Origin of the sequence: Paenibacillus sp. FSL K6-2393, assembly GCF_038002545.1 — a bacterium.
Classification (GTDB): domain Bacteria; phylum Bacillota; class Bacilli; order Paenibacillales; family Paenibacillaceae; genus Paenibacillus.
Window position 1 is genome coordinate 3921661 of record NZ_JBBOCU010000001.1, and the last position, 115343, is coordinate 4037003.

The following is a 115343-nucleotide window of genomic DNA, read 5'->3' on the forward strand; positions in this document are numbered from 1 at the left end:
AACAACGGTATTCACAAGACTAAGTCCAGTTGCCGTTGCGGAGAATACAAGCAGAAGACGTGTCTGTGCAGTCACAGGTATAGCCAATCCGGTTGTTATGCCATTGGAGATACTACCCAATGCAATAATACCGGTGAGTGGAGGTGCCAGTGTAACGACGGCCCCTGGAACCGCAGTAAATGCATTATCAGGTGTAGGTGAACTGAATAATTGCGCAGTGATGGTCACCGTTGAACCGACCAAGGCCAAGGCTGCTGTTGTACTAAAATAGGCAGCAATGGAAGTTATAACGCCATCCCGTGGGACAGAGAACGCAAAGTTAATGAGTGGTCCGACAATCGTTCCCGTTAAATCAATGGTGCCACCCAGAATGCTGACTCCTGTTGCCGAGCTGCCGAAACCGATAAGGCTTGTCGTTCCGACCAGTCCACCAAGAACCGTTGTTAATATGGCAGGTCCGCCAGAAGCAAACGGTATGATGGCGCCCGAACCCGTAGCTCCTGTAACACCAGTGCTGCCAGTTACTCCCGCAATCCCAGTTGCGCCGGTAGCCCCGGTTACCCCAGCAATTCCGGCTGCACCCGTTGCCCCGGTGACTCCCGCAAGTCCAGCTGCCCCAACAGCTCCTGTACTCCCCGTTGCCCCTGTCGCTCCTGTTGCGCCACCTGCTGGGCCTGCCGCACCCGTTGCTCCAGTAACACCTGTCGCACCTGCTGGTCCCTGGGCACCAGCAGCTCCCGGTGTACCAGCTGGACCTACACCACCCTGAGAACCAGCAACGCCTGCCGGGCCTTGTGGACCAGGTACGCCCTGAGGACCCGCTGGTCCTGCAGGTCCTGCCGGACCTTGACTCCCTATGTTTCTAAGCCCTGATGTGATAGCCAATTCGGTCGCCCGGATCAAAATGACCAGTTGATCTTTCTCAGCCGAATCGATATTCCCCTGTAAAACGACAGATAGGAGCACATCCAGCAATTGCTGCAAATTGGTTCCCACACTGATCGGAGAAAATGGAACGGCCTCTGCAGATACAATGGTAAGCTCCAAGACCGCTTCGAGATCTGCCTTGGTTCCCTTTTTCAAATCCGAATGATGAACCAGAGCCAGTAATTTACGCAGTACCTCAATCAGAAGTGAAACATTGTGAGGCGTGGGATTGGCAAAAACCTGTACAATTGCTCCCTTCAACTCACCAATTAATTTGAGAAGCAATTCGGCTTCTTTGTCAAAACACTTATGATGGTGGTTATTGTGGTGGTGATTGTGGTGGTGATGATTGTGCTCGTGATGGTGTTCTTTGTGCTGCTCTTGGGGATGGTCACAGTCCTCAGCTTTTTTTTTCTTAAATCCGCTCCAACCATATCTGATGCGTTTCTTTGGTTTCATCTTTTTTGCAGATCCTCCTTAGTGAGTCTCAATCATTCCATTACAGGCGAACATCACTGATTTGATGATATCAGTATATTAGCAAGAAAGAATTTCGTGATTATTATATAAGTAAGTTTCCGAATTACCGTTTTCAGCTTGGAGCAGCCTCCATTATCATGGAGAGGATTTTGCATGGAAGTCAGCCCTGTGTATAGCCCAACCAAAAGAGCGCTATCCGATGAGTACAATACTCCTGGATGCGCCCTTTTTATATTTACAGTAGTTAATTTATCTTTGTTGATTAGTCCAATTTAATTTTGAAAACAATTGGCGCATTACTTTTCACAGTTGTTGTTGTGATCGTCAGTGCGTCCGCTGTTCTCTCCCATTGCGGCTGTTCTTCATAGCCAAGTACCTGAATATCTTGAATGACCCCTTGAAAATGGTGAGAATTTTCCTTCAGGGATTTAATCTGCACCACCCCATTATCTGGATAGGCAAGAACCGTGGCATACAGACTGCTTTCTTTTAACGTAAAACGTATATCTTCACTCGTAAATATCTTTGTATCCCCATCCGTGAATTGCCCTTCCTTCACCTCTGTCGGACCCTCGCCAAACGTACGCCAGAATGACGTGTCATAGATCGCTTCCCCATTCACTTCCAGCCACTTGCCAATGCTCAGCAAAATGTCGCGATCTTCATCCGGTATGCTGCCGTCTGCTTTGGGACCAATATTCAGCAGTAAATTCCCGTTTTTGCTTACAATATCGACGAGATCCCGAATAATCTCCTCAGCCGTTTTATAGTTATTATTTTCCGTATAACACCATGAGTTTTTAGCGACAGCTGTATCTGTTTGCCAAAAATAGGGCTTGAGCTCAGCGAACTGTCCCCGCTCCACATCCGGAACGGCACTACCAAACATGTAGGCCTCATGTTTATAATTGATAGCTACAGGCACACCCCACTCTTCGCCTTTGTTATAATAATAGGCAGCAAATTTTTTAAGATAGGGTTTGAACGCAACCGTTTGAATCCACCAATCGAAATAAAAGATCTTTGGCTGATATTGATCAACCAGTTCACAGCAGCGAATCAACCAGTCCTCCAGATACTCCTCAGTTGGAGGTGAGTCATACAAGTCGAAGTGATCCTTGGGTTCAGGCATGGCAGGCCAATAGAAGTCCCCACGCTCAAGGGGTTCCTTAATATCTGAATCAAACTCCTTCCCGTGAGACATGAAGAACCAGTGCTCGGCGCGGTGAGACGACACACATAAGGTCAGCCCCTGCTTCTCGTATGCAACCTTCATCTCACCCAGAAGATCCCGTTTGGGGCCCATTTCATATGTGTTATAGTGAGAGATAGAGCTTTTGTACATCTGAAAACCATCATGGTGCTCAGCCACAGGCATAACATATCTGGCTCCAGCCTGTTTGAATAACGTTGCCCATTCATCTGCATCGAACTTCTCTGCACGAAACATCGGAATGAAGTCTTTATATCCAAAGTCCTTATGAGGTCCATACACCTCAAGGTGATGTTCATAAGCTTTGGTGCCTTGTATGTACATATTTCGCGAATACCATTCGCTATCATAGGCCGGTACAGAATATAGCCCCCAGTGAATGAATATGCCAAATTTCGCTTTTGGGTACCATTCGGGTACTTGAAAGGCGCTAAGCGAACTCCAGTTGTCCTTGAATTTACCACTCTCAATCGTTGCTTCAATCTGTTGCAAATATTCGTTTTTGTCCATGAGATGTTCTCATCCCTTCTGTTATTGTCTGTAGTTGTATTGTAGTGCTACGGCCGAAGGATAGACATGCAGAACACTAACTTTTAGATGGACAATAATAACCTTGTATGGAGATGAAAAGTATGAATCACCAAACTTTGCTTACGAACTACCTGTCTAATCTCCAAGTCGAATTATTCATGGTCAACTACAATCGGTGCGATACGGATTGGCGGGATCTGGATTACACACCCGATTACAGCAAGTTTTATTTCATATGCGAAGGTGAAGGTTGGCTCAAGATTGGGGATGAAGAATATTACCCTGCGCCTAATCAGCTTATTTTAATGCCAGAGGGGATCAAACAGTCTTACTCTGCCATTAATGACAGTCCTTTTCTCAAATATTGGTGTCACTTTAGCGCAAAGGTTGGGGGAATCAATTTGTTCCAAATTCTGAAATTCCCACACATCTGTACGATAGATCAACCTGAGTTGATTCAAGCAATCTTCAGCAGTATCCTTACATATGCAAAATCCAATGAAGTCTATGCCCATATGATGGCCAAGAGCAAACTGACCGAGTTACTATCTCACTATCTAATGAATCTGGATCTGGATCAGATCTCTTTTATTAACGTTCCTGTCATGGAGAAACTGTCCACCATTCTGGCTTATATTGATTCCAACATCGAAGAGAATATTTCGGTTCAGGATCTGGCCCAGATCGCCTACATGCATCCAAATTATTTCATTCGATTCTTCAAGCAGCAGATCGGAGTTCCTCCGATCCTCTATATTACTGGCAAAAAAATTGATAAGGCCAAAGAGTTGCTTGCCTGCACCCCGAACACAATAACGGCCATCGCCGAACATCTCGGTTTCAGTGATTTGTACTATTTCTCCAGACAGTTCAAAAAGCATACAGGGCTAACTCCAACGGAGTACCGCAAACAAAAAACAGTACTGACAACGAAACATAGTCTATAAATAAGCTCAAAGCAGAGAGAGTTCCCTCATTCGGAACTCCCTCCTATAGACTTGTTTCTGTTCAATTCATGCTGAGTTACTTTCTTGAGTTCTCTTAAATAAGCATAACCATAGTTTTGATCCGGCTCAAGATATGCCCCTTCCGCCCACTCATTCCAGGCATTAACAAAAAGATATTCACTTTTGTACAGCGTCCTCGCTCGTTCCATCTGTCTGGACAGATACAGCCCAAACTTCTCTGGGGTGGCCCCAAGCGTACTCTGTCCGTGAACACCTCTCCGCGGTGTATTATCCCAATTGACAAAAGCACCTGGATAGACAATTTCTCCGTTACGGTGTGGTGTTCGTTCGAGAATGGAGGACCATACCTTGTCGTAATTCACAGCAATATGCTGCTGCCCCTTGATGTTCATTCCGATCCAGATTCCATTCATATGTCCATGTGCAAACGTATAATGCGGTTCAAATTCCATACTCGCATCAAAGATCTGACGATTAAATGTAGGGAATCCACCAATGGTCTGCACAAAATGGATCCCTTTCAGGCCATGCTTCAAAGCCAATTCACGCCAAAACTGAATCATTTCCTCACATTGCGGAATACTCGCTGGTCGATAGATCAGAAATAAAGGCTTACCTTGCACTCGAATATATCGTTTGTCCTTAAATACTTTTACCAAATAATTAAAATGTTCTTCCCAATCCTCTCGATCCCCATAGTTCTGGGCCATGAGAATATCGGATTCTTGCCCATCCCATTTTCTTGTCCATGTCTCATTGGCCCAAGACAAACAAAAGGGAAAATCAGGCTGCCCACTTTCCAGAATTTCATTCACTGGTTTTTCCAGCAAACGCTTGCCTTTGAACCAATAATGATAATAACAAAATCCATAAATGCCATGCTGTTTAGCCGTTTCCGCTTGCCACTTTCGTACATCTGGATCGGAAAGATCATAATAGTTCCCCTGAAACGGCTGCTTAGGCTGATAATGACCCGAATATAAAGACGTGGCTTTTTTTACATTCGTCCATTCAGTAAAACCGTCCCCCCACCATCGGTCGTTCTCCTCAATCCGGTGAAATTGGGGCAGATGCAGAGCAATTACCTTCAATCAGAACTCCTCCAATGCAGCAACATGATGCAGCCTACGCTCCTGTGATTTTTGGGATGATTTATATGAAAATGATATCCAGCAGTCGCAATGTTTTTTGTAGATGGGATTGATTATATTTCATGTATGCCAGAGCATGGCTAGCGGCCAGTCTCCTTGCATCAACACTCTGCCAGTAATGTTCAAACTTCTGAGTGAGTTCTTCACAAGAGTTGTATTGTTGAAAGTTACTAAGGTCAATCCCGTTGCTCTGATTCACAGATGGGCCTATGAGCTGAAACGTCCCACATGCGGCAATTTCCATCACGTTTTTGATTGATTCCCCACTATGAATAACCAGTTTGCTTCCGTTATATAACATCTGACGAGCTTCATTCGTATGAACAGGCTTGAAATCCCCGATCTGTGCCCAACCCTTTCCATCCACCCGAACCTTTTTGTTATCCATAAGACCTGATTTGGCAATTGCGGTGACGATGCCATCCGGTTCTGCATCCCCGATGATATAAACATCCGATTCATACTCCGGGGGAACAGCTTGCGGACAGAATATATGTGGATCAGGCGGCATGAACAGTTCATGACTACCAGTGCTTCCCATATGCTGCTGATCATCGCTTATTTGCGTTGAATGTTGTGTAAACACGTGATCAAAAATCGGTAGAATAGTTTCGCTTTGATTCACCTGTTGATCGGCAGACAACCAGATTGCCTTCTTCACGGTTGATGTCCTTAATGCTGTGATATTCTCATCCGGCAAGTTTTCTTCGCTTCCGATGACCATAATCAGGTCAACATCATAAGAAGATAAACAGGCTGACACGGATTCGATATATTTAATCTCATTCACATTTCTCACGAGATGTTTCAGACTCTGTTCAATCAGGACGCAATGTGATGACATTTCTCGGTCATTACAAGGAGTAATAAGAAGCACATTTAACTCTTTATAGATCACTTTTGGCACTTCTCGGGCAGGTATGCTTCCCACCTGCATCATTTTCAGCCATTGCTGATTCAGTTCCAATTGTTGTACTTCCATATGTTTACGCATGGATTTGAGTTTCCTGTTCAGAACCACATTCATCTGTCTCAGGAATAACCGGTTCGCATCATGAACTGAACGTTTCTTTTTCGTGGACTTAACCTGCGTTCTTGACTTCTTTCGGATAACAAACCCTCCTGTTCCATGCGAAAACATTCTCTGCCTACAATATGCACGAAATAGTGTTTCGCTAACTCTTTTTTTGCAAAAGGGGCTTTATCCCAAGTATATAATGTGTGGCCACCCGGATCATTCCAGATCTTGTCCTCATAGAATATATGAATACTGTATAGGAGATGATATCTTTGCCAACATTTGATAGTATCCTTGTCACCGGCAATCAGACGATAAATCAAAATCTGCACGTTAATGGTAATCAAACCGTTGGTGTCGATCTACAAGTCAATGGTAGTCAGACCGTAGCAGGCAGCCTTCAAATCAACGCCAGCTCCTCGATTGTCAACCATTTGGGTGTAGGCGGAGTAATTGAAGCTGGAGATAGCGTTAAGGCCGCTACACAATTAATGGCACTTAATCAACCTACTCTTCCAGTCTCCCTACCTGTTTTGCAACAACTCAGATATTACAATCCTGGTGTTGCAGGTCAACCCGGTCTGGTCTTAACAGGGACTGCTGGCAATCAATATATACTGTTCGTTGATGAAAGTAGTGGGACACCCCATCTCGCCATTCAACCCGTATAATATAGCCCTGAATCAGATGAAATTCACCAAAAGAAGCGATATCCGTGTACACTCCGGATATCGCTTCTTTTGGTTTCTTTTCTGATGAAGCCTGGTATAACTCCGTTCATTTATAAATCTGTGATTAATACGGACAAGACACTCTTGCTTTCCAGCTGGAACTTCATCAATACATCGTCGCGCAGCTTAACCTGTATGTTGCCCGTCTCCTCCCCATCATTAAAGAGGACTAAAGCTACGGAACCATCGGCATTTTTAAAAGCCACAGAACAAATTCCATCATCACTGGAAGTTGATTCGATCCGAACAGCCTTGGGGCGGATCAAGGCACTAAAATGTGCCAAGGCATAATAATCAAGTGTATACGTAAGTTCCTTTGTTTGCTGATTCACCTGAACGATCCCACGACACGTACTGCGGCCAAATCCCGGAACGGTTGGCCCGTTGTTCTCATCAAGTGCCATATTCCAAAGTACAAAGGACTTGCTGTAATTACGAAGAATCTGAATTCCCGTTCGCATCACATTAGAGAAGGCTTGCTCAAATGGCGGAATCCACTCTCCACCCGAACCTTCAGTGAAATGCACTTCTTTACCTGCAAAAGCTTCATATACCTTCGTTTGAGCAGATGCATCGCCCCCGTACCAGTGCCAGGCCACTCCGTCAACTTCCTCTCCCGCTTGTTCCAGTACGGTTAGGGGATATTCCGGTTGATCCCAGTTGTGATCGTAACAGAGAATCTTAGTTTGAATATCGTTTTGCACAAAGGCTGGTTTAAGATGGTTTTTGATAAAATCTGCTTGGGCTTCGGCTGGCATCAACATACCAGGATAGTGCCCTGGTTCATAAAGCGCCTCATTCTGTGGTGTGATGGCATGGATCGGTAATCCATGCTTGCCATACGCTTGAATGTATTTCACGAAATATTCAGCATAAACGGGATACCATTCAGTCTTTAATTGTCCGGTAATCATCGATCCACTCGTTTTCATCCATCCCGGTGCACTCCATGGTGAAGCAAACAGCTTCAGTTCAGGATTCAATGCCAACGCCTGTTGTGTTAAAGGAATAACGTCCCCTTCATCATGTGCAATGCTGAATTGGGTTAATTCGGGGTCCGTCTGCTGTTCTGGCATATCGTTATAACTGTATACCGTTCTCGCATAGTCCGAAGCGCCCATCGGATTACGGATGACCGACAGCCCGATCCCTTTCTCCGGATGGAACAGTCGGGTCATGACCTCATCCCGTTGCTCCTCACTCAAGATTTGGTTGATCAAATAGGCAGATGAATCGGTAAAAGAAGCACCAAATCCGTCCATCTCCTGATACGTTAGCTGATCATCCAGATGGATGGTCGTTGTCTTCTTATCAGCATCCAGTGGTTTCAATTGCTCCTGGGATAGAGATACGAATAACTCTTCTTCACCCGTAGATTTGTACATTTTGAATGTAGTCATAGGATTCTCCTTCATATTTCTATTATTGAATGCCTAGTTTCTCTTTGTTCAATTTCATCTTTTCACTGCGTACCTTCACAATCTCTTCCCAACGGTTCTCACCTAAAAATGACTTGTAAGAAGCCAGTGCATTGTCATACGAGGCATCATCCTTGGAACGTACCATACTGACCAGTGTTGTATTCCACTTCGTATTGATTGCTGACAACGCACGAGCTTCAGGTGTGCCCTGGTCCGGGCTAATATTCTCCAGAATGAAGTGTGGTTTCAGCTTGCCTTTGCCCCACTCCTGCATCTGTTTAATCGCTTCCGGAAAAGCATCTGCACTGAGTGCTTTGTGGCGGTCATGACCAAAGAACATAAATTCACCCATCCGATAATCCTTTTTGAATTGATCCGCATTATTGAGTTGCAGGTCTTTCACCGCTGGCAGCAATTCTACACTACCGTCGGCTTTGGTTTGGTAGGTTTCCCCCTCGATCCCGTAATTCATAAGCGTCTGTCCTTCTTCACTCAGCAAGTATGTGAAAATCTGAATGGCCTTGGCCGGATCTTTACAATCCTTGGAGATGAAATTGATCATCCACCCGGTTATTCCGGATTGATTCAATGTTGGTGCATTACCTTTGGTGCTCTGCGGTCCATCGATAGCAACATATTCTTTGCCTGGATTGGCACTCATGTAGATTTGCAGGTTTCCTCCTTGTTGAGGTGTACCGTCAAGCAGCATGGTCGCATATTTACCGGACTTCACTTTTTCCTCAAAAGCGGTTCCATCATCGGCAAAACTGTCATCACTGATATTGCCGTCTCTGTACACGGTGTTCAATGTTTTCAACCACGTGAGGTAATCTTCATCCAGATTGCGATCGTAGAATTCTCCTGATTCGGTCTCCAATGGAACGCCGATGAAATCTTGCAAAGTATCCCCGAGTGAACCTGTTCCTTCACCTATAGAGTTGAATCCAAACGGAATCAGCGCAGGGAACTCTTGCTTAATTCGTTTCATCACACTCTGGAATTCTTCTGGCGTTCCAATGACCGGACTACCCAAAGCTTCGTACACATCTTTACGAATGATAAATGCCGTTTTGGCAGGAATGTTACCGCTATCATAATCCTCTTGCGTATTGGAATAGTTCGGGTAACCATAGGTTTTACCATCCGCCAATTGGAACCAGTTCAATGTATCGGCAGCCGCAACTTTATTGAAGTAAGGATCATATTTCTCCGCCAGATCATTCAGCGGCATAGCCCAGGTTGCAGCTTTTTGCACCACTGGAGAATTCGAGTCAAACACCGTCAACAAATCAGGCATATCTCCACCCGCGAAAAAGGTGTTTAACTTGGTATCATCACCCGTGATGAATTTAATATTGATGTTCAGATCCTCTTTGATTTTCTTGGTAACAATGTCCTTGCCAAAATCAGTGTTCCACCAGTCAGCATTGACGTACCACGTCAGGTCGGTAGCCTCTTCCTTTTTATCCAACTGCCAAGCCGGCTTTTCCGGGTCAACCGTATAACGATCTTCAATGGATACCCAGTTCCCTTCACTGGAGCCCCCCGATCCACCACTGCAACCTGTAATCATAAGTACGGCTGTGAGCAGTGTTGCGAGCAATTTTATCCCTTTTTTGCCTGATGCCTTGTTCAACTTCAACATATTTTTGTTCCTCCTCAAAATGGGGTATTTGTTGCTCCTATTCCTTGACCGCTCCGAGCATCATTCCCGAGATAAAGTATCTCTGAACGATGGGATAGATCAGCACGATAGGGAGTGTTGTTATGACAATGGTGGCTAGCTGCACACCTTTGGTCGTTGTTTCAATAACAGCCGAACCCCCGACATTTTGCATGGATTGTGTCTGTGACTGAACGATAATCTCATACAACATCATCTGGAGTGGATACAGTGACTGATCAGTAATGTATAACTTGGTTGTCATGAAGTCGTTCCATTGCCCCACCCCATTAAATAGCGCAATTGTAGCCATGGCAGGCATGGAGAGTGGAATAAAGATTTTCAGGAAAATATGCCAATCCCCAGCACCGTCAATCTTGGCCGATTCTTCCAGAGAATCCGGGACATTCCGGAAGAAATTCATCAGAATCACGACATCATAGAAGCTGAATAACGCCGGGATAATGTACACCCAGAAGCTGTTAAGCAGGCCAAGTGATTTGATTAACAGGTATGTCGGGATCATGCCGCCCGAGAAGAACATTGTAATAACACCCATGGCAACGTATAATTTACGGCCTCTTATGTACTTTTTGCTCAGACCGTAACCAACCATGGCACAGAAGAACACATGTGTAACAACGCCAATCGTTGTTTTGGACACTGATATGAAGAATGCCTGCCAGATGCCCTGATCATTGAATACGGCTCTGTAATTCTCCAGCGAGAATTCCGGTGACCAGAAGATGAACCCACCTTCCGCCAGTGCCTTGCCTGAACTAAAGGAAGAGATGATGACATTCCAGAGTGGAACCAGAATAACGACCGTACAGATGACTAACAAAATCATGTTTAACGTATCAAAGATCCGACTATCGAGATCTTCTTTTGCCACCTTTCCATTCACGCGGGATGCCTCCTTCTTACAACACAGATTGATTATCGTTTAATTTGCTTGTGATTTTGTTTGCCGTGACGAGTAGAATGACAGAAATGATTGAGACACCCAAGCCAACGGCCGTTGCATATGAAAAGTCACCCTGAGACATCCCCATACGATAGACGTACGAATTGATGACTTCCGCTTTGTCGCGGTTCTGGGAGTTCATGAGCACCAGGGTCTGATCCAGATTCGACCCTAATAAACCGCTTACAGTTAGAATCAGATTTAGGCTGATGATTGATCTCATATTAGGTAATGTGATATTCCAGATCTGTCTGAGACGGCTTGCACCATCGATTTTGGCCGCTTCATAATACGTAGGATCAATCTTTGCCATGATCGCCAGATACAGAATCGTTCCCCAACCTGCTTCTTTCCAAATATCCGATAACGTAGCAATCCACCAGTACTTGCCTGCATCCAGCAAGATGTTCTGCGGTTGCGAGATCACTCCCAGACTAAGCAATAATTGATTAAATAACCCCGTGGTTGAAAACCAGGTGATCAGCATTCCCCCAAGTACAATCCAGGACAAAAAGTGAGGTAAATATGAAACCGTTTGCACAAACTTCTTGAATCGTCCGCTGTTTAACTCGTAGATCATGATCGCGAGAATGATCGGAATGACAAACCCGATACCTAATTTCAAGAAACTGATCCCCAGCGTATTCACAACTGCATCCCAGAAGTATTTGTCTGATAAAATGATTCTGAAATTATCCAGCCCTACCCAAGGAGCGGTAGCCAGCGTATCAATGACCGTGTAATTTTTGAAAGCAATCGTCAAACCGTAAATCGGGATATAACAGAAAATAATCATAAAGATAATGCCCGGGATAATCATCGATTGAATCTCCCATTGTCTCCGATAATCGACTATGAATTCTTTAATCCGTTGTCCGATGGGTTTCTTCCCGTTGGGACTGATCGTATTTTTACCGGTTGATGTCTCTACGGCTAATTTATCCACGTTTTTTTACTCCCCTCCATCATGCATGTTTATAAAAACGTTTTTATTTTTCGACATAAAAAACCCCTTTGTTTTTATTTATGTAAAAAAAGACCGGAGAAGATGCGTCAGCTTATGTACGATAATCTTTCCGGTCGATCTTCACATGGCTTGAACCTCTCACCACCAGCTCACCCGCCAATTTCTGTGCAGCCCCTTGTTCTTTCTCCTTGATCATACCCACCAGTTGATTGATTGCCAGGATACCCTGTCTTGCAATTTGATTTCTTACTGTTGTAAGCGGTGGAGAAAAATACTGTGCGATATCAATATCGTCAAAACCCACGACGCTAACATCTTGAGGCACTTCAAAGCCCTCAGACTTCAACGCATGCATACAGCCAATTGCACTCAAGTCATTCCCTGCAAGAAATGCATCAGGCCGCTTGCCGGGGTGTAAATGAAGAAAAGATTTTATCGCACTATACGTGCTCTCCTCCTCAAAGTACCCTTGTATAATGTAATCTTCATCGATTGGAAGCTGGTATTCACGCAAGGCAGCCAGATAGCCATCCCTACGCTGTACACTGTCAAACATCGTGTCCACACCCGAAATATAAGCAATTTTCTTGTGCCCCAGCCCAATTAAATACTTGGTTGCTTCATAAGCCGCCACATACGAGTCAAAAATGACACTTCCCATCGTATCGCTCTGATAGACCCGATCCAGAAAAACAGCCTTGATCTTGTCTTTCTCCATGGCGATAATATCTTGCTCATCGATCCTAAGCTCTTCGTAGATAATGACACCATCCACCCGCCGACCCAGAATATTACTCATAATAACGTGTTTATCCTTGGTCACAAATACATTCAAACCATACCCAAGACGATCACATTCGCGAGACATCGACTCTACCAGCTTATAGAAATACGGACCCGATACACTTGTGGTGAAAAAACCGAGCATTTTGGTTTGACCGGACTTCAACAGCTTGCCATTCAGATTGGGCACATAATTTAAACGCTCTGCCACCTTAAGAACATGTGATTTTGTCTCCGGGTTCAAGACATCCACACCATTCAAGGCGTTGGAGACCGTAGATATGGATACGCCCGCTTCCCTTGCTACATCTTTAATCGTTATCTTTGCCATAAGTTTTGTTCCTTTACTATAAAAACGTTTTTATAATGTTTAAATTATCATAAAACCGTTTTCATGGCAACACTTTAATTTGCGAGTTCAAGCATCATGTACTTTATTCATAGCTATATGCCACTGCGGGCGCAAAAAAACGGCTCATGTATGAGCCGCCGTTCATGAAGCTTTAGCTTTCTATTCCTCATCTTGGACATACATGGAGTGAATCTGTCGCAGCTGCTCTTCCAGACGTTCCAAGCGAACAAAACGATCCGCTCGAATATATTCCTTCTGCTCCACAAGCATGATCATTGTTGGAACGGTAAAAATAAGAAACTTGGATGCAACCTCTTCCACTTCGTTAGCATTAATGTGACCGAGGTATATGGATGGATAAGGTTCAAGCAACGCCCTGATCTTGGGGAGTAAAGCGTGACATACACTGCAATCTGGACGAGATACATACAAAAAAACCAATTCATGTTGTTGAATAGCTTCTTCAACCATTTCTATGGATGTTAACTCATGAATATCTTTCATAGAACCTCAACCCTTTCAGTCATTCAATAGCTTGCTCATTTAAACTTTTTCTTTTCAAGTATAGCCTATGTGCGTTAGAATCAAATGGAATATATCCCCATATGAAAGAGGTTATGGTATGAAAAAATCATTCTTGTTTCTGTTCACTGCGCTGGTAGTTGTTACTTCCTTCTCGGCGTATGCACCTGTGTCGAATGCCTCTGGCGATATTGGAGTCAGCTTATTGTCTGATCGTCAACAAGGTACAGTAAAGTAGTACTTGTACAGAAAGTAACAGGCGACAATTCGGATAACATCTGAATTAGTCGCCTGCTTTCATTTATTCTTATAGATTTTTATTTCCAATCTCTCTTCCGAAGATAAGATTCAAATACAAAAGTTCCAAACGGCAGTAGACCGGCGAGTCCACCCATCAGCCAACGCGTTATCTTCCACTTTTTGACCAGAGCCAAGTGAACTAGCGCAATAAGGTACAAAGGAAACAAAATACCATGAATCATGCCCATTACGGCTACAGCGGAAGAGATATCTGCAAAATATTTCAGAGGCATAGCAATAAAAATCAACAGAAGTAAGGATACACCCTCCCATATGCCCGCAATTCTGAATCGGCCTGTCACTGTCTTCATAAAGTCCATTCTCACCTTTCCCGCTAATCGTTTGTGAAATATGTAACTTGTAACATGATACAAAAACCTCACGCCACATCTCCGTACAGATATGTCGTTCTGAAGCTCATATTCAGTATAACGTATGTGTCCGATTCGAAGATGCTTCAAATTTGAATAATTATTGAATCCATAAAACCAGATTTCCACATCAGGTCTTATGGATTCAAGTTGTCTCACGCTCAATCAGCTGATATGTCAACTGTTCAGACTGCAACTCCGTTTTACCCAATACAGCCCACAAGTGATGGAAAGCCTGGGTGGCTTGCTCCGCAATCGGATTGTGTATGGTCGTGATTCCAAGAACACGGGAAAGCTCGATATCATCAAACCCCACAATGGCGAGTTGTTCTGGTACCTGAATACTTCGTCTGCGTGCTTCACTCAGAATACCGATGGCTGCATAATCATTCGAACATAATACGGCCTGTGGAAGTTCTGGTCCCTCAGCCATTCTTCGCATCGCTTCTTCGCCGTCGGAGGAGCTAAATACGGAATATTGATATGCTTCAGTCCACACATGCAACCCTCTGCTCTTCATGAAAGATTCATAGGCTTTACGGCGGCTCTGGGTATTCAAACTTTCAGCCCTGCCAAATGCATTTGCAATTCGGGTGTATCCTCTTGATACCAGATGCTCCAGAGCTAACTTATACCCTTCTGCCTGATCCATCGCGACAGACGGAATCTCGTCATTCCCCATTCGCTGCCAGGAGACAATGGGTCCATACTCCATATAAGCCTTTAATTTCCGAGGATCATTGACACAAGCAATAATAACTAGCCCATCAACTCGTTTACTGCGCAGATCTTCGAATGCCTGTAATTCAATCTCTGGATCTCCACGGGATGTATAGATAATCGTCTGAAACCCAAAATCCATGGCTGTATCAATGAATTGATTCATGAATGTAAGAATAATCTCACCTGTGGTAGAAGTCACAATTCCAATCTGCTTTGTTTGCCCTGTCGATAACGATACCGCATTTCGGTTGGGAATATAATTCAACTGTTTCATAATATCCGTTATGATCTGTCTTGCTTCATCACTAACATGCGGAGAATGATTAATCACGCGTGACACTGTCGCCTTTGAGTAACCCGACCGCTTCATAATTTCATCAAACTTGGACATCGGAGACTCCCTTCTTGCTAACGAACTATAGAATAATAGTATGCCTCAGATCTGGGTCAAAAGTAAAACTTGACGTGTAACCCGTTACAACGTTTAAGCTTTTTTTATGTCATATATGAATCATCTTAAAGTGCGTGTTCAAAAAGACCGGTTTTCAGTACCGAGAAGATGGGATGAAGCTAGAAATGGAGTAGCAGAGCGTAGGGAAAACTACGTGAGCAACGGACATTTCGGCTGAATGCCATATTCGATGCAGATGATGCCGTTAGGCATCCTTTGTAATCAAAAGCGGGCTTTTCGAACAACCTCTTAAAATCAATTTGATGAATGGAGCGATACACATGATTAACTCTCAAAATCAAACCTATCAATTCCCGGAAAATTTCCTGTGGGGTGGCGCAATTGCAGCCAATCAGGCTGAAGGTGCATACAATCAAGGCGGCAAAGGATTATCTACTCAAGATGTAGCTCCCAAAGGTATCATGGGCCCAATCACGGAAGAACCAACCGAAGATAACATGAAACTGATCGGTATTGATTTATACCATCGCTATAAGGAAGATGTGAAACTGTTTGCCGAGATGGGCTTCAAGGTATTCCGTACTTCCATCGCCTGGTCCCGGATTTTCCCAAAAGGGGACGAGCTGGAACCAAATGAAGAAGGGCTGAAATTCTACGACGATCTGTTTGACGAGTGTCACAAATATGGGATCGAACCTCTGGTTACACTATCCCACTATGAGACACCTCTTCACTTGTCCAAAGAATACGACGGCTGGGTTAACCGAAAAATGGTTGGATTCTATGAGCGTTATGTAACTGCCGTATTTAAACGTTATAAAAACAAGGTAAAATATTGGCTTACTTTTAACGAAATCAATTCGATCCTTGAAGCACCATTCATGAGCGGTGGCATCTATACGCCGAAGGAGAAGCTCAGCAAACAAGATCTGTATCAAGCGATCCATCATGAGTTTGTAGCCAGTGCCTCCGCTGTGAAGCTCTGTCATGAGATCATTCCTACAGCACAGATTGGTTGTATGATGCTCAGTATGCCGACCTACCCGCTGACACCAAATCCAGACGATATGATCAAAGTCATGGAATTCGAGCACAGCAACTATTTCTTCGGTGATGTACACGTAAGAGGTCGCTACCCTGGTTATATGAAACGTTACTTCCGTGAAAATGGAATTGAGATTCAGATGGAAGCTGGCGACGAGGAAATGTTGCTGAATACGGTAGACTTTATCTCTTTCAGTTATTACATGAGTATCTGTCAGACAGCAGACCCGGAGAAACAAATCGCAGGTGAAGGTAATCTGCTTGGGGGTGTACCTAACCCTTATCTGCCAGCAAGTGAATGGGGATGGCAGATTGATCCGCAAGGATTGCGTTATGTCCTTAACATGTTCTATGACCGCTATCAAAAACCACTGTTTATTGTAGAAAATGGTCTTGGTGCTGTTGATGAGTTGATCACGGGTGCTGACGGCGAGAAAACAGTTGAAGATGACTACCGCATCCAGTATCTGAATGATCATCTGGTTCAGGTTGGCGAAGCCATTGAAGATGGCGTTGAAATTATGGGTTATACATCATGGGGTTGCATTGATGTTGTCAGTGCATCTTCTGCCCAGTTGAAAAAACGTTATGGTTATATCTATGTGGATCGTCATGACGATGGATCAGGAACACTCGAACGTTATCGCAAGAAATCCTTCCATTGGTACAAAGAAGTGATCAGCAGTAACGGGAAAAGTTTGCAGCGTTAAGGATCTTTAAGCAAATGTAACAGATACATTCTTCTATCCCTCAGACAAATCACATGAAAAAGTGTCGGTTATACGATACCTTGGCATGTTTTCTGTCTGGGGGATTTATTTTTATTTTCAAAAAGAAACACCCGATGCTACACATCGGGCATTCTCATTAGCTACTATCACATTGTTCACTATTTATTCTTCACTATATGTTCTTCACTACATCCCTGCTGTACTTTGTTTTGTCTTCTTCCGTTATTTTGCGAATGACCCTGCAAGGATTACCCGCAGCAATCACGCCAGACGGTATACTCTTGGTGACTACGCTCCCTGCGCCGATGATCGTATTATCTCCAATCGTCACTCCGGCAAGAACCGTCACACCGCCACCGATCCACACATTATTGCCCACCGTGATGGGTCCAACGATCTCCAGACCTTCATTGCGCTGCTCAACATCATAAGGGTGGCCTGCAGTATAAAATCCGCAATTGGGAGCAACAAAAACGTTATCTCCAAAACTGATTTTTCCTCCATCCAGCATGACAATATTATGATTGCTATAGAAGTTCTCACCAATTTCAATATTATAGCCGTAATCACATACAAATGGCTGTTCAATCAGGAAACGGTCTGTCGTTTTCCCCAGCAGTTTCTTGATTAACGCTTCTCTTTCATTAATCTTCCCTGGATGAAGCTGGTTGTATTCGTAACAAAGCCCTTTGGCATGTAAACGCTCTTCAATTAACTCTTGATCATAATTGGCGTTATACAAGAGCCCTAATTGGGATTTCTCTTTTTCAGTCATCATTTCGTAAGCACTTCCCATCTTCTGTCTAAAATAAATTAAAGCTCAATCTCTCTAATGATTCTAGCAGGATTACCGCCTACAATCATATTATCCGGAACATCCTTTGTAACCACCGACCCGGAAGCAATGACTACGTTGTCTCCAATGGTCACACCCGGATTAATAACGGCTCTACCACCAATCCATACATTATTGCCAATCGTGACTGGCTTGCCATATTCTGCACCCGTATTGCGTTCATGCGGATGGAGTGGATGAGTAGCCGTATAGATATGTACATCTGGCCCCATTAAGCAATGGTCTCCAATACGAACTTCACACACATCTAATATCGTACAGTTAAAATTGGTATAAAAATGATTGCCTACATGAATGTTATATCCATAATCCACATGAATATTAGGTTCCATACTCAGGTATTCACCTGTAGATCCCAACAGTTCCTTCAATAACTTGGTGCGTAGCTCACCGTCCGTTTCCGTCGTTTGATTAAACGTCCGCGTCATTTTCCTTGCATACTCTCTGTCCTCAGTCAATTGAAGATCCGAAGCCAAGTACAGCTCGCCATCCATCATTTTTTGTTTTTCCGTTTTCGTAGTCATGATCACCGCTCCCTCAATACACATCATGTAATTCAACATTAAATAACACTTTTAAAAACTCTTTTAATTATATAGATTACCATGAATTAAGCAAGTTTTGCTCGATATGAAAATGGTTTAATCTAGTGACGCGTACTCTAGCGAAACAGCAAAAAAACCTCTACACCCATTAAACTATGGGAATGCAGAGGTTCAAGCTTTTTGTCTAATTTCTTTATTCTAAGCAACCGCCTGAACGGTTTTTTCCTTAACGCTAATGGCATAGATGGCAGACACCAAACCAAGCAAAATCAGAACAGAACCAACCCATCCGGTGTTCAGAATCGATGAATGATCAATCACCATGCCGCCGATATAGGTACCCAGTGCAATACCTGCATGTGCAATACCTGAGTTGGTGCTGATTAGAGTTTCAGCTGTTTCCGGCGACGTTTTGATAATGAGACTATTCTGTACAGGTGTAACCGTCCAGCTCAGTGCACTCCAGATGCTTAACAGCAGCAAGAAGACGATCAAAGGCAAGCCCACACTGAACGGAATGACAGCCATACTCACGATAAAGGGAATCAGGACAATGACTATTGCTTTAGCAGGGTGCAGACGATCGGATAACATGCCCCCTATGCCTCCCCCTGCAACAGCGGCGATCCCAAACATCATATAGATAAAGGTAACCATCGTCGCGCTGGCACCCAGCGTTTCTTGCAGAAATGGTGTGAAATACGCATATAAAGTCAAGTGACCAGCAAGTACAAGCAAAGTCGTAGCATGGATCGCCAACATTTTTGGATTCCACAGAGCCGTAAGCTGTTTCTTCAAGGATACAGCAGGAATAGGCTGCACACGGTCCATTGCAATCCAGATGGCTACCATAACCACTGCAGTCAGAATAGCAATCAGCATAAACACCTCACGCCAACCTGCCAAGTTACCTACAAAGATACCAAGTGGTACACCCAGGATAAGTGATGCACTGCCTCCCATCGTAATAATCCCCACGGCGCGTCCTTTATACTGTGGTTCCACAATGCGCGCTGCAAGGGTCAGGGAGAGCACAAAAATAAGGGAACCTGTTGCGGCTCCGAGTGCTCTACCTGCCATCAGCATATAAAAGCTGGTACTGAACGCAGAGATCAGATTACTGATTAGAAATACAAGCAGCGTACACATATATACTTTTTTACGCTCGAATCTGGCCGTCATATTTAATAAAATCGGCGCAGACAACGCATAGACAAGTGAGAAAATAGAGATTAAATACCCGGCTTTCGCCAGGGAAAGATGAAGATCAGTAGCAATCAGGTCCAAAATTCCGCCCAAGATCAGTTCAACGGTTCCGACCACAAATGCTGCGATAGCAAGCACATATACTTTCTTATTCATTTTTGAATCCTCCTCAAAAGTTACAACTACGATAGTAACCCATAATAATGAAAGTTTCAATAGTTATTTTCATAATTGTTTTCAAACAAAAATATAACAAAAAAACTATCCTCCAAGAGAATAGTTTTAATAGATCAATCTGGTGAGCAGTTTCTCGATTTCAGCATCCTGTAACAGTTGGTCACCGTATTTTTTGGTAATCTGAGTAAGGGCAACATCATGGTAGAAATAATCAGTCATTGCTTTAACAATCGGTTTGGACATTGTCTTGATAGCTCGCCATGAATCGTGCTCCACACCGGCAAACAGCAAATACGCATGATCCACAATAAGCAGCTGTGAAGGTTCCGGTGCATCAAGCAATGGAATCAACGAGTATATCCGGTTTAAGGATGTCTCCATTCCCCCAACGGCAAGTACTTCAACGTACACGCCCTGCCTTTCCTTCTGCTCCAGCAGCTCACGATATTTCTCCATTCGCTCATTCCAGGCCAGAAAAAGTATCGATGAATCTGCTTCCTCGATAAGCTGTTCGATATTCGATGCGATCGACGACTCATCTTTTAACGTCCAGATATGTTCATCGGTGAATGTACGTTTGATTTTGTAACTTTTCAATTCCTCAATATCTTTCTCAAAATCAGCCTTGATCTTATGAATAATGGACTGTAGATCCACAGCCATATATAGTTTTTTCTTCCCATCCATCGTTGTCAGCACCGTTCCCTTGTCGATCAGGCGATTAAGTACTTCATAAATTTTAGCTTTGGGAACGTTGGAGTAATTTACAATCGATGTGGCATCAAGCGGTTCATCCTGCGCAAATATAGCCTCGTATACCTGACTTTCATATTGTGTAAACCCGAATTTCTGCAACATGGTTTGGATCGGCGCATCCCTTCTTAGTGTGTCTGATCTATCTAGTTTAGACGCATGAACTTCCCATGTCCAGTATGTCCCAACTGACCTAAGCATGTGGAATCAAAATTAAATTTAGCGATGTCACCAAAATAAAATCACTTTCCAGTGGTTATATTAACAATCGGGAATACACATTTTGCTTGTGGAAGGAGCTGTAATTTAAAATGGAAAGTACTCAAGATTTTGTGAAGAAAGTTAACGAAAATGCCGAAAAAGCGCGTCACAATAAAAACAACGGCAAGGGAACGCCAGGGGACAAGTTGCCATCGAAACAGCACTCTACGAATAAGTAGAGTCTATTTATTAAACATCATGTCTTCCGTCTAACACCCTTTTCTCTACTTTTCATCTACTATTAAGAACCTTTAATAGAAAAGAGATGATTAGTATGGCTCGTGTCAATGCTGTTCCACAACCGGATCTGGTATTAATTTATTGGTCTAGAAATCCGCTCATTCCCGGTTCTGCGCGCAGAATCCAAAGTGTACGCATGATTGGTAATACGTCTCCATGTACATTCACACTGGTTCCCGGTGCATTACTGATTAATGCATTAAACTGTTTGTTGGACAATGATATTGGATTCAAAGTGGTGTACCGCCAGAAAACGTCAGCGATCAGTGGAGTTCTGTTATTGAAACGCAAATGATCAGCATCAAAAAATGGTGCCTCCCTTTAGGAGCGCACCATTTTTTCATTTTTCATTCTTGGATTATATCAATTAGTCCTTCTATTGGTTAGCTGCGATGGTATCATTTACTTCTTGTGTGATCTGATCCCCGCCAAGTTTCTTCCAATTGGCTACAAAGTTATCAAACTCGTCAATTGACAAGTTACCATAGATGATTTTCAGAAACGTCTCGGCTCTCAGTTTATCCAGTGTTGCTTGCTTCGTATTCATTGTTCTCGTCGGTGCATAGATGAATTCATTCATGACAATAAGGTCGTTATCCCGATAATATTTAATCACACCTTGTGAACTCTCTGGGCCAAAGATACGCTCCATATGCCACTTGTCGAGATTCCCATTCCGATAATCCATAATATCGTCATAGAATAGCTTAGCTTCCAGTTCCAATCCTGACGTATCTCCTGTTTTGAGCGCCTGCTCTACTTCATCCTGTGCCTTCACATTTTTGTTGGCTGGCAGGTTGGAGACCGTTGCATTATGAAAACCAAGACCTGTCAGTCCATTTAAGTAAGCAGCCCGTTCTTCCTTGGCAGACTCACCGAACATTTTTTCAGCCTGGAAATTGAGCAACTTGATTAACGCTTCCGGATGCTCGTAGCCTTTGCGAACGGCAAATATACCGCCCAGACTAAGATGATTCTGTGTTTTTGCTGGTTGATCATCAATCGATTGAACCGGGTAAGCCATCCAGTCGATGTTTTTGTCTTTTTTGATCATGCTGCTAACCTGAAAAGGTGCCCATTGTGGCAGGAAGAACATGCCTGACTTGCCTGCATTCACATCCTCCATCATTTTAGCAAAATCCTTAACGCCAAATTCGGGATCAAGCACACCCTTCTGATACAGAGTCTGAAGCTCACGTAATCCTTCTTTCACTTCGGGTTGGATCGTCCCATTCACGACTTGACCTGAAGCATCCTTAATCCAGGTTTCGAGATAACCATGATAACCAAGCAAGAACGCGTTTATAGGTAAATCTTTGTTCAAGGCAATGCCGTACGTATCATCTTTGCCATTTCCGTCTGGATCTTCGAAGGTAAAGGCTTCTGCAATCTGGATAACATCCTGCATGGATTTGGGCGCTTCAAGACCGACCTTTTTCAGCCAATCCTGACGAATCCAGATCATATGCGAGGAATCCAGCGAGCCTGGAAAACTCACCATGGCGTATATTTTGCCATCCTTCGTTACCGGCTTCAAACCTGCTCCATCCTCAGCAGACATGAACTCCTTCACCAGTTCGGATGCATACTTGTCATATACTTCGGTCAGATCCTCCAGCATTCCCGCTTCATGCAGTTGTTCGAATTGAACAGCACTCACTTTCAGTACATCCGGCAGATCACCACTCGCCAGCGTGACATTCATCTTATCGTTATAATTGGCATCTGGAACAATCCATTCGTACGTTACATCAATACCGAGTTCATCCTTGTACCCTCTGGTCCAGATGTTATTGGCGTGTGTATCTCCTTGAGCGAGCGATTCTTTCCCCGTTTCATTCATGGTGGAAGTCAATTTAATGGGTGGGTCATATTTCGTAAGTGGTCCTCCCGCATCCTGCTGTGTGTTCGACTCAGCTTCCTTCTCGGCACTTCCCGCACCAGACGAACAGGCAGCAAGTGTGGTGGCCAGTACCATGGTTAATGTTAATAATGAGAACTTCTTGAATGATATATTCATGCGAATCCCCCTTTTTTCTCCTCCCGTGAGGTATATAAGATGAACTATAAATATTAAACATCCACTCCGATAGCAGAATAACCTTCCGATCACTGTTATCCCCAGATTTCCTTTATCCCTTTTTCCAAGGGAGAAATCTGTTGATAAAGGCGAGTTTATGCTTACGAAGTAGCTTTCCACAGAAAGCTTTTAGCTCCGCTTCTTCAGATTCTTTCTGCTCTCTCCGTTCATGGTTTAATTGTATTCATCTTATATATATTTTTATTTTATAAAGAAAGCGCTATCACTTCGAGTGTATCCCGTTGACATCTGGTATCTTTGATTTACCATTTGAGACATCATCTAACTTTTCTGATCCCGATACTCTTGAGGGGTGCAGCCTGTTGCTTTTTTGAAGAAACGATAAAAATAATGCTGATCACTAAATCCAACTTTCGCGGATATTTCATGCATCTTGCAGGAAGAACCCAGAAGCAACTCTTTGCTTCGCTCCACTCTGCGGTCATGGATGTAGTCGGATATGCCTTTGCCTGTAATTCGTTTGTACCAACGCGACAGATAAGAAGGGTTAAGAGAAACTTCCTGTGCGATCCGTGTGAGTGAGAGGTCATCCTCCAGATGGTGCTTGATATAATGATGGATCGTGATCAGAATCTGTGATTGGTCGTTCAGGCGGGCATCGCTTCGTTTGGAGATCATCCATTCGTATGCCGATTGATAAAAGATGACCAGATCGGTCCATGCGGTATGAATATCAAAATGTAACATTCGGGACAGCGATATTTCTTCCATTGCCGATTCATATAACCCCAGTTCATGCAGGACTTCAATGAGTACACTCGCTGCACCCGTATACGTTTTCATGCGAAAAAACGGATCCGGAAGTCCCTCCTTCGCTGCCTCGGTCCATTTATGGAAGGACTCTATCCATTCCCGATCCCCGGCGGTTATTCGCTGTTTGATCTGATCCAGATGCAGCGTTACAACACCCTGTTGATTCATAATGCTAGGGGTGTAAGGTAATTCATCCTGGATATTTACACGCAGTAGCTTCTCCATCCCAAGCCCGGGACTCTCATGAATCGACAGGCGTAACTGCCCGATTGCCTGATTAACCCTGCTCCACTCTACCGCCTGCTCGCTGACCATAATGGATACAGACAGGTTCAAGCAGTCCGCACAGGATTGCTGCACAGACTCCAATGTGCCATAGACAAAACGAAGGGTCTGTACCCAGCTATCCAGCTGAGTCCCTCGTTCCACTTGTGTAGTAGACACATGTGAATGAAGCTCTTCCTGCGGTTGAATAAAACACGCGATGACCTGAGCGTCCAGATCAATCGCCTTCACCTTAGCCTTGTCTTGCAGCAGCTCCTCCGCAACATTGGCAACGGCATAGCGGATGAGACTGCGATCCGCCTGAGATTGATAGTTGTTCCACTCCTCTACCCGGATGATCACTGGAATAACGAGTTGATCGGATTCGAAAGGTAGCTGCACAGCATCCAGTTCTTCTTGAAGTGAAACAATATCATGTCTATCCGTTCGCTTAAGCACATCCAGCAGCAATTGACGCTGTAACTGGGGCAGCGCTCGTGGCAATTTACTGCGAAACCAGGCAGCTTGGTAGCGAAAATCATTCTCTTCCGAGATCTGTGTTAATGCCCGTTCTACCGCAGCCCGAATGTGATTCATGCCCTCTGTCTTTAACAGATAATCAACAACGCAAGGATTGCGAATGGCTTGGTGTGCATAATCGAATTCGTTATGACCTGTCAGCAAGAGAACTTTGCATCGTGGCCACCGGTCCATAATCTGCTCAATCAACTGCATGCCATCCATGCCAGGCATACAGATATCACTGAGTACAATATCAATCTTGACCGAGTTCAGCCAATCGATGGCTTCAAAGGCAGAGTATGCTTTAATAATCTCCATATCCTGCAAGTTCGCCTTTTGAAAGAAAGCATACAATCCATCCAAAATAACGGGTTCATCATCTACAATAAGCATCCGCTGCATATCGCTACTCCCCTTTCCATGGAATCTTCACTATAATGCACAACCCACCGAGCTCACTTCGCTGCGCTGTAAGACCATAGGCAGCCCCGAATTTGATTCTTAATCGCTGATTCACATTCAAGAGCCCGGTTATCTCTTCGTTTCCATGTTTCCGCTCTATTTCCTCAAAGGCAGATTGCAGGTAATTCAACGTTTCGTCGGTTAACTGATCCCCATCATCCTCAATGCGAATGGACAGTTTGTCCTGATCCTGTTGGTACGAAAGTTGTAGAATTCCTCCCTGGCTACGTTTGGCTAGTGCATGCTCAAACACATTTTCCACGATCGGCTGGATAATAACTCTGGGAATCGAAATCATTTTGTACCTCGCATCCAGATCCTCCAATTCCAATTGAATCCTCGAACCAAACCGGATTTTCTGAATGGATGCATAGACAAGCGCATGGTCAATTTCAGCCCCCAACGACACCTCTGTATGAGAATCCCGAGACATGTACTTGAAATATTGACCCAGATAGTCGGTGAATTCCTGAATGAGCTCCACATTCTCCACCTCAGCCATCTGCTTGATGCTGAACAGACTGTTGTATAAAAAGTGAGGTTGAATCTGGGATTGCAGATGTTTAAGTTCCGCTTCACTTGTTCGAATCCGTGCAACATAATTCTCATCGATCAAAATATGTAAGCGCTCTATCATATGGTTGAATCGAGAGTACAAATAGCCGAATTCATCCCTTCTGGATGAAGGAATATGTACGCTTGTCTGGCCCTGTTCTGCCATCCTGAATCCTCGAATGAGTACCGCTAATGGTTGGTGAATCGATCTGTAGATCGAAAACGAGAAGACAATAATAATCACAACCGACATGAAGGTGACCATCCATAACCATACGTTGTATTGTTCCAGCGGTGCCCTCAGCACATCTTGCGGTATAGTGGCTGTCAGGGTGAACGAGTGATCCTTATCATGTAACGAATAATAGAGATATGGATCAGATTGAAACTTCGTAACTTGCATGGATTCGGACGGTTCAGGCGAAACTGTTCGAATCGGTTTAACAGGTGCTGGCTGCTCTGAAGAAGAGATCACTACATGTTGCTGTTCACCAAAACTCAGTGTAATCTCACTTTCGCCCGTTTCCGACAGCTGCTGCAAACGATGCTTCAATTCTTCAGCAGACAAGCGTATCCCTAATATGAAATTGGGTGGTTCCTCATGATTCATGTTATATGGATTACTTTTCAGGAAATAGAGATCGTTATTGGAATGTGATAATTCGCCATTCAGATTCCCCATCGAGGCGAGCAGATTCTGCCATTCGTTATCCTCCACGTCGCGAATCCCGTCCGCGGCACTGACCCGTTTGTGTAGAGCAGGAACATAGTACACCACATCACTAATGTAGGGACTTGTCACCATGATCTGAGCCAGCTTATTGTGGATATTGTTCAGACTGGACGTGACTTCATACCTACTCATAATTGCGGCTCGTGTACTTAGTGTGGACATGGTTTCATCAAATGAAAATTCGGTAACCAGCGCACTCATTCGCTCCAATTCGAATTGCAGATGATTATGGTAGAAGTACAATTTGGATTCATGCGCCTTCTCCACCTCCGTCTGCATTTGATTGGAGCTGACTTGCGTAATCATAATGCTTATCCCATACAAGGGCAGAATGACCAGTACAAAAGCAATCATCAGTTTGACAACAATGGATGATTCTCTCCATCTCCCCCGGATGAATCGCAATGTTTCCCTCCTCCTCTCCTCACGCTCTCTCATCAATAGCAAAAAAAGGAGCCAGAAATCGGCTCCTTCCATCCATCGGTTTTCCTCCTATCGATCTTATCCCTTTACACTTCCGACAACAAGCCCATGAACGAAATACCGCTGCAGGAACGGATACACGAGTAGAATCGGAATAACGGACAAAAAGATCTGGGAAGCTTGAGTGGTTCTATCCGACACCTGACTTAAGAGCGTCGCATCCTCCAGCGTCATCATCTCGCTCTGAATCATCGTCACCTGCTGTAACATGGACTGAAGATACGTAGCGAGTGGGTAGCCTTCCGGACTCTTCATATAGATCATGCCATCAAACCAGGCGTTCCAGTGTCCGACCATGGCGAACAACGTAATGGTTGCAATACTGGGAAGTGAAATAGGAAGATAGATGCTGCATAGGGTGCGGAAATGTCCTGCCCCATCCATCCAGGAGGCCTCTTCAAGTTCCTTCGGCAATCCCCGGAAGAAATTAAGCATTAGAAGTACATTAAAGATCGGAACAGCGCCCGGCAGAATCAGAGCCCAGATGGAATCCAACAACCCCGCTTCCTTAACCACCAGGTAACCCGGGATCAATCCTCCACTGAATAACATGGTGAATACGAATATCCAGGCATAGAACGTTCTTGAACGGAATTTGGCAGCCTCTTTGGAGAGCGGATAAGCTACCAGAATCGTGAAGATCAGATTGGTCGTAACTCCTAGTACGACACGAAGAAGGCTAGTGCCGAACGAGTTCAGGAATTGCTGATTTTCCAGAATGTATTGATAGGAGGACAACGTGAAATCCACAGGCCAGAATGTGACACTGCCCGCTTTGACCGCATCACTCGAACTAAATGAAATCGCTAATATATTCACAATCGGGAACAGGCATAACAAGGCAAGAATCGTCAGGATGACGTAGTTAAACCCTAGGAACCACCGATAGGCTCTTGAAGCATGGTGCATGATTCTGCCTCCTTTCTAGAATATCCGATAATTCGCGAACCGATAGGCCAAGAAATAACCAAGTCCGATAAATATGAAGGACACGACAGATTTGATCAGACCCAACGCTGTCGAGACGGAATACTGTGCATCTTGCAATCCGATCCGGTAGATCATCGTATCCAGAATATCACCTGATTGATATACCAATGGATTATAGAGGTTGAACACTTGGTCAAAGCCACCATTAAGTACGTTTCCCAGACTAAGCGTTACCATCAAAATTACGATCGGGCGAATGCCTGGCAGTGTAATATGCCATGTCTGTTTCCATCTTCCCGCACCATCCATAACAGAGGCCTCATACAGAGATTTATCAATATTCGTGAGGGCAGCCAGATAGATAATGGTCCCGAATCCGAATTCTTTCCATTGGTCTGTAATGACAAGTATGTAAGGGAACCACTCATTACTGGCCAGGAATTGAATTGGGTCAATGCCCACGGCTTTCAACAACATATTAACGATCCCGGTGCTCGGAGATAACACATCTACGATGATTCCCGCCAGAATAACCCAGGAGAAAAAGTGAGGCATATAGATTACCGTCTGAATCGTTCGCTTAAATCCTGTCTTGCGAACCTCGTTGAGCAATAAGGCTACAAGCACCGGGATCACCAAGCCGGACACAATTTTCATCGTTGATATAAATACCGTATTCCATACAACCTGCGAGAACCCCGGCAGATCGAACAGATACCTGAAATTGTCCAAACCCACCCAATTCATATTTTTGAATCCGGCAATGGGAGAGAAATTCTGAAAGGCAATAGAGAGCCCCGCCATCGGAATGTAACCGAATACAATAATAATGAGCAGTCCAGGCAGAATCATGAGATGAAGCGGAACGTTTCGGATAAATTGTTTGTAGTTGGAACGCATAGCTGACTCCTCCTTCAACGTTAATTATAGGAGCAGCCAGATCACCGCAATAGTGTGGGCTATTTACTTTGGGTATCTTTTGTTGACTCTCTTCCCTGGAACGCCAAAAAACCGCGATAAACGCGGTCTCTTGTTCACGATATGAATTTAATTCAGAATATCCATAACTAATACATTCACTGAATGAGCTGTTAAGTTAACGACCACCGATGTCTCGGACAGTGTGATCTCCTGTTCTTGGGGAACCACTTTCTCATCATTCTTCTGATTCACATTCGGAATATCCACCAAATGATCTTCTCCAGTAAGTGTGATCAGTCTGGCTGAAGCATCAACCTTCAGATCCTGAAGGCAAATCCGGGTTGATTTATCTACACCATCTGCATTGACCAGTTTCACATACACATGACGTTCATCTTTCGTAACAGAGTGGAATACTTCCCGGTTGTAAGCTTCCAGCTTGTAATCCAGAACCTTGCTGATATTACGTCCGTCTGTATAGGAACAAATCAGATTTTTCCCTGTATCCCCACCATAGTTAACCGTGATTGTATAGTCGGTCCCATTCTCGAGTGGTTCATAATTGGCCGCTCTCAGGTTACCTGCTGCCGAGCTGGATGAATAGTCTCCTAGTGTATAACCCTCAATCCCTTGTTTGTACACCTTCACGCCTGTTGCGTTCCCGCCGTAACTGATTGCGTACTCGATGACATCCTTGTTCTCCGGCGAGATATCCGTCAGTCCCACACCGATGTAAAAACCATCCTCACCCGAGATTCTTTCAGCCTCAACATGCACCTTGTAGTTGGACCATTCGTCATTCAGCAGGTACAATCCATTTAATCCACTTGCTTGTGCGTTCAAGATGAGTCCTTTTCCTGCGGTTAACGTATATCCTTCCGATCCTGGAATCTGTCTCCATGCCTCACTAGGCTCTGTACGTTCCCTGAAATCTTCATCTAGCAGTATGGTGCCATCCACATTGGACGTGACCGTGACTCGTTTCACCACGATGTCTGCATGACCTGTTGCAATCTCGATGCCCCCACGAGGAATAAGATTCAGCGGTTTGCCTTTGCTATAGGTGGAGAATGAAGTCTCAAGCACCTGATCCCCTACATATTTTGCAAAAAGCTGCTGTACATAATAATTCGGTGTATACCATACCGTTTCATCATCAAACCAGATGCAGTCTGGCGTCCAGCGGTAAGTACCGTCCGTTAGTACTTTGTTGAACAATGGCGCATAGGCAGCCAAACGAACAACGTCCGCGTTTTTTTCAAATCCAGTCATGATCGCAGCTTCCGCAACCGCACCTGCCAGCGTGTTTTTGTCCGTGGAAGCATATTCTCCCACAAATACTTTGGATGTTTCTTTCCAATCGATACTTCCGTCTTCATGAAAGGCCCGGTCATAGTAGTTGTACCGATCTACGTTATTCAGCAGATATTCATTGGATCGATAATAGTGCTCATCCGCGATGGTATCCATGTAATTCTCCTGGTTCTCATACCAGGTTACGGTCTCTTCAATCACCTCAGTACCATCTGCAAAAGCAACCTGAGCTGATCCGGTCAGATTTCCGCTGAGGAATTTCCATCCTTCCTGGTAAGCATCATCATCCGCTTGGGCACCAACCGTCGAGATAATGTGCAGCTCATGATCAGGATAATTCCGTTTCATGTACTCATCTATCGAACGTTTGAATACTTCGAAGTTGGCAAAAAATTCAGTGCCCCAGTTCTCATTGCCTACGCCCAGATAACGAAGATCAAACGGTTCAGGATGGCCCATCTGGCTTCGTACCGCTGCCCATTCGTTGTGTTCAAAGTCTGTACTGAGCGCAAAGTCGATCAGGTCTGTAAAGTTCCGGATATAATAATCCCTTAAAGCGCCACCCGCAGGGTGAGCATAATCCGAGCGTGCCTGACACAACACACCGCAAGCCATGACTGGAACTGGAGCGGCATTCAGATCTTCCGCCAGTTGGAAGTACTCCATATAACCGAGGCCCATCGTCATCATGTAACCCCAGACATTATAATTTTCTTTGCGGAGCTCAACCGGACCCACAGAATCCTTCCAGTCATATACGTTATCCCAGATAAATGACCCCTCCGAGATACATCCTCCCGGAAAACGCAAGAACTTCGGATGCAGATCTGCGAGTGCCTGGATTAGATCTTTTCTCAATCGATAGTTCGGATTACCTGTGTAGTTGGCATGTGCTGTAGACGATATTCCTTCTTCTGCCGGATCAGCTCCCCATACATTCTGAGGGACTAAGGACACCATATCGATGGAGATGTCACCTGCAAACGTAAGTGCCAGTTGACCAAGTACAGTCTCCGTTCCGATCAGAGACAAACCGTATTTCTTCCATGTGTTCCCGCCTTCAACATGCAGCGTTACCGAATCACTGATGGAAGTGTCACTTCCATCCTGCAATTGAGTAGTGATCGTTCCTGCCAATTCTGCTTTTGCCCATACGGTAAAGTTATATGATTCACCCTGCTTGATGGACATGGCACAATGCTGGTTGGAGTCTGAGAATCCACGATTTCGAATCGTTGCCCCATCCTGAACCGTGACATAATAAGCATTTACTTCAGGGTCTTCCACATTAAAGTGAACATTCAGTCCATTCGTATGCTGCACGAGCATTTTCTCCGTATCGCCTGACCAGGCAAACAAAGGTTCACGATTTCGACCTGTCGAACAACCACATTCTCCAGAGTCATGCGAGTATGTATCAAATGCAAAAGATTCAAATGATCGATTCTGAACAAGCTCTGCATAGATTCCGCCATCTGCCGCGTTGTTAATATCCTCATAGAAAAGCCCATACATGACTTCACTGATATCAGCCACCTTCTGATCTCCATGGATGGTGACGGTATAGGGAGCGACATGTGCTGGCACAACAGACACGTCAAAGCTTTGGCTCAGCTTACGATCACCTCTGTTCAGAAGCGCACGGAGCGTAACCTCTTGTGCTGATGTGATCACCTGAACTTCTCCGCTCTCGGATAAGACTTCCGGCTTACTGGAGCTCCATTCAACAGACACTTTACCACCCAGCAAGTCTGCGGGTAATGATACATCCTTGGTGATGATTCGGTTGGGGAAGGACAAGTACTTGTCCGCCGCAAGCTTCACAATCGCTTCATCTGTCAGTGACTCACACATCACTTCAATGACTTCATCCATGGTGAGCGCTGACCCATAGATCCGAAAGTCGGATAACGAACCTGCAAAATCCACATCCGCTGCATACTGGGAACGTCCAATATAATTCTGGCTATAATTTTCGGGATCGGTGAAAGAATCAAACCATTCGCGCAATTTGGCATAATTGCCACTGGATGTCTGACTGATCGAGCCGTCTGCGGCCTTCTCCCCATTCACATATACAATTGGACCCGCACTGCTCAACGTTCCCCCTTGGCTGCCTGCTACGGAGAGTGCAATATGCAACCATTCTCCGCTTGCAACTCCTCGACTTGGGTGGACAACCAGATTATCTCCGGCGTATAACGTACCCAGAAGCTGACGTGTCAAAAATAAATATGGTCCCTTCTCCCCTTTGCCAAAGTCAAAAATGCGCTCCCACACATTGGACCCCTTGCCCAGAAACACCCAAGTGGCAATCGTAACTCCTGTGTTATCGCTTACATCTCGAAGCAGATTGGAAGGTAATTGCAGATAAGAGGTTCCATTCGCTCCCCCGTTGAAAGTCACCGCCGTTCTACCTTTCAACTCGGATACCACAGGTAGGATCTCACCTTTGGCTATACCATCATGTCCCTTACCGGAGCTGTCCTTCCCGATCTGAACGGCATCTTCGAACGTGTATTGTGCGATTAATTGATTTTGATATGTGCTCATGTTCTTACCTCCTATGTAGTTGGGAATTGTCGGTTCACATTTTAATTCGTATTAATATAAAATGATTGATAAATAGTTAAACACATTTCTTAAACGTAATAATATCGCATCATCGATCCCCATTTCAATCCTAAATTTGAGAAAACAACTGGTTTATTTGAATGTAATGACCTTTATCGGCTCTTTCCGTCTCTTATTTATTTTTCATTTTACTGTTAGAAACATTAGATTTATGGTTTACAAACATATAAATCAATTGATAATATAACAAATGAAAGCGCTTGATATGACGAAATACTCAAAGGAGGTCTGCCGAACCTTATATCGTGTGTTGCCAAGTATCGGTTGATTTTTCATTCCGGGGAATAGGAAAGGGGAAACGTATGAAACGTTATTGGGTTCGCGTACTTAACATTTCTGTACTAAGCACCACTTTACTTACTGCAACAACTTTGGCACCGGTCTCGGTGTTCGCAAATGGTTCAGGGGCAACCGTGGGTAACTCGCAGACTTCCACCACACCTCTCGCAAATCCTGCTCCAACATTTAAAAATGTTTCTGTGCATGACCCTTCCGTCATTAAGGTGGATGATACGTTTTATATTTTTGGTTCACACCTGCAAGTAGCTAAGTCCAAAGACTTTCTGAACTGGGATCTGGTCGCCTCCGGTGTTACGGATAACAACCCTGTTGTCCCCAATGTAACCCAGGAATTCGCTGAAGCGCTGGAATGGGCGCAGACGGATACGTTATGGGCAGCAGATGTCATTCAGCTCGCGGACGGCAAATTTTATATGTACTACAATGCTTGTAAAGGGGACTCCCCGCGATCAGCGCTCGGCATTGCTGTCGCAGACAATATCGAAGGCCCTTATAAGGATCAAGGCATTCTGTTGAAATCCGGCATGTGGGATCAGATCAGTGAAGATGGTACCATTTACGATGCAACGATTCATCCCAATGTGGTTGATCCGGATGTCTTCTATGATAAAAACGGCAAGTTATGGATGGTGTATGGCTCGTATTCCGGAGGGATTTTCATTCTGGAGATGGACGCGACGACAGGCAAACCACTGCCAAATCAAGGTTATGGCAAAAAGCTGACCGGAGGCAATCATAGTCGTATTGAAGCCCCTTACATGCTCTATAGTCCGGAAACCGATTATTATTATCTATACCTGTCTTACGGTGGACTAGGTGCTGACGGAGGATACAACATCCGTGTTGCTCGCTCCCAAACACCGGATGGACCTTTCCTAGATGCGGAAGGAAACGATATGATCAACGTTAAAGCGGACAAGGATAAACCGTTGTTTGACGATCGTTCTATTGAGCCTTTTGGAGTCAAATTAATGGGGAACTTCCTGTTTGAGAGACAGATCGGTGATCCGGGCACAGGCCTAGGTAGCGGGTATGTATCGCCAGGACACAACTCTGCTTATGTTGATCCGGAGACTGGCAAACAATTTCTCATCTTCCATACTCGCTTTCCAGGGCGTGGCGAAGAGCATGAAGTTCGCGTACACGAGATGCATATGAATGCAGATGGTTGGCCCGTTGTTTCTCCGTATCGCTATGCGGCCTTGGGAGAAGATACAACGCAACTGACAACTCAGGAGATCGCTGGTCAGTACCAATGGGTGAATCATGGTAAGGACATCACGGCGGACATCAAGCCATCCCAGACCGTACAGTTCACAGCAGATGGGCAGATTCATGGTGCCGTGACAGGAACATGGAGTCTTGGTGCAGACAACAAGGTTCAGATCACTTCGAATAACATTGTGTACAAAGGCACTTTCACACATGAATGGAATTCGGAATCTCAAAGTACGGTTCTGACCTTTAGCGCCCTCTCCTCCTCCGGGATAGCCATCTGGGGAAGTCAAGGTGTTGAACGGAGTGATCAGGACATTGTAGATGCGGTGAAAAAGGACCTGAGCATTAGCAATACGGATCAAGTGTTCTTTAATCTGTCTCTGCCTACCAAGGGAACAAGTGATGCAGACATTACGTGGAAAAGCTCCAATGCTTCGGCTCTATCCACTACAGGTGTAGTGCAGCGACCACGCGCTGGTAAGGGCGATGCCAAAGTGAAATTAACCGCAACGATTCATAAAGGAACTGCGGAAAGCTCCAAAACGTTTAATGTTATCATTCCACAGCAAGCGGTAAGCCCATTGCTCGGGGAGTATACTTTTGAACACAAGAAAATTGGCAAAGTCGCACAGGATTACAGCAAAAACGAATATCACGGACAAGCCTTTAACGTGGTCAGTTCTGCTGCAAGTGGCAAAAATCAGGCTGCTGCATTCAATGGGACAGACAGTTACATCCAGTTACCTGGACTCATTACAGATACAACGGATTTCACGTTTAGCGCCTGGGTCAATTGGGACGGCGGCGGGTCTTGGCAACGTATTTTCGACTTTGGAAATGGCTTGACGAGGCATATGTTCCTTACTCCCTCCCAACATAATGGGGCATTGCAATTCACCATTCATAATGAGGGACGGGATCAGAGCCTGATTGCAGCCAATCCACTGCCTTCCAAAGAGTGGGTTCATGTGGCTGTAACCCTTCAGGGTGATGTGGGTACTCTATATGTGAATGGTACATCGGTTGCTAGCAGCTCTGAGATTACTTTTAACCCGAAAGATCTACATGTAACGGAAGCTTATGTGGGCAAGAGTCGTTATACGGCTGATCCGTTCTACAAAGGCAGCTTGGATAACGTAAGAGTGTATGATAAAGCATTAACAGCCAAGGAAATCCAGCGTCAGGCCAAAGAAAAGCCTTAACTTAGAGTCCACTATCACAAGCGGTTGGTCTCCATAGTGCACACATCAATAAAGCAGCCAATGTTTTGAACTGAACCCTTTGTTATACATGACTAACAAGGGAGTTGCAGTTCGTTACATCAGGCTGCTTTGTTGTCACTTCACTTCGAATAATGAATAACCATGCTTAACTTGATAGCCGAAGCTCCGGGATTAATATAGGCATGGGGCTTGTCTGCTCGGAAACGGATCGACTCCCCTGAACTCACCATATATTCTTCCGTCCCCACCCGAATCGTAACTTCACCCTCAAAAACAGTAATAAATTCTTCAGTTCCTTCGATGTGCGATTCAGCACTTAAAGAAGATTCTACATCCATCTCCATCATGTACATTTCAAAGCGACGTCCTTCTTCAATAGGAAAATGCGGATATATTCGAACCCTGCCGTCATCTTCCATCAATACTTGAATATCATCCCCCGTTACAACGGTAGTATCTGACTTCGGCTCGTGGATCAAAGCAGTGAAGGAGGTTTTCAGGCCATTAGCAATCTTCCATACGGTTGCAATGGATGGATTGGATTCACCACGTTCAATCTGACCAAGCATGGTCTTGCTAATGCCAGACATTTCGGCGACCTTGTCCAGACTAAGTTTTCTTTGTTCCCTAAGCTGTTTCAGGTTCTGAGCAAGAATACTATTAATGTTTTTCAAAATCCACCCTCCTCATTTTATAATTATGTTGTGCTATATAACGCACATGTTGTACAATAATAAAGACCGTACGCTATAACGTACATTTCAGGTCATTATATCACACAACTAAGAAAACGTGGAGGAACCATGAACATCATACCTTTAGTGACCTATGCAATCATTGCTTCATTTACACCCGGACCCAACAATATCATTTCCATGACACATGCCAGAAATCAGGGGTTCCGCAAGACCCTTCCGTTTATTAGTGGAGTCGCAGCCGGCTGCCTGCTTATTATGTTTCTGTCCAGTTATTTCAACCTTATTCTTCATCAATATATTCCTAGAATCACACCCGTCTTAAACGTGTTAGGATGTGTGTACATGCTCTATCTGGCGCTCAAAATCATGCGAAGTAAACCTGCAGATGTGCAAGAAAACAAGGTCAATCATTATTCATTTCTATTTGGGTTCACCCTGCAATTCATCAATCCCAAAGTCATTCTGTATGGGCTTACTGCCATATCCGTTTTTGTTCTGCCTCTTGGGCAGTCCCATGTTCAATTAATTGTATTTTCCTTACTGCTCACCTTCATCGGTATTAGTGCCAATATGACCTGGGCGTTCGGTGGCATGTTATTCCAGAGCTTTTTATTAAGATACGAGCGTCCTGTTAATATCGTGATGGGTATGTTGTTAATTTACAGTGCACTATCAATCCTGATGTAAAATCTAATAGAAAAAGCGTCCACTCATTCAATGAGCTGAACGCTTTTATTTTTTATCCTAATTCCGGTCTCCACCATGGATGTGTAGGATAATCCTCCGTATGAAGCACAACCTTCTCGCCGATTTTGGGAGTTGCAATCTTAACGTTCAAAGCATGTGCAGCCTTCGTAATCCGTTCAACTGGTTCATTCCAGGCATGGTAGGCCAGCGTAAATGCTGCCCAATGAATCGGGATAAGCAACTTACCCTCCACATCCAAGTGTGCTTGCACTGTTTCTTCCGGCATCATGTGAATGTTGGACCACCGCTCGTCATATTGCCCACATTCCATCAAGGTGAGGTCAAATGGACCGTATTTACTGCCAATTTCCTTGAAATGAGGACCGTATCCGCTGTCCCCACTAAAGAACACCTTTGTATGTTGTCCAGCGATAACCCACGAACACCACAAGGTAGAATTACGGTCGAATAATCCTCTGCCCGAGAAATGTCTTGCTGGCGTGCAAGCCAATGTTAAACCTTTGAACGATAACTCATCCCACCAGTTGTGCTCGGTAATCTGTTCCGAAGGCACACCCAGTTGAATCAACCGACGACGGACGCCAAGCGGTACGATAAATCGCTTTGTTTTATCCTTTAATCTGCGAATGGAGTCATAATCCAGATGATCATAATGGTCATGCGATATAATGATTGCATCTAGCGTTGGGAAATCCTCCGGTTGAATCGGTAGATTGGTGCTGTAACGTTTGGTACCCACCCAGGATACTGGGGATGGACGATTACCCAGCATCGGATCAAAGAGCAACCTGTGCCCTTCAATCTCAAGCAAAAAAGCCGAATGTCCGAACCATGTAACCTGTGGATTATCCGACGCACTGAAGGTTTCAGCGGGTTCACATATCTCCATTGGCATCGTGCCCGATGGCCTCCGCTCTACATTGCCACGCATGGAATCTCTCAATATGCTGATCAGGGACTTGAAGTTCATGCCTGCTGATGTCGGGAGCTGATTTTCGTATTTTGTCATTATACATACCTTCTGTTCTATATAATCAATCTGTGATTCAATATTTGGATGAGATATATTCAACTATATCAGTTGAACTACACATTAACACTAGAACGTAGAGGACAGAAATAACCTGAAGAAGCGGAGCTAAAAGCTTTCTGGGGAAAGCTGCTTCGTAAGCATAAACTCGCCTTTATCACCAGATTTTCACCGTTATAAAAGTGAATTAAAAAAATCTGGGGATAACAGCGATCGGAAGGTTATTCTGTCATCGGAGTGAGCAGTGTAAATATTCTTTAGTTCAACTTATATCGTAGCTATATATTAATTCATTGGCCGTTGATATTCAATTTTCGGCAGACACGTCCTCCCCGCATGATCGAAAATAAACTGAATTAAGATAGAATTAAGACTCTGTTTTCTCTCGTATAAGATTGAAGTTATATGATAGGGAAAATACATGGAGAGTATGTGATAGAACATGAAGAAATGGCGTAAAAGATTAGTTAAGTTTTTGATATTTGACCTCGCGGTAATTCTGTTGCTTCTGGGTACAGGCGTGATCTACCAACAAGTGGGTTTAAGGCAGGATGCCAAAATACTCGTACCCCCTGGAAAGCTCTACAAAGTCCATGGAGACAATATGCATCTATATACTGGAGGAGAAGGCGATGTAACAGTAGTGCTCGCTTCTGGCTGGGGGACCGCTAATCCCTATGTAGATTATTATCCATTATATGAAAAGCTTGCTCCCAACACAAAATTCGCTGTATATGATCGATTTGGCTATGGATACAGTGATCAAACCGATAAGAAACGTGATGTCGATACCGTAGCTGAAGAATTACACGAGTTGTTGCAGGTATCTGGACAGAAGCCACCTTATGTATTAGTTGGACATTCACTCGGCTCGCTGGAAACCATCCGTTTCGCACAAAAATACCCGGATCTCGTCAAGGGTATCGTCATGATTGATGGCGGAAGCCCCGAATATTATTCGAATGACGATGACTCTTTGGCAGACACAATTGGTGGTTTTGCGAATAAATTACGTATCCAAACGGGACTATTCCGCCTCTCGATGCAATCTGACTTGGTTGTCGAAACTTCAAATGCCAATCGTAATGAACTGAAACTTGTACCCGAAGATCTGAAAAAATTGGATACAACTGCGCTGTTGCACAACTATGGTAATGCTAACACGTTGGATGAATTACGTGAAATAGCTGCCAATGCCAAAGTGGTTGTAGATCACAAGCAAACCTTAGCGTTTCCACTCACCATACTGACGGCTGATTACCTTGGTGCAAGTGAACCCGAATGGGATAAATCACAATTAGAATTCAAATCTTGGTCAGATGATTCAAAACAGGTAACCATTAAAGATACCGATCATTACATCCATCAATATCGACCTGACCTCGTTGCGGATGAAATATTGGCCCTGGTGAAGAAGTAACGTACACTCTGCTAAAGTAAGCTATGTTATATCATGAAAGAAACCCCAAAGGTATCTCTAATATCTTTGGGGTTTTAAGTATGAGATTTATTGTGCTATCGCCAGTCTTGGCCGTTGAGTCCTGAAATCATTGAAAGCTTGTTCGATCTCTGATGAAGTCAACTGATGACGATAAAAGTAGTGCTCCATCGCCTCCATTTCGGTTCGATCCCCATTGTAGATGTTATCAATTCTCCGAATGATCTGGTTAAATAAGCTCTCACGTCTGGATTTCACAGGCTCACACAGCCAAAAGTTCGTTCTTTTTACATCACCTGTCTCGGTCCAGAGCAAATTCTCATATCGGATGACATCCCAGTCCCAATATCCAGCATGAATCTGCTGAAGTTCCGTCGTAAACATATCGTATATCAAGTTGGGAGGAATGTGTCCATAGGTCTTACGGTACTCTTTCAGCTTGAATGCTTCAATCCACTCTGTCAGGGTGTACTCACCTGGTGAATACGCATACAATTTAGGTGCATAAGGATTACTTTGCAATGCTCTAAGTGCTTCACTTTCCATCTCCCCATCCAATCTTGCACGTGAAGCATATACCTTGAGACAATAGTCTTGCAATCTATATACAACCGAGCTATTACTAATAAGCGAAGCCTGTAGAGTGAGATGGCCGTTTTTTTCGTAGTGCAACAGCATCTTTTCAATGTTATTGCCAATGGGATTGATGATGATCATAATGATGTCTCCTTGATTAAAAATAAAATATAAACCGTTTTCGAATTGGTTAAAAATTGTACTAATACATTCTATATTACCCTTTTATATTAGTATGAACATATACAATTTTGCCGGAACATGAAGTATTTGCTCTGAAATTCATTCTTTAAACCGCCGTATTCCGGCTACATTTTTACTCTAAAGGCTGTAACCCGTTTCACGTCAACACCAAAAAAGATATAATAAATAACGCAAAAAAGCGATGCATCCTTATGGTTAAGGACGCATCGCTCTTCATTTTACGTAGTTTACATTAATTAATGCATTGGACCTTGTTGTCCAGCTTGCGCTCCAACTTTGACCCGTTTCACAAAGAGTGAAATGATCAGTCCGATTACGGCAAGAACCAATGCAAAGACAAATGCATTTTGTACACCTGACGTGAAACCAGCCAACTGGTTCTCCGGGGTCTCAGGGTTCGCCACACTGCTCAAGAATCGAGTCTGTCCTGCGCTCAGGATACTTACTGCCACAGCCGTACCAATAGCACCGGAGACTTGTTGCAGTGTATTCATAATCGCAGTGCCGTGAGGGTAGAACTCAGGAGGCAATTGGTTCAAACCGTTCGTTTGTGCAGGCATCATGATCATGGAAATACCAACCATCATGAATACGTGCAATGTAATGATCGTGCCAAGGGAAGTTGTTGCTTCGATGCCTGTATACAGGAACAAAACAACGGATACGATAGCCATCCCGATAATAACAAGCCATTTTGGACCAAACTTGTCGAACAGACGTCCCATGATTGGAGACAAGAATCCATTCAGCAAGCTACCTGGCAACAGGACTAGTCCAGCAGTCAACGCTGTAACCGCCATACCTTGTTGCAAGTACATCGGCAGAATCAACATCGAAGACAGCATCATCATCATAGAGATGAAGATCAGGATCAGACCAATCGTGAACATCGGATATCGGAATGCACGCAGATCCATCATTGGCTGCTTCATTCTTAGCTGACGGATACTGAATAACAGCAAGGACAACACACCAATAACGAGAGTGGCAACAACAACCGGACTAGTCCAGCCTCCGCCAGTTTCCCCGTGTCCCCCTGCGCTACTGAAGCCGTATACGATACCACCAAAACCAAGGGTAGAAAGGATAATGGACAGTACGTCAATTTTGGGCTTGGTCAATTTCGAAATATTCGGCAAGAACAGCAAGCCACATACCAGTGAAATAATGAAGAACGGCAAGGAGATCCAGAAGATCCAGTGCCAGCTCAGATTAGCCAGGATCAGACCGGAGATACTCGGACCGCTTGCTGGTGCAAACATGATAACCAAACCGATCAATCCCATGGCCGCTCCACGTTTTTCAATCGGGAAAATAACCAATATCGTGTTAAACATCAGTGGCAGCAACAGCGCTGTACCTACAGCCTGTAATACCCGTGCCACCAACAGAATTTCGAAGCTAGGTGCAAGCGCAGCAACAAATGTGCCTGCAATGGAGAAAATCAGGGACGTTGTGAACAGCTGTCTAGTTGAAAACCATTGCAACAGCATACCGGATACCGGCACCAGGATTCCCAACACAAGCAGGTAACCTGTGGTTAACCATTGAATCGTTGTAGGTCCAACTTCAAGCAGACCCATAAGTGGTGTCAAAGCCACGTTTAATGCCGTTTCCCCAAACAGACCAATAAAGCCGCTCAGCAGCATTGCGAACAAAATCGGAAATACCTTGTATTGCTTAGTTTCTTGTTGATTCTGTGCAGAATCAGCCTTCATGGAAACCTCCACGATCCCATCCTCCTCAAACGTATCGAACTTTCTTTTTCTCTATCTCTTGGTATAACTTATTGAATCTGTTTGGCGTTCTTCGTCACAACCGACAAATACTCAGCAGCCGTCAGCAGAGGCTGTTTATCCTGATTTGTCAGGCTGATAATCAGTGCTCCCTCCATCAAAGAAATGATCAGAAGTGCCGTCTCCCGCGCCTTCTCTTCACCAACGCCATCCAGAATCAGATGTTTCTTAATGACATCCTGCCAATCTGCAAATACACCCTGACATGCAATACGCAACTGCTGACTAATACACGATGTCTCCACAGCTGCCCAGAAGCTGAATGGCAGAAATCCGGTAAACCCGGCTGCTTCTGTTTCATGAGCCAAATCATGAATAAATCTCTGAATGGCATCCCCCGTATTGTCGTGGGCTGCAAATGTTTTCTCAAATGTCTGCAGGATATGTTCATTGGCTTTTTGAATACACTCGTGCGCGAGCTCTTCCTTGCCATGCGGGAAATAATGATACAACGACCCTTTCGGCGTACTACTCTCTTTGATGATCTGATTCAGACCGGTCGCATGATATCCTTGTGAAAAAAACAGTCTCGCTGCTGTGCTGACAATAGACTCTCTAGCATTAGACTTTTCACTCAACGAAAGCCACTTCCTTCAAATAATTATAACAATCGGTCTATATAATTAAACCCGCTCAGATAAGGACTGTCAATCATTTTTATTTCAAATTTTAATGTAAACGCTAACAGTTCAGAAGTAAGAAAATAAACCGAGCGACGGCTCATGGTCAGATCATCATAACAGCCGCTAATTTGGAGACAAAGCTCCAGATTAAGCGGCTGTTTGTTAGCATGAGTATATTAAGGATTGTATATTAGTAGTTATTGGAGTCATCTCAATCTTAATGTACCTCCTCATGTACAGCTTTAGGCGTTTCACCTGTTCGTTTATTACCTGCCCACACGTCTTGCAGGTAGCGTCCTTCGGCTTGAAGCTGAATGAGCCAGTCTTTTGCTTGCTGCATCGTTGCTCCCTGCACCTCCTGATACGCCTGCTGCAAAGTCTCTTCCACCGCAGGAGCCATCTGGCTTCCATCTCCGCATACGTAGAGTTTTCCTTTGTTCATCAGCATGTGAATTAACTGCTCGGAATCCTCCTCCATTAGATGCTGTACATACGTTTTAGGCTTGCCATCAGCACGAGAAAAAGCTGTGTGTAGCTTAACAATCCCTTCTCGTTCGTATTGCTCAAGCTCCTGACGATAGATGAAATCTGAATCATTCCTGCACCCAAAGAACAAATGCGCCTCACTCAGTGGCAAACCTCTCTGTTTCATGACAGCTCTTGCCTGGAGGAAACCTCTGAACGGTGCAACCCCCGTTCCCGGTCCCACCATGATCATCGGAACGTCAGCCTCTTCCGATAGAATAAATTCGGATTCAGGTGTGCGTACAAACATCAGTATACGTTCTCCGGATGGGCAACCGGCGAGATACGATGAAGCAACTCCATGGTATTCGCCCCTGCCACTCCATGCAGGCTCTTTTACTACCGATACGGTTATGCTCGCTTGCCCGGAATTCAGGCTTGGCGAGCTGGATATTGAATAGTATCTGGGCTTAAGCGGAGGCAATAGTTCAAGGAACTTTTCGAAAGGCAACTCACACGCCTCATATTTTTTTAACAGGTCCAACATGGTGATTCGATTGGCAAGAATATAATCCCTGTAGCTGTTTTCGTCCAACATGCCTTCCAGTTCACGCTTATGAGGTGGACATACCGTATGATTAGCTAACTCCTGCAACTGCGCTCTGGTAACAGGTGTCTGCAATTCCACACAGTGAGTGAGCAACTCATGTACCTTGACGGGACGGTTCAGTGGGAGGTGTGTAAGGTGGCTGACGTCCGAAGTTAATTGGATCTGAATATCCCCACGTAGTCCGAACCGACTGAGTATCCGATCCACATTCTGCTTCTGATTGCTAGGCAACACACCGAGATGGTCACCTTCTCTATAACTCATGCCTTCTGGCAGTAATACTTCGATGTGACGCGTGCTTCTTCCACTTCCCGGCGCCTGAAGCTCTTTATTAACTACCACCGTGGCATAGCTGGCATCATAAGTTCGTGCAAGTGGCATATCCGTTTTCTCGTGGACAATCTCCATTTGAAGTCTGCTTGTGCTTGGTAGGGTTGGCTTCACTACTTCCGTGTTGATCCCCAAGACACTCAATATCTGAGGCCACAACGTATGCTGCCACGCTTCAACTTGTTTCTCCATATCACCTCCGGCATCAGCTTCACCGCGGGATAACAGTCTTTTACCTCCCAGTTCTTCAAGCCTCTCATCGATTAATCGCGGAATGCTCTGATACGTCCCGGACCAACTCCGATCTCCACAGCCCAGAACGGCATAGTTCACATCCCGCGCTTCCTCTGACTCCGCTCCCTTCAACCAGTCAACAAATGCCGCTGCATTTTGCGGTGGTTTACCGTTATAGGAAGCAGTGACGATGAGAACTACTCCCTGGCGGGGTATGCGGCCAACCCACTCATTCAGAGTGGCTTCTTCACTTGGAATTCCATACGAACGACCTTTCTCCACAAGCTCTCTGGCAATGCCTTCTGCCGTTCCCAGATTGGAACCATATAACACCAGGAGCGATGAGTTAGTATCTGCTTCAACGGCCAGGGTATCTCCCGTCTGGGTGTCACTTGCTATTTTTTTATGAAAAACAGGAGCAGGTTTCTCGTCTACATATAAAGTAGCCTTATTCATCGTTTGCGAAGCGGCGCGCGCTTTCACCTGGATTCTGAAGTCTCCCGGCTTCAACGTCAGCGTCTGTTTAACATCCAATTCATAATTGCTGTAATCGATCAGCTCAAAATGTTTGAGGACCATACCAAGCACAAGTGTTGCTTCATATAAAGCAAACTGCATGCCGATACACGCTCTCTCCCCATTACCAAAAGGTTTATATGCATGGTGAGGTACTTTCGTCGTATCTTCAAATCGCTCTGGACGGAAAAGTTCCGCATCCTCTCCCCATGCCTCTTTGTCACGGTGAAGCTGAGGCAGAAGAATACTGCAACTTTCCCCTTTCTTCAAGGGATATTTGCCACCTATAACCGTGTCTTCTTTGGCATATACATCAAATCCCGGGGCTGTTGGCCATAGACGTAGTGATTCACTGAGAATCATGCGAATGTATGGAAGCTGAAGAATTTCCTCGTACTGTGGCGAGTCACTGACCAATATCTGATCTACCTCGTCATACGCTTTCTGAAGTGATTCTGGATTTTTCAGTAAAAAATAAAGAGCAAAAGATAACAAGCCGCTCGTCGTTTCATGTCCGGCAATGAGAAACGTAATAATCTGATACCGGATGTTCTCATCATCCAGCATTTCACCAGTCTCCGGATCTTTGCCATTCAGCATACGTGCGAGCAAGTCGACCTCTTCGGGTGCTGAACTCGCTTTACGTTCCTCTATAATCTGATCTACCAGAGAGAACATCGTCTGAATATCCTCCTGGAACTGTCGTTTGGTTTTCACCATAAGCAGATTCTGAATTTTCAAACGTGAACTCTTCTGCATAGCTTCATTTAATGCCCGAACCATGCTTTCAATAAAAGGACTGTGGTCCTGTCTGTAAAAACTGTTAAACCGATAATTGAATCCACATAGTCCAATGGTATCCAACGTAAGGCGTGTCATATCATCCGCAACATCAATCGTATCGTTGGAATTGAGGCGTGCCCATTTGTTGATCAGCTGTTCGGCAATATCAACCATCATGGGATGATAACCTTTCATGGCCTGTTTGCTGAAGGTGGGAAGCAGAATGTTATGGGCCTTTTTCCAGTTGGGCTCCGATGTTCTGCTTGTAAATAAACCATCGCCTCCAAAGGCACGTACATTTTCGAGTTCATTGTATACATATTTGTCAAAACGGGACACATCGCACAACTCAGCGACAAGATCTGGCCCAGATACGATTAAACCGGAATAACCGGGAACCGTAAGTCGATATATTGGTCCATGCTGTTCAGCCAGAACACCTAGCGACAACGTTGGTTTATCTTTATCAATCAAAGGCAGATTGCCAAGTGGTCCATACATTTTGGGCTGTGGAATGTAAGTTGCATCACTCATGATGATCACCTACTAACTGTGCGCCGTGGAGCAAGGTATTCGTTAGCCATATGATGGCTGTTCTGCTTTCATTCATAAGTGATCTCTCCTTTGATGATTTTATAAATGATAGTAATTTGTATCATTTGATAATACAATAAACCAAAATTGATTTAATATCAAATTTTCTTCCGGCTGAATTACTTTCAATTGAACCGTTCAACGTTTAAATTGAATAACAACAAATAGAGGATTGCATATGCAATCCCCTACTGTATGAACCAATGACGTTATGATTCAATGACGTTTTAATTTATTCTAATGATGGCTCATCCCACTTCTCGAAATTCAATTCATTATTAATGCTTACCGCAGACAATGCCCCCAGAGATGCAGCCGTGATTGCCTGATACATCTCGGAAGCTGCATCACCAGCACTGTATACACCTGCTACTGATGTTTTTCCTGAAGCATCAACGATAACCGTTCCCGATTCTGTAATTTCACAACCGATGGCCTTTGGCAGTTCTGATCCGGTAAACAGTTTCGGTTGGAAGAAAACTCCTGTGCATGGAATCGCTGTACCGTCATTTAGTACAACTTGCTGTACCATCCCTTCTTCAGAGTTAATAGATTGAATCGGTGCATCGAATACAGTAACATGATGCTGCTTCAGCTCTTCACGCTGCTCATCAGTTAAGGAATCTGATCCATTCGTACAGATCGTATAACGTTCTGTCCAGCCGGATATGACTTTTGCCATATGTAATGCCTTATCTCCACTAACGATGATGACCAGCGATTGGTCTCTTAACTCCCATCCATCACAATATGGACACACAAACGCACTTTTACCGTAGACCTCTGTTAATCCGTTAATATCCAAGGGAAGGTCTTTCTTACCTACCGCAAACAAAATCTTTTTCGTGTGATAACTTGCCCCCTGTGTAGTCTTAACTACAAAATCACCATCGCTACCTGTTATCGCTGTTGCCGTATCGGATGCAAATTGAACTGAGGGATAAGCTGCAATCTGTTCTTTGGCAGCTTTCCGGAATTCACGTGGACTTGCCCCATCTCTTGTCACAAACCCATGAGTCTCCCTTGTAACCCAGTTACGCGGTGTCTCATCATCAATGACCACAACGTTCTTGCGGGCCCTGCCAAGTACTAGGGCTGCATTTAGCCCCGCTGGTCCTCCACCAATAATAAGTACATCCAAGAGTTGATTCATACTACTCATATTATTCACCCTTTCCAGACATTTAATATCCCTAATAAAGATTTAAATATAACCTCCGCTCTCTCTTAAGAAAGTAATATCGGAGATTTACAAGAACACATTTAAACGCGACTATTAAAGATATCTTATATCCATAATAAACAAAACCTAACCATTTTGCAACATATATCTTTAACTACTTTCTTCAATCCAGCCTGTGTGAGTTGAATAAAAGATTATTTACACTTACACTACAATGACAGAACAAACTTTAAATCACTGTTATACCCTGATTTTTCGATTCTCTCCTTTAACACAGAAATAATTATTTAACAATTAAAAAAAACCTTGTTTTTAAATTGTTCACAATCAAATGACATTATTTTAAATACTAAAACGTTAATTAAATCACATAGTGTATTGAATGGTATAATAGCGACATAATATATAAGTATAGATATAGGAAGTGAGTTCTTGAAAACATTGAACAATGGTTCACAGACCAATATCAGCCTGGAGTATAGCTCGATTCCGAAAGTATTCTTCGATACGATCAAAATCGGAATCATCAAGTCCAACCTGATCGCCATGTTTGCGGGTTTAAGTTTGGCTTTATATGTATTTGATGCTTCAATCTTAGCTAATATTGTACCAATCATCCTTTCCTTTATTGGGTCTTCTCTCATTATTGGAGCTGCAGGGGTGTTTAACAACTTGTATGATCGTGATATTGATGCGATCATGGAACGTACGAAGAAACGTCCTACCGTTACGGGACGCGTAGATACCAAGTCGGGTCTAATTCTCGGTATTGCAATCACCATCATCGGGGGCATCATGTTGTACATCGCTTCCCCATCCGCTGCTGTATTTGGTATTTTGGGTCTGTTGCTGTACGTGTTCCCTTACACAATGTGGACCAAACGTACAACGATCTACAACACGGAAGTGGGAAGTCTTTCGGGTGCTGTGCCTCCGCTCATCGGTTGGGCAGCCATTTCACCGGAACTGGGTCATTTCGAGATCTGGGCATTGGTCGTTACAATGCTCTTATGGCAAATGCCTCACTTCTACGGGATTGCGATTCGTCGTTTTGACGAATACAAAGCTGCTGGTGTTCCCATGCTGCCCGTCGTTAAAGGCATCAGACGGACATACATTCAGACGAATGTGTATCTGGTACTTTTACTGATCTCCAGCTTTTTGTTCTGGCCGATGAGCCCATTTGTCGCTATTGTGGCATTTCTGGTCAGCTTGGCCTGGCTCATTCTTAGTGTGGCTACCTTTGATAAGAAAGAAACAGAGAAATGGTCCAAACGGATGTTTATCTTCTCCATTAACCATATCACTATTATCTTCCTGGTGATCATTGCGTATTCCCTGATTGCTCAAATGATGAGATAAAAATATTCCATCGTTCCACTCGTTATAACGATAAAAAGCCTTACAGACTGTACTCTTTCAAGGAGTCGTCTGTAAGGCTTTTTTGCTTTTTTATTATCTTTTCTAAATTTTTAAAGCTAACCAACTTTGGCGGGAGTTTGCTCCCCTTGCCACAGCAACTGCATCTCTTCATTGGTGGCAAGCAATTCGGCCAAACTTCCCTCGGCTTCAATGCGTCCATCTTTCATCACGATAATGTGATCTGCTTTGGAAAGTGCTGCCCTGCGGTGAGAAACTGCGATGCAGGTGACATCCGGCTCTTGGAACAGCCCTTCCCATACTTGTTGTTCTGTCTCCACATCCAGTGCACTGGACAGGTCATCAAAGATAAACAGGTCCGCCTCCGTCATTAACATGCGTCCTGTGGCCGCGCGCTGAATCTGCCCGCCTGACAGCATCACCCCTCTTGGACCAACCGGGGTCTCAAGCCCCTGATCCAGATGTTTGATATCCTTCTCCATCACAGCCAGACGAATGGCTTTTTCAAGGGCTTGCTCGGTGTTACCCTGTTTGCCCTGGACGATATTTTCTTTCAACGTATCACTAAACAGTCTTGGCACTTGCGGGGTATACGCCGCTCTAGGCGGCATCAGGAATGTGGCTGGATCAACAGCCGCTCCATTCCAGTGAATGTCCCCTTTTTGCTTGGGTAGCAGTCCAAGAAGTGTTCGTACAAGCGTTGATTTACCTGACCCGATCCGTCCTGTAATCACAAGAAATTGTCCGCGTTTCAGACGGAAACTGATCTCTTCTATGCCATTTGAAGAATTCGGATATTGATAAGTCAGCTTATTCACCTCAAGAGATTGCAACTTCTCCTTAGGGTCCCTCTGTTCACTTACAAGCTCCGGCGGATCTTCATACAGATAGATTTCTCTCGAATCCATGATCTGGTCTTCTTCCCCCGGGCGGAATAGCTTACGCATACGATCATACGATACCTTGAGCCTTTTGTGCTGAAACACCATATAACCAAACAGTGAAATGCTAAATCCGATATTGGCCAGATAACTGGTGAATAAGGCAAAATCACCTACGGTAAAGTTCCCTGCTTTCATCTCAGCTGCACACATCAGTAGAATCAATCCGGTACAGATACTTAGAACATGCTGATTCATCGATCTCATCCACTGCTTGAACAGATTGTCTCGAAGTGCAGCCTGGCGACGATCTTCATTCAACTGGTTAAAACGTGAAGAGACATTCTCTTCGGCCTGACCTAGTTTCAGGGCTTGCACTGCTCCAAACGTTTCCGCAATAAAACTGGTAATTCGCCCAGTCGCTTCACGATTAACCTGTGCATACTTCCGAGCCCGATTTCCGGACAGGTTGTTAAGTAAGGTCACGACCACCAATGGCAGCACGGCAACCAATGTGATCTGCCAATTAATGTTCGCCATAATGACGATGGATACAACAGCAAATACAAGCCGTCCCCAGAAGTCCACCCATGATTCTACATACTCGACGACTTCATCGACATCATCCCGAAAGCGACTCATTGCCTCCCCTGGTGAAGCCGGAAGATTACGCCCCGGCCAGCGCATGATCGCTGCGAGCATGTTGGTTCGCAAAATCGCCTGAACATGATACAGATACGTAACCCATGCATAGAAGGCTACAAAAAATGTGCCCACCCGTGCCATTCGGACCAAAGCAATAAAGATAAGCGGCACAGCAAGCCACATGTAGTCATTTGACCCCACTGTTGTGCGATCAAAAAACCATTGCATTCCAATACCAATGGCTAGCGGCAAGGAATGAAATATACACCATAACAATCCGTTGATTACAAATAACAAAGGCCTGAATCGAAACAAACGGCCTATAAATCCTGCTACAGTCATGCCAATTCCTCCTCTCGGCCTGTAATGAGCAGTCTGGCATAGTGAGATGCCGGGTTACTGGCAAGTTCTTCTCTCGCTCCAAACTCCAGTACCTTCCCATCACCGAGCACCATAATCCGGTCAACTTTCTCCAGCGTAGCCAGTCGGTGAGCAATAATGACTCCGGTGGATTGTTTCATTAACTGATCAATTGCAGATTGCAGCATACCTTCGGTCGCGGCATCCAGACGTGACGAAGGCTCATCCAGAATAACCAGACTTGGTTCGGTCAGAAATACGCGGGTTAAGGCAAATAACTGTGCTTCCCCTGCTGACAATGAAGCTCCACCTGCTGCCAGATACGTATCGAGTCCTTCTGGTTGTGAATTAATCCATTGGCTAAGTCCAAGCCGATCCGTCGTCTCCTTGATCATCTGATCCGATACATCCCCATTAAACAGGGTCAGATTATCACGCAGCGTGCCATCAAACAGCTGTACATCTTGTGTCACCATGCCTACCCGGCGATAGAGGGCTTGTAAAGAAAGCTTTGTGATATCCGTTCCACCTACACGGATCGTACCCCGATCCAGATTGTATAGCCGGAGAAGAACACGACTAAGACTCGATTTCCCGCTACCTGTGCGACCGATGATTCCCAGACGTTCACCAGGCTTAATAGCAAAAGTAATGTCCTGCAATACCGGTTTATCCTGGTTATAACTGAAGTGCACCTGACTGAATTCCAACCCAAGCGGTCCTTCCGGCAATTGCTCCTCTTTGCCCTCTTCAATCACACTGCGCATGGACAACAGCTCTCTGGAGCGCAGCATGCCTGATTTTGCTTTTTGGAACTCCTGCACCTGATCTCCAAGCATCTCAATCGGATCATTCAGCATCTGCGTATATTGGTAGATCAGAAATAATGTTCCGATACTAATTAGACCTTCCATATAATAATGCACACCCAACAAAAGCACCGCAGTGACCGCCAGAGCGAACAGAACTACTGTGGTATTCCACGGAATAACCCGTAGCAGCCAGGCTTTTCTCCCCTTACGGAATACCGTGCGCATCGTGCGGTAAAAGCGGTTCATCACATACGGCACATGACCATTTGCTTGCACATCTTCAATCCCCGCAATGCGTTCTTCAATTAATCCGAACAGAGAGGCACTTGCCGCCCGTTCTTTTTTGGAAGAGTCCACGCCCAGATTTCGGATGAAGACCATGAACAGGATCGATAATAATGTGAACACGGTCATAACCACAGCAATAGGCACATTAACGCTGAACATGAACCCGAGAATTCCGGCCAGCAGTACAAAACTACCGATCACTTGCACAATGAACATCGCGAAAAAATTGGAGATACTCGTTACGTCACCATCTACACGTTCAATCATCTCTCCAGGTGTTTTCACATTATGAAAACGCATATCAAGACGCAGGCAGTGCTTCAGCAGATCTCCGCGCAGTTGATTCGTGGCCCGCCAGGCCACGTCGTTCCCCAAATAACTGACCGCTACCGTGATGAGTTGATTAAACACGGCAACAACCAGAAATATTCCTGCGAGCTGAACAAGATTGGTGAGGACTCCCCCACTTGCTGCTGTATCGATAAATCGTTTGATAATCTGTGGATTCAAGAGCTGAAGCCCCGTTGATGTGAGCAACATGATTAAAAGTAAGGCCAGCCGTCCTTTGACTGGTTTTAGATAGCGCAGCAGCCATGACATGGAGCTTTTCTCTGTTTTGGGCACAGGTCCCACCTCTTTATTGGTTTATTTATATAAAATGAACTAAAGAACATTACACTGTAACTACGATGACAGAATAACCTTTTGGTCGCTGTTATCTACACTAGGATGAGTCATACATAATGACATTAAAATCGGGATTTCCCGCCCATAATTGATATGTAGAACGCATGTTGACCATTGTACACTCTCCTTTTTAACAAGTTAGTTTTTTATAAAATAACGCTCCAAACGCTCCTTTCCATGTGAACGGATTGGTGGAATGCATGCAAAAAAGCCATAGATGAACTAATGTTCATCTACAGCTTGTAGCCAAAAGAGACCGGATGAAATGCAAAGCATTTCCCGTATTTCCTCTGCATCGCAATAATGATGAGCGTCCACGACAGGGGTGCACAAACATGACTGTCCCAACGCGATCATTGCAAAAAAATTGGATTAATGTCACTATGCTCATGCGTATTCAGTTATCGATTCGAAATCTGTATAGGCATAAACATAATCATCATCCCACCCGTTTCACATATTTGTTGTTTATTGTATTCGCTGGATTAACATCCGTCAAGATAATTTTAACTCAATTGTTATTTAATTCATGTCATTAATCTTTTCAATTCCTGCTACATACTCAATGATGTGGACTCCGTTTGCTTCTCTCTAACAACAAGACGTCTATGTGCGATCAGAAGAAAAGGTACTCCCAGTGCAGTCGTCAGTGCAATCGGTACAAAAACAGCGAGCCCATTCTCCGCTCCAAATTGACTTAACAACACCCCTCCCATTACAGGAGCAATGACACTACCAATATTATTGAAGCCGATGGTCCCGAAATACGTTCCCTTCCATTCCGGCTTTGCAATCCGGTCGATGAGCATATCCATCATCGTGAACAACAGCACTTCCCCAATGGTAAATAGTATGACACTCATCATCATCATGAGTACACCTTCAGCGATTCCAACCATCATCAGACTGGTTGCGACCAGCAGGTTACCCACAATCAGAGGAACAAGCGGTGGAAAGTTTCGGAAGGTTCGCACAAGCGGATACTGAATAATCAGTACCGTCACCGCATTCAGGGAAAGCATGTACGAGAACATCTGACTTCCATTTTCAAAGATCGGGCTCCTCGCCAAGTACTGTGCCAACGTAGAACTAAAGTGCCCGTAACCCAGAACACAAAATGTGGTACCGATTAATACTGGCAGAAATACCCGGTCGCGACCGGTGGTTATGAGTGCTTCACGCAAACGTGGTGCGGTTGCCTGATGACGCTCTGGCAGATTGGCATGCTGTAGCTTGAATTGCAGAAATAATACAAGTCCATATGCTATGTATATCAAGCCGGAAATCACAAATGGGAACGTTGATTCAGATGATCCCAGCTGAAATCCGATAATTGGCCCAAACACCACACCAAGATTAACTGCAGCATATCTGAGGTTGAACACCAGCAATTTGTTCTCCGGAGAAGTAATATCCGATAACAGGGCTCTGGAGGTGGGCTCAAATACTGCGCGGCATAATCCGTTTAACGTATTGGCAACAAAGAACACCCATAGATGCTCTGCTGCTGAAAAAATGAAAAATACACCTGCCCAGCTAAATACCGAGATTAACATCACGATTTTGCGACCGATCCGGTCCGAAATATAACCTCCATAAAAGCTGACCATTACACCTGCCAGCGAGCTAACTGCCACAGTAATACCGGTCTGGGTCGGTGTAGCCTCTAGTACACGTGTCAGATAGATGGATAGAAACGGAATACTCATTGACGTTACAAGACGTCCAAACATGGTTCCGATAATGATGGTCCATGCCAAGGGGTGAATTTGCCTTAAATATTGCTTCATGCGAACTTCTCCTATTCTTTCTAAGTGCTTCAAAAGCGGACTTTTTGAACTACCTCTTCTAATGTATAATTGTAAGGATAAAAGGGGGAAAGAAAAGTGTAAACATATGACTACACTTTTCACCTTTAATAGAGGAGTCATGACCATGGATACCCTACATACACACTTTATAAGGCTCGCCGGGGCCGAACAGCTTTCATTTAAGCTTCATGAACCTGTAGCGGTAACGATTGATAGCCTGTCCGCTGCCTTGTGCTGCACCCCACGTAATGTGAAATTCATTCTCAGAAAATTGGAGGAACAAGGCTTTATCCATTGGCAACCCGGGCGTGGTCGTGGACATCATTCGGAGTTAACGATGCTGCGAAGCATGAATGAAGCGCTGGAAGCGAGTTTTACCGAACTTCTGGCTAAAGGCAAAATGAAAGACGCCATTGAACTTATTGGAACCGTTCAGATGCATGATTCACTGCGTGAACAGCTCATGCTCTCCCTCCATCAACAGATGGGATTTCACAGCCACGAAGAAACTGCCTCTGGTCAGGATATACTGCGCATCATGAGGTCACGCCAGTTAGGTGATCTTGACCCAGCCTTTGTTTATACTGCATTTGAAACCTACCTATTAAGCCAGGTCTGTAATACGTTGATCACCTATGATGCCAAGACAGAATCATTCCTGCCAGCACTAGCTCACATGTGGGAATGCAGCGAGGACCATCGATTATGGACCTTCTATCTCCGAAAAGGTGTACGTTTCCACAATGGTCGTGTCATGACATCCCGGGATGTCCAAGCGACGTTGCAACGATTGGTTGATGTGCATAGTCCGTCCATCTGGTTGTATCGGGATATTGAACGAGCGGAAGTAGCTGGCGATTACTGCATCAAGTTTGTTCTACATCGTCCTAATCGGTTTTTCTTGCATCTGTTCAGTTGTATTCGGATGACAATCCTGCCCTACGATTACAATGTAACCAATACATTAATAGGTACCGGTCCTTTTCAGATCTCTGAGCTGAATGAAGATGTGCTGGAGCTTACCGCTTTTGATGCGTACTACGGCATCCGGCCACATCTGGATCAAGTCCATTTCTGGTTTGTGCCTGACCTGAGTCCAAATGATCGCTATTATGAGCTACCGGGTACAGATCGATTGAGTCTCACAACAGGCTGTGATCAGACGAATAGTATCAATTATCCGGCGCTGGGTTGTCAGTATATGCTGTTCAATTTTCACAAGGAAGGCATCCATCATCATCCCCTATTTCGACAAGCCCTGCGTATCGTCTATGATTCGGTCGCGCTTGTCCGAGATCTCGGCGGGAATCGGATCACACCGGCCAACAGCTTCCTTCCCTGGAAAAGTGCAGCCCAAGACTGGACCGTTGCTTCTCTTGAACATGCTCGTGAATTACTGCATAACTGCGGGTACCAAGGTGAGAAGATAACATTATCGTACAAGCATAATAAGGATGCAGACGTTGCGGAGTGGTTCCAACGTCGTGCAGCGTCCATCGGTCTGAACATCATCATGCAAGCCGTTGTGGATTATTTCAACTCAGAGGAAACCACGAACGCACAATTGATCCTCGCTGAAGAGATACTGGAGGAAGATTGGCAGTACGGCATGATTCATTTTTTCAAAAACCTGTCCAACCATTTTCATATGTGTATGTCTCCTGCATTCCAGTCTCTACTGGATGACAAACTGGATCATTTCGCTAAGCTTCATCGGGCAGAACGTACTGCGCTCCTGGATGAAGCTGAAGCCTTGCTACGTGATCACTGCTGGATCTTGCATGGCTGTCACATGAACAAGCAGGCTGAACTGGATCAGAGCATCTTCGGCATGCAGATAGCAGAATTCGGATATATGGACATCTCCAAACTGTGGATCAAAAATCTTTAGGAATTTGTCCCTAGTCGCATCTGTGGGATACAGGGGTGGAGGACAAAATCATGGAACAGCAAAAAAAAGCTGCTAGCCTATTTACAATAAGCTAACAGCTTTTTTGCTCATGAATCCATTTTTAGGACACTCAGAGATTATTTTTGATGTAATAGGTCTCCAATGCTTGCATAATGGACTCGATTTTGATCGGTTTGCTGATATACGCATCCATGCCTGCCTTCAAGCAGTTTTCCATGTCCCCTCTTACCGCATTTGCAGTTACCGCAATAATGTATGGACAACTCTCGGGGTGCAAAGAATTTTTAATCGCTTTTGTCGCTTCGAATCCATTAAGCCTTGGCATATGCACATCCATGAAGACGATATCATATGAATTGTGTTTGACCGCCTCGACTGCCTCAACACCGTCCGCCACATGATCCACGAAGTGCCCTTTTTTCTCAACGATTCTGCTAAGGACGAGCTGATTCACCTCATTGTCTTCTGCAATTAAAATCCGCAAGGCTGATGTTCTGCTCTTCTTCTGCTGTTGATCTAACCTTTTGCTCTCTTCACCGTTATTTAATTTAAATTGGGCGGTAAATATAAATATTGTACCCGGTTCATCCGATTCCTCGATCCAGATCTTCCCCTGCATAAGCTCCACCAGTTTCTTGCTAATGGCAAGGCCAAGACCGGTACCTTGAGGTTTGCGGGTCATAAAATTGTCCAGTTGGTAGAAAGGTTCAAATAATTGTTGTTTCCTCTCAACCGGAATCCCAATGCCCGAATCCTTTACCTGAAAATAAAGCTGCACGTTATTGCCGGACTGCTCCTTAACCCCAACTTTAACTTCCACGCCGCCTTCTGAAGTGAATTTGACCGCGTTGCCAATGATATTGGTAAGTACCTGTTTAAGACGATAAGCATCACCATACACCGGAGTTGGAATAGCATCTTCTACGCACATACGAACATCCAGCTTCTTTTCACGAGCCAGCGGTTTTACGATTTGCACCGTCTCGGTCACGATCTCAACGAGATCAAAAGGATCTTCTACCAGATCGGTTTTTCCCGACTCGATTTTGGAAAAATCAAGAATATCATTAATGATGGCAAGCAAGGAATCTCCACTCTTCTGGATGATTTCAATATATTCCTTTTGCTCCCCGCTAAGTCCAGGAGTATCCAGGAGCAAATCCGTCATCCCAATTACACCGTTCATAGGTGTACGGATTTCATGGCTCATCATCGCCAAAAATTCACTTTTGGCCTTATTCATTCTCTCCGCTGTCTCTTTGGCTACCAGCAGTTTTTTCTGCTCCGTAATATCCTTCGCTATCAGGTAAAACCCGACATTGGACTTATTAACAATGATTGGAGCAAGCGTAGCCAAGACTTCTGTCTCAGATCCATCCGTGTGCCGAACAGCGTTGATCTCCTTTTCAGCCATCTCATAATCACTGCCCAGAATCAGACCCAGATTACTGGCTCCGATAAATCTGCTTATGCTTGTACCGATCATTTCAGCCACGGGACAACCCGTCATTTTCACCGCTACTGGATTTGCATTCATAATATTACCATCCATGTTAAACGAGATAATGGCGTCATGATTGTATTTCTTAAGCGAAGTGTATCGCTCCACAGATTCCTGCAATTTAAATTCGATGCGTTTGCGTTCAGTGATATCCTGTAGTGTTCCGTTTAGCTGGACTGGCTGACGATGCTCATCAAGCGTAATCAATCCACGCAGGTGAAGATACTTCTCATTTCCATCAGAGCTGATGTGTTTGTATTCAAAATCGAGCGGTTCACCCTGTTTTACCCCTGTAATATGTTTTTGTAAAGAGGCTATATCTTCGGCATCCATAACATTAAAAACATCACTTATACGATATGGTTTGCAGGTGCGTTCAAGTTCAAAAATCTCAAAGATCTGATCTGAAAATGTAATATGGTCTTTGACCATATCCCATTCCCAACTACCAATTAAGGCAATCCGTTCAGCCTCTGCACTGATATCCTTTTGTTTTTTTCGCTCTGATATATCTCGTCCAATTGTAAAAATCTGCTGTTCATGATCCGCATCACCAAAGACCTTGTATGTGGTTTCAAACCAAAGATAATGTCCGTCTTTATGGCGGACTCTGATATTCAACAGATTACCTTTAGTCAAATCCATCTGTGAGATCCGTTCCAGATCTTGTGGGTGAAAGGAAGCATTATTGTTTCGGCCAATGACTTCTTCCGGGGAATAACCCAATATTTGTTGGACTGACGGTGAGCAGAACCGACAAACTCCCTCTGAATCGGCAATATAGATGATCTCCTGAGCATGATCCGTAATAAGTTTGAACATTTCTTCACTATGGAGAAGTTTTTGTTCAGACAGTTTACGATTGGAAATATCAACAATATGGCAAACGGAATAAAGAGGTTCATCCGTAATTTCGCTTCGAACCAAGGAAACATGTATTGAACACCATAAGATGTCACCATTTTTATTAATGTAACGTTTTTCGTATTGATTTTCTTTTGATTTACCTTCAAATAACTCATAACTACAGATCATATCTTGTGACGAATCATCCGGATGTGTAATATCCTGATACGTGAGATTCATTAATTCATCACTTGTATAACCTAGCATACAGCAAAAAGCAGGGTTCACTTTCATCCATTGCCCTGTTGGAGCAACGAGTGCAATCCCAATAGGCGCTTGGTTATATATCTGCTCGAACAATTCATGATGATCGACCTTTTGAACCTGCATTGTAAGTTCTCCTTTTGGCATATAGACTCCATATAAAGATTGTCGAAATCTAAAGTTTTTACTGATATAAGATGTTCTATAAAAATTAGTCAGATTTAAAACAACAGTACCTGCTTAATACCCAGAATTTCAGTTATTGAAACAAATCTTTTTAAGAGATTTGTGTCTTTAAAACCAAACAAGGTCGGAATCCATTCATATGGAATCCCGACCTTTGTCATTATATATCATAATAAGTCATACGCAACACGGAATCGTTGGTAAAACAGGTTAGCGCTCGCGACCAACAAGATAATCCAATAAATGTCTCAAGAAGGGAATAGGTTTCGCCATCTCGTTCAATGCATCTGTCGCAAGACAATAATGCTCCCACATCTCTTTTTTCGCGCCTTCATCACCAAGAATGGACACAAAGGTTGAATTGTTGTTCCGCTCATCCTGACCTGCAGGTTTCCCAAGAATGAGGTGATTGCCCTCGAAATCCAGCAAGTCGTCCTTGATCTGGAAGGCGATCCCCGCATGATAAGCGAACTTCTTCAGTGTAGCCATCTCCGGTTCCTTCACTTGGGCAAGTATCGCTGGCATGACCAGGGCAGCTTCGAAGGCAATGCCTGTTTTGTAAAAACAGATCATGTTCAACTGCTCAAGAGTTAACACTTTGCCTTTGGAGTTCAGATCCATCGCCTGCCCCATACACATATCCTCTGCTTTTTCAGCCGAATACTGAATGAGCGTTAGCACGGTTGCCGCATCAAAGCGATTCAATGAGGATTGCTCTCCTATCGCCTTCTGAATGAGAAACAGACCGGTAAGCTCTGCTGTGGCGCTATTGTGTACCTGGTGCAGCGTGGAACGTCCACGTCTTGTCGAAGCATTATCCTGCGTAGGCAGATCATCAAAGATCAGGGAAGCGGTGTGCATGTACTCCAGCGATCTTAGCAGCGGAACGAGGGATGACTCAGGTAGACCATACTCGCGCACGCCCATAACCCAAGTTAATATCGGACGTAGCCTTTTTCCGTCGCCTTGCAAACTGTAATTGGCTGCATCGATCAGCGTTTCTTTCATCTCATGAAGACCACCGGGCTTGGCAATCTGCAACTCCACATTAATCTGTTCGCGAACCGTTCGAATGGTCTGTTTGAACTCCTCTTTCTCCTGCTTGTCATTTTTCAATTGAAGCACGACCTGATCCCGTAACAATTTATCAAGAAAATCAACGTCATCCGCTTTTCGCACCATCTGTTGAACCAGTTGATTGAATTCAGGCTGCCCAGAAGCAAAGATCGTCATCACTTCATCATATTTCTGCTGCCCCAACCGTTCTTTACAACGTTTCAGCCCGTTGATCGCACGATCCAGTATGACCTCACGGGTCTTGGCATCCGAGTTGTAAACATCATGGATTAGATGAGAGATGACTGCCCAATACAATTCATATGGATTAATCAGATCAGGGCGCAAATCTCGATACTTCAAATAGTAAGTATAAGGAGTTACTGCCCCTTCTTCCATATCGTCAAACATATCGGCAAAATCATCGGCCAACTGATTATATATCCCGTAATAAAACGTCCGCAGATCAAATCCTTCATCCACCGGTGCACTGAGAACAGACCGGACGATTAATCGGGAAGAAGAAGATTTGATAATAATCGGAATGTACAATTCTTCATTGGTATAATTTGCATTGGCTAATTTCTTGTTGCGATCGATCTCCTGAGACTGAAAGAACACATAGGATTGCTCTAAGAACGTGCGCTGTTTCTCTGGATGCTGGTAGTTCTTAATGTACTCAAATGCTTCCCGAAGCTCGGAATGTACATATTCAATCACTTCAAGGTTGCTGCCTTTCCACTCCCCCAGATCAGGTACGACCCCGGTAAGAAGTGCATCACGTATCATCAGGGAATATTGTTCTTTTTCCTGAACAGTCAAAGCCTGTGAATCCAGCAAGTCATCCACAAATGGATATGTCAAACCGTACGAATAACCAAGTCGGATCGCCGCATCAAATCTCCGGGCACGTTCTTCAGGTGGTGTCTGCTCATTCATCTCATCGTCCACATGAAGGACCACGCCGAGAATAATCTTGATCAGCTTCCGCTGCGCCTGCTCTGCATCCAGCTCCTTCGGGATGTTCGATGCTACATTCTTTAATTTGTTCATCACCCAGATGACAGCTGTTTCAATGTGCTCCTTCTGTCCCCATCGGTACAACGCAGCCAGACTGATATAATCGGGCTGTCCTTTGCGCCCAGTGGCAGAGCCCATAAAGTATTTTTTGGTATTCTGGACAATGTGCTGAATTCGGGCCTGCGTATCCGGAGAATCAAGGGCTTGCCCCAGATCTCGCATATAAATATAGGAGATACTCCGATCCAGGTAATCATCCAGCTTTCCTGTAGTATTCAGCCAGTGGATATATCTATGAACATCCCGGGGATCCGGTTTTCTTTTGCTAGGTGATAAAAGAGAAAGCCAGGCAAAACGATGAATATGTTTCTTTTGCCATACATGAATATCTTGGGTAAGTGCTGTTGTATACGTATTATCCATAAGTTGCTGCCTAAGAGAAGTAAAATACTGAGATGCTTTCTGCTCAGCTAGCCGATATCCTGCATCAGCCTGTTCTGTAAGTACGTTATTCATAGGGTGGATACCTCAACTTCTATTAATGTTAAACATGTATCCATGAAAGGAGATGAGGTGCTCCATGGACGAAAACTGAACTCATTTGATCGTGTATCCAACGCTTCAGCTCATGTTCATAACCTTTATACGGCGATCCAACCGTTTGGTTACGAAATCGTCACTGCTCATTCCCATATACGTGATTTTACAGAATAGATGACCAGACTTTGACCGCTGTGATGGCGATAAGTACGATTAATGCATATCGAAGTACCCTCACATTGATCATCGAACTAACCCGTGAACCAAGGGATGCCCCCAGCAGACTTCCGATCACCGTATAGATAATGGGTTCTAGCGGAATGTCCCCGCCCGTAATTTTACCTATAACGCCGCCAATGGCGGAGATAAATACAATTGCCAGTGAAGAAGCAATCGTTGTTCGTACGGGGATGTTGAGAATCGTCAGCATGATGGGAATAAGGATAAAGGCACCACCCGCACCAACAATTCCTGATACAATTCCTACTGCAAAAGCAGTACCTGCTGCAATCCATCGGTTAAACACCAGTGGAGCTGAGGTATCAAGCTTTCCCTTTCCGGGAATCAGCATAAGCACAATCGCCATGATCGCCAGAATGCCATAGATCAGATTAATAACCCTTCCGTCCAGGTGACCGGATATGAACCCGCCGATCAGACTGCCAGCAAGAATGCTGGAGCCCATGTACAGCACCAAACCGCGGTGAACGATCGCCCCACCACTTCTACCCGTTTTTACTTTTCTGCGGAATGCAATCACACCGGCAAGTGAAGCGAAAAACACTTGAAACATACTAATCGAAGATACCTGATGTGCTGAGAATGGCTCCAATCCCATCCAGGATGGAACATATAACAACAGCGGATAATTGATAATGGCCCCACCAATACCCAACAAACCGGAGAAGAATGAACCGACCAGACCCAGTATAAACATGATGATAAAAAGCAGAAGATCCATCGGTTATGCGCTTCCTTTCGTGCAATTTAAATCTCATCTCGATACCACTCAAAAGTGCTATACAAGGTGAATATAATCCGTTATAATGAAAACCAAGTAAATTAATCCGAAATGAGTGATTAAGCATGTTTAACGTGTTGAAGACTCTTTTTGAAAATAAATGTCCACAGTGCAACGAAAAATTACAAGTTCTTAACGATGCGTTGTGCTCGACCAAAACCTGTTCTCAATGTCATTACAAAGAAGAGAGCTATGGCTCTCTCGGCGTTCGAATTGTATATGACACACCACAAAATGATAAAAAGATACAACCTTGCTAATTGTATCACGATCTCTGAATTTTCGGGATGATTCGACAAACTTATTTCCATCTCACATGCTACGATTACTTTATAATGAAAATACAAAAACGGTGCAAAACGAATAAATCGTTCTGCACCGTTTTTTTCTGTTTTTTGAGATGAGTTCTCTTCATCTTAAAAGGGTTGCTTACTTTATTTTATTTGGTTTTGAAGCTGAGGAATCCATCATCTACGGCTACGGTTGTACCGTTCACTGCGCTTGCTGCATCACTGAACAGGAATGTAACCACACTGGCTACTTTCTCCGGTTGAATGAGCTCTCCACGCATATGTTGAGTAGCAAGTGCATCTTTCATGGCTTTGTCATCACCCAGAATCGGTGTTTCGATAAAGCCAGGTGCTACACCAACTACACGAATTCCATGCTCAGCAAGTTCCAATGCACCGGATTTGGACATCATAACAACAGCAGCCTTGGCTGCGTTGTAGTTGAAGCTGCCTACTGCAGCAACACTTCCATAGATCGAAGCTGTATTTACAATGGTACCTTGTACATTTAATTCAACCATTTTTTTCGCGCCATAATACATGCCGTAGTATACACTGTGCTGATCTACATCAATGACTCTGTGATAGGATTCCGGGTCCATCTCCAGAAATGGCTTCACAAGTCCAATGCCTGCGTTATTGAAAATACCGCTTAACGTACCATATTGCTCTACGGTCCAGTCAATCAGGGCTTTGATCTCGTCCCCTTTGGATACATCCACTTTGTACGCGCCCGCTGTTCCGCCTGCTGCTTCAATCTCTGCCGCAAGCTTCTTCGCTCCGTCTTCATTATAGTCAGCGACAACAATAGTCGCACCTTGATCCGAAAGTTGAAGTGCTGTCTCTTTACCAATACCACTGGCTCCACCTGTAATAATGATTACTTTTCCATTGTGCTCCGTCATGACTCAGCTCTCCTTTGGCAAAATATATTTAGGTATAGTTGAAAACTTATAGTAAGTAACTATATTTTATTAACTTATAAACTTATCATACGCCTCTGTCCCAACCTTGTCAAAACATAGATCATCTTCACATAAATATGAGATAAATGTCATATACATCTCCTATTTACATGATATAGTCTAGCTCCTCTGATATTAAATATGCATCCGTTTTCGGAAAATAAAAAAAGCGAGCATAACGGTAATTCAATCATTCCGATATCTCGCCCTTCTCAAGTATACGATTACAAATTGATTGTCTTAAGGTGCTAAGAACAATTCAATTTATTCACCCTGAAGTCCGCTAAGCGGATCTTTCAAATTATTGATATTGGTGATCAGTTCAGGAATGCCTGTCTTCTCCCAATTTTCTGCCGTAAAACCTTGCTCTGCAATTGTATTTTCGAAATTGTCCACTACTTCTGTTAATTGAGTATTGTAACTAACCAGATTCTCATGAATGCTCTCTCCTATTGCAGGAGCAGTCAACTGAGAAAATTCACTTGCTTCTGCTTGGATCAGATCGATTTTCTCCTGAATCTGCGTTGTAATCTCCGGATTATTCACCGCACCCGATGCAAGCTCTTGCAGATCAGCCCCGGCGTTTGATACCTGTTCTATATAATCAGTAGCCCCACTCACATAATCTAAACTTTGATTAGCTTGTTCCACGACTGAACAGGCCGAAATCAAAAGAATACTTGATGCAATAAGCCCTGTCATCATTAATGTGTGCTTTCTTTTTCTTATAGACATGATCATCTCCCCTTCTCCTAATCGGAATCCTTGTTCCAAGTCCATGATACCTGTTCAGACTGCTTCATTGCAAATGGGTCTGCAGCCAACGTTATTAACATGTATAATAGTAAAATCACACGGTAAAGGGATGTCATGATTATGCTTCAAGCCTTGAACCAACGCTTGAACCGCATCATGCCACTGATTACCCCAATCAGTATTATTATTGGCGTGTTATGCGGGAGTTTTCTTTCTTCTTATACCTTTTTATCTCCTTGGCTTTTTGCGTTCATGACGTTCGCTGGAAGTATCAGTCTTGGGATACGGGATTTTGTGAACGTGCTGAAGAAGCCGTTCCCCCTGTTTGTATGTCTGTTTATTTTGCATTTGGCGATGCCTCTAATTGCTCTCGGTATGGGTCATCTGGTCTTCCCTACAGATGCGTACACCATAACGGGCCTTGTTCTGGCAGCCGTGATTCCGACAGGAATAAGCAGCTTCATCTGGGTCAGCATCTATCGGGGCAATATCGCACTTACGCTATCCATCATCCTGATTGATACCATGCTTGCTCCTTTCGTAGTGCCCGGGGTGTTATCCCTGTTAATCGGCACCAGTGTTACACTGGACACGGCAGCCATGATGAGCAGTCTGTTCTGGATGATTGTTGTACCATCCCTTCTCGGTATGCTGCTGAATGAGTGGACCAAAGGCGCCATTGTCCCGGTCTGGGGACCAAGGTTGAATCCGTTATCCAAATTGTTTATGGCATCTGTCGTTGCAATTAATGGGTCTGTCGTTGCGCCCTACTTGGCCGATTTCAACTGGAAGCTCGCTGGACTTGCGGTCATCATTATTTTCCTGGCATCATTCGGTTATGCGCTAAGTTATTTCATCGCCCGATTGCTGGGCTGGAATGAGGCCGATCAGGTCGCTCTCGTATTCAATGGAGGCATGCGCAATATCAGCGCAGGCGCAGTACTCGCTGTTTCGTATTTTCCGCCACCTGTTGCTGTCCCGGTTGTGCTTGGCATGGTATTTCAACAGATGCTCGCTTCCCTGACAGGTTATCTGCTCGGTCGTCGCTCTCAGCTTCTGCATAAGTCAGATAAGACATCTGCAGCATAACAAAAATATTGGAATGTTTAAAAACGCCGACATATTAGTCGGCGTTTTGCATTGAGTTGCTATTGTTACTATTATTGCCAAGATACTGCTACGTTTCGTAAACCTAGCAATCAGTTCCTGGCTACAAATCCACTTTCATATTGCCCAGCATCTTGGCAACTTCAGGATTATCAATCTTCATGAATAGACTTTCCTTGGTATCCAGTTTGGAAATGGTTGCAATCTCTTCCGGGCTTAGTACAAAGTCGAAAATATCGAAGTTCTCGATAAGCCGCTCTTTGCGTACTGATTTTGGAATAACAACAACATCCCGCTGCACAAGCCAGCGCAGTACAACCTGGGCGACGGATTTGTTATGTTTCTCGGCAATGGAAACCAAGACTTCGTTGCTGAACAAATTGTTGCGACCTTCGGCGAACGGGGACCATGACTGGTGCTGTATCCCCTGTTCTTTCATGAAAACAGCGCTGTCGACCTGCTGTTGAAACGGATGAGTTTCGATCTGATTGATGACAGGCACAACTTCGTTGTGGACGATGAGGTCCATCAGGCGGTCAGGTAGGAAGTTACTGACACCGATAGCCCTGATCTTGCCCTCATGGTATAGTTCTTCCATCGCACGCCATGCGCCGTAGTAATCACCAAACGGCATGTGAATGAGGTACATATCCAGATAATCGAGCTGCAGCTTACTTAACGATTTGGCAAACGCCCGCTTGGCACTTTCGTATCCTGCATCCTGAATCCAAAGCTTGGTCGTGATGAAAAGTTCTTCCCGCGCTATGCCACTGCGTTTAATTGCACGTCCAACCGCTTCTTCGTTTAGGTAACCGGCAGCGGTATCAATTAGGCGGTAACCGGCCTTCAGCGCCTCATATACCGTGTTCTCACATTCATCAGCATCGGGAACCTGGTAGACACCAAAGCCAATAATCGGCATTTTCACTCCATTGTTCAAGGTTACAGTTTGCATATTCAATTCCTCCTATGGTTCAATTGTGAATCGCAAGTGGTCACGTATTCCTGAAATTCAGCAACGAAGCGAGGATTCCACTTCCGGCCGACTTGCGTTACAATAACCCTAGCTCCTTCGTCTTACACGAAGTCAAGCGGTCTCCAATATTTTTTTAGAAGGAGGAGTACATATGTATACTGTCCAGGATGCTGCCCAGCTTACGGGACTCACAGAGCACGCTGTTCGCTTTTACACGGATAAAGGCTTGGTTCCGAGCATTCAACGCAATAAAAATAATATTCGGGTGTTTGATGAAGAATCCATCAATTGGCTACATGGCGTCAAATGCCTCAAGCAGACAGGTTTACCGATTGAAAATATTAAAACATACGTCGATCTCTGCCTCGAAGGTGATTCAACTGTTTCGCAGCGATTCGCACTTATGATGGAGTATAAGGAAGCGGCGCTGATTCAGCTTGAGGAGGCCAAGAGCCGCGTAGCCCATTTGGAAGAGAAAGCACGTCAATATCAGGCCATTTTGGAGCAGCGCATCCCGGATATGACCAACCCGGTCAATTGGGATACCAAGCGTGACGAAGAAGGGAGTTGTCCTGCATCCCGTTTAAAAAGTCGCAGTCTTCCTGAAGCCGAGGTTTCGGCTCAGTGCCCAGCAGCTGCTATGAAGCAGCAAACTAACATAGTATCTTAAACTTCACATGATATAGCAAACGTATGTTCTAAACATATAGGCTATCTCTTACATTATATATATCTAAATGAGCCTGAGTAAAAACGCCGACAACATTGTCGGCGTTTTTCGCCACTACAACCCTCTGCCGGAATCTCTTTAATCTATTCCTGCCCATTTTCTGGTCCCTGTTCACAATACAAAAAAACCATCAACAAGTGATGGTTTTTCATGAAATATCCTGTTCGGAAATCTGCTGCTCATGATGCCTTTATGCTTATTTCGGCTGAATATATCCTTCAGCTTTGAGTAGTTCTGCGATCAGAACCGCACCACCTGCCGCTCCGCGGAGCGTGTTGTGGGACAATCCAACGAATTTGTAATCATAGAGTGAGTCTTCGCGCAGTCGGCCTGTGGAGACACCCATTCCACGTTCGATGTCACGATCCAGTTTTGTCTGCGGTCTGTTCTCTTCTTCAAAATACGTAATGAATTGTTTTGGTGCACTTGGCAAAGCCAGTTCCTGCGGACGACCTTTGAACTGCAACCAACGCTCCAGAATTTCGTCTTTGCTTGGTTTTTTCTCAAAGTTTACAAACACGGTAGCCAGATGTCCGTCCGTTACCGGTACACGAATACACTGTGTTGTAATTAATGGAGCAGAAGCTTTGACGATCTGATTGTTCTCGATGCTGCCCCAGATCCGCAGTGGTTCCTGCTCACTCTTCTCTTCTTCGCCACCGATGTATGGAATGACATTATCGAGCATATCTGGCCAGTCGGTAAAGTTTTTACCTGCTCCGGAGATTGCTTGATACGTGGAAGCGACAACCTGAGTCGGGTTGAACTCACGCAAGGCGTGCAGTGCTGGCACATAGCTCTGAATCGAGCAGTTTGGTTTTACAGCGATAAATCCGGTTTTGGTACCCAGACGTTTTCTCTGTGCTTCAATCACATCCAGATGTCCCGGGTTAATCTCAGGGATTACCATTGGTACATCTGCTGTCCAGCGGTGTGCGGAGTTGTTGGACACGACAGGTGTTCCTGTTTTGGCATAAGCCTCTTCGAGCGCTTGAATCTCATTCTTTTTCATATCAACCGCGCAGAAAATAAAATCAACCTGGCTGGCAAAAGCTTCGACCTGGGAAGCATCCTGAACAACGATTTTCTTCACAGCTTCCGGAATAGGAACTGCGAGTTTCCATCTGCCTTGTACGGATTCTTCATATGTTTTACCTGCCGAATTGGCGCTTGCAGAAATAGCTGTTACTTCAAACCATGGATGTTGATCAAGCAGGTCCACAAAACGCTGACCCACCATTCCCGTTCCTCCGACGATACCAACTTTCAATTTTGCTGACATTCAATCATCATTTCCTTTCGGTTTAAGTGATTCTTCTCATTGATCAATTTCATAACTCACTAAAAACGTATTATGAAATGGACTTCCTAATTAACACTATTCAGGCAATTCCAAAGCGTGTAGTCACAGCCCCGAAAAAACCAAAAAATCCCATCCCCAAGACAATAGTCTCAGGGACGAGATTGAACTCTCGTGGTACCACCCAGATTCGCCAATATGTCACCATATCCGCCTCTTCAAGTAAAGGTTTACAACCATGTTGCTAGCTGTAGACCGTTCATACTCTAGCTCTGTAACAGGAGCTCCTGTCACACCATCCCTTAACGCTAAGTTCCGATGTGCTGCTCTGAGTCTTTATTCAATAAAAAGTTCTTTACTCCTTTTCAGCTGCCGGAGCTCTCTTTGAAAGAATGATTTTTATCTACTCGTCTCTTCGTCGCATTTGATATTGCGATTATAATATCAAAATTACCGTGATGAAGTAAACACATTTTTTAAAATCATGGAATTTATATGTTTCCAGCGGAGCTGAACCATTCAATTATCGCAAGAAAAACTTCAGCTAAATGGTCTGTCTTCTGTGAAAAGTGCGTGATAGACTTTTTTCTTATAAATTGCTGCTAATAACTATTTCATTATTGCTTTTTGGCAATAATCGCATACGTTCCCAGTGGGCTTCCAGGCCCCGAGGCATGATGTGTCCTAAGTAATTTCAGTTCAGAAAGAAGAAGTGTTTTTACTTTGTCCGGGATCGGAAGCAGTTTCAGTTCCACAGGCGCTTCTGCCAGTGTCATTTCGGTTTCCCAGCGACCATCCTGCAGCTCAGGAGAATGGATCGAAGTCTCTTCCTTAATCGTCCAGCCCGCCGCAGAGACAATCTCTTGGATGTCCTCCGGTGTAAAAAGCGTGCGCACATTGGAGAAGCTGTTCTCCTTGTAACATTCGACCTGGGACTGAATCAGAACGGATAACCAATGTGAGAGCTGGCTCACATCTGTTACTCGTGCATCCCATTCGGCGAAGCATAACTGATGTCCCCACGTCCTAACCTTGCTAAAAATCTGGGCGAGTTCGTCAAACGATTTCAAGTACCACGAACAATGGGAAAGTACGATAACATCAAACTCATTCTCGGCGAATTGGGCCTGATCACTTAAAGTGTCGTAATCATAATCCATTCGAATTCGGTTACCCAGTGGAGATCTCCGTAGCTTGGCTGCCGCTTCGCCTACGGTCAGCGGTGCACCATAATCCTCAGGTGCAATATCTACACCATGAACGTATCCCTTCTCCCCTACCAGATGTGCAAGCACGGCCGTTGTATCTCCCTGACCACAACCGATTTCCAGAACGCGGCTGCCTTCCTGTATCCCCCAAAAGAGTCCCAGTTTCATCCGATGCTCAGTCTGAATGTACTGAGTGGCGGCGTTGTCCTCCACGTCCATATACTTAATAAGGTCCCTGATGATAGATTCATTCATGATTCCTCACTCCTCAAAGAGCAACTTAAACTTCTTGCTCATTGTAGCGTTACTGGAATAATTGTACAATGTTAGAGTCTATGGCAGAACCATGGCACGGAGGAGAACCCGTCCTACAACAGATATAAACCTCTGCTACATATCAATCCCTATGCCCACTGGGTTGCAAGCTTCTGAAGATAGGGTGTCAGCATGGGCTGTAATTCCTTGCGCATCAGTCCGATCTCCAAGATCGCCTGAATATATCCGAATTGATCACCAATATCGTAGCGATGTCCCTCTAGTTCAAGGGCCAACAGCTCCTCCACCTGACTCACTTCTTTCAAGGCATCCGTTAACTGATATTCCCCTCCAGCCCCTCTCTCGATCTGATCAAGGATTGGAAAGATGGAAGGTTTCAGAATATATCGTCCCATTACAGCTGTCCGGGATGGTGCTTCCGCAAGGGAAGGTTTTTCGACCAGATTGGTGACCCGGTGAACCCGGTCCTCAGCACCATTCGAATCAATGATGCCATATTTGCTCACATTTGCCGCGTCTACCTGACGGACACCGATGATCTGGTTGCCTGTTTTTTCATAGAGATGGACCATCTGTGCAAGTGCAGGCGGATCAGACACCATAATATCATCTCCCAGCAGTACAGCGAAGGCATCATCCCCTACAAATTGCCGTGCACACCCAATGGCATGCCCCAGACCCAGCGGTTCTTTTTGACGAATAAAATGAATATTTGCCATCTCGCTGATCGCCTGCACCTCTTCCAGTAAAGACTGTTTGCCCTTGGCATACAAAGAATGTTCAAGTTCAACCGATTTATCAAAATGGTCCTCTATGGATTTTTTGTTGCGTCCGGTCACAATGAGGATATTCTCAATGCCTGATTGTACTGCTTCTTCAACAATGTACTGGATGGCCGGTTTGTCTACAATCGGTAACATCTCTTTGGGCTGTGCTTTGGTCGCTGGCAGGAAACGGGTTCCGAGACCCGCTGCCGGAATAACTGCTTTTTTAATTCGCATTTCATCATACACTCCTTTCATTTGCTTCTTATAACCAATATTGCACGCTGTGGGCAGCTAAGTAGCGATACGAAACACCCAGTATCTGCTGGCCATATAGTTCAAAACCATCCCCATCAAGGTCGCCAGTATCTTGCTCATCACGAGACTCCAACCCAGCATGTCCTGCAAAGTCATCAGAATGAGGGCGGATAACGCGAGAACGATGAGATTGGTGATTAGAAAACGAATACGTTTTGCTCTATCGCCGCTCCCTCGTGCCGCGTCTCGAAAAGTCCACCTGCCGTTCAGCCAGTAACTGTTCGCAACCCCGCAGCTGTACGAGATTACTTGAGCAATCAGAACAGGCACACCGACCACTGCGAGTAATGCAAACACCACCGTATCCACTGCCGTATTCGCAACACCCACAATACCGAACTTGAAGAGTGTCACCAGACGCTTAGTCATGATGAGCAACTCGGGCTGTCAATCGGGATTGCGCTTGCTGACCCTCGGCCTGAACCACATCTCTCACAATGTATAGCGGACGTGCCTTGGTCTCATCATAGATTCGGCCAACGTACTCGCCCAGAATGCCCAGCATGATCAGGATGAATCCGTTAAACATCAGCATGATACTCACAATGGATGGCCATCCCTTAATCGTTGAATCCGTAAATATGGCCGAACCAATAACCGTTAACATATAGATGAATCCGCCAACCGACAGGATCGCACCTACATAACCTGCAAGTTTAAGCGGTTTATGTGAAAATGACGTAATGCCATCCAGGCTTAGCTTCAGCATGCGTTTCAGCGGATATTTTGTTTCGCCTGCCAGACGTTCATCACGTTCATATTCAATAGCAGTCTGACGAAATCCGACCCAACTGACCAACCCGCGCACGAACCGGTTTTTCTCGGGAAGACGTTTCATCTCATCACATACTTTGCGGTCAATCAGGCGAAAATCTCCGGTGTCTACCGGGATATCCGTATCCGTTGAGGCACGAAGTACACGATAGAACAGACTCGCCGACCATTTTTTGAAGCGAGTTTCCCCGCTTCGTCTGGTGCGACGGGCATATACGACTTCATAACCCTCTTTCCATTTGGCGATCATATCGAGTATCAGTTCGGGAGGGTCCTGCAGATCCGCATCAATAATAACCACCGCATCCCCCACTGCATAATCCATACCCGCTGTTATGGCGATCTGATGTCCGAAGTTACGGGCAAAATCAATCAGTTTTACACTCTCGTCCCAACGGGCGTAATCACGGATCATCTGTGCACTTCGATCCACGCTGCCATCATTGACAAACAACAGTTCATAGCTCTCTCCTGTGCTGCCCATGACCTTTTTCAGACGCCGATAAGTCTCCTCGATCACCGCTTCCTCGTTATACATGGGAATAATAATGCTGTATCGGTACGCGTGAGCCATGTTTGTCCCCTCCCTTTTCCAATGGACTTCGTTCGAGATTTTCATTCTATACAAATTGGACTAAAGATTATTTACACTGCATACTTCGATGACAGAACAACCTTCCAATCGCTGTTATCCCCAGATTTTTTTGATTCCTTTTATAAAGGGAAAATCCGGGGATAAAGGCGAACGCTTCGCTTTTTCAGGTTTTTTCTGTCCTCTCCGTTATCGTTTAAATGATAAGTTCAATTTATATAGCTATAATTTCACTTCGTACAAGGTGATCTGTCCGCCAAATCCGAATCCAAATCCAAGTCCAGCTTCATTCTCCGTGTCACCGTTATCCATGGATCCGCTGTCTGTGCCTGTCTTCCATTCTGACGTTGGAATCTCGGTTCCGTGCTCTTTGATCCAATCGCTAATATCCGAGTTCCCTCCGCGGCCCCCCATGCCACCAACCATGAAGTATTTCACTTGCCCGCTCTTGACAAGTTGCTCAAGTTCCTCTGTTGTGTACACCGGGTCTGAGCCGGAGAAACCTCCAAGTGTAATGACCGCTGCTCTTTCATCGATGATATAAGGTGCTGCCTGATTATAGTCCGTAGTGGCAAAGAGATACGTTTCACCTGTATTGTGCTCTTTCAGATAATTCAGTGTGACTGTATCCACTTCTTCGTTACGGTTACCCATTCCGCCACGGCCACCCATTGCAGGCATTTCTGTGTCTCCAGCAACGTTACCCATCGGCATGCCCATTCCTGCCCCACCAAACATGCCATTGGAACCAGTAGGGCCTGCTGCCGGAATCATGCTGTTGCCGCCATAAGTAATTGGGGTGAATGCCCAGTAGATTGGACCAATCAGCATCACCATGAATCCCGCGATAATGAAGCTCTGTTTCCATCGATGTGTGCGATGAAGCATAACGATTAGGATGACCGTAATCAGAATGCCTGCGATCAATTCACTAATGGACCAGCCTGCACCAATCGTATCGTTATACACCTGCATGATATACCAGCCGAATAGAGTCGTCAGCAGCACGGACACCGGAAGCAACCATGCCTGCCAGCCATTGCGATCATGATATGACTTCCACATCGCTACAAATCCTGCGCCAGTCAGCGCCGCAACTGGAGGTGCAAGCATAATCAGATAATATTGATGGAAGAAACCTGCCACACTGAAAAAGGCAGCAACGGGAAGCAGCCATGCCAGCCAGAACAAGGCCTCCTTGTGCTTGTTGGTTATATTTCTCCGTCTTAACCCTGCAAATAGGGCAATGCACCCAAGCAGCACAACTGGCAACAGCCAGCTAGCTTGACCTGACAGTTCAGTCTGGAACAGACGCAGAGGACCTTTCTCCCCTGTACCAAACATTCCTCCCATGCCTCCGCCACCATTACCGCCAAAATTTCTTCCGTTTGGCATTTCCATATCATTCGGCATCTGCCCGTTCGGGAAATTGCCATTCGGCCCATTCATGCCGCCCATGGCATTCATGCCTTTTGAAGCATTTGAATTACCATTATCCGGTGCATTGACATCTTGCCCAGCGCCTAGGGAACCACTATCCGTCTGATTAGGTCCAGCAGACATTTCCCCACGATTGCCCCGATTATTGCCCTGTCCGATAGCATTTGGCATACCTGCGTTACCTGAAGTATTCTGCTGACCGGTTAGCCGTGCCAGACCGTTGTATCCAAATGCCAGTTCCATGACCGAGTTCGTTTCACTGCTGCCGATATAAGGCCGCTCGTCTTCGGGTATGGAATCCACAGTGACCGCCCAGGATAAGGAAACCACCGCCAGAACTGCTGTGCTGCCGATCAGCAGGATGATTTTCCTTCTCCATTTCGCCTGAAATGCGAGTAGATAGAACAAGTATAAAGCCGGGAGAATCATGTAGGCTTGAAGCATTTTCATATTAAAGGCTACGCCTATTAACCCAAAAGCAACCAGAATGCGCCAAGCACTGCCTTGTTTGCTGCCTTTGAACAAAAACCATGAACCCAGAAGTAGTGTAAACACCAGCATGCTGTCAATATTGTTGGTCCGGCTGACTGCCGCCACAACAGGCACAGTCGCCATCGCAAGTGCCGAGATTCGTGCTGCTGCAAGTCCATATGTAGGTTTCACCATGAAATAGATCAGGAGCACCGAACCGATTCCCGCTAATACCTGCGGCAAAATAACGCTCCATCCGTGCAATCCAAAGACATAGGCAAAGGCCGTCTGGATCCAGAAGACAACAGGTGGTTTATCTACAGTGACCGAGCCTGCTGAGTCTAGTGAAGCATAGAAAAAGTTATGGAAGTTGCTGAGCATACTCCCAACGGCAGTCGTATAATAGGAATTGGCATATTGATCGTTCCAGATACCGTACCCATTCAGAAATGCCGCCAGTAATACAATCGGCAGAAGGACAAGATCCATCCTTCTTTTGGTGTTATTCAATGTTAATCACTCCTTCAAAGTTCTTCATGTCTAGTATTGTGACATGCCAAAATAAAGCTGGGATGAGTGCCCGCTGAATGTTGTCTGAGGATAATTCACAATCCTTTCAGCTAAATTTCAGTTTGGCAAGCGATAATACAACATACAGTGCCTCCGAAGCGAGGGAGAAGTCTAGATGGATCAGGCAAGGAGAGAAGCACATTATGAAGCTTAGCAGCGGAATTAAAATACTATTGGCTGATGATGAACCACATATTTTACAATTTCTAGATCTTGGATTAAGCAATGAGGGCTTCGATGTGCGCACCGCACCGGATGGAGCGGCTGCGCTTGAGTTGGCGCTTGAATTCAAGCCACATATGGCTATTTTGGATGTCATGATGCCAGAGATGGATGGATTCGAAGTGGTCGAGCGTCTGCGTAAGACCGGTGCCGAGGTTGGCGTAATTATGCTGACAGCGAAGGACGAAGTCGAGAATCGGGTTAAGGGCCTTTGGTTAGGTGCTGACGATTACATGATCAAACCCTTTGCCTTTGACGAGCTGCTCGCCCGGATTCAGGCCAGACTGCGTAATCAATTTCCTTTATTAATAGGAGCCGTCACCCACGGTCCCTTCCGAATTGATGATCAGCGCAAAGAAATCACCTATCAGAATCAGGTCCTGGAGTTATCTCCTACCGAATACGAACTGTTAAAATTCATTGTGCTTAATCATGGAATTGTGCTGAGTAAAGCGACCATTCTGAGCCGGGTGTGGGGGTATGATTTTGGCGGGGAAGAAAATATTGTGGAGGTATACGTTCGTTCCTTGCGCGACAAACTCGGGGATAAAGAGCATAAACTCATTCGCACGCTTCGGGGTGTCGGATACAGGGTGGATCTCTGATGTACTCGCTGCGTAAGAAAAATAAACTTCGTTTAAGACGTCTGCACCAATGGATCTGGCCTCGTTCATTACGATCTCAATTGCTCTCACGTTCTCTGTTCGTGCTTGCTGGGCTGTTATTGTTAATCGGTATCCTGCAATTCTGGATCATGGAAAGCTTTCTCTACCGGAATCAGGCAAAAACCATGGAAGAACAGCTCATGTCCATGCCCCCAGTTTGGCTCGGAATCCAGTCACGTAGCGGATCTTCCAACAATCCTTTTGGTGGACAGGCAGGAAACGGGTCTGGTAATCGGGTGCTGTTTATTCCTGACCGTTCACTGGCCCTGTTTGATAACCAAGGTACGTTCGAGGATGTTTTTGGGGAAGACGGTCTGAAGGCCCCTCATCTATCAACCGTTGAATATCAAGACATTGCAACAGAGTTGAAAGAACAAAAACACATTCCCTACCGGATCGTCACGGATAGCCAAGGCAATGAGCAATTGATTGTATTCGCTTCACCCGGTCCACGCAATCGCGGTTTACCTATGGTCCAGATGGGCACGGCTACAAAGCCACTGAGAGACTTGATTATTAAACAACTTCTGATCTTTGTGATGTTATCGCTGTTGGCCATGGTAGCCGGTCTTATTCTATACACTAAGGTATTACGCCGGACGCTGGTTCCCCTATCTAACATGGTGAATAAAGTACAGCAGATCGATGCAGGCAGCCTCGCAGAACGCCTTCCCGTCGTTCAGGGACAAGAGGAAGTGGATCAGCTCGCGCTTTCATTCAATGGCATGCTTGAAAGGCTGGAGAACTCATTTGAAGCGGAGCGGGAATCGAAAGAACAGATGCAGCGTTTCTTGTCCGATGCTTCCCATGAACTTCGTACCCCGCTTACCTCCATACATGGCTTCATTGAAGTTCTACAGCGGGGTGCAGCGACCAATCAAGATCAATTGTATAAAGCACTGGACAGCATGCACGGCGAATCCGTACGCATTAACAAGCTGGTTGAAGATTTGCTGTTACTAACCAAGCTGGATCAGGCTCCAAAGCAGGAGCAGGAGGTCATTCAGCTGGACAGTCTGCTACTCGAAATGCAACCACAACTGACCATGATGGCTCAGCGGAGGTCCGTTCATCTCGACCTGACGGCTGAGGTACATGTACTTGCTGACCCTTACAAGCTGAAGCAGGTTGTACTGAATCTGTTCCATAACGCGGTGCAGCACACCGATCCAGAGCATGGAGCCATCTCCATAACGTTGTATGCCACGCACCATAAGGCTGAATTGTCAGTAAAAGATAACGGCACAGGCATTGAACCTGAACATCTGCCCCATATCTTTGAGCGATTTTACCGCACAAGCAGTTCTCGTTCGCGCAAACAAGGTGGCGCAGGCCTCGGTCTAGCCATTACCCGCTCGATTGTGGAGTCGTATGGTGGGAAAATTACTGTACGAAGTCAGGTAGGCTCAGGAACTGAATTTATGATTTTGATCCCGCTGTATAAGGCAGATGTCTAAATAGAGCGTCGGCTGCAAGTAGGTATAATTTGGCTATAAGCAGCTCTACGTAAGATCTACTTGATCATTACTCATGCTCTAGTCAAACTCTCCAAACGATGCTTTTCTTCTATTTTAATTTCGGCTTTCTCATTGCATGACGAATCCCCCACTCATTTCGGTTGAGGAATGAAAGGGGGATTCTTTTTGTATCTGATTGATAGAGTGTAGAGTATAGAGTAGTAACCCCGTTGGTTTCAGCCTTTCGCGCTTTCAGGCTAACGAATCTGAGACGTCTTATTAAAGGATTTGAAGCTTATATATGCTTTTCATAAAATACCATTGTCATTTTGTCGTTAATAGCTTTTGTTCCACCCGTTTTTTTGTAGCCTATCTTTTCATACAAATAACAGTTTCCTTGCTCTTGTAAGATGGTGCCTAATTTCCATGTCTTTGCATCATCATATATCTGCTCAACCATTGTAAAGACTTTTTGAGCAATTCCTTTTCCTTGATGTTCTGGCAGTATAAAAATTGGGCTAATACTGTAGATCCGATTATCTTTTTTCACGACTCTGATTCCACCAACAGCAACTTCTAGATGATAAATTATGAAATAATCTGTGAAAGATTGATTGATTTGAGTAATAATTCTTTCTACGGTTTCATTGGCCGGGCTTGTTGCAAAATCCTGATATTTTTCCAACAAAGGCATAAATGCTTTGATTTTCATTTCATGAACAGTCCCTGCATCTTTTACATCTGCTTTGTATAATGAAACCTCCATTAAATATATACCTCCGTTTGATACGCTGGTTAGAAATACGATTTATGGTCCACGCTCAGTTAACTTAGTACAAGAAAAATGTTCATCTACGTTTGGTGTTTGTTACATTTACAGCATATAAACAAGTTAAAACTAACATATTTTTCTTAGATCTATCACTGCTTTTGGCAACGGTGGATTACCAAGGGTACACGCCATTCTCATCTAGGAATTCTCCGTTATGGCGTTTACCATCCGTCGCATAGCGCACGATAATCGCAGCGCCGGCTTCTTTTGATTTACCGCCTTCGGCATTGCCATTAAGATCTGTTGATGTAAATCCGGGCGTTACTGCAAAGACTTGCGCCCTGCTGTTTTTCACTTCATAAGCCATCGAAAGTGTCATGGCACTGTTGGCCGTTTTGGATGAATTATAGTCGAAAGCGTTTAAAGTAAATTCCGCATTTTGCATATGGTCCAGAGAAGCCATGTCGGTTGATACATTAATGATTGTGCCTTCATTATCTTTGATTAACGGGAACAATCGCTGATTCAAACGGAAGGTGCCGAAAAAGTTCACTTCGAAGGCATTCCGCAGATCTTCCTCTTTTGTATCCGTGAAGGAATGAGAGAAAGCACCCGGCATACCCGCGTTATTGATCAAAAGGTTTATTGCAGGATAAGTCTTCTGAATCGTATCGGCTGCCTGCTCAATGCTCTTCAAGTCAGTCATGTCAAGCTGTAGAAATTCTACGTCTAATCCCCTGGAAGTTAACTCGGAAACAGCTGCTTCCCCCCGTTCGACACTACGTGCGCCAAGAATAACTTTCCAACCCGCTTCACCCAACTGCTTGACGATTTCATATCCAATTCCTTTATTTGCTCCGGTTACAAAAACAGTCTTTTTCATGCGAATCCTTCTTTCCATAATTTGATTTATATTTAACAATGTTTAAGTTACTATGCTACACTTAGTGTAGGTCAAATTATTTTTATAAAAAGAGGGATTAACATGTTAACGATTGGAGAAGTAGCGAAAAAAGTTGAAATTTCCATTGGAGCGATCCGCTTTTATGAAAGAAAGGGACTGCTGAAACCTGCTGCACGAAATGAGCAGAATAACCGTCTTTATTTGGAGGATGATCTGAACTGGCTCGTTTTTATCAAATGCCTTCGCGAAACCGGGATGAGTGTGGAAGACATTAAAAAGTATTATGATCAGGTCAATGAAGGAACCTCCACGCTGAAGGAAAGAACCAAGCTGATTGAGGATCAAAAGCAAAAGTTGCTGAATGATATCGAGGAGAAGAAAGCGCAGCTTGTTCATTTGGATAACAAACTGGAGCGCTATTATCGTGGAGAAAATTATTAACACAATCCTTGTCCTATAAATTGAATGACAGAAAAAATCAGGCAGCCAGCAATAACTGTCTGACCTGATCCGAAATTTTCATATTATAGCTATTTTCAATGAGGATAAAAATCCAATCAAAAATGACCTTCGCCCTTACACAGTTGATAATGGTTATAGGGTTCATCCTCGATCTCGATCAAAGTTAAACGTTCAAAATTACATTTCTGTATCACCTTATTGGATGCTTGATTGGTAGTCAAAGCGATGGCATTTAACACTTCCACATTTGTATCTTCAAACAAATACTCCGTCATTCCTTTCAGAGCTTGCGTTGTATAGCCACGGTTCCTGAAATCTTTAGATATACCGTACATAATCTCCCGATTGGGTGCTGGAAGTTCGTCCTTGATCCCTGAGCAGCACCATCCTATGAACTCATCATTTTCTTTGAGTACGATAGCCATACGTAAACATAACTCTCCAATATCCCCTCCCGCCATCACTGCTTGTTTAAAACGCTGATTCTCAGGGATTTCATATTCAGTCAGCCACAGGGTCCTCTCTTCAATTGTAGCGTTCCATCCCGGTAGGAATTCATACACCTCAGGTTGCCACGTAATTTCTTGCAGTTTTTCCAAATCCTCAATTCTATACTCACGCAAATAAATATCCTTGCAATCGATGATTAATTCATCAGTTTGTATGGGTTGGTTCATAAGGTTGCCTCCACATATTAATTTACATTACATCATTATAGAGCCGTGTACCATTGCCTTAAAGGCAATGCCTTGATATGTATAGTGTCAGGATCTTGGGTTTTTTCAAGTTGGGGAAAACACTCTGGATATTGAGCCAAATATTCGCTAACACACCATCGAACCGACCAGTTAATATCTGTTGACCAATTTATCCAATGGTGTATTTCCTCCTTTGGAGCATTTTGCAATAATCCATGCATATACCATCCACGCACTCCTCCTTCTGTTTCATGCATTAAGGACACCCAATACAACTTTCGCTCTCGTTCGTTCATCGGTTCGCCGAGGGTCGATACTGCAATTTTACGAACAATAGCGGATGAATCCTTCGTGAACTTCCATAACTCTTCACGTGATAATTCGCCCCTCTCAACTATAACGGTTAAAGAGAGCGCTTTTTCGATATCATCCATTGAATGAATTGCGCTGTATGGATTTTGATTTTTTATACTTATCATGGGTAAAGTTTTTGATATGTACCTTGGCTTATCTGCCCTGTTCATACAACGAATTGTATTCTCAACGTTAATTCGAGGAGCCAAGTTATCATCACCCTCAAGTGGTTCTCCATGCTCGACTAAGAAGTGTCTCAGCATCTCGGAACTTAAACTCGGAAATCGGGAGAACAAATGGGCAGCAACACCAGCCACAAGCGCAGCAGCTCCAGAGGTCCCCCCATAAAAAGATACGTGCTTACCAGAATCTTCAGTATCATAAGAGGGGATTGTAAGGTGTAGTCTGGGCGCTAATATATCTGGCCTAAAGTGACCATCCCCATTTCTGCCATAAGGTTCATCAGGGAAAGGAACGTGTAATGAACAATCGGCCTTTCCACGATCCACGTAGCCCCCTACTGCTAAATACTGTATTGGAGGCATGATGTTATTTAAACGGGTATTTCCATTCGAACAAATAACCAAAATGCCCTGTTGCACAGCTGTCGCCAATGCTTTAACCGTTGAATTTTCACTCGTATTTTTGAGATGAACTTCATTATCTAATGCTTGCCAACCAGTGCTTAAAATAATTTTTATATTCCATTCGACCCCATGTTCAAGAATCCATTCCATTCCTTTTTTCAGACGTTCTCCTTCTCCAGTTGTAAATGCTCCATGATCTAAAACGATAAATGTTGCTGCTGGTGCAATCCCCACATGAATCTGTCCCTCTAATAGAATAGGTTCATGGGCCAAAGCCAGTACACTCATAAGGCCATGCTCACCTTTCCGATTATCCTCCTCCCTGTTCATAGATGAAATGTCTCGCATAGTGACAGTCATATTTTCATGTACGGCAACACATTGGATTCGTGTATTTAAGTGATTTACGAGATGATGTGGTTTAATTGAGTCGATAATTACAATCCCCACACCCAGACCAGAAGTATGAAAATCAGGCCGTTCAGCAAAACCTAACCTTTTCCATGTCGGATCGGGTATTGCTCTATCCACACGATCACCTCAGATTTTGATATCATTAGAATACTCTCGCCTTCCGCTTAATGTACATTACCATTTATCCAACTAACATTGGCAGACCCCAAGCATCCTAGCGATCTTTTTATGCTGGACTCAAACAAGCCCCTCTTTTTCCATAAACTCATCTTTGGTCAATCCAAAGAGGATCAGATCTTGGTATTTTCCATCCATATAGATCACCTGGCGACGCACACCTTCCTGAACACATCCAAGTTTTCTCATCATTGCTGCGGAAGGTTCATTTCCTTGGAGTACATAATCATTAAATTTGTTGAGCCTACGCTCGAAGAAAGCATACTTCAGCAAAATTCGTACGGCTCTGGTTCCGTATCCTTTTCCTCGATGATCCCTGTCAATTTGAATGCCAATGCTAAAGGTACCGTTTCTCTCATCAATGCTGTTCAGATTCACACCTCCGACATTTTCACCATCCATATTTACAATTGTAAACATGATCCTTCCTTTGGTTAAAGAAAAATCAGAGAAGTTTTCCGTAAAACTCTTCGCTTCAACATGGGTTGGCGGCAACTCTACTGCACACTCCAATAACCGACGGGCAGGTGTATCAAAGCGGTTATAATAATGATCCTCCCAATCTTCTTCACGCAAAGCACGTAATCTGATCTTATCATCCTGCCAGAAATATTGACTATAATCGATCTCTCTCATTCCAAGTCCCCCCGCATATTCAACCAAATTTTTACTTCGAGCTAAAAACATAATAACCCATAATGTGGAATTGGTGGAGATTTGTTTTCAATAAACACAACGAAAATAACCCCCGAACAGGACAAACCTGCCGGAGGTTACGCTCTACTTTATATCAAAATCTCATTACGATTCTTCCGTATATTGAGGCTTGGATACGTTATCCGGAACCGTTTCGTCAAAAACATCCTGACCTGGATAATCCCGTACTTCCCCCTCGTGAAGCTCATGATTTTCATAATCAAAACGATGTGCAGACCTCTGATCCACTCGCCACGGCGAACTTTTCCCGAGAGACTCGGATAAGAGAGATGAACCGTAAGGACCCTCCGGGAATTCTTCGAGTGTGATATCGTTTCGCTGCGACTCCACCGTAGACACATCGGTATATTCTTGCCGTTCTTCACGCAAAAACTTATCTTTCATCGTTTATCCCTCCTGATCCACTTCAGATGACTTATTGTGAGCGAGGACAAACGCATTTATGCATGATTATTGAAAACACTGCGTTTATGGTTCTAATCCATCGTCTTATTCATCACCGGATTAATCACGTTAGTCATCGCCATCACAATTAGCGAATCCATATTAAAAGTACAAAAACAATGAGGCCAGCTATGCTAATCCAGGTATCACGTTTGGACCATACCAATAATGATGAACGTCCTCCGAGCATAGAGTGCTCTCTAACTTTACGCATTTCCATCGCAATGGTCATATCCTCTGCACGTTGAAACAGTGCCATTAACAAGGGGATCACCATCGGTCCCAGGTCACGAATTCGCACGGTATTTGGTCTTAAAGCTGCCTTTCCACGTGCCCGTACGATCAGTGAGAATCGCTGCCACTCACTCCAGATCATCGGGATAAACCGAAAGATTAACGAAACAGCAAGAGCAAACGAAGCTACGGGCAACCTGATCTTTTTACCGATACCGAGTACCCAGTTAAGCCCTTCTACCATTCGCCCATAAGGTGTCGTCAACGAAAACCAAAGGCTTGCCAATGTGACGATAAACAAACGATACACATTCAGCAAAGTGCCCTCCGCCTGCATCAGGGAAAAGCCAAAGTGCAGACCTCCTCCTTCTGTTGAAAGAGTTGTCCCAGATAGTGCCGTTGATATGATGAAAAATAATAATAATGGCTTCATTAACTTCATACATCCAGCCAAAGTCTGACGCGGGAGCACGGCAAGTGCTGCCACTACCGGCACCAGTGTTAAAGTCAATCCCAGCCAGCGCTGTTGAAGCATCGCAGCAGTGACCAGTAAAATATACAAAATCCATTTCAGACGCGGATCCATGACGCCATATAATCCGCCTGAATGAGTCATTGTGTTCGGAAGAAACTTTGGATCATCCTCCGTTTTAATCGACGACAGCATCAGTGCTTCTTTTTCATACTTCATTGCATCGCTCTTGACTTCCATCGTTACCGTCCCTGATGCTTCTATCGATTCGTTTTGAATCTGTACTTCAACTGACTTGGACTGAACAATGCATTCAACCATCTCCTCTGGCGTCATCGCGGTCAAAGGCAGCTCAAGACCCGCTGCTCTAAACTGCTGTGCCAGTCGCATCGAAGGTGGCAGGCCGATCCCTGTTTGCTCCAGCAGTTCAGGTCTTTTGTGAAGTTCTCTCGGCGTAAGATCGGCGATTAAACGACCTTCTTGCAATAACAATACCCGATCCGCACAAGGCAAGAATGTATCCAGATCATGGGTTGCCACCACGCCCCCACCACCTGCCAGACGATGTTGCTCCAATACATCCAGCAAAAGCCCGACACTTTGCGCTTCCAACCCTGCGCTCGGCTCATCCAGCAGAAGCCAGTGTGGATTGGTCACACTTCCGAGAGCAAGACCTAACCTGCGCTTCTCTCCCCCACTTAGAGCAAATGGCGACCTGTCCAGATGAAAACGTCGATCCAACTCCGAGGACACTGGCGGGTCCCATTGGTTCAGTGCGTTTGTGATCTGCTCTTGTTGCTGTTTCTCTGAAAGTCGATATGGACGCAGAGAATATGAGAATTCACGCTGAATACTTCGGGCAAACAGTTGTTGTTCCGGAAATTGAAACAATAGTCCCATTTGCAATAAAATCGACTGCGGCACTTTTCCTTCTTTCCAGAAAGATGTGCTCCCCAATGTGATACTTCCTGCATCGGGCGGTCTCAGACCAGCCAACGTCTGTAGTAAAGTTGTTTTTCCTGAACCAGTACAGCCCAGCAGCAAGGTGATTTCCCCGCTGTTCAACTGTACACTCACATCTTCAAGCAGTGCACGTTTGCTCGAATCCGATGCTTCTATACGTATATTGGTTAATTCGATCTCCAACGTGCGACCTCCTTAGCCAGTTGCTCAGGTCGCAGTGGCATGGCTTCTGGCATCATACCTTTTTGCTTGAGCAATAACGCAGTTTTTACAGTAAAAGGAGGGTCCAATCCTAACCGTTCACAGGGAGATAGCTGTACATTTTCCCGAGTAGCCTTCTCATTCAGCTCTGTTTCATAGAAAAAGGACTCGGGCTCCCCGTCGTACACACAACGTCCCCTCTCCATAGCAATGATTCGATCACACAGGGTTGCTTCCTCCAGATGGTGTGTAATCCAGATCACCGTTGTCCCCCGCTGGGTAATCTTCTGAACGATGGCTTCCATCCTGTCCCTTGCTCCCGGATCAAGCATGGCTGTTGGCTCATCCAGAATCAATATATCCGGTTTGGCTGCGAGCGCTACAGCAATATTAAGCAGTTGTTTCTGTCCACCGGATAATTGTGAAATGGCCTTCTCCGGGGGATATTGAAGTCCTACGGTATGTAATGCATCCTGCCTGCGCTCCGATTGCCCTTCTACAGATTCCATCAATGGTGACAGCGCAAAATGAAACTCCTCTTCAATCGTATCTCCAAGTACCTGAGCATCAGGTTGCTGCAATACACCCCGAACGGTAAGTTCATCCGAGATATTCCGTACCCCTCCCGATAGTGGAATGAATCCAATCAGTAGTCCAGCGAGTGTGCTTTTTCCACTGCCATTCGCCCCTACAATACTAATCCATTCTCCTTGGTGCAGCGTAAGTGAAACCCCATCCAGTGCTTTTCTCACCTGACTACCTTCGGAAGCATAATGCACTCGAACATCTTCTAATGTAATTATAGGCAGGTTGCCTTGCATCGTAAATTAGTCCTTTCCCTTTCTATTGTTATGTGGTACGATCCTAATCGTTAACCACATTTATATAATTGGTTAACAATCATATTACCAAAATGGAGAGGATTGTTCAAACATGAAATTATCTTTGCGAGGCATTGTATTCAGCGCACTTATGGCCGCAATTTTAGTACTATTTGGTTACATAAGCATTCCCATTGGCTTCTCCCCTGTACCGATAACATTACAGACCTTGGCTGTCATGCTGGCTGGAGGGTTACTTGGTCCACTCTATGGTTTTCTAAGTGTCACGATGGTTGTTCTGCTCACCGCTCTTGGATTTCCCTTGCTACACGGGACCGGAGGACTTGCGGTACTTCTTGGACCTACTGGAGGATATGTGATGATGTGGCCGATCTCCGCATTATTAATTGGACTGTTGCTTGCACGAATCAACATCAAAGGTGTAACAGGATTCATGCTCGCTTTTGTTGTATTTGAACTATTTGGTTCACTGCTCGTGTATGTCTCGGGTGTCCCTTGGCTTGCATATGCATACAAAATGGACTTACCTGAGGCCATGATTCAAGGGTTCTATCCTTACATAATTGGGGATCTGATCAAGGCTGTATTTGCTGCCATCATCATTGCGCCCGTGCGCATGGTTTTCCCACCTCAACGTCTCACAGGTAACATGCATTCAACGGTTATAAAAGCGGATTCTTAATAGAAGTTACATAAGGTAACTGATCTGCCTATCTTTGAAAACGACGAAACCGCCAAAATCACTTTGGCGGTTTTCGTTACTTCTCTTCTTCTAAGGTTGTTCTGTCATCGAAGTGATCCGTGTAAATCTTCTTTAGTTCAACTTATATATTCACCTGAATTAATTGACGCTCTGTAATCTGAAATTGTTGATCCGCTGTATTTTCAATGAACCTCTGATCATGAGATACATACAGAATCGTCCCCTCATACGCCTTGATAAAACGCTCCAACGCTTCCAGTGCATGCATATCAAGAAAATTCGTTGGTTCATCCAACAATAGAATGTTATATTGGCCCAGAAACAAGTGACATAATTGAAGACGAATCGCTTCTCCTCCACTTAATGTCCCAACCTTCTTCAGCAAGTCATTACCTGTAAACTGCATCGCATGCAACGCACTTCTGAGCTCTGATTCCTCATACTGCGAACGATTTTTCAGGAATTGTAATACGGTCTCTTTTGTCGTGAAACGATAGCTCATTTGCTGAAAATAACCGAGCTTCGCTTTTGGAGACATTATGATCTGATCTCCGACATGGAAAACATGGTTAAGCAATGTGCTTTTCCCGCTGCCATTGGCTCCGGTTATCGCTATTTTTTGTTTTAATGGAATTTGAAAACTTACATCCTCCAGCAATACGTTACCTTCCACTTCAAGTGTAAGACGATCTGCCATAATTGGAAATCGATTGTGCAGCTCCAGTGTCTTCGGCTGACGGAAGATCATAGGCCGTTCCTCTTGCACTGCTTTTACCTCATGAAGTTGTTGCATCCGCTGTTCAATCGCTTTGGCTGCGCGGTGCACCGCTTTTTGACTGGTGCCTTTGGATTTTGTTTCAACCATACGGTTTGTTTTTGCCTTGGATTCTTTTTTTGACATGCTTCCGGCCTGCGTTATTTTCTCGGCTTTCTTCATCTTTTCACGGGCGGCCAACTCCAATCGTCTTTTCTCCTTCGAGAATTGTTCGTGGGCCTGGTTCTGCTGTTCACGCTCCAGCCTTTTCTGTGTCTGATAGTCGCTATAGTTGCCGGAATATACGTGAACCTCCCCCTGATGAATTTCCCAGATCGTGGTCACCAGCTCATCCAGAACCGCACGATCATGACTGATCATCACGATTGCCCCATAGTAATAACGCAATTCATCCAGCAAAAATGTAATGCCCTCTTGATCCAGATGGGTTGTTGGTTCATCCAGTAACAGTACTTCATGATAATGAGTGAACATTTGAGCCAGTTTTAGACGGGTCTGTTCTCCGCCACTCCATGCTTGGTCGTGTTGAGGTATGGCTAATTTACTGAGCAAAGCCCCGTCAACTTCGATACTTTCGTTAGACTGGGGTGGTTCCACTTGTTCCAAATAACCAAACTCTGCAAAACGTTTTACCTTTCCGGCTGTTGGCTGGATCTGTCCCGCAATGAGTTTCAACAACGTACTTTTACCCTGACCATTACCACCCACTACACCAATACGATCCAGTTGATGCACAGCCAGTCGCTCAATGTTCAGGATTACTTTATCCATATAGGTCATCTCAACCTGTTCTAATTCAAAACATATCTTTTCCATATTCGCTACCTCCGAAATAAGATTTATTTCGTATCGATAGCGAAGCACGCTTCTATCGATACGAGCTTATCGTGCCAGCTCGTATCAATAGAACAGTAACGTCATCATAGCGGTTACCTCCAGTAGTCTGTATTGAGCGCCTTACCTAATTATTTACCTGATTAAGATAATCAGAAGAAAAAACAAAGAATCACAGGCCGCGGCCTGTGATTCAACGTAAACGGGAAAGCGAGTATAACACTTATTTTAAGGTCAGGATGATTGAAAATGACAGACTGATCCCGTTTACTCTGAACCAATAGTCAGAGCCTTTGAACGTATTCGATTACCGATTCAAAGGAAGGAAGCGCAGTCTCATCGAATGTGTCATGTTCAATAATCCACCTTTCATTATCATGTAATAGATGTACAATTCTAATTATAATTTTCCAATTCCACCATGTCAACGGAACGATGAAAACACGACACCATCAGATTAGTACATCAATCTATTTTTGTTCCTGGCCATTACCGCTACTTAATTTTAATAGAAGCTCTTGGCTACTAACCTGACCTGTAGCCTGTGGAATCACTTCTTCGTAGTTGGCTGAGTTGGTTACTATTATTGGCGTTACCGTATGATAACCAGCAGCCTTAATCTGTGCAATATCGAACTCAAGCAACAGATCTCCCGCTTGGACCCGATCGCCTTCTTTGATATGGGAAACAAAATGCTGCCCATCCAATTTAACGGTATCAACTCCCACGTGAACCAATATTTCAGCACCGGTGTCTGATACTACAGCCAAGGCATGTTTTTTCTTGAATGCAACGGTAACTGTACCATCAAAAGGCGCTACGACTCTGCCCACAGCTGGCTCAATCGCAATCCCTTTCCCCATTGCTCCCGATGCAAAGGCTGGATCTGGAACTTCCGACAATTCAACAATCGTTCCTTCGATTGGGCTAAATACAATTTCGTCCAAAGCATTCGCTGCACGAACAGGTTGCTCGGCAGATGCAGCAGGTTCGGTTTTTGTTTCTTCTTCAACCGGATCTTTGAAGCCCATGATGTACGTGAGTACAGCCGAAACAACAAAGGATACTACGATACCCAGAATCAATCCTGGGAAGCCTTGTCCACCTGGTCCGTAGAAGATTGGCAAGGTCAGTAATCCCGGTGCGCCGGATGCAAATGCCAATGTGCCCGCTTGACCAATGATAGCCCCACCAACTGCACCACCGATTACCCCTGCAATAAATGGACGTTTTAGTGGTAATGTTACCCCATAGATGGCCGGTTCCGTAATACCGAACAAAGCCGTCAACGTGGATGATCCCGCCAGCGTTTTCAGTTTTTTGTTCTTGGTTTTCAGCATAACCCCAAAAGCAGCGCCCGTTTGAGCAAAGATCGAAGCTGTCGCAGCCGGTTTAACGCCATCCTGTCCATACACTGCAACGTTGTTGATAAATACCGGAATAAGACCCCAGTGTATTCCGAAGATAACGAGCAGCTGCCAGCTTGCACCCATAACGGCTCCTGCGAGCAATGGACTGAATCCAAATGCGGCAACGAGCCCGGCTGCAATTGCATTACCAACGTAGACACCAAATGGTCCAAATACCAACAGTGTCAGTGGTACCATAATCACTAGCAAAAACAATGGTGTAACAAAGTTTTTCACACTATCGTGAAGTGTCTTATTAAAGAACTTCTCCAACTTGCTCATGACAATGACAGCTAAAATAATTGGAATAACTGTAGATGAATAGTTCATCAGAATGACAGGGATACCGAAGAAATCCGTTGGTGTTCCTTCTGATTTCAATGTGACGATGGACGGATAGATCAGTGCTCCTGCAATCGTCATCGCGACAAACATATTTCCCTGGAATTTACGTGCTGTTGTAACCGCTAACAACAGAGGCAGGAAATAGAAGAGACTATCTGCTGCTGCATACAGGATTGTATATGTTGTTTCTGTCGTTTCCAGCCATCCAATATTACTTGCAATCAACAATAACCCTTTTAGAATACCGGCTCCCGCCATAACACCCAGAAGTGGTGCAAAGATGCTGGATATGATATCGATAATACCCCCGAGCCCTTTGGCTGCTTTGCGAGGTTTTTCTTTATCTGACGAATCGTCCAGAATGTTACTGATCTGTCCAATGGCACTATAAACTTCAGGCACCTTGTTACCAACAACAACCTGGAACTGTCCTCCATTTTCTTTGACTGCGATGATTCCTTCTGTTTTCTCCAGTTTGGCTTTGTCTGCCTTGGCATCGTCCTTCAATACAAACCGTAACCGTGTTGCACAATGAACCAGCGATTCCACATTTTTCTCACCGCCGACCAGTTCTACAATCTCTTTGGCCAGTTTCTCTTGACTCATGATCTGCACCCCCACTTTTTCTCAAACAGGCCCTTTACCGATTTTTTTGCACGCAAAAAACCTAAGCCTTGAGCAAGGGGACAAAATGGTCCTGACCTTCTCATGACTTAGGTTTTGCCTGCATAACCAGTAACAATCCCAGTTAAATCGTATTCAATTCCTGTTAATCACATATTATTATAATAAAACCATTTTTGTCAACATTTAAATATTATCGATTAACCACTCGTTCGATATGAACCGTCAGATACAATTTTTCTTCATTGGTCAGCTCATGGTTGTACTCTTTTTTGACAAACATCTCAATTTTCTCCGTACATGCTGCGGCATCAGGATGTTTCTCCTTAATCATGTCATAGAAATGATCATAGTTGTTGTCGTAATGCGTACCGCTGAGAACACGCTGGGAGAAGAACTTCAGATGTGTGATAAAGCGAAAATAACTGAGGGAGTCCTCATCAAATTCCATTTTGAAATGATATTTCGCTATATTAATAATCTGCTGGATAAACTTCGTAATATTCATCGTTGTGATAACTTCTTCGTTCATCTCTGCGTTGACAATATGAAGGGCAATAAAAGCGGCTTCATCGGGCGGAAGCTCAATATTCATGCGGGTATTGATCTGTTCCAGCGTCTTCAGGCCCAGTTCGAATTCGGGCTTGTACAACTGTTTGATCTCCCACATTAATGCGTTCTTGATCTCCACGCCTTCCCGATAACGTTCGATGGCGAAGTTAATATGATCTGTAAGAGATACATAGATGTTCTCATTCAGCTTTCGGCCCAGATTCTCACTTGCATACGTGATGATCTCTTCCACAATTTCAATCAGTTCCATCGGAACTTCGCGCAGCAGCATTTTGAAATTATCGGATGTTTGTTTGTTTTTCAATGCAAATACTTTCTGGATGCGGGTCTCGTCTACTTTATCCCCCGGCTTTTTCTTAAAGGCAATCCCACGTCCCATCACCACAAGCTCTGCTCCATCCGCCTGATAGATGCTAATGACGTTATTGTTGATAACCTTTGCTATTTTCACTTCAATCCCCCCGTCACGTTCCACTCTCTTGGCAGTTATACATCGTCTTTTGGGCATACAAAAAAAACCTGAAGCATCACAAAATAAACAAGACATGGTGGTCTGCTTTTTTTGGTGCTTAGGTTTTGCCTACTTCGAGTAGTAACAATCCCAGAAACGATATAATTGCGTCAAGTATAGCGCGAACCTGACTATATGTCAACGCTTTCAATGTGAGGACAATCGGAAGTCCCATGGTTATATAAATTGAACTAGAGAATATTTACACTAGCTACTCCGATGACAGAACAACCTTCCGATCGCTGTTATCTCCAGCTTTTTTCTGTCCTCTCCGGTTTGTGTAAATGTTTAGTTCAATTTATATAGATGAAACTTCCGATGTTTTATTGCCGTACAAGACCATTTTATTTCAGAAAAATATAAACTACGCGTCACCCAGGTTTGTTCCGTTGGATTCGATCACATTTTTGTACCACTCAAAACTCTTCTTCTTCAGCCGTGTCAGCTCACCTTGACCTTCATTATTACGATCCACGTAAATGTAGCCATAACGTTTTCTCATCTCACCTGAGGATGCACTTACAATATCAATAGGTCCCCAGCTAGTGTAACCAATGATGTTTACACCGTCCTGAATAGCCTCACCCATTTCAGCTACATGTCGTTTCAAGTAGTCAATCCGGTATGCATCATCCACTTCACCTTCCGGTGTAACCACGTCATTGGCACCAAATCCATTCTCAACAACAAACAGCGGTTTCTGATAACGATCATGTAGTTGATTGGCGGTAATACGGAATCCTTTGGGATCAATTGTCCAGCCCCATTCGGACTTCGCCAGATATGGATTGGCTACCGAGCCAAATACATTACCACTGGTCATATTTTTGACAACTTCCGGATCGGTGCTGGTTGTACGACTTGAATAATAGCTGAACCCGATATAATCTACCGTATGATTTTTCAAGATTTCCGAATCACCGGGCTGCATAACAATGTTCAACCCGTGATCTTTAAAGAAACGTTTGGCGTAACCCGGATATTCCCCACGTGACTGCACATCGATGAAGAAATAGGACTCTCTATCTTTTTCCATGCCCTGGAACACATCTTCCGGATTACAGGTATACGGATAGAAGCTTCCTGCGGCGAGCATACACCCAATCAGGGCACCAGGAATAATCTCATGACATGCCTTGACTGCCAGTGCACTTGCAACCAGTTGGTGGTGAGCAGCCTGATATTGAATTTCCTTGATGTTATCTCCTTCCTTGAACGCCAGCCCCGCCCCAAGGAACGGAAGATGAAGCAACATGTTGATCTCATTAAATGTCATCCAGTATTTCACCTTGTCTTTGTACCGAGTGAATACCGTTGTAGCGTAAGTCTCGAATAAGGTTACCAGTTCACGACTTCTCCAGCTGCCATACTTCTCGATCAGGTGTACAGGCACATCGAAGTGAGCTAATGTAACTACAGGTTCAATGCCGTTCTTCAATAATTCATCAAACAGGTTATCGTAAAATTGCAATCCGGCTTCATTCGGCTGTGCATCTTCTCCTGTCGGGAAAATCCGTGCCCAGGCAATGGAGACACGCAGTGCTTTGAATCCCATTTCGGCAAATAGAGCAATGTCTTCGGGGTAACGGTGATAAAAATCGATCGCTTCATGTGAAGGATAGAACTCGGTAGCGAGCGGTGTAAAAGCCGGAACATGACCTTTCATAATGCTTCTGCGGTTCTCACCTGTCGGAAGCAAGTCAACGATACTCAGCCCTTTGCCATCTTCCAGATACGCGCCCTCCGCCTGATTAGCAGCAATGGCTCCACCCCACAGAAAATCTTTAGGAAATTTAAAATTCGTCATCATCATTCTCCTTCCAAATATGTAATTCAGCTACCCGCTCAAATCGCAAGAAACATTAATAAGACAAACTATTTAAGTTGAACTACACGATTACACATAAACGGAGAGGACAGAAAAAATCTGGAGAAGCGGCGCGTTCGCCTTTATCACCGGATTTCCCCTTTAAAAAGGGATTCAAAAAATCTGGGGATAACAGCGATTGGAAGATTGTTCTGGCCGCGCAGTCGTCCCGTGTAAAATCGTTTGTTCAACTTAAATACAAAAAACCCGAACCAGCCTGGTACACGATTACGTGTAAACAAGCCAGCTCAGGTTATGCCCATATCGGTAACATTCCCAGATCATGATTATGCGGATTGGATAAAACTTTAGCAAGAATCAGAACAGTTGTCAACTTCTTGAAACCGGTTTAGCTTCGGAATGCCCACTACGATATTTGATAGAATGCAGCACATGTGCCGCCAAGAATCATCTGTTGATCTAATATAGGTAGGGCATTAATGTGAGAATTAATGAGACCGTATACTTCAGAATACGTAGCTGAAACGTTGCTCACGGGCCAGTCGGACCCGAACATTAACCGTTCCGCACCAAAGGCTTCTATGGCGATATTCAGATAGGCTGTAAAGTCCTTTGGAGTCCAATTTGCCCAATCTGCTTCCGTCACCATCCCTGAAAGTTTACAGTACGCATTAGGTTGTGCGGCCAATGACTCAAGTGCTTCTTTCCAGGGTGAGATTATACCTGATTTTATGTCGGGTTTGGCTAGATGATCAAGTACAAATCGCTGCTCAGGAAACGTCTTAACCAATTCAACGGCATAAGGCAGTTGCTCCTTGGATACCAACAAATCATAGGCCAAATCATATTCTTTTAGCAATGAAATTCCGCGCTGAAAGTCTTCTCTCAATACATAATCCAGATCAGGTTCATCCTGTATGACATGACGTACGCCCTTCAGATACGGATTGGACGCGAAGAGTTCAAGCTGATTCCGAACTTCATCCGAACAAAGATCTACCCATCCGACAACACCTTTGATACATTCATGCCGATCTGCCAGCTGCAGAAGCCACTCGGTTTCTGTCAGTGATTGTCTGGCTTGTACCGCAATACATCCATCCAGTCCTGATTGGACCAATAAAGGTTCAAGATTTTCCGGAAGAAAAGATTGACGAATGGTTTTCATCTCTTCGCCAATCCATCCGTACTCGGCGACATTGTATTCCCAGAAATGTTGATGTGCATCCAGCTTCATATTAGATCCCTCCCAGGGTATTTAAATCTAATTATCATTAAAAAGCAACCATATGATTTTTATTTCCAATGAAATAAACGCTTACTACACAATCTATAAATATGGCAAAATCACTGATTTTTACATGATTTTTATGCCAATTGTGCAGGTATTGTCCAATATTAAATCATGATATAGTAAATTACGAAAACGCTTTCAGAACATAAATCGGTGGTGATTTTAGTATTAAACAAGTGAATTTTTGTTTGCGTTGAGCTCTATTTTCACCCTGCTTAACCGCTATTCACGTTCAACCATTCTCTATTCGAAGGAGACTATATTAATGAAAAAAAACCGCAAATCAGTCCTATCTCTTACGCTTGTGACTGCCCTGATTCTATCTCTATTCGCCTCCGCTATGGCTTCAGCTGCGACTGACAACAGCGAACAGGCCAGTGCATCACCCGCTCCAAGCAAAATGCAGACCTATGTAAATGCCATGGAGCCTGGCTGGAATCTGGGTAACTCTCTGGACTCCGTTGGTGAAGATGAAACAGCCTGGGGCAACCCGCGCATTACGAAGGAACTAATACAATCGATCGCAGCTGAGGGCTACAATAGTATCCGTATTCCTGTGACCTGGGAAGCCCACATCGGTGACGCACCCGACTACATAATTGATTCCGCTTACATGAACCGGGTTCAAGAAGTGGTAAACTGGGCCCTTGATGCCGATCTCTATGTCATGATCAATCTTCACCATGATTCCTGGCGCTGGATCAGTTACATGGAGAAAGACCATGATAACGTGCTTGCACGTTATAACTCTGCTTGGACTCAGATTGCGGACAAATTCAAAGATGCATCCGATAAACTCATGTTCGAAAGCGTTAACGAACCACGTTTCTCTGAAGGCGGCACAACAGATGCAACGATTGGATATCGCATGCTGGACGAGTTGAATACTTCTTTTCACAAGATCGTAAGAACTTCGGGTGGAAACAACGAGACACGTCCACTTGTCCTTCCAACGATGCATACCTCTTCCGCTCAACCTGATCTGGATGAACTGAATAAGACCATTCAGAAATTGAATGACACCAATATTATTGCAACCGTTCACTACTACGGGTTTTGGCCATTCAGTGTGAACATCGCAGGTTACACCAAGTATAACGAGGAAGTACAGAAGGACGTTACCGACACATTCGATCGGGTATACAATGCTTTTACAGCGAAAGGCATTCCAGTTATCGTCGGTGAGTATGGCTTGCTTGGTTTTGACCAGCACACAGGTGTCATTGAGCAAGGCGAAAAACTGAAATTCTTCGAATTTGTTGGACAATATCTGCGTCAAAAACAGATGACAACGATGTTATGGGACAACGGACAGCACTTCGGACGCACAAGCTTTACCTGGTCTGATCAGGAACTATTTGATACCATGAAAGCCAGCTGGACAGGTCGCTCATCCACAGCCGAAACGGACCTCGTATATCTTAAACAAAATGAAGCTATTCAAGATAAAAAGGTAAAACTCAATCTGAATGGGAACAAATTCAATTCGTTGAAAAATGGCACCACCCCTCTTGTAAGAGGTAAAGACTATACGATTAAAAAAGATGTACTTACGTTGAAATCCAATCTGTTAACCAAATTGACAGCCTCTGGTGATTTGGGCGTAAATGCTACACTCACAGCTGGATTCAACCAAGGTGCTGACTGGAACTTCAATATTATTAAATATGACACACCTATGTTGAACGATGCAACTGGTACAACCAGTGCATTTGCCATTCCTACTACGTTTAACGGCAATCAACTGGCCACGATGGAAGCAACGTATGCAAACGGAGAGAACGCCGGTCCACAGAACTGGACTTCGTTCAAAGAATTCTCCTACACATTTAGCCCAGATTACGAACGTAATGTGATTGAGCTGAAACCTAACTTCTTCAATGAAACCAATGATGGCGAAGTCACGCTTAAGTTCCATTTCTGGAACGGAGATGTGCTGACGTACAAAATCACGAAAAATGGAACCAGCGTTGTTGGCTTAACTTCCAAATAAGAACTCATCTAACGTTCTGTTCAGAACTTTAAGCTCTGGCAGAACGTTTTGTTTTTGTTTCACAAATGATCGAATAACGTACAAGTGCCCCTTCATACCTTTACACTAACTAGGATTGAGGGGGAAATGTCATGTTTAAACGTGTAGACCGTCTTGCCATCGAACTACCCATATCCAATAATCCGGACCCTAATGGAGCTAGTGCAGTTCAGGAGTTGCTTGGTGGAAAGTTCGGGGAAATGTCAACATTAAATAACTATATGTTTCAGTCATTTAATTTCAGAGGCAGATCCAAGCTGCGTCCCTTTTATGACATTGTTGCAAGTATTACCGCGGAGGAATTCGGCCATGTCGAACTTGTCGCCAATACGATTAACCTGATGCTTGAAGGTTCAACATCACCAGGTGACCCAGACTCCACACCACTGCGTGTTGGAAAAGACGCACGGATGACGTCACACTTTATCGAATCTGCCCAGACAGCGCTCCCTTATGACTCCATGGGAAGACCCTGGAATGGTTCATATGTCGTAAGCAGTGGCAATCTGATCTTTGATCTGCTGCATAATTTCTTTCTTGAATGCGGAGCAAGAACTCACAAAATGAGAGTCTACGAAATGACGGACAACAAAACAGCCCGAGAAATGACAGGATACCTGCTTGTACGTGGAGGTGTGCACGTTCTGGCGTATGCCAAGGCATTGGAGATTGCAACGGGTGTGGATGTAACGAAGATGTTCCCTATTCCTCGACTGGATAACAAAGCTTTTGAAACGACAAGAAAATGGGAAGCCATGGGCGAGCACCGCAGACTGTACACGTTTAGTGACAAGGATTATCAGGGCATTGCTCAGATTTGGAAAGGAACACACCCAACCGATGGTGGTAAACTGGAGGCTTTTGCCGGCTTGCCGGGGTATGGAGGGCCAGTACCTGAGCTGCCTGATCTGCCGGAAGAATTTGCGCCAGGGATATCCGCGGAAGATCTGATGCAGATTGCAGAGCGGCTGAAACGGCACGCTGGTCTGTAGACCCACGATTGACGTTTGTTCATTCATAGGGCGTAGATTGGATCACCGTAAAATGGTGATACCTTACGTGCTGACTCTCATGAATTGTTTAGATCACCGATGACTGTTTTATTTGATTTCATAATCGGTGTGCACAAAAAAGGGAAACGGGTGAGATGAATCTCTACCCGCTTCCCACTTTACACGCCTCTATTGTGGCTCAGTAAATTTCACTATCAGTACTGCTTCCCCATTGGCTTGCACACGACCGGTTGAGGTTGCAGTAACAGTTGCTATCGCTTCGTTTCCACTTGGGATCAATACAGGTGTAATCACTGGCAGACCCGCAGCCTGAATGACATCCATGTCAAATTCAATCAACAATTGTCCTGCAGTTACATGATCTCCGCTATTCACATGTGCGGTAAAACCGTTTCCTTTTAGTCCAACCGTATTAATTCCGATATGAACCAGCATCTGTACACCTGTCTCATGCTCCAGAATAACCGCATGTTTACTCTTATTCATGACATGTGCGATGACACCATCAAACGGTGCATACACCTTACCTTCTGATGGCTCAATGGCAATGCCCTCACCCATGTGTTTTTCCGAGAACGCCGGGTCAGGAACCTGCTCCAGAGCAACAACGGTACCGTTCATTGGCGAAGCGATTTCGAGAAAATCTACCTTAGGACGATTGCTTGTAACGGCATCGGTAACTGAATTAATACGCGGATTAGATTCCTCTGCTTTAACTTCAGTTGATGTTACTCCACTGTTTTCATGGCTCACCGCTTCTTCTGCAACCGGTTGATCCTTATATCCGAAGAACCAGGTAAGTGCAAATGCAATCGCCATGGCAACTACGTTAGACAAGATATACAACGGCAGTTGGCTGTTCAGATAGAGCAGTGTACCGGGAATAACCGTTACAGCCATGCCTGTACCTTGCAGATGGAACAAGGAAGCGATAAAACCACCCACACCACCACCAATCAGTCCCATAATAAATGGTTTCATATAACGCAAGTTAACTCCGAAGATGGCTGGTTCGGTAATGCCCAGAAATGCGGACAAGGAAGAAGGTAATGCGAGTGCTTTGAGTTTCATATTTTTGGTCTTCAGACCTACGGCAAGACAAGCGGCTCCTTGTGCTGCCATGGCACAGGTGATGATCGCGTTGAACGGGTTAAATCCCGTCTTCTCCAGTAGCTGAATCTCCAGGAAATTAAAGATGTGATGTACACCGGTAACGACAATAATCTGATGGAAGAATCCAATGATAATACCTGCGATGCCAAACGGAAGATCCAATACGGCAGTTGTTCCATGCAGCACCCACTCTTCTAGGGAATGGAACACGGGACCAATCGCGAATAGTCCAAGCGTAATCATAACCGTTAACGTAATAAAAGGAGTCAGAATTAAGTCCAGTGCCTCAGGTATCCGTCTTCTTAGTACCTTCTCAAACTTGGCTCCAATCAAACCTACAAAGAACGCGGGTAGAACCGATCCCTGATAACCCACGACAGGTATAAAACCGAACATATGCAGCGGCTGTGCTGATCCATCTGCTACCGCGTAAGCATTGGGTAATGCGGGATTAACCAGCATTAGCCCCAGTACGATACCAAGTACCGGACTTCCGCCAAATACGCGGAACGCAGACCACGCTACAAGCGCAGGCAGAAATGCAAAGGCCGTATCCGTCAGGATCTGAGTGAACAACAGGAAATTGGCCGAGATATCATCCGGTGTTGCACCGAACAACGCCAGAATTTCATTCTGGGTAAGTAATCCGCGCAATCCCATGAACAGTCCTGTAGCTACCAGAACGGGAATGATGGGTACAAATACGTCACCAAATGTGCGGATAGCCCGCTGAAAAGCATTTCCTTCCTTTTTCCCCTGACTCTTCACATCATCCTTGGACGATCCTTCGATTCCCAGCTTCTCGACCTCTTCAAAGATTCGATTCACCGTTCCCGTACCAAAGATAATCTGATATTGACCCGAGTTGAAAAAAGCCCCTTTCACCTTCTCGATGTTCTCGACCGTTTTCTGATCAATTTTTTCTTTATCTTTCACCATGATCCGAAGACGTGTTGCACAATGTGCAAATGATGCGATATTCTCTTTGCCCCCGATGGCATGAATGACTTCCTGGGCAATCCGTTGATTCTCCGACATGTTATCTCATTCCTCTCACGAAATACTTAATAATCCCATTTTGTTGCTTCAAAATCAGCTTTGCCTCCACGTGCAAAGAAACAAATGTCCACGCTGTCCCGGCTTGGGAAAATGCGGCTGGTAAAGACCTCTTCCCCATCGTTCACAAAGATCTCGACCGAGGATGCATCTACGAACAGATGGAACTTAATCACGTCCGCAGTAAGTGTGCACTGTCGTACAACGCCATTCTGCTCTGCCAGCTTGGTACCAGACATCGTCCGATCCAAGACAACTTTCTGCTGAATTCGATCATATAAAAGAACCGTTTTTTCAGCTCCATTGGCCCGGAATTCGATGCCTACAACCTGTGCATCTACATGGCTTATCTCACATATCAGCTCATAGGCAATCCCATTAAAATCAGTGAAAGATCGACTCTCATTGTCAATCGTTGCGCGAATATGTGTGTCTTTATCCTGCTGACGCAATTGCACCATCTCTGTAACAGGTTGTTGGATTAACTTGCCGTCTCGGAGTGACAATTGCCGAGGAATGGTCAGGCAATGTGCCCAGCCACTATCGTCTGTCGGATACGCCAGGTCGGGGAGTCCCATCCAACCAACCAGAATACGTCTTCCGTCCGGACCCTGCATGGTTTGCGGAGCATAGAAGTCGAATCCACGATCCAACTCCTGAAATTCACCATGATTGAACTCTCTCGTCTGGAGATTAAGCAGCTCACCGATCAGATAACCGGACTGAAAAATATTCTGATAATGATCTCCCGTACCATCTAACCCTTGTGGGGAAAAGACAAGTACACCTCTCCCGTCCATCTCCATATAATCCGGGCACTCCCACATGTAGCCAAAGGAGGTTAATTGCGTACGAATTTCACCAAGAAACTCCCAGTTCTTCAGATCTGTTGAGCGATACAGCACTGTACATCCCGTCTCATCTGTTCTCTGCGCACCAATTACACAATAATACGTGTCCCCTTGTTGCCACACTTTGGGATCTCTGAAGTGTTCCGTGTATCCGTCTGGCACAGATGAGATCACTGGATCATTCAGTTTGGCTACTGAACCGCTTTCATCCATAACTGCCAAGCATTGATACGGATGTCTGACCCAAGCCTCATCCCTCGTATTGCCCGTGTATAGCAAGTGCAGCTTGCCGTCTTTTTCAATCGCACTGCCGGAATAAGATCCGTGTGAGTCATACCTGCCACCCGGTTCAATTCCAATCCCGACATTTTCCCAGTTCACCAGATTCTTCGAGCGGGTATGATACCAGTATTTCATGCCATGTTCTGTTCCAAGTGGAAACCACTGATAGAACAGATGATAATAGCCTTGATAATATGCAAAGCCGTTAGGATCATTAAGCAGACCTGTTATCGGCTGAATGTGATAACTCTGTCGCCAAGGACATACGGATATCTGTGCTTCAAGCTTCGCAATCTCTCCAGTCTCCGCTTGCTCAATTCGTCTGTAGCGTTGCTCTCTAGTCATTTTCATAGCTGTTCTCCATTCTTGCTTATATAAGTTAGACCAAGAAATTTCACACTGAAACTACGATGGCAGAACAATCCTCAGATCGCTGTTATCCCCAGATTTCCTGATCCCTTTTCTAAAGGGTGAAATCCGGGGATAAAGGCGAACACTACGTTTCTTCAGATTTTTTCTGCCCTCTCCGTAAATGTTTAATTCTTATTTAACTTATACGAAAATCAATTATAGGAACCGGTTCCAATGGACGCAAAAAAATAATTCCATATGGCATTCATGCCTGCCCGCGTTCCGCATATCCGAATTGGATATCCATAGTGGAACCGGTTCGATGGAATTATCATAAAGGATGTTTTTATAGTTTGTCAACGCTTTCTCGAGGAATTAGTTCTATGTCCAGTGTTGTTCGTTCCTCCACCGACTCGCCTTTGACCAGACGAATAATGTGATTCGCGGCTACTTTACCTGCCTGCAAATAATGATACTTCACAGTAGTAAGCGTGGGGTGAATCATCTCCGTAATATCATATCCGCCAAATCCGGTAACAGACAAATCTTGCGGTATGCGGATTTTATTGGAGAACGCAATCTTCATCACTCCCAGTGCAATATTGTCCGTAGCCCCTACAATGATCGTTGGTGTGATTTCTTTCAGAATGGCTTCAGCGGTAACGATGGCTTCAGACATCTTAAAGCTTGTCTCATAATACTTCACTTCACATCCACCACACTCGGCGATTGCTCGCTGGAATCCTTGTTTACGATAGAACCCTACCGCCCGATCCTTCTCGCTAACTCCCATATACACGATCTTGCGGTGACCTTGTTCGACGACATATCTGCCCATCTCATAACCTGCCTGATCATCATTGTGAACCAGACTGTGCAGTTGCTCATGCTGCTGCCCCACCAATAACACCGGAATCCGTATATCCTCAACGGCCTTCAGATGTGCTTCAGTCACTTCAGCAGCCAGCAGAATAATACCCGACACCTTCTGTCGTGCAAAATCATAGATGGCATCAATCTCGCGCTGCATGTCCTGACTCGTATTAGCGATCAGCATCTGATACTGATTACTTCGCAGTTCTTCATCAATTCCAATCAATGTCTGGGATGTCGCAAAAGAATCGAGGCGTGGCACAACCGTACCGATGATACTGGTCTTCTTTGCCTTCAGACTCTGTGCAAATGTGTTGGGAACATAATTGTATTGTTTGATAATACGCTCAATCTTCTGTCGTGTATCCTCACTAACCGATCCGCCATTCAGGTAGCGAGAAACCGTGCTTTTTGCCACACCTGCCATCTGAGCGATATCAGAAATCGTTTTATTCATAAAGACTCCTCTTATTTCTATTAGCTAGTTTACCTTTTATTATACTTCGAATCGCAAACCCATGGCGAATTTGATTCAACTCCATTTATTCCACGTCTATGGTACATTCCCGATGTAATAGCAAAAGCCCGATATCAATGTGACGTTCATACAGAAGTATGATCCGACATTCATCAGGCTGTTTAACTTTCATATACACGTTTGCACAGACCATCAGGGCAAGGATAATACCTATCCCTGCTGACTCAGACCTCAATAATAATTGGCAAGATCATAGGTCTTCTCTTTGTTTGAGCGTAAATATAGTGACCGATCTCGTCTTTCAGCTTTCTTTTGATCACATTCCACTGATTCACCCCAGCCCCGGTCAACTCATCCATCCGGTTTAGAACAAGCTCATGGATCTCATGCATGAATTCTTCCGAATCCTTAACGAATATAAACCCTCTGGAGATAATTTCGGGTGACGTGACCATCTGTTTTTCCGTTTTGCTCAGTGTAGTCACAATCACCAGCATGCCATCGGAAGACAGTTGCCTGCGATCACGCAGTACAATATTGCCGACATCACCCATAATCAGACCGTCTACGAGACTGTTGCCTGATGCAACTTTGGGACCTAGAGAAGCAGTGCCGTCTTTGTATTGGACCATATCCCCATTATTCACGATAAACACATGATCACGCTCTATACCTACGGACTCGGCAAGCAGTCTGTGCTGATACAACATACGGAACTCACCGTGGATCGGAATCAGATAATCCGGTTTCATCAGGGTTAACATCAATTTGAGTTCTTCCTGACTGCCGTGTCCCGATACATGCATTCCTGCTGCACCACTTGAACCATATATCACTCGTGCTCCGAGAACATACAGGTTATCAATTACATGTGCTAGATTTCGTTCATTGCCCGGAATGGCTCCGGCAGCAATAATGACCGTGTCCCCGGCGTTAATTCTTACGTGAGGATGTTTACCGGATGCCAAACGTGACAATGCTGCCATCGCTTCTCCCTGGCTACCAGTGCATAATACAACGACTTGTTCAGGTGGAAACTGATCCGAATCGATAGCTTCAATCAACAATCCGTCAGGAACTTGCAAATACCCCAATTCACTGGCCACCGATACCACATTCACCATACTTCTGCCCAACAGTGCCAGTTTGCGTCCCGTCTCGAATGCTGCATTCACAATCTGCTGTACCCTGCTGACATTCGACGCAAAGGTGGAGATAAATACTTTTTGTTTTGCACGGATAAAGGCATCCAGAATGTGGTCTCCCACCACACGCTCGGAAGGTGTAAATCCGGGTCTTTCTGCATTGGTACTCTCGGAGAGCAAAATATGGACACCCTGTTTGCCAATCTCGGCCATGCGGTGCAGATCTGGGAAAGGTCCATGTACAGGCGACATATCAAATTTGAAATCTCCGGTATGCACGACATTGCCCGCTGGCGTCTTAAAGAAGATACCAAGACAATCCGGTATACTGTGACTGGTTGCGAAAAAGGAAACCTCGATCCCTCCCAGCGTAATGCTGGAGTGAGCATCGATCGTGTGCAGGTCCGCCTTGCGCAGCAGCCCATGCTCTTTCAGTTTAAGCTCGATCAGCCCGCGAGTGAGCCTGGATGCATACACCGGGATGTTCATTTGTTTTAACAAATAGGGAATGCCACCAATGTGATCTTCATGTCCATGGGTAACCACAAGACCCCTTACTTTATCCAGGTTCTCCAGCAGATACGCTGCATCCGGAATGATCAGATCAATACCAGGCAATGTCTCATCGGGAAACTTCGAACCACAGTCAATCACGATGATGTCCTGATTGTACTGGATGAAATACATATTCTTTCCTATTTCATTTACGCCGCCAAGTGCAGCGATATACAGTTTGTTGTGGGCTAGATTCAACTCTATTATTCCTCCTCTGCGTGACAAACGTATGCGATACGGATCTATATTCCTAGTATGGAAGCAATCGCCTTACTTATGCATTTCAAAGTGATTATGCTAAAAAAACCACCATGGAATATTCATTCCACAGTGGTTTATACGAAAAATAAATACGGTTACACCAATGATTTTTCACGCTGTAGCAATACGTCTTGTTCATAGGTTTTGATATCGGTGATCCACTTTTCACGAACTGGAACGCCTTGCTGAGCACAATAGTAGTCCCAGATCGCGCCAAACGGATAGGATTTGAACTCTTCCGTTAACGCGAGACGCAGGGTGTAATCTCCTTCCAACTCGGCTTGTTTCAAGGCATCCACCGGTTCGAGCATCGCTCGGAGAAGGGCTTTGATCGTATTACGTGTACCCACAACCCATGCAGCTACACGGTTAATGCTTGCATCAAAGAAATCCAATCCAATATGTGTGGTCGCAAGCAGATCATGTCGAACCAGTTCACGGGCAATTTCCAGCAACTCATCGTCCATAATTACCACATGGTCACTGTCCCAACGCATCGGGCGACTTACGTGAAGCAGAATGCCACTTGTAAACAGAGACAAGGACGACAGTTTATTGGAAATAACCTCAGTTGGATGGAAATGACCTGCATCAAGACAGATCAACGTATCATTTTGCAATCCGTAACCCATATAGAATTCATGAGAACCAACCACATATGCTTCCGAACCCAGACCAAACAGCTTACTCTCTACCGCGTCCAGGTTGTGCTCCGGGTTAAGTGGTTCGCCGAATACTTCATCCAGAGATTCTTTGAGACGTTTGCGTGGTGTCAACCGGTCAACCGGATTATCCTTGAATCCGTCCGGTACCCATACATTGGTTACACAAGTCTGACCAAGCTGTTCCCCAAAGTAAGCACCAATCCGGCGGGACGCCTTGCAGTGATCAATCCAGAACTTGCGAATCTCAGGGTCTGGATGACTGAGCGTGAACCCGTCACTTGATTTCTCATGGGAAAAACATGTTGGGTTGAAGTCCAGACCAAGTCCTTGTTCTTTGGCCCATTTCACCCAGTTGTCATAATGCTTTGGCTCAATCCGATCCAGTTCAACCTGCTCGTCTGTATCCGTGTAAATCGCGTGCAGATTGACCTTATGTTTGCCGGGAATCAGAGCAAAAGCTTGCTCCAGATCATTACGAAGCTCTGCAGGTGTGGTCGCAGCCCCCGGATATTGACCTGTAACGGAAATGCCACCTGTTAACTCCCCATCTTTATTCAGAAAGCCTTTGACATCGTCGCCTTGCCAGCAGTGTACGGATACTTTGATCTCCGCGAGTTTGTTCAGTACCACGTCCGTATCAATTCCGTGCTGGGCATACAATGCCTTGGCTGCTTCATACGCTTGCTTGACTTGGTTATCCATCCGCAAGAACCCTCCTATTTTAACGTGTAAATGCTGCAGGTACACCGCCATCAATGGTCATCATGCAACCGGTTGTTTTTTCGGATTTCGAAGAAGCAAAGAATGCAATTCCTTCTGCAATATCTCTTGGATAGATATTCACGAGCAATGTCGTCCGTTTGCGATAATACTCTTCCAATTGATCCGGTTCAATTCCGTATGCCGCTGCACGTTCGTTTCTCCAGGAACCGTTCCAGATTGCTGAACCCTGTAGAATGGCATCCGGAAGAATCGTGTTGACACGAATGCCATACTCTCCACCTTCTGCTGCGATACAGCGTGCCAGATGCGCTTCCAGCGCTTTCGCTGAACTGTAAGCAGAAGCACTTTTACCTGCATACACCGAGTTCTTGGAACCGATAAATACCATGCTTCCCCCAATGCCCTGTTGTTTCATCAGCTTGAAGGCTTCACGAGCCACGAGGAAATACCCTGTGCCCAGTACATTCATGTTCAGGTTCCATTCTTTCAGGGAAGTTTCGTCAAATGGGCTGGATGTGGCCAATCCTGCATTGTTCACGATGATATCCACTCCGCCATATTGCACCGCAACATCAGCATAAGCAGATTGAACAGCTTCCTCATCGGTCACGTCCATTTTCAGCGCATAAGCACGATTCGCACCGTACTGATCATTAATTTCCTGTGCTACCTTCTGTGCGCCTTCCAGATTGAGATCAGCGAGCACCACATGCGCGCCTTCTGATACCAATCTACGCGCTGTTTCACTTCCGATACCACCTGCGCCGCCTGTAATAAACGCCACTTTACGGGAGAATTCAGTTTCTGCCGGGGCCAGAGACAATTTATACAGTTCCAGCGGCCAGTACTCCACATTGTAAGACTCGTTTGCACTGAGCGATACGAATTGACCCAAGCTAGTAGCTCCACGCATAACAGCAATGGCTCTGTGATACAACGCTCCGCTTACTTGGGAAAGCGCCCAGCTCTTGCCTGTGTTGATCATGCCCACACCAGGAATCAGGATAACGCGAGGTGCCGATTCGAACATGACATCACCTTCGTTTTTGTTGCTCTCAAAATACTGTTGATATTGCTCTTTGTAGGCAGCCACACCTTCTACCAGCTTGGCTTTTAAACCTTCAATATCTTCTGCATCCGGTGTCCAATCGATGAACAGAGGTACCACTTTGGTATGTACCAGATGATCCGGGCAAGCTGCACCCACCTGAGACAATTCCGGGGAATCTGCTCCGCCCACAAAAGCAAGTACGTCCTCTTGATCATCAAAGGACAAAATCATTTTTTTGCTATCCGATACCGCTCCACGAATCGTTGGCATCACACGTGATACGATCTGACGACGAACATCAGCGGCGAGTGCCGGGTGTTTCACACCACCAAACAAACTTTCTTCGTTCACCCGTGCTTCGATGAAAGCTTCTGCTTCATTGATAATCTTGATCGTTTGAGCGTAACATTCCTCGGATGTTTCTCCCCACGTCACAAGTCCGTGTTTTTCCATCAGTACGAGTTCGGCATTGGGATTCGAGAATACGCTTTCAGCAATCATTTTAGATAACGTAAACCCAGGACGTACGTAAGGCACCCATACAAAACGATCACCGTAGATCTCTTTCGCCAATTCCTTGCCGTTATGCGCACAACACAGGCTGATAATCGCATCCGGGTGCGTATGATCCACATGTTTATATGGAAGGAACGCATGCAGAAGAGTCTCGATGGAGGCGCGCGGGTGCTTGGCATCAATCATGCAATGTCCCAGATATTCAACCATCTCTTCATCCGACATGGATTCACGTTCAATTAATGGCCTTATGTCTTCGAGCCCAAGTCCGGTAAAATGTTTCGCTTCCATGGAACCCAGATCAGAGCCGCTTCCCTTCACATACATTACTTCTACATCACGACCACGAAAATCCTTCACTGTCGTTTTGGTAGACGTATTACCACCGTAGATGTTACATACACTGCGATCAGAACCAATGAGATTAGATCGGTAAACCAACTGCTCAAGTCCTGTTGTTTTCTCAGATGCCTGCGATGCATTCCATAAACTCTGTACCATTTGTTTCCCTCCGATAATGTTTGTTTTATTCCTAATCCGAGTTTAACATCTTTGTTTTATTTTGAAAACAAAATATTTTAAAACCAAACGGAAATATTCAAAAGTCATCATAGATTGAGGTATATTATTAAAAAAACACCCTGACGTGAACGTCAGAGTGTTCCTGTATCATCGGCGGATTAGAAAATCCCCGCTTTTTGGGAAGTGTTTTTAATACCATAGGTATCATTAACTACGGTGTTGCCAAAGCTCGTTAAGCTTCCGTTCGGACCTGTGGCCATGTCCAGATAGTTCAGACCGGAGCTGTTTCCGTACCAAGACCAGGCAAGCCAGCCTACCCCTTTTTCCTGACCATATCTCATGATGGCATACTCGTCCACATCACCGTTTGTGTGATATCCCCCGAATTCACCAATGATCAGAGCCAATCCTTTGTTCAGCACATTCTCCATATTGGCTTTGACCGTTGCAGCATCTTTGCCAGCATACTCATACATATGAATGGAGAAGACGGTATTTTTCTGTGAATCGGCTGCAAATACACTTTGTCCATAATCCACGATGGATTGAGGGAACTGTCCCCATCCGGCTGCATCCACAATTAGCGTATTTTTAATTCCCGCATTCCGGAGTTTCGGAATGGCTTTTTTGTAACCATCAGCCCACGCACTTCCATTCCACGTTCCATACCATTCGTTGGCGATGTTGACGATGACCCGATCTTCTTTGCCAATCAAAGCTTCCTTAATGCTAATCCAGTAGTTCACTGCCGCATCCAACGAATTATAATCATCTTTCCCTGTGGCGTCATGTACTTCAAGTACAGCTATCATTTTATTTTGGTTAACCACATTAATAATATTTTTAACAGCGTTCAGATCATCTTTGGTGTACAGGCTACCATTCGAAAGAACAATGCGTACCGTATTGGAACCTGTTTTGGCGATTGCAGGGATAGCGGTATTCAAATCATTCTTGAACCAGGAATGTCCGTGATTAACACCTCTCATGACAAAAGCTTTACCTGTGGAATCATACAATTTGTTACCGCTTACATAAAATCCTGAGGCAGCAGATGCTTTGGGTGCTGCACTCCCTAATACCATGAACATAAGAGCAGCAATAACCGTGAAGATTGTACACTTTTTCAGATTAACCATTCGTTTGGAACCTCCTGTATTTGTTTTTTTTATTTCAATTAACCCTGCTCTAGGCAATAAGTTAACTAAAATCGTTGGTAATAGAAGTTTTTTTGTTAGTAAATAAACGACTAATAACTTTATTATAGTTACGTTATTTAGTCTAAATAAACTTTATCGTTAAGGTTATGAAGTTATAATAAATTGAAAACGCTTACCAGTCAAGATCTTTTTACCATGATTAGGAATCATTTTTTTTACATAACACAGCAAAAAAGGCTCTCTCCCCTCACAATCGTTCGGAGAAAGAACCCTCTGTATTATTAACGTCAGTTAACTCTTGTTTCAGTCTTGTTTATCTGTTGTTTAATCCCTGATTTAGACTATGTGTCTTCCCTAACTCCCGCCAATACCACCCCCACCCGATACTGTGGTCTCACCCAAATCTCATTAAACTTCCCGATCTCCACGCCCTCAAACCGCTCCACATAAGCCTGATTAACATAACTCTCAGTCGTCCCTTTTCGAATTGGAGTTATAGACAGACGAAGCGCGTGATCAGCCAGCAAATGACGGGATTGCTTCAAACCAAGCATCCAGCTGTGCCCATAGTGAATATGATCTGTTAACATCTGATGATGAATATGTGCTGCAGCGACGTCTCCTTCATAATCAATCTCGATCCACACGTCATCTACTTGTTCCGGCCACGCTGTGTCCAATTTCAGTGTTGCTGCATACTCTTTGGGATAATCAACCTCTACAGCAGGCTCGTAAGGCGAAACTTGGAATGTGTACGTACCGAATATTCCCTGCTTCGACTGGGATGACACAGCATATTTAGAAGCTGAAACATGCTCTGGAGCCGGATAAAAGGATACCTCCATCTCTGGTTGCTCCACGGATGTACATATGAGCATCTCATTCTGTACATACAGATGGCTGCCGCTAATTACAAGCCTTTCTTCTCCGCCGACACGGAAACGGTAGGCATGTAATGCCTCTTCACGGGTCAACGTAATGATTCGTATTCCCACCCCATCCGATGTCGTGATTCGCAGATGATGGCCCTTGCCGGCAATCGGGTGTATCACAACCTCATTTCCCTGCTCAGATACTGTACCTTCGGGCATATCCACATTTGTAACAGATGTTGCATCAATAACATACTCAGGCGCCATACCTTCATGGGTATAAAACACAACCGTGAGCTCCTGATTTACCATAAATCGGGTCAGTGGCTGAACGGTAGCACTAATGATCTTCATTCCATTCAGATTCATATGGAAAGGCAGAATGGCTGCCATGCCGGATTTCAACTGCATCGTTCCTTCTCTTGGATAAAAAGCAGTCCCTTTGCTGGTATGCAGTTCCAATTGTATATCTCGATCAGGCAACGCCACATGATCCTGATAATTATTTATGAACAGAAATCCAGAGCCATCTTGTTGCCGAACAGACCAACGCAGCTCCAATGTGTTCTCCGGGGTTATAGATTGTTGACCATCAGGTATAACACAGCCCATTGGCGCAAGCAACTCACCGTATGCTTCCAGGAACATGGACAAGCTTCGAATGCGGTCATACGATTCACCAACACGTCCAAATTCCCCGAGTGGCGATTGGTAATCATACGTCATTTTCGGCAATGCCTGCTCGTTCATATATGAATTTTTGCCTATCGGATTGGTCCCCCCGTGATACATATAATACCCAACCAGATTGCTGCCGTTCGCAAGTTTCACAATGGTCATCGCCTCGACACTGTCCGCATCAACAACCGGCCGAGCGTGATAACTGACCTGCATGCCACCAGCAAGCTCGCAATACGCAGCAGGATACTCCAGACTGTCATAATCCACTTCTTCCACAGGATTCATATGCAGATCCCGGAACAAATACTCCCGGCTTGGAGGCTGATTGGGAATCCATGGTGTGTACGCATACCCCGCCAGCATCGGTAATGTTCCTTCATCAGGCACCGCAGCATTACCCCAGGCCGTGGCAGTATAGAACATCGGCTTCATACCGACTTCTTCGGCAATATGGCGAAGCATCTTCAGATGTTCTCGTCCATCCCGGCCGGAGGTAATGTATTTTTCGCGGGTATACCCCCATGCATCCATGGGTGCGCCAGCGTGCATGTACTCATTTTCCAACTGTACCCCGATAACAGGGCCACCCTCCTGATAAAAACAGCCGTTGAGCTGACGGGCAATCTCCCGGTATAATCGCTTGGCGTAATACAGATATCCTTCATCGTTCGACCTGACTTCGATTGGATAACTGAATAGCCAATCCGGCATTCCACCATTACGCACTTCTCCATGACAGAATGGACCAATTCGCACGATCAGCGGCAGCTCATGTTTGCCACACAGATCCACAAAGTGCCGCAAATTCAGGTTTCCTGACCAATTAAATTCCCCTTCCTGCTCCTCGTGAAAATTCCAGAAAACATAGGAAGCGACAATGCTCACCCCGCCTGCCTTCATCTTCAGTAATTCTTCTTCCCACTGTAAGTAAGCGAATCTGGAGAAATGAAATTCACCTACCACAGGAATATGGGGTTTAGCATTACGAGTCATATAATAGTTGGTAAAATCATACGATTCCCCTCGTGGGCTTTTGCCGCCACTGCCAGTCATGCGACCCGCACGAATGTCCTTATCTTCCGCGTCCAATATAAAGCGAATATGGCTTCCTGCTATACTATCGTTCATGGATTATATAACTCCTTTGATATAGATGGGATATGGTAGAATCGATTATCAATTATCGATGGATGATTGCCCCTTGATGATTCGGGTTTTTCTCCAGTACCCGCTCCAACTCAAGTTTGGCTTCACTCGTCCGACCCAGTCCCAGAAGACCCAATGCCCGCATATACCGGCAATGTTCTTCATTTCGCTGATTGAGATCGTCGTCGAATACTAGAAAATCGGGCAGAGATACCGCAAAATAATCCATTCGGATGTGATCATGCATATGTCTTTCCGCATAGTCAATGAGTTTGTTAAAGCGTCGGTTTGCTTCCTTCACATTGCCAAGTTTCTGCCAGGCTAGACCCTGATAATAGATGGATTCCGGCGGTTGATCATTATAAAACATCGCGCTTGCCGGTTCATTCAAACCGATTGATGCTCTGTGGAAATTCTCCTCTGCCGCCTGATCATTCTTCAGTTGCTGGTAGGCACAGCCAAGATAAAAGTAAACTGGATTGTCTCCGGCTCCCTCCAGCTTACCTTCACCTAAGTTCTCCGGGTAAACTAATGCCTTCTGCAACAGCTCCATTGCTAGTTCAGGTTGTTCTTTCTCCAGGTTTTGCTTCGCCAGTTCTGTCAGTGCCGTAAGATATTGTCCAGTTACCTTGCCTTCTCCACCTTCCCATGGATGAAACCGCCGGGTCTGAAGGGCATTCCATGCTTCTTGATGGCTACCTTGCATATTCAGTAAAGTCACCCACTCGATATACAGATCATCACGGTGGTGAACCAACTCCATATGTTGTTCCAGCAATTTGATTCGATGCTCGCAGGAATGCCCTATCTTCTTGTGCAATTGATCCAACTCGTAGAAGATTCGGGCATCCTGTGTATCCAACCGGAAAGCTTCCTCTAATGATGCCAGTGCAAGATCGGGGCGATTCAGCTTGTTATAATAAGCCAGTCCCAGATTCCGATGTACAGTCGAATATGCAGCATCCACCTCGCGTGAAGTTTCCCAATGAGTGATCGCTTCCTCGTAGCGTTTATGATCATATAGCCAATTTCCCAGGTAATAGTGAGCACGCGCATCATTCGAATCCACTACCAATACATCCTGAAGCACCATGAATTCAAATAACGTATTAGGAAAACAATAATCCGTTGGAGCAGCTTTCCCTTGTCTTTGACATTCCCGGGCCTGCTCCACATCCCCCAGCTGACGATACAAGTAAGCCTTAGCATAACCAACCAAAGGATACGGCTGTGAATTTTCGGATTCAACATACGAGAGTACCGTCAGTGCTTCTTCCCACAACCCACTATCCGCGTAATCTGCGGCTACATTCAGATAATTATAAACGTCTCCTCGCATCAGACGATGGAAATGTTCACGTGCTTGCTCCGCTTGTTCTCTCTCTGAAGGTGCAGTCGCTCCGCTGTAGATCAGGACTAATTCATGTGCAGCTCCAAATTCAACCGGGTCCAGTTCCAACGTTTCATACGCATATTGGAGGGCCCGTTTATCTTGACCCAACCTGCGCAGCAGACACACCTTCAGATGCCGAGCCTTGTAGTTTCTACTGTTACGAATCAGCGAACGTTCGATGTGATCCAGCGCTTCCAGCTCCCGATGTAACACTGTATCGATCTGAGCAAGCATATAATAACCCGTATCCTGATACTGTGCAGACCATACGGCTTTATACAGTGCTGCGTAGGCTTCTTCCTGTTTCCCCTGTAGTTTCAAACTCAGACCGAGTTGGTAAAATGCTTCACTATCATATGGATTCGTATTTTTCCACGTCAGCGATTGAACGGCCTGTCTGAAATGCTTCTCTGCATCTTGAAACAACCCTCTGCGCAGCAGCAATGTGCCATACGCAATGTTTAGACGAAGATCCGTTGCATCACGCTTCAACCCTTCCAGATAATAAGGTTCCGGTTCATACGTGGCATGCCGATATTGCTCCAAATGAAGACCAGCCAGATATAGTTGTTCATTCGTACGAATCTCGGATGGTAACGGGAGTGGTGTGGCCGGATCTGGAACTTCCTGAATCTCAGAACGTTCAGGCTGATAGGCCACGAGTACTCTTCCTTCCGCACTTCGAACACTTAACTTCAACTGATGCCATTCATCTTGTCCGCTCCACGGGAATGAATATTTATATAGTTCCGAAGGTGAGATATTACATCTCTCATGGAGATATACCGTGGTTGGACCTATCACTTCAACGGTCACTTGTTCAAAAACCGACGTCGCATATACCATCACGGTTACCATTCCGGTCGTTTCATCCTTTTTTAGATTAACCGCTGCATCAATCGATGCATTTTTGACCATACCAATTCCTTTATACGGCATAAAATACTGTGAAAATGATTTCGCTTCATAAGGCTGTAACCATGTAAAATCAGGCTGATTATCGGTATAGATCCCTGTCATTAATTCAATATATGGTCCATCCTCGTCCGTTAACTGTCGATCCCAGGCTTGCCCGAATTCCCCGTTCCCCCAGGTCCATTGCTTCTTGCCCGGAGAAATATGATGATTGGCTACATGCAACAAACCCGCCTGAACCCCGTGGTCATAACCCCCTACAAAATTATAATCCGACTTATACGCCATATAGGATGTTGGAACCGGTATGTTTTTGTAGCGCGAGATATCCACACCTTCGGAATAGTCCATCTTGTAATAAGTGCCCGTTGCGATTGGAAAGCGGGATACGTCCCGTTTTCCGTGGTCCAGCACAGCCGTTACATCGGGTGGAAAGACGGATTGCGTATGCTCGTTGACGGCTACAGCCGGGTTGGCCCACCATAGAAAAGTTTGAGGTACGCTGGTGCGATTGTATACCTCGGCATGGATTTCAAGATAGGCTTTGCCGGGATGTAATGTGAAGCCAGCGGTCATTTTGGTACCATACATGCGATCAATCTCACCCACCCACACGGTAGCGCTTCCATCTTCATTATTGTCAAATGTATAATCGACTGGGCCAAACGTGTTGGGCCGATGATGCTGTGGCCAGTTGAATTCAATTCCTCCGGAAATCCATGGCCCTGCCAGACCCACAAGTGCAGGTTTAATCACCCGGTTATAATATACAAAATCGTAGTTGTTGGTCCGATCCAGCGCACGATAGATCCGTCCACCCAGTTCGGGCATCATCTCAATACGTACATATTCATTTTCGAGAATAACTAATCGATAAGATTTCATTTTGGCATCATCTTCAATGCTGTCGATCACGGGATGCGGGTACACCTTCCCCGAACTCCCCT

Annotated in this window: 85 protein-coding genes and 1 other annotated feature (2 of these 86 only partly in view); of the genes, 19 read left to right on the plus strand and 66 right to left on the minus strand. The window is 44.8% G+C overall.

Annotation, left to right across the window (positions count from 1 at the left end; translation table 11 throughout):
* Positions 1 to 1386, minus strand: the 5' portion of a protein-coding gene (locus MHI14_RS17255; protein WP_289392395.1) for an exosporium glycoprotein BclB-related protein. 33 nt of this gene lie to the left of the window's left edge; 1386 of the gene's 1419 nt are visible here — the first part of the coding sequence; its start codon is at positions 1384 to 1386; its stop codon lies off the left edge, out of view.
* A 283-nt stretch (positions 1387 to 1669) separates the two neighbouring features.
* Positions 1670 to 3130 (minus strand): alpha-L-fucosidase, encoded by a 1461-nt coding sequence (locus MHI14_RS17260; protein WP_341130871.1) that lies wholly within the window; start codon positions 3128 to 3130, stop codon positions 1670 to 1672.
* A 122-nt stretch (positions 3131 to 3252) separates the two neighbouring features.
* Between MHI14_RS17260 and MHI14_RS17265 the strand changes: the two genes are divergently transcribed.
* On the plus strand, positions 3253 to 4098 hold the full coding sequence (locus tag MHI14_RS17265) for an AraC family transcriptional regulator (RefSeq protein WP_341130872.1): 846 nt from the start codon (positions 3253 to 3255) through the stop codon (positions 4096 to 4098).
* Between the two features lie 26 nt (positions 4099 to 4124).
* On the opposite strand, the gene MHI14_RS17270 is transcribed toward MHI14_RS17265, so the two are convergent.
* Together MHI14_RS17270 and MHI14_RS17275 are read right to left on the minus strand one after the other, a co-directional pair.
* Positions 4125 to 5210: a glycosyltransferase WbsX family protein gene (locus MHI14_RS17270; protein WP_341130873.1), complete on the minus strand. Its 1086-nt coding sequence runs from the start codon at positions 5208 to 5210 to the stop codon at positions 4125 to 4127.
* Between the two features lie 61 nt (positions 5211 to 5271).
* Positions 5272 to 6264, minus strand: coding sequence for a hypothetical protein (locus MHI14_RS17275; RefSeq protein WP_133384630.1), 993 nt, complete (start codon positions 6262 to 6264; stop codon positions 5272 to 5274).
* Positions 6265 to 6551: 287 nt separating this feature from the next.
* On the opposite strand from MHI14_RS17275, the gene MHI14_RS17280 reads away from it, so the two are divergent.
* Positions 6552 to 6959 (plus strand): hypothetical protein, encoded by a 408-nt coding sequence (locus MHI14_RS17280; RefSeq protein WP_240767997.1) that lies wholly within the window; start codon positions 6552 to 6554, stop codon positions 6957 to 6959.
* A 110-nt stretch (positions 6960 to 7069) separates the two neighbouring features.
* Here MHI14_RS17280 and MHI14_RS17285 read toward each other — a convergent pair whose 3' ends face one another.
* From MHI14_RS17285 to MHI14_RS17310, 6 genes are all read right to left on the minus strand, one after another.
* Positions 7070 to 8419, minus strand: a complete 1350-nt coding sequence (locus MHI14_RS17285) for a glycoside hydrolase family 30 protein (RefSeq protein ID WP_133384629.1) — start codon at positions 8417 to 8419, stop codon at positions 7070 to 7072.
* Positions 8420 to 8441: 22 nt separating this feature from the next.
* On the minus strand, positions 8442 to 10085 hold the full coding sequence (locus MHI14_RS17290) for a sugar ABC transporter substrate-binding protein (protein WP_076211804.1): 1644 nt from the start codon (positions 10083 to 10085) through the stop codon (positions 8442 to 8444).
* A gap of 37 nt (positions 10086 to 10122) precedes the next feature.
* A complete protein-coding gene (locus MHI14_RS17295) occupies positions 10123 to 11010 on the minus strand; it encodes a carbohydrate ABC transporter permease (protein ID WP_091030940.1) in 888 nt (295 codons plus the stop codon).
* A gap of 16 nt (positions 11011 to 11026) precedes the next feature.
* Positions 11027 to 12016, minus strand: a complete 990-nt coding sequence (locus MHI14_RS17300) for an ABC transporter permease (protein WP_206105737.1) — start codon at positions 12014 to 12016, stop codon at positions 11027 to 11029.
* A 112-nt stretch (positions 12017 to 12128) separates the two neighbouring features.
* A complete protein-coding gene (locus tag MHI14_RS17305; RefSeq protein WP_076330992.1) occupies positions 12129 to 13151 on the minus strand; it encodes a LacI family DNA-binding transcriptional regulator in 1023 nt (340 codons plus the stop codon).
* A 180-nt stretch (positions 13152 to 13331) separates the two neighbouring features.
* Positions 13332 to 13676 (minus strand): thioredoxin family protein, encoded by a 345-nt coding sequence (locus MHI14_RS17310; protein ID WP_341130874.1) that lies wholly within the window; start codon positions 13674 to 13676, stop codon positions 13332 to 13334.
* Between the two features lie 118 nt (positions 13677 to 13794).
* Between MHI14_RS17310 and MHI14_RS17315 the strand changes: the two genes are divergently transcribed.
* Positions 13795 to 13932: a hypothetical protein gene (locus tag MHI14_RS17315; protein ID WP_167350856.1), complete on the plus strand. Its 138-nt coding sequence runs from the start codon at positions 13795 to 13797 to the stop codon at positions 13930 to 13932.
* Between the two features lie 79 nt (positions 13933 to 14011).
* Here MHI14_RS17315 and MHI14_RS17320 read toward each other — a convergent pair whose 3' ends face one another.
* Together MHI14_RS17320 and MHI14_RS17325 are read right to left on the minus strand one after the other, a co-directional pair.
* Positions 14012 to 14305: a DUF3817 domain-containing protein gene (locus MHI14_RS17320; RefSeq protein ID WP_036608336.1), complete on the minus strand. Its 294-nt coding sequence runs from the start codon at positions 14303 to 14305 to the stop codon at positions 14012 to 14014.
* 205 nt (positions 14306 to 14510) lie between these two features.
* Positions 14511 to 15479 carry a LacI family DNA-binding transcriptional regulator gene (locus MHI14_RS17325; RefSeq protein ID WP_341130875.1) on the minus strand — a complete coding sequence of 323 codons (969 nt, stop codon included), beginning with the start codon at positions 15477 to 15479 and terminating at the stop codon, positions 14511 to 14513.
* Positions 15480 to 15820: 341 nt separating this feature from the next.
* Here MHI14_RS17325 and MHI14_RS17330 point away from each other — a divergent pair, with 341 nt between their 5' ends.
* Positions 15821 to 17254, plus strand: coding sequence for a glycoside hydrolase family 1 protein (locus tag MHI14_RS17330; protein ID WP_341130876.1), 1434 nt, complete (start codon positions 15821 to 15823; stop codon positions 17252 to 17254).
* Between the two features lie 193 nt (positions 17255 to 17447).
* Here MHI14_RS17330 and MHI14_RS17335 read toward each other — a convergent pair whose 3' ends face one another.
* The 4 genes from MHI14_RS17335 to MHI14_RS17350 form a co-directional block, all read right to left on the minus strand.
* Positions 17448 to 18050 carry a sugar O-acetyltransferase gene (locus MHI14_RS17335; protein ID WP_289392767.1) on the minus strand — a complete coding sequence of 201 codons (603 nt, stop codon included), beginning with the start codon at positions 18048 to 18050 and terminating at the stop codon, positions 17448 to 17450.
* Between the two features lie 38 nt (positions 18051 to 18088).
* Positions 18089 to 18655: a sugar O-acetyltransferase gene (locus MHI14_RS17340; protein ID WP_341130877.1), complete on the minus strand. Its 567-nt coding sequence runs from the start codon at positions 18653 to 18655 to the stop codon at positions 18089 to 18091.
* A gap of 219 nt (positions 18656 to 18874) precedes the next feature.
* A complete protein-coding gene (locus MHI14_RS17345) occupies positions 18875 to 20038 on the minus strand; it encodes an MFS transporter (protein WP_133384624.1) in 1164 nt (387 codons plus the stop codon).
* Between the two features lie 126 nt (positions 20039 to 20164).
* On the minus strand, positions 20165 to 20917 hold the full coding sequence (locus MHI14_RS17350; RefSeq protein WP_091030952.1) for a TrmB family transcriptional regulator: 753 nt from the start codon (positions 20915 to 20917) through the stop codon (positions 20165 to 20167).
* Positions 20918 to 21123: 206 nt separating this feature from the next.
* Here MHI14_RS17350 and MHI14_RS17355 point away from each other — a divergent pair, with 206 nt between their 5' ends.
* Positions 21124 to 21252, plus strand: a complete 129-nt coding sequence (locus MHI14_RS17355) for a DUF4023 family protein (RefSeq protein WP_047842809.1) — start codon at positions 21124 to 21126, stop codon at positions 21250 to 21252.
* Positions 21253 to 21347: 95 nt separating this feature from the next.
* Positions 21348 to 21608 (plus strand): hypothetical protein, encoded by a 261-nt coding sequence (locus MHI14_RS17360; protein ID WP_341130878.1) that lies wholly within the window; start codon positions 21348 to 21350, stop codon positions 21606 to 21608.
* Positions 21609 to 21689: 81 nt separating this feature from the next.
* Here MHI14_RS17360 and MHI14_RS17365 read toward each other — a convergent pair whose 3' ends face one another.
* From MHI14_RS17365 to MHI14_RS17390, 6 genes are all read right to left on the minus strand, one after another.
* Positions 21690 to 23333, minus strand: a complete 1644-nt coding sequence (locus MHI14_RS17365) for an extracellular solute-binding protein (protein WP_341130879.1) — start codon at positions 23331 to 23333, stop codon at positions 21690 to 21692.
* A gap of 342 nt (positions 23334 to 23675) precedes the next feature.
* Positions 23676 to 25355, minus strand: coding sequence for a response regulator (locus MHI14_RS17370; RefSeq protein WP_341130880.1), 1680 nt, complete (start codon positions 25353 to 25355; stop codon positions 23676 to 23678).
* Between the two features lie 4 nt (positions 25356 to 25359).
* Complete coding sequence (locus tag MHI14_RS17375; protein WP_341130881.1) at positions 25360 to 27141, minus strand: sensor histidine kinase; 1782 nt, start codon at positions 27139 to 27141, stop codon at positions 25360 to 25362.
* Positions 27142 to 27204: 63 nt separating this feature from the next.
* Positions 27205 to 28095 (minus strand): carbohydrate ABC transporter permease, encoded by an 891-nt coding sequence (locus MHI14_RS17380; RefSeq protein ID WP_127545810.1) that lies wholly within the window; start codon positions 28093 to 28095, stop codon positions 27205 to 27207.
* A gap of 15 nt (positions 28096 to 28110) precedes the next feature.
* Positions 28111 to 29016, minus strand: coding sequence for an ABC transporter permease (locus tag MHI14_RS17385; RefSeq protein ID WP_091030963.1), 906 nt, complete (start codon positions 29014 to 29016; stop codon positions 28111 to 28113).
* 147 nt (positions 29017 to 29163) lie between these two features.
* Entirely contained in the window at positions 29164 to 32904 is a 3741-nt protein-coding gene (locus MHI14_RS17390; protein WP_341130882.1) for an alpha-L-arabinofuranosidase C-terminal domain-containing protein, read from the minus strand.
* Positions 32905 to 33287: 383 nt separating this feature from the next.
* Between MHI14_RS17390 and MHI14_RS17395 the strand changes: the two genes are divergently transcribed.
* The gene (locus MHI14_RS17395; protein ID WP_289392360.1) at positions 33288 to 35705 is read left to right on the plus strand and encodes a family 43 glycosylhydrolase; all 2418 of its coding nucleotides are present in this window, start codon (positions 33288 to 33290) and stop codon (positions 35703 to 35705) included.
* 140 nt (positions 35706 to 35845) lie between these two features.
* Here MHI14_RS17395 and MHI14_RS17400 read toward each other — a convergent pair whose 3' ends face one another.
* Complete coding sequence (locus MHI14_RS17400; RefSeq protein WP_289392359.1) at positions 35846 to 36400, minus strand: helix-turn-helix domain-containing protein; 555 nt, start codon at positions 36398 to 36400, stop codon at positions 35846 to 35848.
* Between the two features lie 129 nt (positions 36401 to 36529).
* Here MHI14_RS17400 and MHI14_RS17405 point away from each other — a divergent pair, with 129 nt between their 5' ends.
* Complete coding sequence (locus tag MHI14_RS17405; protein ID WP_289392358.1) at positions 36530 to 37111, plus strand: LysE family transporter; 582 nt, start codon at positions 36530 to 36532, stop codon at positions 37109 to 37111.
* A gap of 52 nt (positions 37112 to 37163) precedes the next feature.
* Here MHI14_RS17405 and MHI14_RS17410 read toward each other — a convergent pair whose 3' ends face one another.
* Positions 37164 to 38141, minus strand: a complete 978-nt coding sequence (locus tag MHI14_RS17410) for an MBL fold metallo-hydrolase (protein WP_289392357.1) — start codon at positions 38139 to 38141, stop codon at positions 37164 to 37166.
* Positions 38142 to 38604: 463 nt separating this feature from the next.
* On the opposite strand from MHI14_RS17410, the gene MHI14_RS17415 reads away from it, so the two are divergent.
* On the plus strand, positions 38605 to 39582 hold the full coding sequence (locus MHI14_RS17415) for an alpha/beta fold hydrolase (RefSeq protein ID WP_133384617.1): 978 nt from the start codon (positions 38605 to 38607) through the stop codon (positions 39580 to 39582).
* Between the two features lie 87 nt (positions 39583 to 39669).
* On the opposite strand, the gene MHI14_RS17420 is transcribed toward MHI14_RS17415, so the two are convergent.
* The 5 genes from MHI14_RS17420 to MHI14_RS17440 form a co-directional block, all read right to left on the minus strand.
* Positions 39670 to 40317 carry a hypothetical protein gene (locus tag MHI14_RS17420; RefSeq protein WP_341130883.1) on the minus strand — a complete coding sequence of 216 codons (648 nt, stop codon included), beginning with the start codon at positions 40315 to 40317 and terminating at the stop codon, positions 39670 to 39672.
* Between the two features lie 299 nt (positions 40318 to 40616).
* Positions 40617 to 42098, minus strand: a complete 1482-nt coding sequence (locus MHI14_RS17425; RefSeq protein ID WP_094030642.1) for a DHA2 family efflux MFS transporter permease subunit — start codon at positions 42096 to 42098, stop codon at positions 40617 to 40619.
* Positions 42099 to 42166: 68 nt separating this feature from the next.
* Positions 42167 to 42754 carry a TetR/AcrR family transcriptional regulator gene (locus tag MHI14_RS17430; protein ID WP_036608373.1) on the minus strand — a complete coding sequence of 196 codons (588 nt, stop codon included), beginning with the start codon at positions 42752 to 42754 and terminating at the stop codon, positions 42167 to 42169.
* Positions 42755 to 43016: 262 nt separating this feature from the next.
* On the minus strand, positions 43017 to 46271 hold the full coding sequence (locus tag MHI14_RS17435) for a bifunctional cytochrome P450/NADPH--P450 reductase (RefSeq protein ID WP_341130884.1): 3255 nt from the start codon (positions 46269 to 46271) through the stop codon (positions 43017 to 43019).
* A 292-nt stretch (positions 46272 to 46563) separates the two neighbouring features.
* Positions 46564 to 47484 carry an NAD(P)/FAD-dependent oxidoreductase gene (locus tag MHI14_RS17440; RefSeq protein WP_249911801.1) on the minus strand — a complete coding sequence of 307 codons (921 nt, stop codon included), beginning with the start codon at positions 47482 to 47484 and terminating at the stop codon, positions 46564 to 46566.
* 462 nt (positions 47485 to 47946) lie between these two features.
* Between MHI14_RS17440 and cyoE the strand changes: the two genes are divergently transcribed.
* Positions 47947 to 48876 (plus strand): heme o synthase, encoded by a 930-nt coding sequence (gene cyoE / locus MHI14_RS17445; protein WP_036608378.1) that lies wholly within the window; start codon positions 47947 to 47949, stop codon positions 48874 to 48876.
* Between the two features lie 116 nt (positions 48877 to 48992).
* On the opposite strand, the gene MHI14_RS17450 is transcribed toward cyoE, so the two are convergent.
* From MHI14_RS17450 to MHI14_RS17460, 3 genes are all read right to left on the minus strand, one after another.
* On the minus strand, positions 48993 to 50762 hold the full coding sequence (locus MHI14_RS17450) for an ABC transporter ATP-binding protein (RefSeq protein ID WP_249910845.1): 1770 nt from the start codon (positions 50760 to 50762) through the stop codon (positions 48993 to 48995).
* The gene (locus MHI14_RS17455; protein WP_249910846.1) at positions 50759 to 52504 is read right to left on the minus strand and encodes an ABC transporter ATP-binding protein; all 1746 of its coding nucleotides are present in this window, start codon (positions 52502 to 52504) and stop codon (positions 50759 to 50761) included. The genes MHI14_RS17450 and MHI14_RS17455 overlap by 4 nt, the downstream gene beginning before the upstream one ends.
* Before the next feature lie 617 nt (positions 52505 to 53121).
* Positions 53122 to 54357, minus strand: a complete 1236-nt coding sequence (locus MHI14_RS17460; protein ID WP_249910847.1) for an MDR family MFS transporter — start codon at positions 54355 to 54357, stop codon at positions 53122 to 53124.
* A gap of 145 nt (positions 54358 to 54502) precedes the next feature.
* Here MHI14_RS17460 and MHI14_RS17465 point away from each other — a divergent pair, with 145 nt between their 5' ends.
* The gene (locus MHI14_RS17465) at positions 54503 to 56269 is read left to right on the plus strand and encodes an ABC transporter substrate-binding protein (RefSeq protein WP_341130885.1); all 1767 of its coding nucleotides are present in this window, start codon (positions 54503 to 54505) and stop codon (positions 56267 to 56269) included.
* A gap of 130 nt (positions 56270 to 56399) precedes the next feature.
* On the opposite strand, the gene MHI14_RS17470 is transcribed toward MHI14_RS17465, so the two are convergent.
* The 5 genes from MHI14_RS17470 to MHI14_RS17490 form a co-directional block, all read right to left on the minus strand.
* Positions 56400 to 59027, minus strand: a complete 2628-nt coding sequence (locus MHI14_RS17470; protein WP_341130886.1) for a PAS domain S-box protein — start codon at positions 59025 to 59027, stop codon at positions 56400 to 56402.
* Positions 59028 to 59297: 270 nt separating this feature from the next.
* Entirely contained in the window at positions 59298 to 60029 is a 732-nt protein-coding gene (locus tag MHI14_RS31145; protein ID WP_445670371.1) for a polyprenyl synthetase family protein, read from the minus strand.
* Between the two features lie 1837 nt (positions 60030 to 61866).
* Positions 61867 to 62664 carry a sulfite exporter TauE/SafE family protein gene (locus MHI14_RS17480; RefSeq protein WP_091031027.1) on the minus strand — a complete coding sequence of 266 codons (798 nt, stop codon included), beginning with the start codon at positions 62662 to 62664 and terminating at the stop codon, positions 61867 to 61869.
* A 499-nt stretch (positions 62665 to 63163) separates the two neighbouring features.
* On the minus strand, positions 63164 to 63919 hold the full coding sequence (locus MHI14_RS17485; RefSeq protein ID WP_133384598.1) for an SDR family NAD(P)-dependent oxidoreductase: 756 nt from the start codon (positions 63917 to 63919) through the stop codon (positions 63164 to 63166).
* 324 nt (positions 63920 to 64243) lie between these two features.
* On the minus strand, positions 64244 to 64714 hold the full coding sequence (locus MHI14_RS17490) for a DUF6376 family protein (RefSeq protein ID WP_165980158.1): 471 nt from the start codon (positions 64712 to 64714) through the stop codon (positions 64244 to 64246).
* Between the two features lie 141 nt (positions 64715 to 64855).
* Between MHI14_RS17490 and MHI14_RS17495 the strand changes: the two genes are divergently transcribed.
* Positions 64856 to 65824 carry a bile acid:sodium symporter family protein gene (locus MHI14_RS17495; RefSeq protein ID WP_047842786.1) on the plus strand — a complete coding sequence of 323 codons (969 nt, stop codon included), beginning with the start codon at positions 64856 to 64858 and terminating at the stop codon, positions 65822 to 65824.
* Positions 65825 to 65945: 121 nt separating this feature from the next.
* Here the strand turns inward: MHI14_RS17495 and MHI14_RS17500 are convergent, their stop codons facing one another.
* On the minus strand, positions 65946 to 66797 hold the full coding sequence (locus MHI14_RS17500; protein WP_341130888.1) for an aldo/keto reductase: 852 nt from the start codon (positions 66795 to 66797) through the stop codon (positions 65946 to 65948).
* 172 nt (positions 66798 to 66969) lie between these two features.
* On the opposite strand from MHI14_RS17500, the gene MHI14_RS17505 reads away from it, so the two are divergent.
* Positions 66970 to 67488, plus strand: a complete 519-nt coding sequence (locus MHI14_RS17505) for a MerR family transcriptional regulator (RefSeq protein ID WP_341130889.1) — start codon at positions 66970 to 66972, stop codon at positions 67486 to 67488.
* A gap of 256 nt (positions 67489 to 67744) precedes the next feature.
* Here MHI14_RS17505 and asd read toward each other — a convergent pair whose 3' ends face one another.
* The 6 genes from asd to MHI14_RS17535 all read right to left on the minus strand — a co-directional run bounded on the left by asd (position 67745) and on the right by MHI14_RS17535 (position 75180).
* A complete protein-coding gene (asd, locus tag MHI14_RS17510) occupies positions 67745 to 68830 on the minus strand; it encodes an aspartate-semialdehyde dehydrogenase (protein ID WP_074094892.1) in 1086 nt (361 codons plus the stop codon).
* A gap of 169 nt (positions 68831 to 68999) precedes the next feature.
* Positions 69000 to 69276: a binding site (T-box leader), on the minus strand.
* Between the two features lie 189 nt (positions 69277 to 69465).
* Entirely contained in the window at positions 69466 to 70311 is an 846-nt protein-coding gene (locus MHI14_RS17515) for a class I SAM-dependent methyltransferase (protein ID WP_341130890.1), read from the minus strand.
* A 149-nt stretch (positions 70312 to 70460) separates the two neighbouring features.
* Complete coding sequence (galU, locus tag MHI14_RS17520; protein WP_253508104.1) at positions 70461 to 71333, minus strand: UTP--glucose-1-phosphate uridylyltransferase GalU; 873 nt, start codon at positions 71331 to 71333, stop codon at positions 70461 to 70463.
* 57 nt (positions 71334 to 71390) lie between these two features.
* Positions 71391 to 71783 (minus strand): GtrA family protein, encoded by a 393-nt coding sequence (locus MHI14_RS17525; RefSeq protein ID WP_253508102.1) that lies wholly within the window; start codon positions 71781 to 71783, stop codon positions 71391 to 71393.
* Positions 71776 to 72762, minus strand: a complete 987-nt coding sequence (locus MHI14_RS17530) for a glycosyltransferase family 2 protein (RefSeq protein ID WP_036608414.1) — start codon at positions 72760 to 72762, stop codon at positions 71776 to 71778. The genes MHI14_RS17525 and MHI14_RS17530 overlap by 8 nt, the downstream gene beginning before the upstream one ends.
* A 240-nt stretch (positions 72763 to 73002) precedes the next feature.
* The gene (locus MHI14_RS17535) at positions 73003 to 75180 is read right to left on the minus strand and encodes a glycosyltransferase family 39 protein (RefSeq protein WP_341131720.1); all 2178 of its coding nucleotides are present in this window, start codon (positions 75178 to 75180) and stop codon (positions 73003 to 73005) included.
* 224 nt (positions 75181 to 75404) lie between these two features.
* On the opposite strand from MHI14_RS17535, the gene MHI14_RS17540 reads away from it, so the two are divergent.
* Together MHI14_RS17540 and MHI14_RS17545 are read left to right on the plus strand one after the other, a co-directional pair.
* Positions 75405 to 76088: a response regulator transcription factor gene (locus MHI14_RS17540; protein ID WP_091031055.1), complete on the plus strand. Its 684-nt coding sequence runs from the start codon at positions 75405 to 75407 to the stop codon at positions 76086 to 76088.
* The gene (locus tag MHI14_RS17545) at positions 76088 to 77605 is read left to right on the plus strand and encodes a sensor histidine kinase (RefSeq protein WP_341130891.1); all 1518 of its coding nucleotides are present in this window, start codon (positions 76088 to 76090) and stop codon (positions 77603 to 77605) included. Before MHI14_RS17540 ends, MHI14_RS17545 begins: the two co-directional genes overlap by 1 nt.
* A gap of 295 nt (positions 77606 to 77900) precedes the next feature.
* Here MHI14_RS17545 and MHI14_RS17550 read toward each other — a convergent pair whose 3' ends face one another.
* Together MHI14_RS17550 and MHI14_RS17555 are read right to left on the minus strand one after the other, a co-directional pair.
* Positions 77901 to 78371, minus strand: coding sequence for a GNAT family N-acetyltransferase (locus tag MHI14_RS17550; RefSeq protein WP_341130892.1), 471 nt, complete (start codon positions 78369 to 78371; stop codon positions 77901 to 77903).
* A gap of 178 nt (positions 78372 to 78549) precedes the next feature.
* Positions 78550 to 79260 carry an SDR family NAD(P)-dependent oxidoreductase gene (locus MHI14_RS17555; protein WP_133384592.1) on the minus strand — a complete coding sequence of 237 codons (711 nt, stop codon included), beginning with the start codon at positions 79258 to 79260 and terminating at the stop codon, positions 78550 to 78552.
* 102 nt (positions 79261 to 79362) lie between these two features.
* Between MHI14_RS17555 and MHI14_RS17560 the strand changes: the two genes are divergently transcribed.
* On the plus strand, positions 79363 to 79722 hold the full coding sequence (locus tag MHI14_RS17560; RefSeq protein WP_076249478.1) for a MerR family transcriptional regulator: 360 nt from the start codon (positions 79363 to 79365) through the stop codon (positions 79720 to 79722).
* A gap of 116 nt (positions 79723 to 79838) precedes the next feature.
* Here MHI14_RS17560 and MHI14_RS17565 read toward each other — a convergent pair whose 3' ends face one another.
* The 6 genes from MHI14_RS17565 to MHI14_RS17590 all read right to left on the minus strand — a co-directional run bounded on the left by MHI14_RS17565 (position 79839) and on the right by MHI14_RS17590 (position 85825).
* Positions 79839 to 80420, minus strand: coding sequence for a GNAT family N-acetyltransferase (locus MHI14_RS17565; protein WP_289392338.1), 582 nt, complete (start codon positions 80418 to 80420; stop codon positions 79839 to 79841).
* Between the two features lie 35 nt (positions 80421 to 80455).
* Positions 80456 to 81913, minus strand: coding sequence for a S8 family serine peptidase (locus tag MHI14_RS17570; protein WP_341130893.1), 1458 nt, complete (start codon positions 81911 to 81913; stop codon positions 80456 to 80458).
* A gap of 120 nt (positions 81914 to 82033) precedes the next feature.
* Positions 82034 to 82609: a GNAT family N-acetyltransferase gene (locus MHI14_RS17575; RefSeq protein ID WP_249910855.1), complete on the minus strand. Its 576-nt coding sequence runs from the start codon at positions 82607 to 82609 to the stop codon at positions 82034 to 82036.
* A gap of 165 nt (positions 82610 to 82774) precedes the next feature.
* A complete protein-coding gene (locus tag MHI14_RS17580) occupies positions 82775 to 83074 on the minus strand; it encodes a hypothetical protein (RefSeq protein WP_017688728.1) in 300 nt (99 codons plus the stop codon).
* Positions 83075 to 83222: 148 nt separating this feature from the next.
* Positions 83223 to 84986: an ATP-binding cassette domain-containing protein gene (locus MHI14_RS17585; RefSeq protein ID WP_341130894.1), complete on the minus strand. Its 1764-nt coding sequence runs from the start codon at positions 84984 to 84986 to the stop codon at positions 83223 to 83225.
* Positions 84971 to 85825, minus strand: a complete 855-nt coding sequence (locus tag MHI14_RS17590) for an ATP-binding cassette domain-containing protein (protein ID WP_133384586.1) — start codon at positions 85823 to 85825, stop codon at positions 84971 to 84973. Before MHI14_RS17590 ends, MHI14_RS17585 begins: the two co-directional genes overlap by 16 nt.
* 112 nt (positions 85826 to 85937) lie before the next feature.
* On the opposite strand from MHI14_RS17590, the gene MHI14_RS17595 reads away from it, so the two are divergent.
* The gene (locus MHI14_RS17595; protein ID WP_076214865.1) at positions 85938 to 86528 is read left to right on the plus strand and encodes a biotin transporter BioY; all 591 of its coding nucleotides are present in this window, start codon (positions 85938 to 85940) and stop codon (positions 86526 to 86528) included.
* 142 nt (positions 86529 to 86670) lie between these two features.
* On the opposite strand, the gene MHI14_RS17600 is transcribed toward MHI14_RS17595, so the two are convergent.
* The 5 genes from MHI14_RS17600 to MHI14_RS17620 form a co-directional block, all read right to left on the minus strand.
* Positions 86671 to 88140, minus strand: a complete 1470-nt coding sequence (locus MHI14_RS17600) for an Msr family ABC-F type ribosomal protection protein (protein ID WP_341130895.1) — start codon at positions 88138 to 88140, stop codon at positions 86671 to 86673.
* Between the two features lie 488 nt (positions 88141 to 88628).
* Positions 88629 to 90518 carry a beta-glucoside-specific PTS transporter subunit IIABC gene (locus tag MHI14_RS17605; protein ID WP_341130896.1) on the minus strand — a complete coding sequence of 630 codons (1890 nt, stop codon included), beginning with the start codon at positions 90516 to 90518 and terminating at the stop codon, positions 88629 to 88631.
* Positions 90519 to 90729: 211 nt separating this feature from the next.
* The gene (gene licT, locus MHI14_RS17610) at positions 90730 to 91560 is read right to left on the minus strand and encodes a BglG family transcription antiterminator LicT (protein WP_036608447.1); all 831 of its coding nucleotides are present in this window, start codon (positions 91558 to 91560) and stop codon (positions 90730 to 90732) included.
* Between the two features lie 424 nt (positions 91561 to 91984).
* The gene (locus MHI14_RS17615) at positions 91985 to 93427 is read right to left on the minus strand and encodes a 6-phospho-beta-glucosidase (RefSeq protein WP_341130897.1); all 1443 of its coding nucleotides are present in this window, start codon (positions 93425 to 93427) and stop codon (positions 91985 to 91987) included.
* A gap of 427 nt (positions 93428 to 93854) precedes the next feature.
* The gene (locus tag MHI14_RS17620) at positions 93855 to 94685 is read right to left on the minus strand and encodes an amidohydrolase family protein (RefSeq protein ID WP_289392327.1); all 831 of its coding nucleotides are present in this window, start codon (positions 94683 to 94685) and stop codon (positions 93855 to 93857) included.
* A 322-nt stretch (positions 94686 to 95007) separates the two neighbouring features.
* Between MHI14_RS17620 and MHI14_RS17625 the strand changes: the two genes are divergently transcribed.
* Together MHI14_RS17625 and MHI14_RS17630 are read left to right on the plus strand one after the other, a co-directional pair.
* Complete coding sequence (locus MHI14_RS17625; protein WP_341130898.1) at positions 95008 to 96735, plus strand: cellulase family glycosylhydrolase; 1728 nt, start codon at positions 95008 to 95010, stop codon at positions 96733 to 96735.
* A gap of 131 nt (positions 96736 to 96866) precedes the next feature.
* Positions 96867 to 97766, plus strand: coding sequence for a manganese catalase family protein (locus MHI14_RS17630; RefSeq protein WP_091031094.1), 900 nt, complete (start codon positions 96867 to 96869; stop codon positions 97764 to 97766).
* A 189-nt stretch (positions 97767 to 97955) separates the two neighbouring features.
* On the opposite strand, the gene MHI14_RS17635 is transcribed toward MHI14_RS17630, so the two are convergent.
* From MHI14_RS17635 to MHI14_RS17675, 9 genes are all read right to left on the minus strand, one after another.
* Positions 97956 to 99938 carry a sucrose-specific PTS transporter subunit IIBC gene (locus MHI14_RS17635; protein WP_341130899.1) on the minus strand — a complete coding sequence of 661 codons (1983 nt, stop codon included), beginning with the start codon at positions 99936 to 99938 and terminating at the stop codon, positions 97956 to 97958.
* A gap of 26 nt (positions 99939 to 99964) precedes the next feature.
* The gene (locus MHI14_RS17640; protein ID WP_341130900.1) at positions 99965 to 101440 is read right to left on the minus strand and encodes a glycoside hydrolase family 32 protein; all 1476 of its coding nucleotides are present in this window, start codon (positions 101438 to 101440) and stop codon (positions 99965 to 99967) included.
* A gap of 346 nt (positions 101441 to 101786) precedes the next feature.
* Positions 101787 to 102770: a LacI family DNA-binding transcriptional regulator gene (locus MHI14_RS17645; RefSeq protein ID WP_341130901.1), complete on the minus strand. Its 984-nt coding sequence runs from the start codon at positions 102768 to 102770 to the stop codon at positions 101787 to 101789.
* Between the two features lie 245 nt (positions 102771 to 103015).
* On the minus strand, positions 103016 to 104689 hold the full coding sequence (locus MHI14_RS17650) for a ribonuclease J (RefSeq protein WP_289392320.1): 1674 nt from the start codon (positions 104687 to 104689) through the stop codon (positions 103016 to 103018).
* Positions 104690 to 104847: 158 nt separating this feature from the next.
* Positions 104848 to 106119: an L-rhamnose isomerase gene (rhaA, locus tag MHI14_RS17655; RefSeq protein ID WP_289392319.1), complete on the minus strand. Its 1272-nt coding sequence runs from the start codon at positions 106117 to 106119 to the stop codon at positions 104848 to 104850.
* A gap of 19 nt (positions 106120 to 106138) precedes the next feature.
* Positions 106139 to 108208, minus strand: coding sequence for a bifunctional aldolase/short-chain dehydrogenase (locus MHI14_RS17660; protein ID WP_341130902.1), 2070 nt, complete (start codon positions 108206 to 108208; stop codon positions 106139 to 106141).
* Between the two features lie 179 nt (positions 108209 to 108387).
* Complete coding sequence (locus MHI14_RS17665) at positions 108388 to 109320, minus strand: glycoside hydrolase family 5 protein (protein ID WP_445670372.1); 933 nt, start codon at positions 109318 to 109320, stop codon at positions 108388 to 108390.
* A gap of 410 nt (positions 109321 to 109730) precedes the next feature.
* Positions 109731 to 112070, minus strand: coding sequence for a beta-galactosidase (locus MHI14_RS17670; protein ID WP_341130904.1), 2340 nt, complete (start codon positions 112068 to 112070; stop codon positions 109731 to 109733).
* Positions 112071 to 112122: 52 nt separating this feature from the next.
* On the minus strand, positions 112123 to 115343 hold the 3' portion of the coding sequence (locus tag MHI14_RS17675) for a DUF5107 domain-containing protein (protein WP_341130905.1). The gene runs 118 nt beyond the window's last position; the window shows 3221 of its 3339 coding nt (coding positions 119–3339); the start codon falls outside the window, past its right edge — the gene reads right to left on this strand; it ends in the stop codon at positions 112123 to 112125.

Excerpts from the sequence above, each read along its gene's own strand:
- MHI14_RS17260 (WP_341130871.1), bottom strand. The coding sequence starts at position 3,130 with ATGGACAAAAACGAATATTTGCAACAGATTGAAGCAACGATTGAGAGT.
- MHI14_RS17265 (WP_341130872.1), top strand. The coding sequence starts at position 3,253 with ATGAATCACCAAACTTTGCTTACGAACTACCTGTCTAATCTCCAAGTC.
- MHI14_RS17275 (WP_133384630.1), bottom strand. The coding sequence starts at position 6,264 with ATGCGTAAACATATGGAAGTACAACAATTGGAACTGAATCAGCAATGG.
- MHI14_RS17280 (WP_240767997.1), top strand. The coding sequence starts at position 6,552 with ATGATATCTTTGCCAACATTTGATAGTATCCTTGTCACCGGCAATCAG.
- MHI14_RS17285 (WP_133384629.1), bottom strand. The coding sequence starts at position 8,419 with ATGACTACATTCAAAATGTACAAATCTACGGGTGAAGAAGAGTTATTC.
- MHI14_RS17290 (WP_076211804.1), bottom strand. The coding sequence starts at position 10,085 with ATGTTGAAGTTGAACAAGGCATCAGGCAAAAAAGGGATAAAATTGCTC.
- MHI14_RS17305 (WP_076330992.1), bottom strand. The coding sequence starts at position 13,151 with ATGGCAAAGATAACGATTAAAGATGTAGCAAGGGAAGCGGGCGTATCC.
- MHI14_RS17310 (WP_341130874.1), bottom strand. The coding sequence starts at position 13,676 with ATGAAAGATATTCATGAGTTAACATCCATAGAAATGGTTGAAGAAGCT.
- MHI14_RS17315 (WP_167350856.1), top strand. The coding sequence starts at position 13,795 with ATGAAAAAATCATTCTTGTTTCTGTTCACTGCGCTGGTAGTTGTTACT.
- MHI14_RS17320 (WP_036608336.1), bottom strand. The coding sequence starts at position 14,305 with ATGAAGACAGTGACAGGCCGATTCAGAATTGCGGGCATATGGGAGGGT.
- MHI14_RS17325 (WP_341130875.1), bottom strand. The coding sequence starts at position 15,479 with ATGTCCAAGTTTGATGAAATTATGAAGCGGTCGGGTTACTCAAAGGCG.
- MHI14_RS17330 (WP_341130876.1), top strand. The coding sequence starts at position 15,821 with ATGATTAACTCTCAAAATCAAACCTATCAATTCCCGGAAAATTTCCTG.
- MHI14_RS17335 (WP_289392767.1), bottom strand. The coding sequence starts at position 18,050 with ATGACTGAAAAAGAGAAATCCCAATTAGGGCTCTTGTATAACGCCAAT.
- MHI14_RS17340 (WP_341130877.1), bottom strand. The coding sequence starts at position 18,655 with ATGACTACGAAAACGGAAAAACAAAAAATGATGGATGGCGAGCTGTAC.
- MHI14_RS17345 (WP_133384624.1), bottom strand. The coding sequence starts at position 20,038 with ATGAATAAGAAAGTATATGTGCTTGCTATCGCAGCATTTGTGGTCGGA.
- MHI14_RS17350 (WP_091030952.1), bottom strand. The coding sequence starts at position 20,917 with ATGTTGCAGAAATTCGGGTTTACACAATATGAAAGTCAGGTATACGAG.
- MHI14_RS17355 (WP_047842809.1), top strand. The coding sequence starts at position 21,124 with ATGGAAAGTACTCAAGATTTTGTGAAGAAAGTTAACGAAAATGCCGAA.
- MHI14_RS17360 (WP_341130878.1), top strand. The coding sequence starts at position 21,348 with ATGGCTCGTGTCAATGCTGTTCCACAACCGGATCTGGTATTAATTTAT.
- MHI14_RS17365 (WP_341130879.1), bottom strand. The coding sequence starts at position 23,333 with ATGAATATATCATTCAAGAAGTTCTCATTATTAACATTAACCATGGTA.
- MHI14_RS17370 (WP_341130880.1), bottom strand. The coding sequence starts at position 25,355 with ATGCAGCGGATGCTTATTGTAGATGATGAACCCGTTATTTTGGATGGA.
- MHI14_RS17375 (WP_341130881.1), bottom strand. The coding sequence starts at position 27,141 with ATGAGAGAGCGTGAGGAGAGGAGGAGGGAAACATTGCGATTCATCCGG.
- MHI14_RS17380 (WP_127545810.1), bottom strand. The coding sequence starts at position 28,095 with ATGCACCATGCTTCAAGAGCCTATCGGTGGTTCCTAGGGTTTAACTAC.
- MHI14_RS17385 (WP_091030963.1), bottom strand. The coding sequence starts at position 29,016 with ATGCGTTCCAACTACAAACAATTTATCCGAAACGTTCCGCTTCATCTC.
- MHI14_RS17390 (WP_341130882.1), bottom strand. The coding sequence starts at position 32,904 with ATGAGCACATATCAAAATCAATTAATCGCACAATACACGTTCGAAGAT.
- MHI14_RS17395 (WP_289392360.1), top strand. The coding sequence starts at position 33,288 with ATGAAACGTTATTGGGTTCGCGTACTTAACATTTCTGTACTAAGCACC.
- MHI14_RS17405 (WP_289392358.1), top strand. The coding sequence starts at position 36,530 with ATGAACATCATACCTTTAGTGACCTATGCAATCATTGCTTCATTTACA.
- MHI14_RS17410 (WP_289392357.1), bottom strand. The coding sequence starts at position 38,141 with ATGACAAAATACGAAAATCAGCTCCCGACATCAGCAGGCATGAACTTC.
- MHI14_RS17415 (WP_133384617.1), top strand. The coding sequence starts at position 38,605 with ATGAAGAAATGGCGTAAAAGATTAGTTAAGTTTTTGATATTTGACCTC.
- MHI14_RS17420 (WP_341130883.1), bottom strand. The coding sequence starts at position 40,317 with ATGATCATCATCAATCCCATTGGCAATAACATTGAAAAGATGCTGTTG.
- MHI14_RS17425 (WP_094030642.1), bottom strand. The coding sequence starts at position 42,098 with ATGAAGGCTGATTCTGCACAGAATCAACAAGAAACTAAGCAATACAAG.
- MHI14_RS17435 (WP_341130884.1), bottom strand. The coding sequence starts at position 46,271 with ATGAGTGATGCAACTTACATTCCACAGCCCAAAATGTATGGACCACTT.
- MHI14_RS17440 (WP_249911801.1), bottom strand. The coding sequence starts at position 47,484 with ATGAATCAACTCTTGGATGTACTTATTATTGGTGGAGGACCAGCGGGG.
- MHI14_RS17450 (WP_249910845.1), bottom strand. The coding sequence starts at position 50,762 with ATGACTGTAGCAGGATTTATAGGCCGTTTGTTTCGATTCAGGCCTTTG.
- MHI14_RS17460 (WP_249910847.1), bottom strand. The coding sequence starts at position 54,357 with ATGAAGCAATATTTAAGGCAAATTCACCCCTTGGCATGGACCATCATT.
- MHI14_RS17465 (WP_341130885.1), top strand. The coding sequence starts at position 54,503 with ATGGATACCCTACATACACACTTTATAAGGCTCGCCGGGGCCGAACAG.
- MHI14_RS17470 (WP_341130886.1), bottom strand. The coding sequence starts at position 59,027 with ATGCAGGTTCAAAAGGTCGATCATCATGAATTGTTCGAGCAGATATAT.
- MHI14_RS17480 (WP_091031027.1), bottom strand. The coding sequence starts at position 62,664 with ATGGATCTTCTGCTTTTTATCATCATGTTTATACTGGGTCTGGTCGGT.
- MHI14_RS17485 (WP_133384598.1), bottom strand. The coding sequence starts at position 63,919 with ATGACGGAGCACAATGGAAAAGTAATCATTATTACAGGTGGAGCCAGT.
- MHI14_RS17490 (WP_165980158.1), bottom strand. The coding sequence starts at position 64,714 with ATGTCTATAAGAAAAAGAAAGCACACATTAATGATGACAGGGCTTATT.
- MHI14_RS17495 (WP_047842786.1), top strand. The coding sequence starts at position 64,856 with ATGCTTCAAGCCTTGAACCAACGCTTGAACCGCATCATGCCACTGATT.
- MHI14_RS17500 (WP_341130888.1), bottom strand. The coding sequence starts at position 66,797 with ATGCAAACTGTAACCTTGAACAATGGAGTGAAAATGCCGATTATTGGC.
- MHI14_RS17505 (WP_341130889.1), top strand. The coding sequence starts at position 66,970 with ATGTATACTGTCCAGGATGCTGCCCAGCTTACGGGACTCACAGAGCAC.
- asd (WP_074094892.1), bottom strand. The coding sequence starts at position 68,830 with ATGTCAGCAAAATTGAAAGTTGGTATCGTCGGAGGAACGGGAATGGTG.
- MHI14_RS17515 (WP_341130890.1), bottom strand. The coding sequence starts at position 70,311 with ATGAATGAATCTATCATCAGGGACCTTATTAAGTATATGGACGTGGAG.
- galU (WP_253508104.1), bottom strand. The coding sequence starts at position 71,333 with ATGCGAATTAAAAAAGCAGTTATTCCGGCAGCGGGTCTCGGAACCCGT.
- MHI14_RS17525 (WP_253508102.1), bottom strand. The coding sequence starts at position 71,783 with ATGACTAAGCGTCTGGTGACACTCTTCAAGTTCGGTATTGTGGGTGTT.
- MHI14_RS17530 (WP_036608414.1), bottom strand. The coding sequence starts at position 72,762 with ATGGCTCACGCGTACCGATACAGCATTATTATTCCCATGTATAACGAG.
- MHI14_RS17535 (WP_341131720.1), bottom strand. The coding sequence starts at position 75,180 with ATGGATCTTGTCCTTCTGCCGATTGTATTACTGGCGGCATTTCTGAAT.
- MHI14_RS17540 (WP_091031055.1), top strand. The coding sequence starts at position 75,405 with ATGAAGCTTAGCAGCGGAATTAAAATACTATTGGCTGATGATGAACCA.
- MHI14_RS17545 (WP_341130891.1), top strand. The coding sequence starts at position 76,088 with ATGTACTCGCTGCGTAAGAAAAATAAACTTCGTTTAAGACGTCTGCAC.
- MHI14_RS17550 (WP_341130892.1), bottom strand. The coding sequence starts at position 78,371 with ATGGAGGTTTCATTATACAAAGCAGATGTAAAAGATGCAGGGACTGTT.
- MHI14_RS17555 (WP_133384592.1), bottom strand. The coding sequence starts at position 79,260 with ATGAAAAAGACTGTTTTTGTAACCGGAGCAAATAAAGGAATTGGATAT.
- MHI14_RS17560 (WP_076249478.1), top strand. The coding sequence starts at position 79,363 with ATGTTAACGATTGGAGAAGTAGCGAAAAAAGTTGAAATTTCCATTGGA.
- MHI14_RS17565 (WP_289392338.1), bottom strand. The coding sequence starts at position 80,420 with ATGAACCAACCCATACAAACTGATGAATTAATCATCGATTGCAAGGAT.
- MHI14_RS17575 (WP_249910855.1), bottom strand. The coding sequence starts at position 82,609 with ATGAGAGAGATCGATTATAGTCAATATTTCTGGCAGGATGATAAGATC.
- MHI14_RS17580 (WP_017688728.1), bottom strand. The coding sequence starts at position 83,074 with ATGAAAGATAAGTTTTTGCGTGAAGAACGGCAAGAATATACCGATGTG.
- MHI14_RS17590 (WP_133384586.1), bottom strand. The coding sequence starts at position 85,825 with ATGCAAGGCAACCTGCCTATAATTACATTAGAAGATGTTCGAGTGCAT.
- MHI14_RS17595 (WP_076214865.1), top strand. The coding sequence starts at position 85,938 with ATGAAATTATCTTTGCGAGGCATTGTATTCAGCGCACTTATGGCCGCA.
- MHI14_RS17600 (WP_341130895.1), bottom strand. The coding sequence starts at position 88,140 with ATGGAAAAGATATGTTTTGAATTAGAACAGGTTGAGATGACCTATATG.
- MHI14_RS17605 (WP_341130896.1), bottom strand. The coding sequence starts at position 90,518 with ATGAGTCAAGAGAAACTGGCCAAAGAGATTGTAGAACTGGTCGGCGGT.
- MHI14_RS17615 (WP_341130897.1), bottom strand. The coding sequence starts at position 93,427 with ATGACGAATTTTAAATTTCCTAAAGATTTTCTGTGGGGTGGAGCCATT.
- MHI14_RS17620 (WP_289392327.1), bottom strand. The coding sequence starts at position 94,685 with ATGAAGCTGGATGCACATCAACATTTCTGGGAATACAATGTCGCCGAG.
- MHI14_RS17625 (WP_341130898.1), top strand. The coding sequence starts at position 95,008 with ATGAAAAAAAACCGCAAATCAGTCCTATCTCTTACGCTTGTGACTGCC.
- MHI14_RS17630 (WP_091031094.1), top strand. The coding sequence starts at position 96,867 with ATGTTTAAACGTGTAGACCGTCTTGCCATCGAACTACCCATATCCAAT.
- MHI14_RS17635 (WP_341130899.1), bottom strand. The coding sequence starts at position 99,938 with ATGTCGGAGAATCAACGGATTGCCCAGGAAGTCATTCATGCCATCGGG.
- MHI14_RS17640 (WP_341130900.1), bottom strand. The coding sequence starts at position 101,440 with ATGAAAATGACTAGAGAGCAACGCTACAGACGAATTGAGCAAGCGGAG.
- MHI14_RS17645 (WP_341130901.1), bottom strand. The coding sequence starts at position 102,770 with ATGAATAAAACGATTTCTGATATCGCTCAGATGGCAGGTGTGGCAAAA.
- rhaA (WP_289392319.1), bottom strand. The coding sequence starts at position 106,119 with ATGGATAACCAAGTCAAGCAAGCGTATGAAGCAGCCAAGGCATTGTAT.
- MHI14_RS17660 (WP_341130902.1), bottom strand. The coding sequence starts at position 108,208 with ATGGTACAGAGTTTATGGAATGCATCGCAGGCATCTGAGAAAACAACA.
- MHI14_RS17665 (WP_445670372.1), bottom strand. The coding sequence starts at position 109,320 with ATGTTCATGGTATTAGGGAGTGCAGCACCCAAAGCATCTGCTGCCTCA.
- MHI14_RS17670 (WP_341130904.1), bottom strand. The coding sequence starts at position 112,070 with ATGAACGATAGTATAGCAGGAAGCCATATTCGCTTTATATTGGACGCG.